110 protein-coding genes and 2 pseudogenes (2 of these 112 cut by a window edge) are annotated in these 111,744 nt (G+C 63.5%); 76 read left to right on the forward strand and 36 right to left on the reverse strand.

All coding sequences use genetic code 11. From position 1 onward, the window contains the following. The 5 genes from ftsY to ACYG9Y_RS26095 form a co-directional block, all read right to left on the reverse strand. On the reverse strand, nt 1-1,934 hold the 5' portion of the coding sequence (ftsY, locus tag ACYG9Y_RS26075; protein WP_023738011.1) for a signal recognition particle-docking protein FtsY. 52 nt of this gene lie to the left of the window's left edge; 1,934 of the gene's 1,986 nt are visible here — the first part of the coding sequence; it begins with the start codon at nt 1,932-1,934; its stop codon lies off the left edge, out of view. A gap of 12 nt (nt 1,935-1,946) precedes the next feature. Beyond that, on the reverse strand, nt 1,947-3,266 hold the full coding sequence (mtaB, locus tag ACYG9Y_RS26080) for a tRNA (N(6)-L-threonylcarbamoyladenosine(37)-C(2))-methylthiotransferase MtaB (protein WP_031253449.1): 1,320 nt from the start codon (nt 3,264-3,266) through the stop codon (nt 1,947-1,949). Next, nucleotides 3,266-4,150 (reverse strand): diaminopimelate epimerase, encoded by an 885-nt coding sequence (dapF, locus tag ACYG9Y_RS26085; protein WP_023738009.1) that lies wholly within the window; start codon nt 4,148-4,150, stop codon nt 3,266-3,268. The genes mtaB and dapF overlap by 1 nt, the downstream gene beginning before the upstream one ends. A gap of 73 nt (nt 4,151-4,223) precedes the next feature. Continuing rightward, nucleotides 4,224-4,385 carry a DUF1328 family protein gene (locus ACYG9Y_RS26090; protein ID WP_023671746.1) on the reverse strand — a complete coding sequence of 54 codons (162 nt, stop codon included), beginning with the start codon at nt 4,383-4,385 and terminating at the stop codon, nt 4,224-4,226. Between the two features lie 98 nt (nt 4,386-4,483). Then, nucleotides 4,484-5,107 carry a hypothetical protein gene (locus ACYG9Y_RS26095; RefSeq protein ID WP_245260379.1) on the reverse strand — a complete coding sequence of 208 codons (624 nt, stop codon included), beginning with the start codon at nt 5,105-5,107 and terminating at the stop codon, nt 4,484-4,486. Nucleotides 5,108-5,480: 373 nt separating this feature from the next. On the opposite strand from ACYG9Y_RS26095, the gene ACYG9Y_RS26100 reads away from it, so the two are divergent. Both ACYG9Y_RS26100 and zapE read left to right on the forward strand, forming a co-directional pair. Continuing rightward, nucleotides 5,481-6,020 carry a protease inhibitor Inh/omp19 family protein gene (locus ACYG9Y_RS26100; RefSeq protein ID WP_023687689.1) on the forward strand — a complete coding sequence of 180 codons (540 nt, stop codon included), beginning with the start codon at nt 5,481-5,483 and terminating at the stop codon, nt 6,018-6,020. A 30-nt stretch (nt 6,021-6,050) separates the two neighbouring features. After that, the gene (gene zapE, locus ACYG9Y_RS26105) at nt 6,051-7,235 is read left to right on the forward strand and encodes a cell division protein ZapE (RefSeq protein WP_023738007.1); all 1,185 of its coding nucleotides are present in this window, start codon (nt 6,051-6,053) and stop codon (nt 7,233-7,235) included. 269 nt (nt 7,236-7,504) lie between these two features. Here zapE and ACYG9Y_RS26110 read toward each other — a convergent pair whose 3' ends face one another. Beyond that, nucleotides 7,505-7,873, reverse strand: a complete 369-nt coding sequence (locus tag ACYG9Y_RS26110) for a GNAT family N-acetyltransferase (protein WP_245260378.1) — start codon at nt 7,871-7,873, stop codon at nt 7,505-7,507. A 233-nt stretch (nt 7,874-8,106) separates the two neighbouring features. Between ACYG9Y_RS26110 and mdh the strand changes: the two genes are divergently transcribed. The 11 genes from mdh (at nt 8,107) to lpdA (ending at nt 19,973) form a co-directional block, all read left to right on the forward strand. After that, nucleotides 8,107-9,075, forward strand: coding sequence for a malate dehydrogenase (gene mdh / locus ACYG9Y_RS26115; RefSeq protein ID WP_023738006.1), 969 nt, complete (start codon nt 8,107-8,109; stop codon nt 9,073-9,075). A 19-nt stretch (nt 9,076-9,094) separates the two neighbouring features. Then, nucleotides 9,095-10,288, forward strand: a complete 1,194-nt coding sequence (sucC, locus tag ACYG9Y_RS26120) for an ADP-forming succinate--CoA ligase subunit beta (RefSeq protein ID WP_023687692.1) — start codon at nt 9,095-9,097, stop codon at nt 10,286-10,288. Between the two features lie 6 nt (nt 10,289-10,294). Continuing rightward, nucleotides 10,295-10,666, forward strand: coding sequence for a cupin domain-containing protein (locus ACYG9Y_RS26125; RefSeq protein WP_023738005.1), 372 nt, complete (start codon nt 10,295-10,297; stop codon nt 10,664-10,666). A gap of 2 nt (nt 10,667-10,668) precedes the next feature. Next, nucleotides 10,669-11,160 (forward strand): DUF1579 family protein, encoded by a 492-nt coding sequence (locus ACYG9Y_RS26130; protein WP_023738004.1) that lies wholly within the window; start codon nt 10,669-10,671, stop codon nt 11,158-11,160. Nucleotides 11,161-11,172: 12 nt separating this feature from the next. After that, nucleotides 11,173-12,078 (forward strand): succinate--CoA ligase subunit alpha, encoded by a 906-nt coding sequence (gene sucD / locus ACYG9Y_RS26135; RefSeq protein WP_023738003.1) that lies wholly within the window; start codon nt 11,173-11,175, stop codon nt 12,076-12,078. Between the two features lie 128 nt (nt 12,079-12,206). Beyond that, entirely contained in the window at nt 12,207-15,194 is a 2,988-nt protein-coding gene (locus ACYG9Y_RS26140) for a 2-oxoglutarate dehydrogenase E1 component (protein ID WP_023749343.1), read from the forward strand. A gap of 47 nt (nt 15,195-15,241) precedes the next feature. Further along, nucleotides 15,242-16,534, forward strand: a complete 1,293-nt coding sequence (gene odhB, locus ACYG9Y_RS26145; protein ID WP_023738001.1) for a 2-oxoglutarate dehydrogenase complex dihydrolipoyllysine-residue succinyltransferase — start codon at nt 15,242-15,244, stop codon at nt 16,532-16,534. A 16-nt stretch (nt 16,535-16,550) separates the two neighbouring features. Next, nucleotides 16,551-17,288: a DUF4241 domain-containing protein gene (locus ACYG9Y_RS26150; protein WP_050485860.1), complete on the forward strand. Its 738-nt coding sequence runs from the start codon at nt 16,551-16,553 to the stop codon at nt 17,286-17,288. After that, nucleotides 17,285-17,791: a hypothetical protein gene (locus ACYG9Y_RS26155; protein ID WP_023736766.1), complete on the forward strand. Its 507-nt coding sequence runs from the start codon at nt 17,285-17,287 to the stop codon at nt 17,789-17,791. The genes ACYG9Y_RS26150 and ACYG9Y_RS26155 overlap by 4 nt, the downstream gene beginning before the upstream one ends. Continuing rightward, nucleotides 17,788-18,543 carry an SDR family oxidoreductase gene (locus ACYG9Y_RS26160; protein ID WP_023738000.1) on the forward strand — a complete coding sequence of 252 codons (756 nt, stop codon included), beginning with the start codon at nt 17,788-17,790 and terminating at the stop codon, nt 18,541-18,543. Before ACYG9Y_RS26155 ends, ACYG9Y_RS26160 begins: the two co-directional genes overlap by 4 nt. Nucleotides 18,544-18,566: 23 nt before the next feature. Then, on the forward strand, nt 18,567-19,973 hold the full coding sequence (gene lpdA / locus ACYG9Y_RS26165) for a dihydrolipoyl dehydrogenase (RefSeq protein ID WP_023737999.1): 1,407 nt from the start codon (nt 18,567-18,569) through the stop codon (nt 19,971-19,973). Between the two features lie 853 nt (nt 19,974-20,826). Here lpdA and ACYG9Y_RS26170 read toward each other — a convergent pair. Beyond that, nucleotides 20,827-21,888, reverse strand: a complete 1,062-nt coding sequence (locus tag ACYG9Y_RS26170; protein WP_023737998.1) for a TraB/GumN family protein — start codon at nt 21,886-21,888, stop codon at nt 20,827-20,829. A gap of 73 nt (nt 21,889-21,961) precedes the next feature. Next, nucleotides 21,962-22,900: a tyrosine recombinase XerC gene (locus ACYG9Y_RS26175; RefSeq protein WP_023737997.1), complete on the reverse strand. Its 939-nt coding sequence runs from the start codon at nt 22,898-22,900 to the stop codon at nt 21,962-21,964. 96 nt (nt 22,901-22,996) lie between these two features. Here ACYG9Y_RS26175 and rimM point away from each other — a divergent pair, with 96 nt between their 5' ends. Then, nucleotides 22,997-23,596, forward strand: a complete 600-nt coding sequence (gene rimM, locus ACYG9Y_RS26180; RefSeq protein WP_023737996.1) for a ribosome maturation factor RimM — start codon at nt 22,997-22,999, stop codon at nt 23,594-23,596. Further along, nucleotides 23,593-24,291, forward strand: a complete 699-nt coding sequence (gene trmD, locus ACYG9Y_RS26185; protein ID WP_023726048.1) for a tRNA (guanosine(37)-N1)-methyltransferase TrmD — start codon at nt 23,593-23,595, stop codon at nt 24,289-24,291. The genes rimM and trmD overlap by 4 nt, the downstream gene beginning before the upstream one ends. Here the strand turns inward: trmD and ACYG9Y_RS26190 are convergent. Continuing rightward, nucleotides 24,273-25,025: a sulfite exporter TauE/SafE family protein gene (locus tag ACYG9Y_RS26190; RefSeq protein ID WP_023683874.1), complete on the reverse strand. Its 753-nt coding sequence runs from the start codon at nt 25,023-25,025 to the stop codon at nt 24,273-24,275. The genes trmD and ACYG9Y_RS26190 overlap by 19 nt on opposite strands. Before the next feature lie 326 nt (nt 25,026-25,351). Between ACYG9Y_RS26190 and rplS the strand changes: the two genes are divergently transcribed. From rplS to leuC, 8 genes are all read left to right on the forward strand, one after another. After that, nucleotides 25,352-25,912: a 50S ribosomal protein L19 gene (rplS, locus tag ACYG9Y_RS26195; protein WP_023737995.1), complete on the forward strand. Its 561-nt coding sequence runs from the start codon at nt 25,352-25,354 to the stop codon at nt 25,910-25,912. A gap of 153 nt (nt 25,913-26,065) precedes the next feature. Beyond that, entirely contained in the window at nt 26,066-26,494 is a 429-nt protein-coding gene (locus ACYG9Y_RS26200) for an organic hydroperoxide resistance protein (protein ID WP_023670524.1), read from the forward strand. Further along, a complete protein-coding gene (locus tag ACYG9Y_RS26205) occupies nt 26,491-26,988 on the forward strand; it encodes a MarR family winged helix-turn-helix transcriptional regulator (RefSeq protein ID WP_023683877.1) in 498 nt (165 codons plus the stop codon). Before ACYG9Y_RS26200 ends, ACYG9Y_RS26205 begins: the two co-directional genes overlap by 4 nt. A gap of 237 nt (nt 26,989-27,225) precedes the next feature. Continuing rightward, nucleotides 27,226-28,026, forward strand: coding sequence for a transporter substrate-binding domain-containing protein (locus ACYG9Y_RS26210; RefSeq protein ID WP_023737994.1), 801 nt, complete (start codon nt 27,226-27,228; stop codon nt 28,024-28,026). Nucleotides 28,027-28,268: 242 nt separating this feature from the next. Continuing rightward, entirely contained in the window at nt 28,269-29,075 is an 807-nt protein-coding gene (locus ACYG9Y_RS26215; RefSeq protein ID WP_023737993.1) for an amino acid ABC transporter permease, read from the forward strand. 58 nt (nt 29,076-29,133) lie between these two features. Beyond that, a complete protein-coding gene (locus ACYG9Y_RS26220) occupies nt 29,134-29,769 on the forward strand; it encodes a class I SAM-dependent DNA methyltransferase (RefSeq protein ID WP_023730242.1) in 636 nt (211 codons plus the stop codon). Then, nucleotides 29,766-29,975 (forward strand): hypothetical protein, encoded by a 210-nt coding sequence (locus ACYG9Y_RS26225; protein WP_196813720.1) that lies wholly within the window; start codon nt 29,766-29,768, stop codon nt 29,973-29,975. The genes ACYG9Y_RS26220 and ACYG9Y_RS26225 overlap by 4 nt, the downstream gene beginning before the upstream one ends. Nucleotides 29,976-30,046: 71 nt before the next feature. After that, nucleotides 30,047-31,456 (forward strand): 3-isopropylmalate dehydratase large subunit, encoded by a 1,410-nt coding sequence (leuC, locus tag ACYG9Y_RS26230; protein ID WP_023670518.1) that lies wholly within the window; start codon nt 30,047-30,049, stop codon nt 31,454-31,456. 107 nt (nt 31,457-31,563) lie between these two features. Here leuC and ACYG9Y_RS26235 read toward each other — a convergent pair whose 3' ends face one another. Then, nucleotides 31,564-31,875, reverse strand: a complete 312-nt coding sequence (locus ACYG9Y_RS26235; RefSeq protein WP_023670517.1) for a hypothetical protein — start codon at nt 31,873-31,875, stop codon at nt 31,564-31,566. Between the two features lie 163 nt (nt 31,876-32,038). Here ACYG9Y_RS26235 and ACYG9Y_RS26240 point away from each other — a divergent pair, with 163 nt between their 5' ends. Next, nucleotides 32,039-33,235: a GGDEF domain-containing protein gene (locus ACYG9Y_RS26240; RefSeq protein ID WP_023737992.1), complete on the forward strand. Its 1,197-nt coding sequence runs from the start codon at nt 32,039-32,041 to the stop codon at nt 33,233-33,235. Between the two features lie 37 nt (nt 33,236-33,272). On the opposite strand, the gene ACYG9Y_RS26245 is transcribed toward ACYG9Y_RS26240, so the two are convergent. After that, nucleotides 33,273-33,644 carry a hypothetical protein gene (locus tag ACYG9Y_RS26245; RefSeq protein WP_023687709.1) on the reverse strand — a complete coding sequence of 124 codons (372 nt, stop codon included), beginning with the start codon at nt 33,642-33,644 and terminating at the stop codon, nt 33,273-33,275. 252 nt (nt 33,645-33,896) lie between these two features. Between ACYG9Y_RS26245 and ACYG9Y_RS26250 the strand changes: the two genes are divergently transcribed. From ACYG9Y_RS26250 to ACYG9Y_RS26280, 7 genes are all read left to right on the forward strand, one after another. Beyond that, entirely contained in the window at nt 33,897-34,367 is a 471-nt protein-coding gene (locus tag ACYG9Y_RS26250; protein ID WP_023737991.1) for a hypothetical protein, read from the forward strand. Between the two features lie 240 nt (nt 34,368-34,607). Continuing rightward, nucleotides 34,608-35,027: a succinate dehydrogenase, cytochrome b556 subunit gene (gene sdhC, locus ACYG9Y_RS26255; protein ID WP_023683884.1), complete on the forward strand. Its 420-nt coding sequence runs from the start codon at nt 34,608-34,610 to the stop codon at nt 35,025-35,027. After that, nucleotides 35,027-35,425 carry a succinate dehydrogenase, hydrophobic membrane anchor protein gene (gene sdhD / locus ACYG9Y_RS26260; protein ID WP_023683885.1) on the forward strand — a complete coding sequence of 133 codons (399 nt, stop codon included), beginning with the start codon at nt 35,027-35,029 and terminating at the stop codon, nt 35,423-35,425. Before sdhC ends, sdhD begins: the two co-directional genes overlap by 1 nt. A 1-nt stretch (nt 35,426) precedes the next feature. Beyond that, nucleotides 35,427-37,256 carry a succinate dehydrogenase flavoprotein subunit gene (gene sdhA / locus ACYG9Y_RS26265; RefSeq protein ID WP_023737990.1) on the forward strand — a complete coding sequence of 610 codons (1,830 nt, stop codon included), beginning with the start codon at nt 35,427-35,429 and terminating at the stop codon, nt 37,254-37,256. A 40-nt stretch (nt 37,257-37,296) separates the two neighbouring features. Next, nucleotides 37,297-38,076, forward strand: a complete 780-nt coding sequence (locus tag ACYG9Y_RS26270) for a succinate dehydrogenase iron-sulfur subunit (protein WP_023670510.1) — start codon at nt 37,297-37,299, stop codon at nt 38,074-38,076. A gap of 65 nt (nt 38,077-38,141) precedes the next feature. Further along, the gene (locus ACYG9Y_RS26275) at nt 38,142-38,888 is read left to right on the forward strand and encodes a nucleotidyltransferase domain-containing protein (protein ID WP_023737989.1); all 747 of its coding nucleotides are present in this window, start codon (nt 38,142-38,144) and stop codon (nt 38,886-38,888) included. Continuing rightward, on the forward strand, nt 38,885-39,517 hold the full coding sequence (locus ACYG9Y_RS26280; protein WP_023737988.1) for a YceH family protein: 633 nt from the start codon (nt 38,885-38,887) through the stop codon (nt 39,515-39,517). Before ACYG9Y_RS26275 ends, ACYG9Y_RS26280 begins: the two co-directional genes overlap by 4 nt. A 206-nt stretch (nt 39,518-39,723) precedes the next feature. Here the strand turns inward: ACYG9Y_RS26280 and ACYG9Y_RS26285 are convergent, their stop codons facing one another. Continuing rightward, on the reverse strand, nt 39,724-40,149 hold the full coding sequence (locus ACYG9Y_RS26285) for an OsmC family protein (protein ID WP_023726055.1): 426 nt from the start codon (nt 40,147-40,149) through the stop codon (nt 39,724-39,726). A gap of 220 nt (nt 40,150-40,369) precedes the next feature. On the opposite strand from ACYG9Y_RS26285, the gene ACYG9Y_RS26290 reads away from it, so the two are divergent. Together ACYG9Y_RS26290 and ACYG9Y_RS26295 are read left to right on the forward strand one after the other, a co-directional pair. After that, complete coding sequence (locus ACYG9Y_RS26290; protein WP_023737987.1) at nt 40,370-40,585, forward strand: hypothetical protein; 216 nt, start codon at nt 40,370-40,372, stop codon at nt 40,583-40,585. Then, nucleotides 40,582-40,938, forward strand: coding sequence for a YciI family protein (locus ACYG9Y_RS26295; protein ID WP_023698373.1), 357 nt, complete (start codon nt 40,582-40,584; stop codon nt 40,936-40,938). The genes ACYG9Y_RS26290 and ACYG9Y_RS26295 overlap by 4 nt, the downstream gene beginning before the upstream one ends. Before the next feature lie 12 nt (nt 40,939-40,950). Here ACYG9Y_RS26295 and ACYG9Y_RS26300 read toward each other — a convergent pair whose 3' ends face one another. Together ACYG9Y_RS26300 and ACYG9Y_RS26305 are read right to left on the reverse strand one after the other, a co-directional pair. Further along, nucleotides 40,951-42,558 (reverse strand): GMC family oxidoreductase, encoded by a 1,608-nt coding sequence (locus ACYG9Y_RS26300; RefSeq protein WP_023737986.1) that lies wholly within the window; start codon nt 42,556-42,558, stop codon nt 40,951-40,953. Next, nucleotides 42,555-43,145: pseudogene (locus ACYG9Y_RS26305) on the reverse strand (FGGY-family carbohydrate kinase); the annotation flags it as partial. The gene ACYG9Y_RS26300 and the pseudogene ACYG9Y_RS26305, both read right to left, overlap by 4 nt. A 197-nt stretch (nt 43,146-43,342) precedes the next feature. On the opposite strand from ACYG9Y_RS26305, the gene ACYG9Y_RS26310 reads away from it, so the two are divergent. Continuing rightward, nucleotides 43,343-43,873, forward strand: a complete 531-nt coding sequence (locus ACYG9Y_RS26310) for a hypothetical protein (RefSeq protein ID WP_023670503.1) — start codon at nt 43,343-43,345, stop codon at nt 43,871-43,873. A gap of 16 nt (nt 43,874-43,889) precedes the next feature. Further along, nucleotides 43,890-44,528 carry a glycerol-3-phosphate 1-O-acyltransferase PlsY gene (plsY, locus tag ACYG9Y_RS26315; protein ID WP_031253450.1) on the forward strand — a complete coding sequence of 213 codons (639 nt, stop codon included), beginning with the start codon at nt 43,890-43,892 and terminating at the stop codon, nt 44,526-44,528. A gap of 22 nt (nt 44,529-44,550) precedes the next feature. Here the strand turns inward: plsY and ACYG9Y_RS26320 are convergent, their stop codons facing one another. Then, nucleotides 44,551-45,807: a ubiquinone biosynthesis hydroxylase gene (locus ACYG9Y_RS26320; protein WP_023737984.1), complete on the reverse strand. Its 1,257-nt coding sequence runs from the start codon at nt 45,805-45,807 to the stop codon at nt 44,551-44,553. A 115-nt stretch (nt 45,808-45,922) separates the two neighbouring features. On the opposite strand from ACYG9Y_RS26320, the gene tesB reads away from it, so the two are divergent. The 6 genes from tesB to xth all read left to right on the forward strand — a co-directional run bounded on the left by tesB (nt 45,923) and on the right by xth (nt 53,656). Further along, the gene (gene tesB / locus ACYG9Y_RS26325) at nt 45,923-46,798 is read left to right on the forward strand and encodes an acyl-CoA thioesterase II (RefSeq protein ID WP_023737983.1); all 876 of its coding nucleotides are present in this window, start codon (nt 45,923-45,925) and stop codon (nt 46,796-46,798) included. A gap of 218 nt (nt 46,799-47,016) precedes the next feature. After that, nucleotides 47,017-47,355, forward strand: a complete 339-nt coding sequence (locus ACYG9Y_RS26330) for a P-II family nitrogen regulator (RefSeq protein WP_023670499.1) — start codon at nt 47,017-47,019, stop codon at nt 47,353-47,355. 13 nt (nt 47,356-47,368) lie between these two features. Then, a complete protein-coding gene (locus ACYG9Y_RS26335; RefSeq protein ID WP_373420142.1) occupies nt 47,369-48,817 on the forward strand; it encodes an ammonium transporter in 1,449 nt (482 codons plus the stop codon). Between the two features lie 345 nt (nt 48,818-49,162). Further along, entirely contained in the window at nt 49,163-51,832 is a 2,670-nt protein-coding gene (locus ACYG9Y_RS26340; RefSeq protein WP_023737982.1) for a DNA translocase FtsK, read from the forward strand. A gap of 138 nt (nt 51,833-51,970) precedes the next feature. Further along, nucleotides 51,971-52,651, forward strand: coding sequence for an outer-membrane lipoprotein carrier protein LolA (locus ACYG9Y_RS26345; protein ID WP_023737981.1), 681 nt, complete (start codon nt 51,971-51,973; stop codon nt 52,649-52,651). Nucleotides 52,652-52,849: 198 nt separating this feature from the next. Beyond that, nucleotides 52,850-53,656, forward strand: coding sequence for an exodeoxyribonuclease III (gene xth / locus ACYG9Y_RS26350; RefSeq protein WP_023670495.1), 807 nt, complete (start codon nt 52,850-52,852; stop codon nt 53,654-53,656). Between the two features lie 164 nt (nt 53,657-53,820). Here the strand turns inward: xth and ACYG9Y_RS26355 are convergent, their stop codons facing one another. After that, the gene (locus tag ACYG9Y_RS26355) at nt 53,821-54,276 is read right to left on the reverse strand and encodes a cyclic nucleotide-binding domain-containing protein (RefSeq protein WP_023730228.1); all 456 of its coding nucleotides are present in this window, start codon (nt 54,274-54,276) and stop codon (nt 53,821-53,823) included. A gap of 177 nt (nt 54,277-54,453) precedes the next feature. Beyond that, nucleotides 54,454-55,137, reverse strand: coding sequence for a response regulator transcription factor (locus ACYG9Y_RS26360; protein ID WP_023737980.1), 684 nt, complete (start codon nt 55,135-55,137; stop codon nt 54,454-54,456). A 145-nt stretch (nt 55,138-55,282) separates the two neighbouring features. Between ACYG9Y_RS26360 and ACYG9Y_RS26365 the strand changes: the two genes are divergently transcribed. Continuing rightward, nucleotides 55,283-55,819, forward strand: a complete 537-nt coding sequence (locus ACYG9Y_RS26365) for a L,D-transpeptidase family protein (protein WP_198018629.1) — start codon at nt 55,283-55,285, stop codon at nt 55,817-55,819. A gap of 183 nt (nt 55,820-56,002) precedes the next feature. Here ACYG9Y_RS26365 and ACYG9Y_RS26370 read toward each other — a convergent pair whose 3' ends face one another. Then, nucleotides 56,003-56,242 carry a hypothetical protein gene (locus ACYG9Y_RS26370; RefSeq protein ID WP_023670491.1) on the reverse strand — a complete coding sequence of 80 codons (240 nt, stop codon included), beginning with the start codon at nt 56,240-56,242 and terminating at the stop codon, nt 56,003-56,005. A gap of 135 nt (nt 56,243-56,377) precedes the next feature. On the opposite strand from ACYG9Y_RS26370, the gene gcvA reads away from it, so the two are divergent. Further along, nucleotides 56,378-57,298, forward strand: a complete 921-nt coding sequence (gene gcvA / locus ACYG9Y_RS26375) for a transcriptional regulator GcvA (protein WP_023683901.1) — start codon at nt 56,378-56,380, stop codon at nt 57,296-57,298. Nucleotides 57,299-57,313: 15 nt separating this feature from the next. On the opposite strand, the gene ACYG9Y_RS26380 is transcribed toward gcvA, so the two are convergent. From ACYG9Y_RS26380 to ACYG9Y_RS26395, 4 genes are all read right to left on the reverse strand, one after another. Continuing rightward, complete coding sequence (locus ACYG9Y_RS26380) at nt 57,314-57,733, reverse strand: DUF1761 domain-containing protein (RefSeq protein ID WP_023737978.1); 420 nt, start codon at nt 57,731-57,733, stop codon at nt 57,314-57,316. A gap of 102 nt (nt 57,734-57,835) precedes the next feature. After that, entirely contained in the window at nt 57,836-58,534 is a 699-nt protein-coding gene (locus ACYG9Y_RS26385; RefSeq protein ID WP_198018617.1) for a class I SAM-dependent methyltransferase, read from the reverse strand. After that, entirely contained in the window at nt 58,489-58,914 is a 426-nt protein-coding gene (locus tag ACYG9Y_RS26390) for an EVE domain-containing protein (RefSeq protein WP_023737976.1), read from the reverse strand. The genes ACYG9Y_RS26385 and ACYG9Y_RS26390 overlap by 46 nt, the downstream gene beginning before the upstream one ends. 87 nt (nt 58,915-59,001) lie before the next feature. Beyond that, nucleotides 59,002-59,298 carry a YciI-like protein gene (locus ACYG9Y_RS26395; protein ID WP_023670486.1) on the reverse strand — a complete coding sequence of 99 codons (297 nt, stop codon included), beginning with the start codon at nt 59,296-59,298 and terminating at the stop codon, nt 59,002-59,004. Between the two features lie 385 nt (nt 59,299-59,683). Here ACYG9Y_RS26395 and ACYG9Y_RS26400 point away from each other — a divergent pair, with 385 nt between their 5' ends. From ACYG9Y_RS26400 to ACYG9Y_RS26415, 4 genes are read left to right on the forward strand one after another with little or no spacing between them, the layout of a single operon-like run. Next, complete coding sequence (locus ACYG9Y_RS26400; protein ID WP_023709450.1) at nt 59,684-60,913, forward strand: glycosyltransferase family 2 protein; 1,230 nt, start codon at nt 59,684-59,686, stop codon at nt 60,911-60,913. Beyond that, nucleotides 60,903-61,907, forward strand: a complete 1,005-nt coding sequence (locus ACYG9Y_RS26405; RefSeq protein WP_245260377.1) for a glycosyltransferase — start codon at nt 60,903-60,905, stop codon at nt 61,905-61,907. The genes ACYG9Y_RS26400 and ACYG9Y_RS26405 overlap by 11 nt, the downstream gene beginning before the upstream one ends. A gap of 4 nt (nt 61,908-61,911) precedes the next feature. Then, complete coding sequence (locus tag ACYG9Y_RS26410) at nt 61,912-62,412, forward strand: GtrA family protein (protein ID WP_023737975.1); 501 nt, start codon at nt 61,912-61,914, stop codon at nt 62,410-62,412. Between the two features lie 23 nt (nt 62,413-62,435). Then, nucleotides 62,436-63,038: a class I SAM-dependent methyltransferase gene (locus ACYG9Y_RS26415; protein ID WP_198018616.1), complete on the forward strand. Its 603-nt coding sequence runs from the start codon at nt 62,436-62,438 to the stop codon at nt 63,036-63,038. 54 nt (nt 63,039-63,092) lie between these two features. Here the strand turns inward: ACYG9Y_RS26415 and ACYG9Y_RS26420 are convergent, their stop codons facing one another. After that, the gene (locus ACYG9Y_RS26420; protein WP_156929799.1) at nt 63,093-63,941 is read right to left on the reverse strand and encodes a class I SAM-dependent methyltransferase; all 849 of its coding nucleotides are present in this window, start codon (nt 63,939-63,941) and stop codon (nt 63,093-63,095) included. A 241-nt stretch (nt 63,942-64,182) separates the two neighbouring features. On the opposite strand from ACYG9Y_RS26420, the gene ACYG9Y_RS26425 reads away from it, so the two are divergent. Continuing rightward, nucleotides 64,183-65,949, forward strand: coding sequence for a DUF7056 domain-containing protein (locus tag ACYG9Y_RS26425; RefSeq protein WP_023737972.1), 1,767 nt, complete (start codon nt 64,183-64,185; stop codon nt 65,947-65,949). On the opposite strand, the gene ACYG9Y_RS26430 is transcribed toward ACYG9Y_RS26425, so the two are convergent. Together ACYG9Y_RS26430 and tsaD are read right to left on the reverse strand one after the other, a co-directional pair. Then, entirely contained in the window at nt 65,946-66,962 is a 1,017-nt protein-coding gene (locus tag ACYG9Y_RS26430) for an NAD(P)H-dependent glycerol-3-phosphate dehydrogenase (protein WP_023737971.1), read from the reverse strand. The two genes, ACYG9Y_RS26425 and ACYG9Y_RS26430, sit on opposite strands and share 4 nt — an antisense overlap. Further along, nucleotides 66,959-68,044 (reverse strand): tRNA (adenosine(37)-N6)-threonylcarbamoyltransferase complex transferase subunit TsaD, encoded by a 1,086-nt coding sequence (tsaD, locus tag ACYG9Y_RS26435; protein WP_198018628.1) that lies wholly within the window; start codon nt 68,042-68,044, stop codon nt 66,959-66,961. Before tsaD ends, ACYG9Y_RS26430 begins: the two co-directional genes overlap by 4 nt. Nucleotides 68,045-68,145: 101 nt before the next feature. Between tsaD and hemC the strand changes: the two genes are divergently transcribed. From hemC to ACYG9Y_RS26475, 8 genes are all read left to right on the forward strand, one after another. Next, nucleotides 68,146-69,069, forward strand: a complete 924-nt coding sequence (gene hemC / locus ACYG9Y_RS26440; RefSeq protein ID WP_023737969.1) for a hydroxymethylbilane synthase — start codon at nt 68,146-68,148, stop codon at nt 69,067-69,069. A gap of 1 nt (nt 69,070) precedes the next feature. After that, on the forward strand, nt 69,071-69,784 hold the full coding sequence (locus tag ACYG9Y_RS26445; protein ID WP_023737968.1) for a uroporphyrinogen-III synthase: 714 nt from the start codon (nt 69,071-69,073) through the stop codon (nt 69,782-69,784). 112 nt (nt 69,785-69,896) lie between these two features. Next, nucleotides 69,897-71,387, forward strand: a complete 1,491-nt coding sequence (locus ACYG9Y_RS26450) for a COG4223 family protein (RefSeq protein ID WP_023737967.1) — start codon at nt 69,897-69,899, stop codon at nt 71,385-71,387. Nucleotides 71,388-71,397: 10 nt separating this feature from the next. Next, entirely contained in the window at nt 71,398-72,999 is a 1,602-nt protein-coding gene (locus tag ACYG9Y_RS26455; RefSeq protein WP_023737966.1) for a heme biosynthesis protein HemY, read from the forward strand. Between the two features lie 76 nt (nt 73,000-73,075). Beyond that, entirely contained in the window at nt 73,076-73,555 is a 480-nt protein-coding gene (locus ACYG9Y_RS26460; RefSeq protein ID WP_023737965.1) for a tellurite resistance TerB family protein, read from the forward strand. Between the two features lie 14 nt (nt 73,556-73,569). Then, the gene (locus tag ACYG9Y_RS26465) at nt 73,570-74,286 is read left to right on the forward strand and encodes a glutamine amidotransferase (protein WP_352608952.1); all 717 of its coding nucleotides are present in this window, start codon (nt 73,570-73,572) and stop codon (nt 74,284-74,286) included. 187 nt (nt 74,287-74,473) lie between these two features. Next, nucleotides 74,474-74,737, forward strand: coding sequence for a YMGG-like glycine zipper-containing protein (locus ACYG9Y_RS26470; protein WP_023670477.1), 264 nt, complete (start codon nt 74,474-74,476; stop codon nt 74,735-74,737). A gap of 56 nt (nt 74,738-74,793) precedes the next feature. Continuing rightward, the gene (locus ACYG9Y_RS26475; RefSeq protein WP_023737963.1) at nt 74,794-75,429 is read left to right on the forward strand and encodes a LolA family protein; all 636 of its coding nucleotides are present in this window, start codon (nt 74,794-74,796) and stop codon (nt 75,427-75,429) included. A gap of 30 nt (nt 75,430-75,459) precedes the next feature. On the opposite strand, the gene ACYG9Y_RS26480 is transcribed toward ACYG9Y_RS26475, so the two are convergent. From ACYG9Y_RS26480 to ACYG9Y_RS26520, 9 genes are all read right to left on the reverse strand, one after another. Beyond that, nucleotides 75,460-78,663, reverse strand: coding sequence for an efflux RND transporter permease subunit (locus ACYG9Y_RS26480; RefSeq protein ID WP_023737962.1), 3,204 nt, complete (start codon nt 78,661-78,663; stop codon nt 75,460-75,462). Continuing rightward, nucleotides 78,660-79,766, reverse strand: a complete 1,107-nt coding sequence (locus ACYG9Y_RS26485) for an efflux RND transporter periplasmic adaptor subunit (RefSeq protein ID WP_023694469.1) — start codon at nt 79,764-79,766, stop codon at nt 78,660-78,662. The genes ACYG9Y_RS26480 and ACYG9Y_RS26485 overlap by 4 nt, the downstream gene beginning before the upstream one ends. A 361-nt stretch (nt 79,767-80,127) precedes the next feature. Beyond that, nucleotides 80,128-81,369: an MFS transporter gene (locus tag ACYG9Y_RS26490; protein ID WP_023670472.1), complete on the reverse strand. Its 1,242-nt coding sequence runs from the start codon at nt 81,367-81,369 to the stop codon at nt 80,128-80,130. A 158-nt stretch (nt 81,370-81,527) separates the two neighbouring features. Next, entirely contained in the window at nt 81,528-82,628 is a 1,101-nt protein-coding gene (locus ACYG9Y_RS26495; protein WP_023736801.1) for an aminotransferase class I/II-fold pyridoxal phosphate-dependent enzyme, read from the reverse strand. Between the two features lie 133 nt (nt 82,629-82,761). After that, nucleotides 82,762-83,226 (reverse strand): Ros/MucR family transcriptional regulator, encoded by a 465-nt coding sequence (locus tag ACYG9Y_RS26500; protein WP_023687743.1) that lies wholly within the window; start codon nt 83,224-83,226, stop codon nt 82,762-82,764. 214 nt (nt 83,227-83,440) lie between these two features. Then, on the reverse strand, nt 83,441-84,145 hold the full coding sequence (locus tag ACYG9Y_RS26505; RefSeq protein ID WP_023737961.1) for an ROK family protein: 705 nt from the start codon (nt 84,143-84,145) through the stop codon (nt 83,441-83,443). A gap of 117 nt (nt 84,146-84,262) precedes the next feature. Next, complete coding sequence (gene zwf, locus ACYG9Y_RS26510) at nt 84,263-85,636, reverse strand: glucose-6-phosphate dehydrogenase (protein WP_023737960.1); 1,374 nt, start codon at nt 85,634-85,636, stop codon at nt 84,263-84,265. Nucleotides 85,637-85,659: 23 nt separating this feature from the next. Further along, entirely contained in the window at nt 85,660-86,673 is a 1,014-nt protein-coding gene (gnd, locus tag ACYG9Y_RS26515) for a phosphogluconate dehydrogenase (NAD(+)-dependent, decarboxylating) (RefSeq protein ID WP_023737959.1), read from the reverse strand. A 41-nt stretch (nt 86,674-86,714) separates the two neighbouring features. Further along, entirely contained in the window at nt 86,715-89,135 is a 2,421-nt protein-coding gene (locus ACYG9Y_RS26520; protein ID WP_031253452.1) for a glucan 1,4-alpha-glucosidase, read from the reverse strand. 204 nt (nt 89,136-89,339) lie between these two features. Between ACYG9Y_RS26520 and ACYG9Y_RS26525 the strand changes: the two genes are divergently transcribed. The 8 genes from ACYG9Y_RS26525 to ACYG9Y_RS26560 all read left to right on the forward strand — a co-directional run bounded on the left by ACYG9Y_RS26525 (nt 89,340) and on the right by ACYG9Y_RS26560 (nt 98,960). Then, on the forward strand, nt 89,340-90,353 hold the full coding sequence (locus tag ACYG9Y_RS26525) for an ABC transporter substrate-binding protein (protein ID WP_023737957.1): 1,014 nt from the start codon (nt 89,340-89,342) through the stop codon (nt 90,351-90,353). Nucleotides 90,354-90,401: 48 nt separating this feature from the next. Then, nucleotides 90,402-91,919, forward strand: a complete 1,518-nt coding sequence (locus tag ACYG9Y_RS26530) for a sugar ABC transporter ATP-binding protein (protein WP_023715878.1) — start codon at nt 90,402-90,404, stop codon at nt 91,917-91,919. A gap of 1 nt (nt 91,920) precedes the next feature. Beyond that, nucleotides 91,921-92,892: an ABC transporter permease gene (locus ACYG9Y_RS26535; protein ID WP_023737956.1), complete on the forward strand. Its 972-nt coding sequence runs from the start codon at nt 91,921-91,923 to the stop codon at nt 92,890-92,892. Between the two features lie 2 nt (nt 92,893-92,894). Then, entirely contained in the window at nt 92,895-93,842 is a 948-nt protein-coding gene (locus ACYG9Y_RS26540) for an ABC transporter permease (protein ID WP_023737955.1), read from the forward strand. Nucleotides 93,843-93,970: 128 nt separating this feature from the next. Next, the gene (locus tag ACYG9Y_RS26545; protein WP_023687751.1) at nt 93,971-94,996 is read left to right on the forward strand and encodes a BMP family protein; all 1,026 of its coding nucleotides are present in this window, start codon (nt 93,971-93,973) and stop codon (nt 94,994-94,996) included. Between the two features lie 174 nt (nt 94,997-95,170). Continuing rightward, entirely contained in the window at nt 95,171-96,682 is a 1,512-nt protein-coding gene (locus ACYG9Y_RS26550; protein ID WP_023715879.1) for an ABC transporter ATP-binding protein, read from the forward strand. 281 nt (nt 96,683-96,963) lie between these two features. Beyond that, nucleotides 96,964-98,019 (forward strand): ABC transporter permease, encoded by a 1,056-nt coding sequence (locus ACYG9Y_RS26555; RefSeq protein WP_023683937.1) that lies wholly within the window; start codon nt 96,964-96,966, stop codon nt 98,017-98,019. Continuing rightward, nucleotides 98,016-98,960, forward strand: a complete 945-nt coding sequence (locus ACYG9Y_RS26560; protein WP_023694455.1) for an ABC transporter permease — start codon at nt 98,016-98,018, stop codon at nt 98,958-98,960. The genes ACYG9Y_RS26555 and ACYG9Y_RS26560 overlap by 4 nt, the downstream gene beginning before the upstream one ends. A 26-nt stretch (nt 98,961-98,986) precedes the next feature. Here ACYG9Y_RS26560 and ACYG9Y_RS26565 read toward each other — a convergent pair whose 3' ends face one another. Then, a complete protein-coding gene (locus ACYG9Y_RS26565) occupies nt 98,987-99,754 on the reverse strand; it encodes an SDR family NAD(P)-dependent oxidoreductase (protein ID WP_023737954.1) in 768 nt (255 codons plus the stop codon). Between the two features lie 233 nt (nt 99,755-99,987). Here ACYG9Y_RS26565 and ACYG9Y_RS26570 point away from each other — a divergent pair, with 233 nt between their 5' ends. Next, entirely contained in the window at nt 99,988-100,143 is a 156-nt protein-coding gene (locus ACYG9Y_RS26570) for a hypothetical protein (RefSeq protein WP_023737953.1), read from the forward strand. Nucleotides 100,144-100,301: 158 nt separating this feature from the next. Further along, entirely contained in the window at nt 100,302-101,255 is a 954-nt protein-coding gene (locus ACYG9Y_RS26575; protein WP_023715880.1) for an LLM class flavin-dependent oxidoreductase, read from the forward strand. Between the two features lie 89 nt (nt 101,256-101,344). Here the strand turns inward: ACYG9Y_RS26575 and ACYG9Y_RS26580 are convergent. Then, nucleotides 101,345-102,012 (reverse strand): annotated as a pseudogene (locus ACYG9Y_RS26580) (cysteine hydrolase family protein). Nucleotides 102,013-102,356: 344 nt separating this feature from the next. On the opposite strand from ACYG9Y_RS26580, the gene exbB reads away from it, so the two are divergent. From exbB to ACYG9Y_RS26630, 10 genes are all read left to right on the forward strand, one after another. Beyond that, on the forward strand, nt 102,357-103,334 hold the full coding sequence (exbB, locus tag ACYG9Y_RS26585; RefSeq protein WP_023737952.1) for a tonB-system energizer ExbB: 978 nt from the start codon (nt 102,357-102,359) through the stop codon (nt 103,332-103,334). 6 nt (nt 103,335-103,340) lie between these two features. After that, nucleotides 103,341-103,799 (forward strand): TonB system transport protein ExbD, encoded by a 459-nt coding sequence (gene exbD / locus ACYG9Y_RS26590; protein ID WP_023737951.1) that lies wholly within the window; start codon nt 103,341-103,343, stop codon nt 103,797-103,799. Beyond that, complete coding sequence (locus ACYG9Y_RS26595; RefSeq protein WP_023737950.1) at nt 103,796-104,764, forward strand: energy transducer TonB; 969 nt, start codon at nt 103,796-103,798, stop codon at nt 104,762-104,764. Before exbD ends, ACYG9Y_RS26595 begins: the two co-directional genes overlap by 4 nt. Nucleotides 104,765-104,935: 171 nt before the next feature. Further along, nucleotides 104,936-106,030, forward strand: coding sequence for a transporter substrate-binding protein (locus ACYG9Y_RS26600; protein ID WP_023732923.1), 1,095 nt, complete (start codon nt 104,936-104,938; stop codon nt 106,028-106,030). After that, nucleotides 106,027-106,626, forward strand: a complete 600-nt coding sequence (locus tag ACYG9Y_RS26605; protein WP_023737949.1) for an ANTAR domain-containing response regulator — start codon at nt 106,027-106,029, stop codon at nt 106,624-106,626. The genes ACYG9Y_RS26600 and ACYG9Y_RS26605 overlap by 4 nt, the downstream gene beginning before the upstream one ends. Further along, a complete protein-coding gene (locus ACYG9Y_RS26610) occupies nt 106,604-107,506 on the forward strand; it encodes an ABC transporter permease (protein WP_023693235.1) in 903 nt (300 codons plus the stop codon). The genes ACYG9Y_RS26605 and ACYG9Y_RS26610 overlap by 23 nt, the downstream gene beginning before the upstream one ends. A 13-nt stretch (nt 107,507-107,519) precedes the next feature. Beyond that, entirely contained in the window at nt 107,520-108,440 is a 921-nt protein-coding gene (locus ACYG9Y_RS26615) for an ABC transporter permease (RefSeq protein ID WP_023698726.1), read from the forward strand. A 76-nt stretch (nt 108,441-108,516) separates the two neighbouring features. Next, nucleotides 108,517-110,112, forward strand: a complete 1,596-nt coding sequence (locus ACYG9Y_RS26620) for an ABC transporter substrate-binding protein (protein ID WP_444849001.1) — start codon at nt 108,517-108,519, stop codon at nt 110,110-110,112. Then, nucleotides 110,102-111,046, forward strand: a complete 945-nt coding sequence (locus tag ACYG9Y_RS26625; protein WP_023668593.1) for an acetamidase/formamidase family protein — start codon at nt 110,102-110,104, stop codon at nt 111,044-111,046. Before ACYG9Y_RS26620 ends, ACYG9Y_RS26625 begins: the two co-directional genes overlap by 11 nt. 187 nt (nt 111,047-111,233) lie before the next feature. Beyond that, nucleotides 111,234-111,744, forward strand: partial view of an ABC transporter ATP-binding protein gene (locus tag ACYG9Y_RS26630; RefSeq protein WP_023698727.1) — the 5' portion only. The gene runs 1,271 nt beyond the window's last position; 511 of the gene's 1,782 nt are visible here — the first part of the coding sequence; it begins with the start codon at nt 111,234-111,236; its stop codon lies beyond the right edge, outside the window.

Consider the following 111,744-nt stretch of genomic DNA (forward strand, 5'->3'; position numbering starts at 1 on the left):
AGGTCGTCGACCTGTTCGCCGACGCCGATGAAGTAGACCGGCAGTTTGTGCTTTGCCGCGATCGCGACCAGAATACCGCCGCGCGCCGTGCCGTCCAGCTTGGTCATCACCAGGCCGTTGACGCCGGCGACATTGCGGAAGATCTCGACCTGATTGAGCGCATTCTGGCCGGTGGTGGCGTCGACCGTCTGCAGCACGGTATGCGGCGCTTCCGGATCGAGCTTGCCCAGCACGCGCACGATCTTTTCCAGCTCCGCCATCAGTTCGGTCTTGTTTTGCAGCCGGCCGGCGGTGTCGATGATCAGCACGTCGGAGCCGGCCTCCTTGGCGCGTTCGAAAGCGTCGTAGGCGAGGCCGGCGGCATCCGCGCCTATCTTCGAGGCGATGACCGGCGACTTCGTCCTCTCGCCCCAGATCTTCAGCTGCTCGATGGCTGCAGCGCGAAACGTGTCGCCGGCGGCCAGCATCACCGACAGGCCACCATCGGTCAGTTTGGCGGCGAGCTTGCCGATGGTCGTGGTCTTGCCGGTGCCGTTGACGCCGACCACCAGAATGACATGCGGCTTGTGCGAGAGGTCGAGCTCCAGCGGCATGGCGACATGGGCCAGCACCTTCTCCACCTCGGCCGCCATGATGGTGCGGACATCCGCGTCGGAGACATCCTTGCCATAGCGGCTGGCAGCGAGGGCATCGGTGACGCGCAAGGCTGTTTCCATGCCCAGATCGGCACGGATCAGCACGTCTTCGAGGTCCTGTAGCGTCTCTTCGTCGAGCTTTCGCTTGGTGAAGACGCCGGCAATGTTGCCGGTAAGTTCTTTCGAGGAGCGGGCAAGCCCGTCGCGCATGCGCTGGAACCAGGAGCGCCGCGGCGCCGGTTCGGGCGCCTTTTGCGGCTCGGCTTTCTGCTCGACCTTTTTGGTGACGGTGACTTTGCCGGGAGCTGGTTTTGACTGTGGCGAAGGTTGCGGGGCCGGCGCGGGCGCCAGCTCGGCAACGATGGTCTTGGCTTCGACGGGCGCGGGTACAGCTTCAACCGACGTGCGCTTTACCTCCCCCTTGATGGGGGAGGTCCCAAGCGAAGCTTGGGGGTGGGGGTGATTTGCGCTGGCGTCGGCGCCATCACCCCACCCCGCCGCTTCGCGTCGACCCTCCCCATCGAGGGGAGGGTGGGGCGCCTCGTCCTTCTCCCCGTGGCTATACGGGGAGAAGGTGCCGGCAGGCGGATGAGGGGCGGCGCTGACCTCTGAGGTAGGCTGTGCGGGAGGCGCGGACGGTTGCGGCACTTCGATCGGGGCGGCCGGTTCTGCTGGAGTCTCGGCAGGCGTCGGCACTTCGACGGGAGCGGGCTCCAGCTGCGGTTCCGGACGCGATGGTTCGATCTCCGGCTCGGCCGGCGCCGGCGGCACTTCTTGGGGCTGCGACTCGGGAGCCGGCTCCGGAACGGCTGGCGGCGCAGGAACTTCTTCCGGTGCAGGCGGCTCGGGTATCTCCGGCTCAGGCTGCGGTTCTTCTACCGGCGCGGGCTCCGGCAACGGTTCCGGCTCGGATGGGACGACCGGTTGCGGCGCGGGCGGGATGGTCGGCGCGGGTTCGGGCTTCGGTTCTTCTGGCGCCGACTGCGGCGCAGGCTTTACCTCCCCCTCGATGGGGGAGGTCCCAAGCGAAGCTTGGGGGTGGGGGTGAGTGGCGCCGGCGTCGGCGCTCTCACCCCTCCCCGCCACTTCGTGGCGACCCTCCCCATCGAGGGGAGGGTGGGGCGTCGGCGGCTCGGGCTCCTCGCGCTTCAAGAACTCCGGAACGACCTGCTCGGCCGCCGGCTTCAGCGCCTCAAGCGCATCCCATTTGATCGGCGGCAGGGGAGCGGTTTCGTCGATGCGCTCCTCGACGACTTCCTTCTTGCCGAACGAAAATATGTTCTTGAAAAAACCGGCCATGCTTCAATCGTCTCAGGCGGCGCGGGCAGTGAGCGGGGCTGCTATCAGGCGCGCGCCGTCATGGCCGGTGATGTCTGCCTCGACGATCTCGCCCGGCGCGCCTGTGCCGAGCGCGGCAAGCGTGAACCCTTCGGTGCGGCCGAGGCCGTCGCGCTCGATAAGGATCGTTTGGCGCGTTCCGGGAAGCGACGACAGATGGCGGCGATACGCAGTCTCACCAGCGGCGCGCAGCTGGGCCGCGCGCTGCTTGACCAGTTCGCGGCGGACCTGCGGCATGCGCGCGGCGGGCGTGCCTTCGCGCGGCGAAAACGGGAAGACATGCAGGTGCGTCAGCCCACATTCCTCGACGATCTTTATCGAATTCTGAAACATTTCCTCGGTCTCGGTCGGAAAGCCGGCGATGATGTCGGCGCCGAAGACGATTGCCGGGCGCAATTTGCGCACATCTTCGCAGAAGCGGATCGACTGGTCACGCAAATGCCTGCGCTTCATGCGCTTCAAGATCATGTCGTCGCCCGACTGCAGCGACAGATGCAGATGCGGCATCAGCCTGGGCTCGGTGGCGATGGCGTCCAGCAGATCGTCGTCGGCTTCGATCGAATCGATGGAGGACAGCCGCAGCCGCTTCACATCAGGCACCTGCTTCAGGATGGTCTTCACCAGTTTTCCCAGCTTCGGCGCGCCCGGCAGGTCGGCGCCGAAAGAGGTCATGTCGACGCCGGTCAGCACGATCTCGGCATAGCCGTTGCCGGCGAGACGCTTGACCTGCTCGACAACCGCGCCCATCGGCACCGAGCGCGAATTGCCGCGGCCGTAGGGGATGATGCAGAAGGTGCAGCGGTGGTCGCAGCCATTCTGCACCTGCACGAAAGCGCGCGCCCGGCCCTCGATGGCGTCCACCATATGACCGGCAGTCTCGCGCACCGAGAAAATGTCGTTGACGCGCGCCTTCTCGCTGTCGTTGACGCCGAAATCCGGCAGCGCGCGGTAGGAGTTGGCCTTCAGCTTCTCTTCGTTGCCAAGCACGAGGTCGACCTCGTCCATGGCGGCAAAATTCTGCGGTTCGGTTTGCGCGGCGCAGCCGGTGACGATGATGCGCGCCGCCGGGTTTTCGCGGCGGGCTTTGCGGATCGACTGCCTGGCCTGGCGCACCGCTTCCGAAGTGACGGCGCAGGTGTTGAAGATGATCGCGCCGCCTTTGAGCGCGCCGAGACCTGCGCTTTCGGCCTCGCGGCGCATCACCTCGGATTCATAGGTGTTGAGACGGCAGCCGAAGGTGACGACGTCTATGCCTTGGGAGTTGGGGCCTTTGGTATCGGCAAGTGCAGACATCAGGCCGCGCTTTCGGTGTCGCGGGCCCAGGTGCCGGTCGACGGATCGAAATTGCCGGAAAACTCCCATTCGGCAGCGCCGGTCAGGATGACGTGGTCGTCGTCGCGCCATTCCACATGCAGCGAGCCGCCGCCGGGCGTCATCAGCGTAACGCTGCGGCCGGTGCGCCGGGTGCGGGCAGCGGCGACGACGGAAGCGCAAGCGGCCGAGCCGCAAGCCTTGGTCAGGCCGGCGCCGCGCTCCCAGGTGCGGATGATCATCGTCTCCGGCGACGTTACCTGGGCGATGGTGATGTTGGCGCGTTCGGGGAAGATCGGATGGTTTTCGAGCAGCGGCCCGAAACGCTCGAGCTCGTAGGACCAGACATCGTTGTCGACCCAGAAGATGGCGTGCGGGTTGCCCATCGAGAGAGCCGAAGGCGAATGCAGCACCGGCGCGTCGATGGGGCCGATCTGCAACTCGATCATGCGGGTGTCGCGGAATTCCTCCGCCAGCGGAATGTCCTGCCAGCCGAAGCGCGGCGTGCCCATGTCGACCGAGATGGTGCCGTCGGCATGTTCGACGGCGTTGAGGATGCCGGCGCGGGTCTCGAAGATGAAAGTCTTCTGGCCGGTTTCGGCGGCCAGCGCCTGGACGACACAGCGCATGCCGTTGCCGCAGGCCTGCGCGCCCGAGCCGTCGGAATTCAAGATGTCGATGTAAAAGGCGGTGCCCGGCGTGCGCGAATCGTGGATCGCCATGATCTGGTCGAACCTGGTCGCCGCATCGGCGTTCAGCGCGACAGCCGACGCCGCCGTGACCCTATCGGCACGGCCACGCATGTCGGCGACGATGATTTCGTTGCCGATGCCGTTCATCTTGGCGAAGGAGGCAGTGCCTGCCATGATCTGAGGTAATTCCTGTACGTTTCGCCGCTATATGGCGGAAACGGGCGGGAATTACCAGTGTGGGCTGCGTCTAGGTTACCGCGAAAACGCCGAGTACGATCAGCAGGAAGATGACGAGAACGATGCCGATCAGCAGGCGCGCGCCGGTGGCGGCGGCACCGGCCAGCGCCGGCATGCCGAGCAGGCTGGCGGCGGCAGCAACGATCAGAAGAATGATGATCCATTTGATCATGGACAATGCCTCGCAAATTGACTGGCCTGCAGCCGGCTTAAGAACGCATCTGCGGCGCTCTGGTTCCGTTGCCGCGAGGCTCTTTCCGACTGGGCGCGCTATTCGGCAATCTCGAAGTCGGTCGTGAAAGGCGCCGTCTTTGGCGAGTTCTCGTCGTGCATGAGGAAATCCGCGCGGTATTTGCCGGGGGGAACGCCATCCAGGGAGACGTTTAATTTGAAGAACATCTCTCGGTTATGCGAGCGGGAGGCGAGCTGGACCCGACCAAGCTTTTCGACGCTGCCCAGCTTCTCGCCCGACTGGGAAAGCACGGTAAGGTCAACGTAAAGCGCGATCTGGTTGTTGCCGAGCCCATCCGAGCCGTAGCCGTAACCGACCGGTTCCATATAAAGCACGATCTCTTCGCCCGGCTTGTAGACATGGTTCGGGCGCTCGGCGTAGGCGCCGAAGCCGCTGGCCGAGGTAATATGCTTCACATTTTGCACGCCAAGCGGCATCGCTTGCCACAGAGCGTCCTCGGCGCTGCGGAATTTGTCCAGCGCGCCGGCGCCATCACCCGCCTGCAGTGCCTTTTCGGCTTCAGCGGCGCGATCGGTGATTTCACCCGCGAAAGCGGCCGGCGTCGAAATTACCAGCGCGATCAAAACTGCCAAGATTGATTTCATCTGTTCCCCCTGTTGCGATAGACCATCGGCTAAAACGGCAGTGCCGTAAACGGCCAAATGCAGACTTCAGCCGCGCTCGATCTCGGGAACGTCCCAAAGCTCGCCCGGATGCAAGGCGCGAAACCGCTCACCCAGGCCTTGCGCCTTAAGCGCTTCAGTCAGTATTGCGCCGGCATTTGCGCTCGACCGCCGATGCGCCGACCTGCCGCGGGCTCCGGTGCCGCTTTCGCAACCAATGTACCGGTTGGAACCGCGCTAGAGCGAAGACATGCCTTTTGTGCGCCAGCCATTTTGCGACAAATTTACAACAATTCGTGGTGCAAACCCTATTTTAACCATATCGGGTTGAAATTTCGCCACCTTCTCCATCTTGGTGAGGGGTGAGATTGTGCGGACGGCTTCCCCCCAGCCGGATCCGACGGAGGTTGGAATGATTTTTTCGAGAAGCGGGCTGATGGCCGTATCGCTGGCAGCGCTCGTTGCGAGCGGCTGTTCGACCTCGCGTTTTTCATCGATGGATGACCAGCAGCCCGCCCCGCTGCAGCCGGCGCCCGCCGGCACGGTGAGCGGAAGCCAGCTGCCTCCCCCGGCAGCGCCGGGCACCACCGACCCGTCGCAATTCCCGACCGCGCCGGCAGGCGCGCAGGTCGCCTCGCTGCCGCCGGACGGATCGGCGCCGGCCGGAGCCTCCGACCTTACCGCTGCCAGCGTTGCCGGCGTCTGGAACGCCAGCGTGTCCGGACAGAGCTGCAAGGTGGCGACGCCGCAGACCAAATTCGGCGCCGGGTTCCGCGCCGGGCCGCTGCATTGCCCGCCGCCCATCGACGGCATCAAATCGTGGAACGTCGCCGGCAAGCAGCTGACGCTCTATGACGAGAATGGCGGCACGCTGGCGCGGCTCTATTCCTCGGGCGGTTCGAAATTCGACGGCCAGACTACCAACGGCTTGCCGATATCGCTTACAAGATAGGCTGCCTATCCCTAGACAGCGACGTGACCGATGCATCTGCGTGACGGCCTCCAGACCCATGCGACCGTCAGGCAGCGCTACGACCATCTGGTCGCAACCGGCGCCATCGAGCGCGATCCTGCGCAGGAGCGCATCGCCGCCGCGCTCGACCGGCTGACCGACGAGATCTCGGTCAAGCGGCTGGCGCACAAGTCGAGCGCGCTCGGCTGGCTGTTTGCCCGCAAGCGCGAGACGCGCGAGGCCGTCAAGGGCCTCTACATCCATGGCGGCGTCGGTCGCGGCAAGACCATGCTGATGGATATGTTCTTCGAGCTGTTGCCGGTCAGGCGCAAGCGCCGCGTTCATTTCAACGACTTCATGGCCGATGTGCAGGACCGCATCCAGAAGCACCGGCAGGCGCGCAAGAACGGCGACGTCAAGGAGGACGACCCGATCCCGCCGGTCGCGCTTCAGCTTGCCGAACAGGCCTGGGTGCTGTGCTTCGATGAGTTTTCGGTCACCGACATTGCCGATGCGATGGTCCTGTCGCGGCTGTTTTCGGCGCTGTTCGCCAATGGCGTGGTTCTGGTCGCCACCTCGAATGTCGCGCCGCAGGACCTTTATCGCGACGGGCTGAACCGCCAGCTTTTCCTGCCCTTCATCAGCATTCTCGAGCGCCACGCCCATGTGCTGACGCTCGATGCCGACAAGGACTACCGGCTGGAAAAGCTCGCCCGCACGCCTGTCTATGTCACGCCGGCGGATGCGGAAGCCGATCGTATGCTCGACGAAGCCTGGCAGGCGATGACGCATGGGGCGGCAACGGCCGAGACCGCGCTGACGCTCAAGGGGCGGCAGGTGAGAATACCGGCTGCTGCCGGCAATGCGGCGCGGTTTTCCTTCGCCGACCTCTGCGAAAAGCCGCTCGGCGCGCGCGATTTTCTGGCCATTGCCGGCCGCTTCTCGACCGTCTTCATCGATCACGTGCCGGTGCTGGGCGAAGGCAAGCGCAACGAGGCCAAGCGCTTCATCCTCCTGATAGACACGCTCTACGATCATCACACGCGGTTGGTGGTAAGCGCCGATGCCTCGCCCCCTGAGCTCTATACGGCCAGGCGCGGCAACGAGGTGTTCGAATTCGAGCGCACGGCCTCGCGGCTGATCGAGATGCAAAGCCGCGACTGGCTGGAGGACTGGGCGGAACGGCAAAAGGCGAAGGCGGAAGTGCAGGTCTGAGGGTTCGAAGAGGTCATTATGTAGTGATCCTTCGCGCCCCCCTCTGTCCTGCCGGACATCTCCCCCACACGGGGGGAGATTGGCGGTTTCGGCGCTCCGCTCATTCCTGCGGCCATTGGAGATTGGCGAAAGGTCGCGTGACGTCCGATCTCCCCCCTCGTGGGGGAGATGCCTGGCAAGGCAGAGGGGGGCGCTGTCCCGCCGACGCCTAAAGCTCATACGCATACATTACAAACGCCTCCGCCTGCCCATGCTCCTCCCTGCGTTTTTCATAAAGCCCGCGCGATGGAACATTGTCCGGCTCGGTGCCGACCCAGGCTTCGCCGCAACCTTTGCTCGCGGCCGAGCGCGAACATCGCGTCGAGCATCTTTCGCGCGATGCCATGGCGCTGGTAGGCGGGTGAGACGCCGACCTCGTCGACGTAGAGTTCGCTGACCTTGTCCAGGTGGCGGTGGATGACGGCAGCACACTGGCCGACGACGACGCCATCGGCCAGTGCCACAATCATCATATGACCTGAGGAGGCGAGGTAGGCGGACAGTCTGTCGGCCCGTACCAGTTCGTCGAACACGTCTTCGGCGATGCGCTTCACAAGGGCGTCATGGCCTGGATATAGTCTTCTGATTTCCACGCTCATTGTGTAAAATCTCCCAAGCTGGCATACAAACTTTGACGTTTACGTAAATCCCGATCTTTCTAACCGATTGAAATCATTCACTCGAAAATAATCGATTGAATATATTTTCCACCGGGGCTACTGGATGCGGCGAAATCTCGCTGAGATCATAGCATTCCGGCCTCTTCCTCGACGCCGTCAACAGATCGCCAGGGATTTGGGCGTCGTCACAGACAAAGGGAAAATTTCCTCACATGGCACGCAACAAGATAGCGCTCATCGGCTCCGGCATGATCGGCGGCACGCTCGCTCACATGATCGGCCTCAAGGACCTCGGCGACGTGGTGCTGTTCGATATTGCCGAGGGCATCCCGCAAGGCAAGGGGCTCGATATCGCGCAGTCGTCGCCGGTCGACGGTTTTGACTCCCGGCTGACCGGCGTCAATGATTATGCCGGGATCGAGGGCGCCGATGTCTGCATTGTCACTGCCGGCGTGCCGCGCAAGCCGGGTATGAGCCGCGACGATCTGCTGGGCATCAACCTCAAGGTCATGGAACAGGTCGGCGCCGGGCTGAAGAAATATGCGCCGAAGGCTTTCGTCATCTGCATCACCAACCCACTCGACGCCATGGTCTGGGCGCTGCAGAAGTTTTCCGGCCTGCCCAAGACCCATGTCGTCGGCATGGCCGGCGTGCTCGACAGCGCGCGCTTCCGCTATTTCCTGGCCGAGGAGTTCAAGGTCTCGGTCGAGGACGTCACCGCCTTCGTGCTCGGCGGCCACGGTGATTCCATGGTGCCGATGATCCGCTACTCCACGGTTTCGGGCATTCCGTTGCCGGACCTCATCAAGATGGGCTGGACCTCGAAGGAAAAGCTCGACCAGATCGTCCAGCGCACCCGCGACGGCGGCGCCGAGATCGTCGGCCTCTTGAAGACCGGCTCGGCCTTCTACGCGCCGGCTGCCTCGGCAATCGCGATGGCCGAATCCTATCTCAAGGACAAGAAGCGCGTGCTGCCTTGTGCGGCGCATCTCTCGGGCCAGTATGGCGTCAAGGGCACCTATGTCGGCGTGCCCGTTGTCATCGGCTCCGGCGGCGTCGAGCGCATCATCGAGATCGACCTCAACAAGGCCGAGCAGAAGATGTTCGACGCTTCGGTGGCGACGGTGCAGGGCCTGACCGAGGCCTGCGTCAAGATCGCCCCGCATCTCGCCTCTAAATAATCCTCCGGAGACCATCCAGATGAACATCCATGAATATCAAGGCAAGGCGCTGCTGAAAAGCTTTGGCGCGCCGGTGGCCGAAGGCGTGCCGGTGTTCAAGGCAAGCGAAGCGGAAGCCGCGGCACAAGCGCTTCCCGGTCCGCTCTATGTGGTGAAGAGCCAAATCCATGCCGGCGGCCGCGGCAAGGGGAAGTTCAAGGAACTGTCGCCCGACGCAAAGGGCGGCGTGCGGCTGGCTAAGTCGGTTGCCGAAGTCGTTGCCAACGCCAATGAGATGCTCGGCCACACGCTGGTGACCAAGCAGACCGGCCCCGCCGGCAAGCAGGTCAACCGCCTCTATATCGAGGACGGCGCCGACATCGATCGCGAGCTTTATCTGTCGATCCTGGTCGACCGCTCGGTCGGCCGCATCGCTTTCGTCGTCTCGACCGAGGGCGGCATGGACATTGAAGGCGTCGCCCACGACACACCGGAAAAGATCATCACCCGCGCCATCGATCCGCTGGCCGGCGTGACGACCATCGACGTCGACATATTGGTGGAAGCGCTGGGCCTCACCGGCGATGCCGCCAAGGATGCCGGCACGCTGTTCCCGATCCTCTACAAGGCCTTTGTCGAGAAGGACATGAGCCTGCTCGAGGTCAACCCGCTGATCGTGATGAAAAACGGCCGCCTGCGCGTGCTGGACGCCAAGGTGTCGTTCGACAACAACGCGCTGTTTCGCCACCCCGAACTGATGGAATTGCGCGACACCACGGAAGAGGACGAGAAGGAGATCGAGGCGTCGAAATACGACCTCGCCTATGTCGCGCTCGACGGCAATATCGGCTGCATGGTCAATGGCGCCGGCCTCGCGATGGCGACGATGGACATCATCAAGCTCTACGGCGCCGAGCCCGCCAACTTCCTCGATGTCGGCGGCGGTGCGTCCAAGGAAAAAGTGACGGCGGCGTTCAAGATCATCACTCGGGATCCGGCGGTCAAAGGCATCTTGATCAACATCTTCGGCGGCATCATGAAGTGCGACATCATTGCCGAGGGCGTGATTGCCGCGGTCAAGGAAGTCGGCCTGGAAGTGCCGCTGGTGGTGCGCCTCGAAGGCACCAATGCCGAGCTCGGCAAGAAGATCATCAACGACAGCGGCCTCAACGTGGTGTCGGCGGACGATCTCGACGACGCAGCCAAGAAGATCGTGGCCGCGGTGAAGGGCTGAAGGCGAATGCCTCCGCGCAAGATAAACCTGGTCGAGGCGGCGGATCGAACGATCACCAAGGTCTTCGATCCGCATATTGCCGGCGACGTCAATGACAGCCAGGCGAAGGTCGCCAAGTTCGGCGGGACCTTCGACTGGCACGCGCATGAGCATGAGGACGAAGCCTTCCTCGTCCTGCGGGGCAGGATCGCCATCGATTTCCGTGACGGTCCGGTCGAACTCGGCGAGGGTGATTTCATCGTCGTGCCGAAGGGCGTCGAGCACCGGCCGCGCTCGCTGACCGCCGAGCCGGTGGTGCTGATGTTCGAGCCGGCAACGACGCTCAACACCGGCAACGCCAAGAGCGACCTCACCGTCTCCGACCTGAAGCGGCTCTGACCATGAACGCGTTCTCCTCGCTCTCGGCCGATCACCAGCGCCTGCAGGCACTCGTCGGCGCGTGGCGCGGCGAGGAAGAGGTGGCGGAAACGCAGTGGGCCGATGGCGGACCGGCGACTTCCGACGTGCTGACAGAGCCACAGTTCGGCGGCCTGTTCGTGGTCCAGCGCTATCGCCAGCGCCGCGACGGCACGGTCTCGTTTGGCTCGCACAGCGTGTTCGGCTTCGACCAGCCAAACAGGCTCTTCACCATGCACCAGTTCGACTCCATGGGTTTTGTGCCGGCCACGCCGGCCACAGGAACGTGGAACGGCGATGAGCTGGTCCTGGAGCGGTCGTCGCCGCGTGGCTCAGCGCGCGTGACCTATATTTTCGACAATGCCGATGCCTACCGGATGCGACTGCATTTCAAACCTGCCGGCAGCGACAGCTGGCAAGACATGGTGAGCGGCGTCTACCGGCGCGTTTCGCCTTCCTCGATCAACGGTTTTTAGAAAAGGGCTCCGATGTCCATTCTCATCGACAAGAACACCAAGGTGCTGGTTCAGGGCCTGACCGGCAAGACCGGCACGTTCCACACCGAGCAGGCCTTGGCCTATCACGGCACCAGGATGGTCGGCGGCATCCATCCCAAGAAGGGTGGCGAGACCTGGACCGGCGCCAAGGGCGAAAACCTGCCGATCTTCGGTTCCGTTGCCGAGGGCAAGGAAAAGACCGGCGCCAATGCCTCGGTGGTCTATGTGCCGCCGGCGGGCGCCGCCGAAGCCATCCTCGAAGGCATCGAAGCCGAGATCCCGCTGATCGTCTGCATCACCGAAGGCATTCCGGTGATGGACATGGTTAGGGTCAAGGCGCGGCTCGACCGCTCGACCTCGCGGCTGATCGGCCCGAACTGCCCCGGCGTGCTCACCCCCGACGAATGCAAGATCGGTATCATGCCCGGCAACATCTTCCGCAAGGGCTCGGTCGGCGTTGTTTCGCGCTCGGGAACGCTTACCTATGAGGCAGTGTTCCAGACCACCAATGTCGGCCTCGGCCAGACCACCGCCGTCGGTATCGGCGGCGACCCCGTCAAAGGCACCGAGTTCATCGACATGCTCGAAATGTTCCTCGCCGACGACGAGACCAAGTCGATCATCATGATCGGCGAGATCGGCGGTTCGGCCGAAGAAGACGCCGCGCAGTTCCTCAAGGACGAGGCCAAGCGCGGCCGCAGGAAACCGATGGCCGGCTTCATCGCCGGGCGCACCGCGCCGGCCGGTCGCACCATGGGCCATGCGGGCGCGGTCATATCCGGCGGCAAGGGCGGCGCGGAAGACAAGATCGCGGCGATGGAATCGGCCGGCATTAAAGTATCGCCATCGCCGGCGCGTCTGGGCACGACGCTGGTCGAGGCGATCAAGGCCAAGTGAGTAGCGAGTAGTGAATAGCGAATAGGGAAAAGAGAGTAACGGCGCGACCCGGGAAAAATCCCTACTCGCTATTCGCTACTCACTATTCGCTTTTGAAAAGGAGACGGAGCCAGGCTCCGCGGACAAAAATGGCAAGACAAGATCAGGCCAACGACCAATTTTCGCTCACCTCTTTCCTGTATGGCGGCAATGCCGACTATATCGACGCGCTGTACGCCTCCTATGAGGATGATCCAGAGTCGGTAAACCCCGAATGGCAGGACTTCTTCGCCGGGCTGAAGGACGACGCCGGCGATGTGCGCAAGAACGCCAAGGGCGCTTCCTGGGCAAAGCCGTCCTGGCCGCTGCAAGCCAATGGCGAACTGGTGTCGGCGCTGGACGGCAATTGGGGCATCGTCGAGAAGCATCTGGAAAAGAAGGTCAAGGACAAGGCGGTCACCAATGGCATCGTGCTGTCGGATGCCGACGTGCATCAGGCGACGCGCGATTCGGTGCGCGCCATCATGATGATCCGCGCCTTCCGCATGCGCGGCCATCTGCACGCCAATCTCGACCCGCTCGGCATCGCCAAGCCGCTTGAGGACTATAACGAGCTGTCCCCGGAAAATTACGGTTTCACCGCAGCCGACTACGACCGGCCGATCTTCCTCGACAATGTGCTCGGCCTCGAATTCGGCACCATCCGGCAGATGCTGGAGATCCTGACCCGCACCTATTGCTCGACGCTCGGTGTCGAGTTCATGCACATTTCCGACCCCGAGGAAAAGGCCTGGATCCAGGCGCGCATCGAGGGTGCCGACAAGGAGATTTCCTTCACCGCTACGGGAAAAAAAGCGATCCTGCAGAAGCTGGTCGAGGCCGAAGGCTTCGAGCAGTTCATCGATGTCAAGTACAAGGGTACCAAGCGCTTCGGCCTCGATGGCAGCGAAGGGCTGATCCCGGCGCTGGAGCAGATCATCAAGCGCGGCGGCCAGCTCGGCATGAAGGAGATCGTGCTCGGCATGGCGCATCGCGGCCGGCTGAACGTGCTGTCCCAGGTGATGGCCAAACCGCATCGCGCCATCTTCCACGAATTCAAGGGCGGCTCGGCCGCTCCCGACGAGGTCGAGGGCTCGGGCGACGTCAAGTACCATCTCGGCGCCTCGTCGGACCGCGAATTCGACGGCAACAAGGTTCATCTGTCGCTGACCGCCAATCCCTCGCATCTGGAAATCGTCGATCCGGTTGTGATGGGCAAGGCGCGCGCCAAGCAGGACTATCTGTTCGGCCGCAGCCGCGAGGAGATCGTGCCGCTGGAAGAGCGCGCCAAGGTGCTGCCGCTGCTTCTGCATGGCGATGCCGCCTTTGCCGGCCAGGGTGTGATTGCCGAAATCCTCGGCCTATCGGGCCTGCGCGGCCACCGCGTCGCCGGCACGCTGCATTTCATCATCAACAACCAGATCGGCTTCACCACCAATCCGCGCTTCTCGCGCTCGTCGCCCTATCCGTCCGACGTCGCCAAGATGATCGAGGCCCCGATCTTCCACGTCAATGGCGACGACCCGGAAGCGGTGGTGCACGCCACCAAGGTGGCGATCGAATTCCGCATGAAGTTCCACAAGCCGGTGGTGGTGGACATGTTCTGCTATCGCCGCTTCGGCCACAATGAGGGCGACGAGCCGGCTTTCACCCAGCCGATCATGTACGCCAACATCCGCAACCACAAGACGACGGTGCAGATCTATGGCGAGCGGCTGATCGCCGAGGGCCATATCAGCCAGGCCGAACTCGACAAGATGAAGGCCGACTGGCGCGCCCATCTGGAATCCGAATGGGAAGTCGGCCAGCACTACAAGCCCAACAAGGCCGACTGGCTGGACGGCGCCTGGTCTGGTCTGCGCACCGCCGACAACCAGGACGAACAGCGCCGCGGGAAAACCGCGGTGCCGGTCAAGGTGCTGAAGGACATCGGCAAGAAACTGACCGAGGTGCCGAAGGGTTTCGAGGCGCACAAGACCATCATCCGCTTCCTCGAAAACCGCCGCCAGGCGATCGACTCCGGCGAAGGCATCGACTGGTCGACGGCCGAGGCGCTGGCCTTCGGCGCCATCTTGCTCGACGGCAATCCGATCCGGCTCTCCGGCCAGGATTCCGAACGCGGCACCTTCTCGCAGCGCCATTCCGTGCTCTACGACCAGAAGGACGAGACCCGCTACATCCCGCTCAACAATCTGTCGGCGGCACAGGCCGGCTACGAAGTCATCAACTCGATGCTGTCGGAAGAGGCGGTGCTTGGCTTCGAATATGGCTACAGCCTGGCCGAGCCTAAGGCGCTGACGCTCTGGGAAGCGCAGTTCGGCGATTTCGCCAACGGCGCCCAGGTGGTGTTCGACCAGTTCATCTCGTCGGGCGAGCGCAAGTGGCTCAGAATGTCAGGCCTGGTATGCCTGCTGCCGCATGGCTATGAAGGCCAGGGTCCGGAGCATTCTTCGGCCCGGCTCGAGCGCTTTCTGCAGCTTTGCGCCGAAGACAATATGCAAGTCGCCAACTGCACCACGCCGGCCAACTACTTCCACATATTGCGCCGGCAGCTGAAGCGGGACTTCCGCAAGCCGCTGATCCTGATGACGCCGAAGTCGCTGCTGCGCCACAAGCGGGCAGTGTCGACGCTGCCGGAAATTTCGGGCGAAAGCTCGTTCCATCGGCTGTTGTGGGACGATGCCCAGCTGTTGCAGAACCAGGCGATCAAGCTCACCAAGGATTCCAAGATCCGCCGCGTCGTGCTGTGCTCGGGCAAGGTCTATTACGACCTGTACGAGGAACGCGAGAAGCGCGGCATCAACGACATCTATCTCTTGCGCGTCGAACAGCTCTACCCGTTCCCGGCCAAGGCGCTGATCACCGAGCTGTCGCGCTTCCGCAATGCGGAGATGGTGTGGTGCCAGGAGGAACCCAAGAATATGGGCGCCTGGTCGTTCATCGATCCGTATCTGGAATGGGTGCTGGCTCATATCGACGCCAAGCATCAGCGGGTGCGCTATACCGGACGTCCGGCGGCGGCATCGCCGGCGACCGGTCTGATGTCGAAGCATTTGGCACAGCTCGCTGCCCTGCTCGAAGACGCGCTCGGCGAATAGAACAAAACCCGGCGAATAGAACAGACAGAGAAGAAACGGACAGCACAATGGCTACCGAAATCCGCGTTCCCACTCTCGGCGAATCCGTCACCGAGGCGACCATCGGCAAGTGGTTCAAGAAGGTCGGCGATGCCATTGCCGTCGACGAGCCGCTGGTCGAGCTCGAAACCGACAAGGTGACGGTGGAGGTGCCTGCCGCCGCCGCCGGCACGCTGGGCGAGATCACCGCCAAGGAAGGCGAGACCGTCGGCGTCGGCGCGTTGCTGGGTTCGATCTCGGCAGGCGTCGCCACGGCCGCCCCGGCGTCCAAGCAGGAGACCAAGCCGCAAGCTGTGTCGCAGGCGTCGAGCCCCGACGCGGCACATACGACCAAGCAGGCCGCGGCCGAGACCGCCAAGATAGCCGGCGATGCCGGGCCGGTCGAGCCGCGCACAATGCCGCCGGCGCCAGCTGCCGCAAAGCTGATCGCCGAGAACAATCTGTCGGTCGACCAGGTTTCTGGCTCGGGCAAGCGCGGCCAGGTGCTGAAGGGCGACGTGCTCGACGCGATTTCCAAGGGCGCGCCGTCGCAGCCGGCCGAAATTCCGAAGGCCGCACCGGCTCCGGTCGCCGTGCGTGCGCCGTCCTCGGGCGACGATGCGTCGCGCGAGGAGCGCGTGCGCATGACCAAGCTGCGCCAGACCATTGCGCGCCGGCTCAAGGAAGCGCAGTTGACCGCCGCCATGCTGACCACCTTCAACGAGGTCGACATGTCGGCGGTGATGGCGCTCAGGACCAAGTACAAGGACATCTTCGAGAAGAAGCACGGCGTGAAGCTCGGCTTCATGGGCTTCTTCACCAAAGCGGTTACGCACGCATTGAAGGAAATCCCCTCGGTCAATGCCGAGATCGACGGCACCGACATCATCTTCAAGAACTATGCCCATATCGGCGTTGCCGTCGGCACCGAAAAGGGTCTCGTCGTGCCAGTGGTGCGCAATGCCGACCAAATGTCGATTGCCGAGATCGAAAAGGATATCGGCCGGCTGGGCATTGCCGCGCGGGACGGCAAGCTGTCGGTCGCCGACATGCAGGGTGGTACGTTCACCATCTCCAATGGCGGCGTTTACGGCTCACTGATGTCGACGCCGATCCTCAATGCGCCGCAGTCCGGCATTTTGGGCATGCACAAGATCCAGGACCGGCCGGTCGTGGTCGGCGGCCAGATCGTGATCCGGCCGATGATGTACTTGGCGCTGAGCTACGATCACCGTATCGTCGACGGCAAGGAAGCCGTGACCTTCCTGGTCCGCGTCAAGGATAGCCTGGAGGATCCCGAACGGCTGGTGCTTGATTTGTGATCGGAGCTGATCCGTCATGAGCGGCTGGCTGGCGCGGTTTGGGTTCAAGCTGGGTCGAGTAGCGGGTAGCGTATTGAGGCGTTCCCGGCCGGCGGCTTCCGCCGCCATCTCTCCGCCGGCGACCTCGACTGAATGGGATTCGGCGCCGGCGAGCAGCAATCTCGGTGTCTTCGCTCTCAGCGAAGCCGAAATGGCGGAGCGGAAGATCATCGTCACCGCGATCGGTGAGCTTGAGCTACCGACCGGCGAAATCATCGCTTGCGATCCACTGATTACCGGGCTGGAACGGCCTGTGTTTAGCCGTAAGGTCAGGCCGGGATGCTATCCAGTCACGTTGCTTGAGGCGCAAGGCCGTGTTGCTGCAGCGGTATTGCGGTTTGGCACTGGCTTGCCGGTGCGGTGGGAGTTGGCTGCCTTCGTCCGCGACGTCGGCACATCGTCCTGGAAGTCTGGATTTATTGTCGATGATAATGTTGCTTCGTTCATGGACAAGTCGGTTCTGACGCTGATGTCCGAGCAGGAGGAACTCGACAGCTATCTTGCTGACGTTGCATGCTCGTTCGACAAGTTCCGCATGGATAATCCGGTTGATGGAAATCCGCTTAATATAGCCATGTTCGACACTGGCTTCGGTGATGGGAACTATTATTCCTTCTGGGGACTGGATGCGGCCGGCGAGCCGCTGGTCTTGATGACCGATTTCGAGGTGCTCGAAAACGCCGACGGCCGCGAGAGCAGCCCGAGCAATTCATGACAAACATCGCTTCGCCAATGATCGGATTTATGGCCGGGCTGGCTGTTCTCGCAGCGGGTTACGAGGCGCATGCCGCCTGCCCGCTGGCGCTTGCTGTCTATGGCGATGCCGAAAGCGAGGCCGGCATTGATTTCCGGCCGACGACGGATGCGGTCACCGTCACCAACTCGTTCAAGATGGTGCTCGACAAGGGCATCGTTCTCGACGGCATTGTCATGTGGACATCCGGTGTTTCGCGACCGCAAGGCTCGCTGATGTACAAATGCCCGACCGGCGACGTCACCGGTGACGAGCTTGCCGCCTGCACGGTCTGGCATGGCGTCATCTACAGCGCCGACGACAAGGGCAACATCGCGCTCCTGGCGGCGGAAGGCACGGACGCGCCGCAGAGCCTGATCTTCCCCGATCTCGGGCCGTCGCTGCAGATGTCGACGGCCTTCGGCCCGAACGGTTTCTCAAAACTGCCATGGGACGTGTTTCTGCTGAAAGGTTGCCAGGAATGAGTGCATCGCAAAAAGTGCTTCTGGTCACCGGCGGCAGCCGCGGCATTGGTGCCGCCACTTGCCGGCTTGCGGCGAAGGCCGGCTACCGCGTCGCGGTCAACTATGCTTCGAACGAGGCTGCCGCTGATGCGCTGGTTGCCGAAATCGAGGCAGCGGGCGGTGAAGCCTTTGCGGTCAAGGGTGACGTCGGCAACGAAGCCGACATCGTGGCAATGTTCGAAGCGGTCGACCGCCGCTTCGGTCGGCTCGACGCCCTGGTCAACAATGCCGGAATCGTCGACGTCAAGGCGCGCGTCGACGAGATGAGCCTGGCGCGGCTGGAGCGCATGATGCGCATCAATGTCATCGGCTCGTTCCTGTGCGCGCGCGAAGCGGTCAAACGCATGTCGAGCAAGCATGGCGGCCAGGGCGGCGCCATCGTCAACATCTCGTCGGCGGCGTCGCTACACGGCTCGGCCGGCGAATATGTCGACTATGCCGCGTCCAAGGCGGCGATCGACACGTTCACGCTCGGCCTGGCGCGCGAAGTCGCGACCGAAGGCGTGCGGGTCAATGCGATACGGCCGGGCATTATCGGCACCGAGATCCACGCTTCGGGCGGCCAGCCGGACCGGGTCGAGCGGTTCCGCGACATGCTGCCAATGAAACGAGCCGGCACGGCCGATGAAGTCGCGTATGCCGTTCTCTATCTTTTGTCGGATGAAGCGTCCTACACGACGGGCGCAATCCTGAATGTAAGCGGCGGCCGCTGAGCCCCAAGCTAAGGGAAACGAACATGGCTTATGATGTCGTTATCATCGGGTCGGGACCGGGCGGCTATGTCTGCGCCATCAAGGCGGCACAGCTCGGGCTCAAGGTCGCGGTGGTCGAGAAGAACGCCACTTTCGGCGGCACCTGCCTGAACATCGGCTGCATCCCATCCAAGGCGCTGCTTTATGCCTCGGAAATGTTTGCCGAGGCCGGCCATTCCTTCGATGCGCTGGGCGTCGAGATACCGGCGCCGAAACTCAATCTGAAGAAGATGATGGCGCACAAGGACGCGACCGTTTCGGCCAACGTCAATGGCGTCGCCTTCCTGTTCAAGAAAAACAAGATCGATAGTTTCCGTGGCACCGGGAAGGTGGTTGCGGCCGGCAAGGTGTCGGTGACGGCTGAGGACGGCAAGGTCGAGGAGATCGAGACGAAAAATATCGTTATTGCCACGGGCTCCGATGTCGCCGGCATTCCCGGCGTCAAGGTCGACATCGACGAGAAGGTGATCGTATCGTCGACCGGCGCGCTGTCGCTGGAGAAAGTGCCGGGACATCTGGTGGTGGTCGGCGGTGGGGTCATCGGTCTGGAGCTCGGCTCGGTTTGGGCACGGCTCGGCGCCAAGGTCACAGTGGTCGAATTCCTCGACACCATCCTGGGCGGCATGGACGGCGAGGTCTCCAAGCAGTTCCAGCGCCTGCTTTCCAAGCAGGGTTTCGAGTTCAAGCTCGGCGCCAAGGTGACAGGGGTGACCAAGGCCAAAAAGGGCGCCGCCGTTACCTTCGAGCCGGTCAAGGGTGGTGCGGCCGAGACCATCGAGGCCGACGCGGTGCTGATCTCGACCGGACGCCGGGCCTATTCCGACAGCCTCGGGTTGAAAGAAGCCGGCGTCGAGGTCGACGAGCGCGGCCGGGTCAAGACCGACGGGCATCTCAGGACCAACGTGGCCGGCATCTACGCCATTGGCGACGTCATCGCCGGGCCGATGCTGGCGCACAAGGCCGAGGATGAAGGCGTGGCGGTGGCCGAGACCATTGCCGGCCAGGCCGGCCACGTGAATTACGACGTCATTCCGAGCGTCGTCTACACCAGCCCGGAAATCGCTTCGGTCGGCAAGACAGAGGAAGAGCTGAGGAAGGGCGGCATCGACTACAAGATGGGCAAATTCCCGTTCACCGCCAACGGCCGCGCGCGCGCCATGCTGCACACAGACGGCTTCGTGAAGATCCTCGCCGACAAAGCCAGCGACCGCGTGCTCGGCGTCCACATTGTCGGCTTCGGCGCAGGCGAGATGATCCATGAGGCGGCGGTGCTGATGGAGTTCGGCGGCTCTTCCGAAGACCTCGCCCGCACCTGCCACGCGCATCCGACGATGTCGGAAGCGGTCAAGGAAGCGGCGCTGGCGACGTTCTTCAAGCCGATCCATATTTAAGGAAACGCTGGAGGGACAGCACCCCCCCCTCTGGCCTGCCGGCAATCTCCCCCTCAAGCAAGGGGGGAGATTGGACTTCACCGCCGCGTCGCGAGCTTTCAAGTTTCTCACGTTTCTAACCTGGCGCTGTTCGTGAACTGCCGATCTCCCCTCTCGAGGGGGAGATGTCCGGCAGGACATAGGGGGCGGTGAAGAATCGCGACGCTCGCCGATAGGTGCCCCAAACAAAACGGCCCGCTTTTCAGCAGGCCGTTCTTGGCTGGAACAAGATGCCAGATCAGTTGGCCAGATTACGGGCTCGGCGCCGGAGCAGGCGCGGGTGCCGGAGCTGGCGCAGGAGCCGGTGCGGGCGCAGGGGCTGGTGCGGGAGCCGGTTCGGCGGGCTTCATCGGCTCAGCCGGTGCAGGTGCGGGCGCCGGTGTGCTGGCTGCCGGCGGCTCTGCGGGCGCAGGATGTTCGCCGCTTCTGCCGAAAACATAGTACGCGACAATCGCAAGGATGACGACGACCAGCGCAATCAGCCAGCCGCTGCCACCACCCGACCTGGGCGCTGGATCGTTAGGGTTCGCCATAAAAGTGTCCTCCGTGGATGAAAAGCATCAATCAACACCCCTCAACGCGCAACCGTTGAACGGGTTCATACTAGGCCTTCAAATTGACGAACGCAGGAAAATTCTGATTCGCAACCGCTTGTTGGCCTGTATTTCCCCCGCAAAATCAATCACGAACGAGGTAGAACGAGCTTAGCTGGCCTTTTCCGCCAAAAATAGGGCCAACCGCCTCCGCTTTGCGAATCAGTTGCGCACCGCACAGAGCCGGGCTTACGTGATTCGGTATTCAAGACGGGCGCTGCTCAGTCGACGGCGGTGACGGTATAGCCGGCTTTGCGAAAATCCTCGACCAGGCCTTCGGGGCCGGGAAGATGCATGGCGCCGACGGCCATGAAGGCATTGCCCTTGGCCAGGATCGGTGCGGCATGGTCGGCCATGACCTTGTTGCGGCCGGTGATCATCGTCCGGTCGAATTCGGCGTAACCTGCGTCGTCTTCGTCGGGCGAGATCGAACGCAACAGCGGCCAGAAGGTGCCGGTGTCGCCGCGCTGGTAAAGCACGATCATGGTTTCGTTGATGTCGTTTATCTTGTCGCCGAGCTTCAGGGTCTCGACCAGCCCTTTGATGTGGAACGCAATCGGCAGCGAGGCCATGGCGTGCAGCTGGCTGGCAGCGGTCTCCAACCCTTCCACCGGCTTGCCATTAGCCTTGGCGTCCTGCGCCAGCTTGACGTCGAGAACCGGTGCGCCGCCTGCCTGACGGGCGACCTCACAGACCGGCAGCGCGACCATGGCCGACAGCAGCCACGGCTTCATCTTGGAGACGCTCGCCGGCGGAATGCCGCGCGCATCGAGCCCTTTGTTCACCACCGCCGCATCCTCCGGCGACAACAGCGACGACAACGTCGTGTTGTCGGTGAACATCATCAGCTCGGGTTCCTTGAGCATGGCCTCCATCATCTTCTGCTTGTCGAGCACGTCGGTGGTCTCGATGATGATGGTGCCCGCAGCGTCATAGGCTTTCCTGGCTGCCGGCGGCAGAGTGGTCACGCGCGGGTCGGTCATGTGCATGGTGCCGAACAGGAAGGACGGCTTTTCGCCTGATTTCTCCAACTTCCACAACAGGCCCTTGCCGTTCAGCGTCGCTGCTGCTTCCGTCTCGATCCTGGCATAGGCGGCGGGGTCTTCCTTCTGCAGGGCCGACAGCAGATCGGCGCCGGCGCAGGCCGGGGCTTCGGCATGCGCCCTGCCCATGGCAAGCAGCAGCACGATGAGGAAAGACAGGAAAAACAGGGCGTTGAGCGCGACTAGCAGCTTCAGCGACACAAGGGCGGCGCGGTCGGCGATGGCAAGGGCGCGTTTCATGGTGCGGTTCTAGGACTGAAAAGCGGCGAAACGGTTAACCGACGTGGGGAAATTGTCCTGGACTTATACAGTGTCACGCGCGGGGATGGGCGGATTCGTAAATCTCGAGCAGTCTTGCGGTGTCGACGCCGGTATAGACCTGCGTCGTCGACAGGCTGGCGTGGCCGAGCAGTTCCTGGATGGTGCGCAGGTCGCCGCCGCGCCCGAGCAGATGGGTGGCGAAGGAATGGCGCAACGCGTGCGGCGTCGCGGTGTCGGGCAGGTTCAGCGCCGAGCGCAGCCTGGCCATGTCGCGCTGGACGATGGCCGGGTTGAGCGGCCCGCCGCGGGCGCCGCGAAACAGCAGGCCCTTGGGGTCGTGATGATAGGGGCAAAGTTTTCGGTATTCGGCGATTGCCCGCAGCGCCACCGGCAGCACTGGCACCAGCCGTGTCTTGCCACCCTTGCCGGTGACGCGCAGCACGGTGTCGGCTTCCGATGCCAGGTCGGCGGCGCTGAGGCCCAGCGCTTCGGAAATGCGCAGGCCCGATCCATAAAGCAGCGTCAGCACGGCGGCGTTGCGGGCGGCGATCCAAGGCTCTTCAGCCAGCTGGCCTTCCACCGACACGACATGTTTGGCATCGCTGGCGGTCAGCGGCTTGGGCAGCGATTTCGGCTGGCGCGGCGCGCGCAACGCCGCGGCACCGGCGGCATTGGCGAGACCGCGCCGTTCGAGGAAGCGCAGCAGCGAGCGGATGCCGGCGAGGCCGCGTCCGAGCGTGCGGGCGCCGGCGCCGGCGTTGCGCCGCGCGGCAAGAAAGCCGCGCAGATCGGCCGGGCGGAGAGTGGCGATGTCGGAAAGACCAGGCGAGCCGCCGCAATGCCCTGTGAGGAAATGCAGGAACTGGCGCGTGTCGCGCTCATAAGCTTCGACGGTCGCCGGCGACAGCCGGCGCTCGCGCGCCAGCATCTTCAGCCAACTTTCGCGCGCTGCCTGGAGGTCGGGTTTTGCCGGGATGAGAAATTCCTGCATGCCGCCATTGTCAGGCAGCCGGGTTAGGAAGCGGTGAAGAACCTGTCATTGAAATGACGCCGGTAGGGCGTTAGAGCAGGGCAAAGGATATCAGCCATGTCGAAGCCCCAGAACCCCGTGCAAATGGCCGTGATCGGCGCCGCCCACGGCATCAAGGGCGAATTGCGGGTGAAGACTTTCACTGGCGAGCCGATGGCGCTGGCCGATTATGGGCCGCTCTATGCCAAGGACGGCCGCGTTTTCCAGATCACCGACATAAGGCCCGCCAACACCGTCGTGGTGGTGCGCTTCAAGGGTATTGCCGATCGCAATGCCGCCGAGACGCTGGCCGGAACCGAGCTGTTCGTCGACCGCTCGATGCTGCCCGACGATGGCGAGGAGGACGAATTCTACCACGCCGATCTCGTCGGACTTGAAGTCCGCGACGATAAGGGCGCGGTCATCGGCAAGGTGGTGGCGGTGCATAATTTCGGCGGCGGCGACATTCTCGACGTTACCCTCGGCGGGCGCAAAGGCGTGCTGATCCCGTTCACCCAGGCCGCCGTGCCTCAGGTTTCGATCGCCGAAGGTTTTCTCCGCGTCGACCCGGCAGCCGCCGGCCTTGTCGAGGATGAGGATGGCGACGCGCCGCGCGAAGAAGATTTCGACGCGAAGGGCCGACCGCGCGGGCCGCGCGAAGCCGGAGGCAACCGGTGACGTTCAAGGCGTCGGTGCTGACGCTCTATCCCGAGATGTTTCCGGGCGGGCTAGGCCTGTCGCTGGCCGGACGGGCGCTCGAAGTCGGGACATGGTCGCTGGAAGCTATCCAGATCCGCGACTTCGCCAGCGATCGCCATCACACCGTCGACGACACGCCGGCCGGCGGTGGCGCCGGCATGGTGATGCGCGCCGATGTGCTGGCCAAGGCGATCGACCACACGTCGCCGGCGGGCGATCCGCGGCCGCGTTTGCTGATGAGCCCGCGTGGAAAGCCGCTGACGCAGGCGCACGTGCGCGAACTGGCTGGCGGGCCAGGCGCCGTCATCGTTTGCGGCCGGTTCGAGGGCGTCGACCAGCGGCTGATCGAGGCGCGTGGACTGGAAGAGGTCTCCATCGGCGATTTCATCCTGTCGGGCGGCGAGCCGGCGGCGCTCGTACTGCTCGACGCCGTTGTGCGGCTGTTGCCCGGCGTCATGGGCAATGCGGTGTCGGGCGAGGAAGAAAGTTTCGAGAACGGCCTGCTCGAACACCCGCATTACACGCGGCCACAGGAGTTCGAAGGCCGCCCCATCCCCGACGTGCTGGTCTCCGGTAATCACAAGAAGATCGCCGCGTGGCGGCGCGCCGAGTCCGAGAAGCTGACCAGGGAGCGCCGGCCGGATTTGCTCGCCGCTCAGCCCTTGGCAAAATAGTAGACGGCGAGAAACAGGCCGACGGCGATGACGAAGCCGCGTACTGCGTTTTGCGGCACGCGCTTTGCGATCCAGACGCCGGCATAGCCGCCGAGCGCGCCGCCGGGGATCATGACGATTGCCTGAGGCCAGGCAACAACGCCGCCGGAAACGAAGACCAGTATGGCAACGGCGGCGATGACCACGGCCAGCATGTTCTTCAGCGCGTTCAGCCGGTGATAGTCGCCGGATTGCGTCAGGCCGAGCGTCGCCAGCATCATGACGCCCATGCCGGCGCCGAAGAAGCCGCCATAGATGGCGGTAGCGAACTGCGCCAGAGAACCGGCCAGAGAGCCGACCGTGGCTTCATGCCCAGGCTTCGGCGTTGGTTTCAGCCACGGCCCGGCGGCGAACAAGGCGGTTGCGGCCAGCAGCAGCCACGGCACGAGGGCGCGGAACGACGGATTTGAGAGCGCCAGCAGGATGAGCGCACCAGCCAGCGCGCCCAAAGCCGAGATCAGGCAAAGCAGCAGCGCGCCGCGCCAGAAATGCTTGATGTCGGTCCAGTAAGCCAGCGTCGAGGTGATGTAACCGGGAAACTGCGTCACCGAGGACGTGGCGTTGGCGACGATCGGCGGCAGGCCGGCCAGCGTCATGGCGCCGAAGGTTATGAAGGTGCCGCCGCCGGCAACCGCGTTGACGGCGCCTGACAGAAAACCCGCGAGGAAGAGCAGGACTGCGTCGAAAACAGACATTGTGAGGCCGCCGGACAAGTGTGCTGCTCCCGGATTAGGAAGCTTGAAGGGCCGGCGCAACCCTGCACTGGACGATTGCGTGGTGGCATGCGACCAAAAAAGACAGGGCCAAGGCGTGACAAGTCAGTGAAATAGCTGTATGTGCCCGCCCGTACTGGCGAGAAAAATCTCCCGGACCCGTCAACAATGACGGTGTAGTCGCCCCTGCCCAATGTTTCGAAGACAAGATGTCTCGGGGACAAAGGGCATAGCCGAGCGGTCAATGGAACTGCAAGGCGAGTGTCGGACGCTCTGACTGTCGGAAGAACAAGAAGTGGACTATTGAGATGGATATCATCCGTCAGCTCGAGGCCGAACAGGCCGCCAAGATCGAAGCCAAGCGCAAGCTTCCCGAGTTTCAGCCCGGCGACACCGTGCGCGTCCAGGTCCGCGTGACCGAAGGCACCCGCACCCGCGTCCAGGCCTATGAGGGCGTCGTCATCGCCCGCGCCGGCGCCGGCTTCCAGGAAAATTTCACCGTCCGCAAGATCTCCTACGGCGAAGGCGTCGAGCGCGTTTTCCCGGTCTACTCGCCGATGGTCGAAGGCGTCGAGATCGTGCGCCGCGGCAAGGTGCGCCGCGCCAAGCTCTATTATTTGCGCGACCGTCGCGGCAAGTCGGCCCGTATTTCGGAAAACACCGGCGTGCGCGCCCGCAAGCTCAACGATGAGGAACGCGACGCGCTGAACGCCGAGAAGGCCCGCATCGAAGCCGAGAAGGTTGCCACTGCCCAGGCGCTGGCCGCCGAGACGGCCGCCAACGAAGCTGCCGAGAAGAAGGCCGTCGACGAAGCCGCCAAGGCCGCCGACGAGGCTGCAAAGGCGGCGGAAGCGACCCCGGCCGAATAAACCTGGTCCAAGGATTTTGAAAAGGCGGCTTCGGCCGCCTTTTTTCGTTTCACCAGACTGTGAACGATTGCCGGCCGAGAGTTTGGCCATGGCTGTTGACTCGAATTATCTTGTACACCAAATGATAGTGTACAAATAAAATGGAGAACTGACATGGCACTCTACACCACACAGGCTCGCGTCACCGGCGGCCGCGCCGGCCACGGCGAGACCAGCGACGGCCTGCTGAAGGTCGACCTCGCTTTGCCGAAGGAGCTCGGCGGACAGGGTGGCGCCACCAATCCCGAGCAGCTGTTCGCGGTCGGCTATGCCGCCTGCTTCGAAAGCGCCATCCGCTTCGTCGCGCGCAAGCAGAAGCTGCCGCTGGACGATGCGGCGGTGAGCGCCACCGTCAGCCTGCTTCCCAATGGTGAAGGCTTCAAACTTGGTGTCGCACTGGCCGCCGAGACCAAAGGCCTTGATCAGGCGGCGGCGGAAGCGCTTGTATCGGCCGCGCATCAGATTTGCCCCTATTCCAATGCGATCAAAGGCAATGTCGAGGTGGCGCTTTCGACCGTGGCGCTTCCGGCAAAGGCAGCATGACGACGAAGACCGAAACCAGGGCCAGCGAAGTCCCGGCGGACACCGCCGGGAGGATCGCCGTTCCGCGCCTCGACCAGCAGCTCTGCTTCGCGCTCTATTCGGCGAGCGGGCTGATGACCAAGCTCTATCGGCCGCTGCTTGACCCGCTCGGCCTGACCTATCCGCAATATTTGGCGATGCTGGCGCTGTGGCAGCATGCGCCGAGCACGGTCGGCGAACTCGGCGAGGCGCTGGGGCTGGATTCGGCGACATTGACGCCTCTGCTCAAGCGGATGGAAGCGGCTGGTCTCGTCACCCGCCGTCGCGATCCGGCCGACGAGCGCCGCGTGCTGGTCGAACCGACTGCCAAGGGCCAGGCGCTACGCGCCCGCATCAAGGACGTATCCGCAGGCCTTGCCTGCGCCATGCCGCTGGAAGTCGAGGAGCTGAAGTCGCTGCACCGGACCTTGACCGGATTTGTCGCCAAGCTGCGTGAGGCTACGTCACCATCCTGATCCGTCATCTGACGGGTTCCCGTGTCCAGGAGGGGCCTGGTTTGCCGGCGGCGCAATCACGGAATAAATTCCGACCACGGGGCGTTCTAAAACCGCGTTGGTTGAAGGCATTGGAATCCGCTTTCACCGGACGCTGAGCACCGGACCGGCTTGCAAGCCGTCTGCGGACGGCTAAAGTCGCGCCTGGATTTTCATGCGAGCCCGGCTGCAAGCGGGCTTCTCATCCTGGAGCGTGTCATGACCAAATCGAAGCTGCTGCTGGCCGCCCTCGCGGCCTGTTTCCTCGCGCCCGTCGCTGCATGGGCGGCCGATGCGCTGCCCGATCTCGGCGGCAAGAAGGTCGTGGTGGTGACGGAAAACGCCTATCCGCCGCTGCAGTTCATCGACGCCAAGACCGGCAAGCAGATCGGCTGGGAGTATGACGCGATGGACGAAATCGCCAAGCGGCTGAACTTCAAGGTGGAGTACCAGAACACCTCCTGGGACGCGATGATCCAGGCGGTTTCCGACAACCAGTACAACATTGGCATGACCGGCATCACCATCAAGGACGACCGAAAGGAGAAGGTCGATTTCTCCGATCCCTATATGCGTTCGGAGCAGTTCATGCTGGTGCGCGCCGATGAAAGCCGCTTCACCGACGCCAAGACCTTCGCCGCCTTCAACGACGGGTTGATCGGCGCGCAGGCCGGAACGACGCCGTTCTACACCGCCGTCTACAGCGTGCTCGACGGCAATGAGCAGAACCCGCGCATCAAGCAGTTCGAGACCTTCGGCGCTTCGGTGCAGGCACTGAAATCCGGCGACGTCGATGTCGTCCTGACCGACGGCACCGCCGGCAAAGGCTATGTCGATGCCTCCGGCGGCAAGCTCAAGCTGATCGGCGGCCCGCTCGGCACCGAGGATTTTGGCTTCATCTTCCCGAAGGGCTCGGACCTGGTGAAGCCGGTCAACGCGGCGATCGCGGCGCTGAAGGCCGACGGCACGATCGAGGCGCTGAACAAGAAGTGGTTTCTCGACTACAAGATGGGGCAGTAGGCCGTCTTGGCGCGACGGCCGCTGACCCCCCTTGCGGGGGAGATGCCCGGCAGGGCAGAGGGGGGTGTGAAGGATCGCCTCCCTTTTGTTTTGAGCTTTTCCAAAGAGGCCAAAGGTTGTGACTGTAACCGTTTGACAGGTTGGAGGGACAGCACCCCCCTCTGTCCTGCCGGACATCTCCCCCGCAAGGGGGGAGATCGGCAGATCTTGCGAGCGCAGCTGTTCACCAGCGTTGGGCATTGATGCTCGCCTCAACCCCAAAATCCGATTTCCCCTGGTGGCTTGCCGCTGCGATCGCGCTCGCCATCGTGGCTGCGCTCTGCATTGCCGCCAGCGATCTCTACGCCCAGGTTTTTGCCACCGTCGCCAAAGGCATCGGCATCACCATTCTTGTCACCGTGGTCGCCTTCGCGCTGGCTTCCGCCATCGGGCTCGGCATTGCGCTGATGGGGCTGTCGGGGTCGCGTTGGCTCAGGCAGATCGCTCGTTTCTATGTCGAGATCATCCGTGGCGTGCCGATCCTGGTGCTGTTGTTCTGGATCGCCTTCGCCGGCGCGCCGGCCTTCGTGACTGCGTGGAATGCGCTGACCGCGCCGCTGCAAAACGCCGGCTATCTCGGCGAGCTTTTGGTGCGCGACGTGTCGCTGTTGTGGCGTGCAATCATGGCGCTGACCATCGGTTATTCCGCCTTCATCTCCGAGGTCTTCCGCGCCGGCATCCAGTCGGTCGAGAAAGGCCAGATCGAGGCTGCCAAGGCGCTCGGGCTGACGCGCACGCAGCGCTTCCGGCTGATCGTGTTCCCACAGGCGATCCGCACCATCCTGCCGCCGCTCGGCAATGACTTCGTCGCCATGGTCAAGGATTCCTCGCTGGTCTCGGTGCTCGGCGTCGCCGACATCACGCAGATGGGCAAGATCTACGCCGCCGGCTCGTTCCGCTTCTTCGAGACCTATTCGATCGTCGCCTATATCTATCTCATCCTCACCGTCAGCCTGTCGCTGGCGCTGCGGGGGCTGGAGCAGCGACTTCGGCGGGCGCAGCAGGAATAGAAGTCCGACGCGGGCACGGCTACGATCGCGGAGGACAGGATTCCGGAGGATGCAGGCGATGACGATCGACAAGGCCAATGCGGCGCTGGGTACCGTCTATTCGGCCGACACGCCGGAAGGGCTGGCCAAGGCCTATGCAGACTGGGCCGCGACCTATGACGGCGAAACCGCTTCACTAGGCTATCTGCTGCCGTTCCTGATCACCGCCTGGGTGGCGCGCCATGTGAAGGTGGGTGAAGGCCCGCTGCTCGACGCCGGCTGCGGCACCGGCCTGTCGGGCCCGTCATTGAAGGCGCTGGGTTATCACGACATTGCCGGGCTCGACCTCTCCGACGACATGCTGAAGATCGCCGGCAGCCGCAATGCCTATGGCGATCTGAAGCAGGCAATGCTCGGCGGGCCGCTGCCCTGGCCAGACGGGCATTTCCGCGCCTTCTTCTCGACTGGCGTGTTCACCATCAGCCATGCGCCGGCGTCCGGCCTGCACGAGCTTGTCCGCATCACCAGAAAAGGCGGCCACGCGATCTTCACCGTGCGCGACCAGGTGTTTGACAGCGGCGGCTTCCAGGCCGTGTTCGACGGGCTGGAGCGGGCCGGGAAATGGCGGCCGGCCGAGCAAAGCCCATGGTTCCGCTGCTATGCGATCGCCGAGCCGGATGCGTTGGTAAAGACTTTTGTGTTCGAGGTGCTTTGAGCGCCGCCCTCTTCGCCTTCTCTCACAAGGGGAGAAGCGAAAACACGCCGCAATTGCCGAAAAGCCAAAACATTGGTATGAGCCACGCCATGGAAGAGCTTTTTGGCGATCCGGCCTATAAGGGTTTCGTGCTGCAGGACAGAAAACGCCTGCCGTCGCGTTTCTCTTCGCGCATTTCCGGCGCGCTCACCAGCCGACTTAGCTAAGCCGCTTTCGCCGCGCCGAAGGCTTCGCGCGTCTGCCCTTCCCCTTTTTGCAAATCGACGGATTTACGCACATGAGCGCACCGCGCACCCTCTACGACAAGATTTTCGACGACCATGTCGTCGACCGCCAGGATGATGGCACCTGTCTGCTCTACATCGACCGCCATCTCGTCCATGAAGTGACCAGCCCGCAGGCCTTCGAAGGTCTGCGCATGACCGGCAGAAAAGTCCGGCATCCGGAAAAGACGCTGGCCGTGGTCGATCACAATGTCTCGACCTCGCCCGAGCGCAAGTTCGGCATCAAGAACGAGGAAAGCCGCATCCAGGTCGAGGCCTTGGCCAAGAACGCTAGGGATTTCGGCGTCGAATATTACTCCGAAAACGATATCCGCCAGGGCATCGTCCACATCATCGGGCCGGAGCAGGGCTTCACGCTGCCTGGCATGACCATTGTCTGCGGCGACAGCCACACCTCGACGCATGGCGCCTTCGGCGCATTGGCACATGGCATCGGCACCTCCGAGGTCGAGCATGTGCTGGCGACCCAGACGCTGATCCAGCGCAAGGCCAAGAACATGCTGGTGCGTGTCGATGGCCAGTTACCGGAAGGCGTCACCGCCAAGGACATTATCCTCGCCATCATCGGCGAGATCGGCACCGCCGGCGGCACCGGCTATGTCATCGAATATGCCGGCGAGGCGATCCGCGCGCTGTCGATGGAAGGCCGCATGACGATCTGCAACATGTCGATCGAGGGCGGCGCGCGCGCCGGCCTGATCGCGGCCGACGAAACCACCTTCGCCTATGTCAAGGGCAAGCCGCGCGCGCCGAAGGGCGCGTCGTGGGACGCCGCGCTCGAATACTGGAAGACGCTGCAGTCCGACGAGGGCGCGCATTTCGACAAGGTGATCGTGCTCGACGCGGCCAAGCTGCCGCCGATCGTCTCCTGGGGTTCCTCGCCCGAGGACGTCGTTTCGGTGCAGGGCGTCGTTCCCAATCCGGAAGAGATCACGGACGAGAACAAGCGGACGTCAAAGATCCGCGCGCTCGACTATATGGGGCTGACGCCGGGCACGAAGATCACCGACATCACGCTCGACCGCGTCTTCATCGGCTCCTGCACCAATGGCCGCATCGAGGATCTGCGTGCGGTGGCCAAGGTGGTCGAAGGCAAGACGGTGAGTGCGCATGTCGATGCGATGATCGTGCCGGGCTCCGGTCTGGTCAAGGAACAGGCGGAGGCCGAGGGTCTCGACAAGATCTTCATTGCCGCCGGTTTCGACTGGCGCGAGCCGGGCTGCTCGATGTGCCTGGCCATGAACGACGACCGGCTGAAGCCGCATGAGCGCTGCGCCTCGACCTCGAACCGCAATTTCGAAGGCCGGCAGGGCTTCAAGGGCCGCACCCATCTGGTATCGCCGGCCATGGCGGCGGCGGCGGCGATCGCCGGCCATTTCGTCGACATCCGCGACTGGAAATAGCGCAGACTGGTTCAAGCCTGATCTGAGCTTATGCAAAACCCCGAACGGCAAAACCGTTCGGGGTTTTGTTTAAAGCGCGCCGCTCTAAGACCCTTGGGGTATATGCCCTAGCCGGCACGCCGGATGATTTCATGAAATTCCTCCCGGCTGCCGGGTTCGTCGGCCGCGACCACCAGCGCCAGTTCGCGCTCGTCGAAGATCTTGAACCACTCGTCCCATTCGACCAGCTCGTAGCCGCCTGCGTTGACCGGGCGTTCAGGCTGATCCTGGTCCTGATAGGCGTGCTGGCCGAAGACGAGCCTCAGCAACGGCTGCGTTCCGGTTTCGGGCGATACATCGACGATCGCCGGAAATCCGGCGCGCCCTGCGGCCCATGAGCGAATTGCTTCGTGATCGGTCAGCGTGATCGTGTCGGCCATGAACAACTTCTCCTTGATTGCTGTCAGGAAACGCCGGCCTCAGGTCCCGGTTCCGTACACCAGCTTCATGAGTGGCGAGTTGTATATTCGTCCCGGCTTAACCGCTTGTTGGGGCTTGCGCTCTAAGGTCTTCCCGGACGTCAAGCGGGGAAGTCACCGTCCTTTGGACACCGGCCTGTTCATAGCGCTGCTCAATCCGACGATCGCGCTGGCGCTCGGCGCGGCGTTCCTCGTGCTGTGGTTCTACCAGCGCCACCGGCCCTATCTGGCTGTGCTCGGCACGAGCTATTGCGTGTCCGCGCCCGGCTTCCTGCTGCAGTATTTCACGCTGCCCGGCGGCATGGTGCTGACCAAGCTGGTCTCCAACCTCTGCTTCACGCTCGCCGCCTGCTGCCTCGTCGGTGCGATCATCTCGCGCTACGGCAGGCGCGTGCCCTATATCGCGATCGGCATTCTGGCGGGTGGCGGGATGGTCGCATTCTGCTGGTTCCTGTTCGTCCAGCCGGACTTAACTTGGCGCATCCTGTCGATCAATTTCGGCTTTGGCGGCCTCAGCCTGCTGGTCGCCGCCGAGCTGCGCGCCGTGCGCAAGAACGGCCCGACGGAAAAAATCCTGTTCGTACTGTCGCTGCTGTCCGGGCTGAACTTCATCGGCCGCACGCTGCTCGTCGTCATCTCGCACGGGCCGTTCACCAGCTATGACGGGTTTTATGGCTCGTCCTACTGGACGACGGCGCTTTTGACGCACGCGCTGCTGTCGTTGCTGATCGCGCTCTGCCTGTTCTCGGCAGCTGCGCTCGACGTGATGAAGGCGCTGAAGACCGAGACGCACACCGATCCGCTGTCTGGCCTGCTCAACCGCAGGGGTTTCGAGGAGCGCGCCTTGCTGGTGCTGCAGCATTGCGCTGTTACGAAGGTGCCGGTCGCGCTGGTGCTGGCCGATCTCGATCACTTCAAGGCGCTCAACGACAAATACGGACATGCCGCGGGCGACCAGGTGATCGCCGACTTCGCCGCCAAGCTTCGCGCCGCCGCCGGCACGCGTGCGGTTGCCGGCCGCATCGGCGGCGAGGAGTTTGCCGTGCTTCTGTCGCTGAGCGATCTTGCCACGGCGCGGCTGTTTGCCGAAGCCGTGCGCACGCACTATTCGGCCGGCAGTGTCGACGGGTTGCCGCCGGGCACCAGGGTGACCGCGAGCTTCGGCGTCGCGGCACGCACCGGCGACGAAGGGCTGGAGCCGCTGATGCGGCGCGCCGACGAAGCGCTCTACAAGGCCAAGAAGAACGGTCGCGACAGCGTGCGGCTTTCCTATGAGCGGGCCGAAACGGTGTTCATCCCGGATACAGGCTGCGTCGGTTAGCGTCTCGCTTAAACGGCCTCTCGGCCGTGCCGGATCATCAGCGGCAAGGGCTGAGGTTGGGCATTTCGCCGTCGGAGAGGCCGTACATATAGGAGCGGCCCTTCACGAACACCGGCGGCTGGTAGCAGCCACGCCTGGAGATGTGATCCGCCTCGTCTTCATAAAGGACTTCCGGTTCCGCTTCCGGCTGCCCGGCGCTGGTGTAGTCGGACAATTTCTTGGCCAGCCTGCCTTGGCCGACAATGATGCGCTTGTAGCCGGCGGCGCTGTCGATGACGAGATTGCCTAGGGAATCGGCATAGACGCGGTCATGATGGCGCGACCAGGCCATTGCCGGGGCGGCGAAGCCGAGACTGGCTGTCGCCAGCACAAGCGCCGCAAGGCGCGCTCTTCCTGAATTCGAAAGCATGGTGTCCTCTCTGCTGTGGACCCGATCGAATCGGAAATTAACCTTTTCTTAACCTTTGTTAAGAGGGCAGGCGCATCCGGCGGCGATCTCCGCCAAACATGGTTAATATCCGACGGGATAGAAAACCCGGGCGTCATCATTCGGCCATGCTTGCCCGCACCATCGGCCGCGACGCACACAACTACGCTGAAGTCGGGTGAGCTTGATCTTGGTGGAACATCGCGGCTAGTTAGCCGCGCAGGAGGACAGCATATGGCGTTACGCCGGACGTTTCGGGTGACGCTGTTGTCGATCCCCTTGCTGACTGCCGCAGCCTGCGTGCCGCAGAACGGCGCGCCGACTGCGGTGAATACCGTACCACCCACTGTCGCGCCCGCGCCGGCTCAGCAGTCCGCCGCACCTGTGGCGCCCCCGGCTTCCGCAACGGCTCCGACAGCGCCTGCCGCACCTTCAGCCAAGATCGTCACCGACCTTACCGCGCCGCGGTCTGCTGTCGGCACGGCAACTTACAGATGCGGCAATGGCGGCATGATCACCGTCCAGAACCTCGGCACGGCGTTGCGCGTTGTCAGGCCCGATGGCACGACCGAGGAATTTGCCGCATCACCCGCCAACCAGTCCAGCCGCTACCAGGAAGCCGCGTCGCATGACGCAATCGTGATCGACGCGCGCGAGGCGCTGGTGATGAAGAGGGGCTCGACACCACAGACCTGCAAACGATAGCCTGGCGTCGATTGCAAAGGAAATGCCGCACTGCAGCGAACGGTGCGCCGGCTTTCGACGGTGGCCAAATCGATTGAAGCGAAACAGCAGCCTTTTGTCAGACTAAATGACGTTTTCAAAACGATTTTCCGGCTTTGACGCGGTGCAAAAAGAGCATTAGAAACCGGCTGTCTGAAGTCATATATCGAGGCGGTAAGTGCCGCTTTCCACCGCGGCTCCGGACATCGAACTGGGGCAGCCATGAGCAAATCACCAGCCACCCGAACCGCCAGACGTGAACGGCCGCTCTCGCCGCACCTGACGATTTACCGCCCACCGATCACCATGACGATGTCAATCATTCATCGCATCACTGGCGGGGCGCTGTATTTCGGCACGCTGCTGGTCGCCGCGTGGCTGATGGCGGCGGCGAGTTCGCAAGGCGCTTTCGATTGGATCAACTGGGCCTTCGGCACCTGGCTCGGCCGGCTCATCCTGTTCGGCTACACCTGGGCGCTGATGCACCACATGCTGGGCGGCGTGCGCCATCTCGTCTGGGACACCGGCGCCGGGCTGGAGAAACACACGGCATCGAAGATCGCCTGGGCGACGCTCGCCGGTTCCATCCTGCTCACGCTGCTGATCTGGGTCGCCGGCTACATGGCGCGGGGAACCTTGTGATGAGCGGCACGAACAACAACGATATGCGGACGCCGCTGGCCAAGGTCCGCGGTCTGGGCTCGGCCCGCGAAGGCACCGGGCATTTCTGGCGACAGCGGCTGACGGCCATTGCCAACATCCCCCTGATACTGTTCTTCGTCGGGTTCCTGATCGCGCTCAATGGCGCCGGCTTCGCCGAGGTGCGGGCGGCGCTCGCCAGTCCGTTCGTGGCGCTGGTGTTGGCGCTGGTGCTCGTTTCCGGTCTCACGCATATGCGTGTCGGCATGCAGGTCATTATCGAGGATTACGTGCATGCCGAAGGCATGAAGCTGGCGCTGATCGCACTCAGCACGTTTTTCACCATAGCGGTCGGCGTCGCCTCGATCTTCGCCCTGCTCAAACTGGCATTCGGAGGCTGATTTGGCCAAGGACGCGAAATCGGCCACCGGCTATACCTTTGTCGACCACAAGTTCGACGTGGTCGTCGTCGGCGCCGGCGGCGCCGGCCTGCGTGCTACGCTCGGCATGGCCGAGCAGGGCCTGCGCACAGCCTGCATCACCAAAGTGTTCCCGACCCGCTCGCACACGGTGGCGGCACAAGGCGGCATTGCCGCCTCGCTGTCCAACATGGGTCCGGACTCCTGGCAGTGGCATATGTATGACACCGTCAAGGGTTCGGATTGGCTGGGCGATGTAGACGCCATGGAATATCTGGTGCGCGAGGCACCGGCGGCGGTCTACGAGCTCGAGCATTACGGCGTGCCGTTCTCGCGCACCGAAGAGGGCAAGATCTACCAGCGGCCGTTCGGCGGCCACATGATGAATTATGGCGACGGCCCGCCGGTGCAGCGCACCTGTGCTGCCGCCGACCGCACCGGTCACGCCATCCTGCACACGCTCTATGGCCAGTCGCTGAAGAACAATGCGCAGTTCTTCATCGAGTATTTTGCGCTCGACCTGATCATGGAGCCGGACGGCACCTGCACCGGCGTCGTCGCCTGGAACCTCGACGACGGCAGCATCCATCGCTTCTCCGCCAAGACGGTGGTGCTGGCGACCGGCGGCTATGGCCGCGCCTATTTCTCGGCGACGTCGGCGCACACCTGTACAGGCGACGGCGGCGGCATGGCGGCACGGGCCGGCTTCCCGCTGCAGGATATGGAGTTCGTGCAGTTTCATCCGACCGGCATCTATGGCGCCGGCTGCCTGATCACCGAAGGCGCGCGCGGCGAGGGCGGCTATCTCGTCAATTCCGAGGGCGAGCGCTTCATGGAACGCTACGCGCCGTCGGCCAAGGACCTGGCCTCGCGCGACGTCGTCTCGCGTTGCATGACGCTGGAGATCCGCGAAGGCCGCGGGGTCGGCAAGAACAAGGACCATATTTTCCTGCATCTCGATCATCTCGATCCGGCCGTGCTGCATGAGCGGCTGCCGGGCATTTCGGAATCGGCCAGGATTTTCGCCGGCGTCGACCTGACCAAGGAGCCGATCCCGGTGCTGCCGACGGTGCACTACAATATGGGCGGCGTGCCGACCAATTACTGGGGCGAGGTGCTTAACCCGACGGTCGAGAATCCTGACCGGGTGTCACCCGGGCTGATGGCGGTCGGCGAGGCCGGCTGTGCCTCCGTGCACGGCGCCAACCGGCTGGGCTCGAACTCGCTGATCGATCTGGTGGTGTTCGGCCGCGCCGCCGCAATCCGCGCCGGCCAGGTCATCGACCCCAATTCGGCGATCCCTTCGCCAAACGAAGCCTCGGTCGAAAAGATCATGGACCGCTTCGACCGGCTGCGCCACGCCAATGGCTCGACGCCAACCGCCGTTCTGCGTGAGAAGATGCAGAAGGCGATGCAGGAAGACGCCGCCGTGTTCCGCACACAGGAGTCGCTCGAAAACGGCTGCAAGCGCATTTCGCAGATATGGACCGAGCTCAAGGACCTGAAAGTCTCCGACCGCTCGATGATCTGGAATTCCGACCTGGTCGAGACGCTGGAGCTGGAAAATCTGATGGCCAACGCCATCACCACGGTCTACGGCGCCGAGGCGCGCAAGGAGAGCCGCGGCGCGCATGCGCGCGAAGATTTTTCGGCCCGCGACGACATTGTCTGGCGCAAGCATACGCTGGCTCGGCTAAGCGAGGACGGCCAGGTGAGCCTCAGCTATCGTCCCGTGCACACCGAGCCGCTGGTGGCGGAAAAGGACGGCGGCATCAGCCTTGCCAAGATCGCGCCGAAGGCCAGGGTGTACTGACCATGGTGCCGAAGCCCGTCATCCGAAAGGACCAGAGGTAATGGTCGAACTCACGCTTCCCAAGAACTCCAAGGTGCAGCCGGGCAAGACCTGGCCGAAGCCGGAGGGCGCCACCAACCTGCGGGAATACCGCATCTACCGCTGGTCGCCCGACGATGACGAGAACCCGCGCATCGACACCTATTTCGTCGACATGGACGATTGTGGGCCGATGGTGCTCGACGCGCTGCTCTGGATCAAGAACAAGATCGACCCGACGCTGGCGTTGCGCCGCTCCTGCCGCGAAGGCATTTGCGGCTCCTGCGCCATGAACATCGATGGCTCCAACACGCTGGCCTGCACCAAGGGCTGCGACGACATTTCCGGCGCCGTCAAAGTCTACCCGCTGCCGCATATGCAGGTGGTCAAGGACCTGGTGCCCGACCTCACCAATTTCTACGCCCAGCACGCCTCGATCCAGCCATGGCTGAAGACAGTGTCGCCAGAGCCAGCCAAGGAATGGCTGCAGAGCCATGAGGACCGCGAAAAGCTCGACGGGCTCTACGAGTGCATCCTATGCGCCTGCTGCTCGACCTCGTGCCCGAGCTATTGGTGGAACGGCGACCGCTATCTCGGCCCGGCGACGCTGCTGCAGGCCTATCGCTGGCTGATCGACAGCCGCGACGAAGCCACGGGCGAACGGCTCGACGATCTCGAAGACCCGTTCCGGCTCTACCGCTGCCACACCATCATGAACTGCGCCCAGACCTGCCCGAAGGGGCTCAACCCGGCCAAGGCGATTGCCGAGATCAAGAAGATGATGGTGGAGCGCAGAGTCTGACGCCACCGCTACCCGCCGACTTTTCGCCGGACGCCGTCGCGGCGCTGCGCGCCCGCCTTGATCTGGTGCGAAGCCAGCCTGTAAAAATCCTGTTTGCCATCGAAAGCGGCAGCCGCGCCTGGGGGTTTCCGTCTCCCGACAGCGATTATGACTGCCGCTTTGTCTATATCAGACCGGTAACCGATCACCTCGTGCTGCAGCAGGCGCGCGATGTGATCGAGTATCCGATCGAAGGCGAGATCGATGCCGGCGGCTGGGATCTGCGCAAGGCGTTGCTGCTGGCGCTTGGCGGCAATGCCGTCATAGTCGAATGGGCGAAGTCGCCGATCGTCTATGAGGAGGTTTCGGGGTTTCGCCAGCGCCTTCTCGATTTGCTGGCCGAGATCGTCGATCCGGCGAAGGTATCGCACCACTATCTCGGCCTTGCGCGTTCGCATGTCGCCAAGATCGGCAGTTTCTCCGGCGAGGTGAAGCTGAAGAAGCTGTTCTATCTGATCCGCCCGCTCGTGGCGCTCGACTGGATGGAACAGCGCGGCTTTGCCAGCCTGCCGCCGATGAACCTTGGCGAATGCCTCGATCAGACCGAGATACCGGCTCAAGCCAGCGACGAAATCCGCGGCCTGATCGAGCGCAAAAGCCGGACGCGGGAGATGGGCTCGGGCCTCATCCCGACCGCAATCGCGCGCTATCTCGAAGCCCGCTATGGTCACCACGAAATGAACCTAGTCGGCCCCGTCAGGGACAAAGCCGGCCAAGCGCGCAAACATGCCCTTGCAACCGAATTTTACCGCCGGGAGGCTGAACTTCAATGAGCGATGACCTTCCCATTCTCAATCCCGTCGAAGCCCGTGTGCTCGGCTGCCTGATCGAGAAGAAGGAGCTGACGCCGGATGTCTATCCGCTGACGCTGAATGCAGCACTTGCAGCCGCCAACCAGAAGACGGCGCGCGAGCCTGTGATGGCGCTCGAGCCGACAGAGGTGCATCGGACGCTGAAGCTGCTCGAGCAGAAGGGGCTGGTGCGTCAGATGTTCGGCTCGCGCGTCGAGCGCTATGAGCATCAGATGGCGCAGCGCTTCTCGCTGACTAGGCCGCAGACTGCGGTGATCGGCCTGCTTTTGCTGCGCGGGCCGCAGACGGCGCATGAGTTGCTGGCGCGAGCTGAGCGCATGGCGCGGTTTTCGTCGATCGAAGACCTGCGCGCTGAACTCGACATGCTGATCGGCCGCCGACCGCCGCTGATCCAGGAAATACCGCGCGGGCCGGGGCAGCGCGAGGACCGTTTTATGCATCTGCTCGCAGGACCGGTGGACGTCGCGGCGTTATCGATGCAGCGGAGTGCGCCGGCCTTGCCTGCTTCCGACCTGGAAGCAAGATTGGAGGCTCTGGAGCAGGAAGTCGCCGCCCTTCGCGCCCGGCTTGATGCGCTGGGCGCCCAATAGTATCCGAGACGTCGGCGGGACAGCACCCCCCTCTGGCCTGCCGGCCATCTCCCCCTCAAGTGGGGAGATCAGATGTCACGCCGGCCTTCGCCAATTACGAACGTCGAAAGAAGAGTGCCAGCTACCGAGCTTCCAATCTCCCCGGGAGATGCCCGGCAGGGCAGAGGGGGGCGCGAAGGATCGCTACCCCGGGCAAAATCGGCGGATCACCCCAGTTTCGCGTCGAGCGACACTTTGATGGCGCCGAGCGCCTTCGAAACCGGGCATTCGGCCTTGGCCTTCTCGGCCAATTCCTTGAACTTCGCCGCATCGATGCCCGGTACCTTGCCGATCAGGGTGATGGCGCTGCCGGTGATGCCGGTGCCGGGGACCAGCGTCACCACCGCCTTGGCGTCGAGTTCAGTGGCGGGCGTGCCGTTCTCGGCCAGGAAATGCGACAGCTGCATGGCGTAGCAGCCGGCGTGTGCCGCCGCGATCAACTCTTCGGGATTGGTGCCGGATTTGCCGCTCTCGTCCTCGAAGCGAGCCTTGAACGAATAGGGCGTGCCCTTCAAGGTGCCGCTCTGGCTGTCGAGCGTGCCCTTGCCTTCCTTCAGATTGCCTTTCCAGACGGCGTTTGCGGTGCGGTCCATAAAATTCTCCTTGATTACAGCGACAGCGCCGGCCACGCGGCGTTCCCTCCAACTATAGCGCGGCGGCAGGGGAAGACCACCGCGCTGTTTCGGCGGGATGCGACGCCGGCGTGCCCTGCAAATTTTTTCTGAAAAAATGTGCGTGCAAAAATGTCGACTTGCATCGGCGCCGGCCGTCCTGCGAGCGTCCACGGATTCTCGTGGCGGATGGAGATCCAAGATGAACAATCTGTTTTCTGCCCATTGGAACGACGCCGACAAAAGCGCGCGTCTACACGAGATCGACTGCTCGCGACCTTCCGGCTTCGGCCGGCTGCTTGCTGCGGTCACTGTGATCGGCATTGCGGTCTGCGTGCTCGACCACGCTGCTGCCGGCAGGGATGCCGCCGGCGCCGTGATCGCATATGCTTCGTCACAGCAAGGGAGCTGGAAATGAAATATGTCTGTCTGGTCTACGGCGAGGAAAAGGACCTCCATGCCATGACGCCGGAGCGTCTGGCCAAGCTCGACGCCGATTCGATGGCCTATGATCGGTCATTGGACCAGCAAGGCAAGCTGATCATCGCGCAGGCGCTGCAATCGGTGAAGACGTCGAAGACGGTGCGGCGGCGCCAAGGCAAGCGGCTGATCACTGACGGTCCGTTTGCCGAAACCAAGGAGCAGTTGCTTGGTTTCGTCATGATCGAAGCCGACACTCTCGACAAGGCGCTGGAGATCGCCGGCAAAATTCCGCTGGCCGAAATCGGCACCGTCGAAGTCAGGGCGATCTACGACGTGCCGGGGTCATAGGCGGCGGCGACGTCATGCAGGCCGGCGGATCATATCCGCCGCCTTCTCGGCGATCATCACCACTGGCGAGGCGGTGTTGCCGGAGACGATGCGCGGCATGATCGAGGCGTCGACGACGCGCAGGCCCTCGACACCGGTCACGCGCAGGTCCGGGCTGACGACGGCGCGGCCATCGACACCCATCCTACAGGTGCCGACCGGGTGGAAGATGGTCGTCGCGATCGAGCCGATCTGGTGCAGCAGGTCCTCGTCCGACTGGTGGGCGAGACCAGGCAGGATTTCTTCCGGATGGAAGCCGGCAAGAGCCTTGGCGGTCATGATGCTGCGCGCCTGGCGCACCGAACGCAGCGCGATCTCGCGGTCGCGCGCCGTAGAGAGGTAGTTCAGCCGGATCTCCGGCTGCACGGCCAGCTCGCGCGTCGTAGCGTGCACCGAGCCGACGCTCTCGGGCCGCAGATTGCAGACCGACATGGTGATTGCCGGGAACGGGTGCAGCGGGTCGCCCAGCCGGTCGGTAGACAAGGGCTGGACGTGGTACTCCAGGTCCGGCGTCGCCATCGACGGATCGGATTTCGAGAACATGCCGAACTGGCTCGGCGCCATCGACATCGGTCCCGAGCGGCCAAAGGCATATTGCAGCGCGATCTTCGCCTTGCCGCTCAGGCTGTTGGCTAGCGTGTTGAGCGTCAGCGCCGACGACACTTTGTAGACAGTGCGGATCTGCAGATGGTCCTGAAGGTTCTCGCCGACATCGGGGCTGGCGTGAACCACATCGATGCCGAGCGCGGCGAGGCGATCCGGCTCGCCGACCCCGGAAAGCTCCAGCAGTTTCGGCGTGTTGATCGAGCCGGCGGTCAGCAGCACCTCGCTCCTGGCCTTTGCCTCGATGGTTTGGCCGCCGACGCGATAACAAACGCCGATAGCACGCTTGCCCTCGAACAACACCGTCTCGACATGCGCGTTGACGACCAGCCTGAGGTTCGGCCGTCGCAGCGCCGGGCGCAAGAATGCCTTGGCTGTGTTCCAGCGCACGCCCTTGCTCTGGTTGACTTCGAAGAAGCCGGACCCCTCATTGTCGCCGTCGTTGAAATCCTCGCGCGGCATGATGCCGAATTCCTTGGCCGCCTCCTGCACGGTGTTCAGGATCGGCCAGGACAGGCGTTGCCGCGCCACTTTCCATTCGCCGCCGGAACCGTGCAGCTCGGTCTTGCCGCCATGATGGTCCTCGGATTTGAGGAAATAGGGCAGCACATCGTCCCAGCCCCAGCCGACATTGCCCATCTGCCGCCAGCCATCATAGTCCGCCGCCTGTCCCCGCATGTAGATCATGCCGTTGACCGAGGTGCAGCCGCCCAACACCTTGCCCCGGGGATAGACCAGCGAGCGGCCGTTCAGGCCGGCTTCGGGGGCAGTCTTCATCATCCAGTCGGTGCGCGGATTGCCGATGCAATAGAGATAGCCGACCGGGATATGCACCCAGTGATAATTGTCGCTGCCGCCGGCCTCAAGCAGCAGCACGCGCGTCGCCGGGTTTTCGCTCAGCCGATTGGCCAGCACGCAGCCCGCCGTGCCTGCGCCGACGATGATGTAGTCGTAGTCGCCATCGAGCCGTTGGGTCATTGCGGTGGTTTACTCGGCGGTGTTCTACTCGGTTCTGCCGCCTGTTCGTCCCAGAACGATCGCAGCGTATCGGCAAGGCCGCAATAGGCGCGATAACGCCTGTTGTAATGGTCCTGCATGGCCGGGTTCGGACGATAGGCGGCGCTTGACCGGGTCATGGCGTCGACGCCGGCCTCATAGTCGGCGAACAGGCCGGCCGCGACCCCGGCGCCGATTGCCGCGCCAAGCGCGCCGGTCTCGCGCGCCTCAGGCACGGTGATCGGCACCCCAAGCCCGTCGGCGAAGATTTGCGGCCAGTGCTCGCTGCGCGAGCCGCCGCCGGACAGGACCGCCTTGTCGAAGCTGACACCGGCGTCCTTCAGGACATTGATGTGGCGCCTATGCTCGAACATCACGCCCTCGAATAGCGCGCGCAGCATATGGCCTTCCCTATGCCAGCCGGCAAGGCCGTAGAAGCCGGCGCGGTATTCCGCCCCATGCCCCGACCCGTAGAGAAACGGGTGGAACATCGGATCGTCCCAGGCCGGCGTCACCGCGCCGACAGCCGCATTGCAGTGGCCGAACGGATCGTCATGATGGGCACCGCGCTCGATGCGAAGTCGGCGTTATCGCTAAGCGGTTGCACCATCAGATGCCCGTGACGAGCGACCTGAACCCAGGACGTCCGATCTCGGCGTCTGGATGATTAGGGGGCCAGCTCTGTTTTCTCATCAGATACAATTCTGCGTGTTGAAGCAACGCCGGAGTTCTCCTATCGTCGCCGCAATTTTCGGGGGAATTCGACATGCCTTTCCTGATTGCTATTCTCGGCGTGCTGGGAGCCGGGGCGTTCTGGTGGTATCGCATGAAGGCCATGAACGAAGCCGCGCGCGAGGTCGCCGACGTCGTCGGCCGCGTCCAGGGCAACATAAGGCGCAAGAAGCTGCGCAAGCAGGCGGCGCTGTCGCCGCTGACGGCGATCGACGATCCGGTGGTGGCGGCGGCAACGCTGATCACCGCACTGGCAGCGGAGCACGGCCCGATCCTGCCGAAGCGCGAAACGGTCATCCGCGAGGTGATCTCGCAGATTGCGGACAACCAGAAGAAGACCGATGAAGCCGTCGTCTACGCCAAATGGGCCGCGGCGCAGATCGACGACACGACGATCGTCATCGACAAGCTGGCGCCCTTCCTGCGCGAGCGCCTCGATCCGCATGAGCGCGAAGACCTGCTGCAGATGCTGGATCGTGTTGCCAAGAGCGGCGAGCAGAGTTTCAAGGTCGCCGACCAACGCATGCTGCGACTGCGGCAGAAGCTGGGGTTTGAGGTCAACTGAGAAACAGCCCGGGCGCATGTCATTCTGGATAGCGAGCGTGGTAGGATCGGCTGCCGCTTACCTTATCGGCTCTACGCCTGCCGGCTACCTGGCGGGGAAACTGCTTAAGGGCATCGATATCCGGGAGCACGGCTCCAAGTCCACCGGTGCGACAAATGTATTGCGCACACTCGGGAAATGGCCAGCATTGGTGGTGCTTCTGGTGGACGTGCTGAAAGGGGCGGCAGCGGTCATCTTTGCCCGTTGGTTTTGTTTCTGGTCTTCCGCAGCGCCGCCGTCGGCAATATCTGATATGCCCGTTTGGGCTCCTTGGATTGTATGCCTGGCCGGACTCGCTGTTTTGCTTGGGCATAGCCGTTCGATCTGGCTGAATTTTACCGGCGGCAAATCGGCTGCGACGGGGTTGGGTGTTTTGTTGGCGATGTCCTGGCCTGTGGGTCTAGGCGTGGCGACGGCATTTGCCGTGGTGTTGGCAGTTTCCCGAATTGTGTCCCTGAGTTCGATGCTGGCGGCGCTCACCGCGATCGCCCTCGTCGGCGGCATGGGACAACCATTGCCCTACCGGTTGCTGGTCATCGCCGGCGGCATCTACGTGATCGTGCGCCACCGCGCCAACATTGCGCGGCTGATGTCAGGAGCCGAGCCGCGTCTATGACAAAGCGGCACTCATTCCCGGCCTAAATCGCCTCACCCTTGAGCAGCCGTGGTGTGCCGTTGGACAACCCCGACGCCTGGCGGATGAAGAACTCCTTCAGCCTGGGCATCCGTTCAACAAGGCCGAGGCCTATGTCGCGGAGCTGGCGCAGCGGGCCGATGTCGTTGGAAAACAGCCGGTTCAGCACATCTGTGGTGACGCCCATCTGCACCGTGTCGAAGCGGCGCCATTGCTGGTAGCGCTCGAGCACGTCGAGCGCGCCGATATCCTGTCCCAAGCGATCGGCCTCGACCACCACTTCGGCAAGGGCCGCCACATCCTTGAAGCCGAGATTGAGGCCCTGGCCGGCGATCGGGTGGATGCCGTGCGCGGCGTCGCCGGCAAGCGCGATGCGCGGGGCGACGAAGGCGCGCGCGATGGTCAGGCCGAGCGGCCAGGCGCGCGGCTTGTCGGTGACGCGGATTTCGCCGAGCTTCAGGCCAAAGCGCAATTCAAGCTCCTGCTCGAAGACGAGGTCGTCGCCCGAGACCAGCTTTTCGGCATCCTCGGAACGTTCGACCCAGACCAGCGACGAACGGTTGGTGCCGTCCTCGGTGGGCTTGAGCGGCAGCGTTGCAAACGGGCCGGCCGGCAGAAAATGCTCTTCGGCGCGGCCATTGTGCGGGCGCTCATGCGCCACCGTGCAGACGATGCCGGACTGGCCATATTCCCATTTCACCGTCTTGATGCCGGCCATGTCGCGCAATTTGGAATTGACGCCGTCGGCGGCGACCAGCAGCCGCGCCTCAATCGCCGCGCCGTCGGCCAGATGCACGGTGATGCCGGCGCCATTGCCGTCGAACGATGCGACCGCGACACCTTCGATGATGTCGATGCCGAGCTTTTGCGCGCGGCGGCGCAAGGCGCCGTTCAGGTCCTTGTTGGCGACCATGTGGGCGAACGGTTCGCCCGGCGCGACCTCGCCATCGAAGGTGAGAAACACCGGACGCACCGGGTCGGCGGTGCGCGAATCGGTGACGATCATCTCGGTGATCGCCTGCGATTGCCCGACGATTTCCTGCCAGACGCCGAGCTGGTCGAGCATGCGGCAGGCGGCGGCGGCGATCGCCGAGGCGCGGCCGTCTTTCTGCCAGATGCCGGCGGGCGCGGCATCGACGACCGCGACGGCGAGGCCCGGTCGCGCCTGTTTCAGCGACACGGCGGCAGCCAGGCCGACATAGCCGGCGCCGGTGACCAGCACGTCGAGCGAGGTTTTTGCGGCCGTCTTGCGGTCTGCCATGACAATTCCTTTCGAAGCCTCGGCCATCTTGGCCCCGTGCTAGGATATTCCGGCCTTGACTGCCCGCCATTCCTGTCGGAAACCGCGATAGCATCTTACGGCGAGGTCACGAAACATGACGGCGGCCATGGACGAGCTTCTCAGCATTCTCGACCTCGAGCAGCTTGAACACAATCTGTACCGTGGTCGCAGCCCCAAGCTCGACTGGCAGCGGGTCTTCGGCGGTCAGACCATCGCCCAGGCGCTGGTCGCCGCGCAGCGCACGGTCGAGCCCGAGCGCCATGTGCATTCCCTGCACGGCTATTTCATGCGGCCGGGCGACACCAAGGTGCCGATCGTCTACGAGGTCGACCGCATCCGCGACGGCGGCTCCTTCACCACGCGGCGTGTGGTGGCGATCCAGCACGGCCAGGCGATCTTTTCGCTGGAGGCCTCGTTCCAGCAGGACGAGATCGGGCTCGAGCACCAGCTGCCGATGCCACGCGACGTGCCACCGCCCGACAGCCTGTTGTCGCAGCGCGAATTGCTGGGCAAATTCGGCGAGGCGGTGCCGGACGGCATCAAGCGCTACTGGGAGCGCGACCGGCCGATCGAGATGAAGCCGGTGATGCTGAAGCACTACACCAGCCGCGAAAAGCTGGAGCCGCAGCAGAACATCTGGATCCGCACCACCGGCCCGGTGCCGGCCGACCGCGGCATCCAGGCGGCGGTGCTTGCCTACCTCTCCGACATGACGCTGCTCGACACCTCGACCTTTGCGCACGGCCGCGCCATTTTCGACCGCGACATCCAGGCGGCGAGCCTCGACCATGCGATGTGGTTCCATCGCAGCCATCCGCTCGATGACTGGATCCTGTACACGCAGGACAGCCCGTCGACGCAGGGGTCGCGCGGCTTCACCCGCGGCTCGCTGTTTGCCCGCGACGGCACGCTGATCGCCTCGGTTGCCCAGGAAGGCCTGATCCGGCTGAAGCGGCCGCCTGCGGAATAGGCGTTTTCGAAAAATTGCCTACTTTTTAATCAGTGACTGTCCGTTGACAGTGCGCACCGTGGCGCCGGGACTCGAGCGACCCGTTTGTTTACAATGAGTTAGCACCCTGCTTCGGCAACTGGCACGGAGCTTGAATCCTGTTGGGCACTCTCCGGGCTTTTTGGGATCGGTGAAGGTGTGCAAACGCGGGGGACCGCAACAGCAAAGGGTGAAACCTTATGAAAATCGTGATGGCAATCATCAAGCCGTTCAAGCTCGACGAGGTGCGCGAAGCGCTCACCGCCGTCGGCATCCAGGGCCTGACCGTCACCGAAGTCAAAGGCTACGGGCGTCAGAAGGGACACACGGAAATCTATCGCGGGGCGGAATACGCGGTCAGTTTCCTGCCGAAGATCAAGATCGAAGTCGCGGTTAGCACAGACCTGGTCGACAAGGCCGTCGAAGCCATCACGGCGGCGGCCAAGACCGGCCAGATCGGCGACGGCAAGATCTTCGTCTTCGGCATCGATCAGGCGGTGCGCATCCGTACCGGCGAAACAGACACCGACGCACTTTGAGCGGCGAACACGTATTCCAATGGAGAGTTCAATGAATATACCTTCCACCTTGAAGTCAGTGGCGCGCTCCGCGCTGCTGGGCTCCTTAGCGCTCGGAGCATTGGGCACGGTTGCTGCCTTCGCGCAGGAGGCGGCTCCCGCCGTCGCGGCGGCAGCGCCAGCAGCGCCGGCTTTTACCGTCGACAAGGGCGACACCACGTGGATGATGATTTCCACCGTGCTGGTGCTGTTGATGACCATTCCCGGCCTTGCGCTTTTCTACGGCGGCCTGGTTCGTACCAAGAACATGCTGTCGGTGCTGATGCAGGTCTTCACCATCACCAGCGTGGTCATGATCATCTGGGTCTTCTACGGCTACAGCCTCGCCTTCACCCCGGGCAACGCCTTCGTCGGCGGCCTTTCGAAGATGTTTCTCTCCGGCGTCAACGTATCGACGCTTTCGGAAACCTTCAGCAAGGGCGTCGCCATTCCTGAACTGGTGTTCGTCGTCTTCCAGATGACCTTCGCCTGCATCACGCCCGCCCTGATCGTCGGCGCATTCGCCGAACGCGTCAAATTCTCTGCCTTGATCCTTTTCGTTATCCTATGGGTGACGTTAATCTACTTCCCGATCGCGCACATGGTCTGGTTCTGGGGCGGCCCGAGCGCCTATGCCGACCCGTCCGGCCTGATCTTCAGCTTCGGCGCCATCGACTTCGCCGGCGGCACGGTCGTTCACATCAATGCGGGCATTGCCGGTCTCGTCGGCGCGCTGATGATCGGCAAGCGCATCGGCTACAAGAAGGACATCATGGCGCCGCACTCGATGACGCTGACCATGGTCGGCGCTTCATTGCTGTGGGTCGGCTGGTTCGGCTTCAACGCCGGTTCGAACCTCGAAGCGAACGCCTATGCGGTGTTGGCGATGATCAACACCTTCGTCGCCACGGCGGCGGCGGCAGTGGCCTGGATCGTGCTTGAATCGCTGCTGCGCGGCAAAGCCTCCATGCTCGGCGCTGTTTCGGGCGCGGTCACCGGCCTCGTCGCGATTACGCCGGCTGCAGGTTTTGCCGGCCCGATGGGCGCTATCGTGCTTGGCATCGTCGCCACCTTCGTCTGCTACTTCTTCGTCTCGGTGGTGAAGAACACGTTCGACTATGATGACAGCCTCGATGTCTTCGGCGTCCACTGCGTCGGTGGCATCATCGGTGCGCTAGGCACTGGCATTCTGGTCAATCCCGCCCTCGGCGGCGCCGGCATCGTCGACTATTCGACGGCCGACTTCGCCGCCGGCTATGCCGGCACGGCCACGCAGCTCCTGGCGCAGGGCAAAGGCGTCCTGGTAACCCTGCTGTGGTCGGGCATCGGCAGCGCAATCCTCTACAAGGTCGTCGACTTGATCATCGGTCTGCGTCCGACAGCCGACGCCGAGCGCGAAGGCCTCGACCTGACTTCGCATGGCGAAGCGGCCTACCACTCGTAAGCCTTGCGGGGCGGCCTCGGCCGCCCGCATTCTCCCATCCCGTCGTGACGCTCCCGAAAGGAGTTCACGCTTTGAGGCCCGGGTCATTCCGGGCCTCTCTTTTTGGCAACCGTGCTGGCAGGCCTCCGTCCCTGCGCAATCACGTTCTAGTGATGGCCGCCGGCGGGGAGACGTCGACCGGATTGGTTCCGAACTGTTGAGACTGCCTACAGTGGAGTGAGCAAGATCGTGGCTCTGGGTGCGTATAGTTAATGCGGCCTTAACCTTCCCCCCGATAGTCTGACATCCGAATCTGCCGGAGTGCGTCATGCGCCCGGCCAGTCCATGACAGACGGGGAACGAAGCATGCGTTCAGGGGCTTCAGCACCGCTCGCGCTGACCGATACGGGGCACGGCATCCAGGCATTCGCGCGGCGCCAGGTCGGGCGGCTGGTCGGCGCCGGCCTGTTTGCGCTGGTCGCCTTTGGCGTCGCGGCGCTGGCGACCTGGAACGTCGCCGATCCCAGCTTCTCGCACGCCACCGACAACATCGTCACCAACGCCATGGGCTATGCGGGCGCGGTATTCTCCGACCTCGCCATGCAGTTCTTCGGCCTTGCCGCGGTTGCCGCCCTGGTGCCGGCGGTGATCTGGGGCTTTCTCCTGTTTTCGGCGCGCGGCGTCGACAGGCTGCCGAAGCGCGGCCTTGCCTGGTTCGGCTTCGCGCTGCTCGCGGCGGCGATGGCCGGCTGCGTGGTGCCGCCCAAGACGTGGCCGTTGCCGACCGGCCTCGGTGGCGTGTTCGGCGACATGGTGCTCAATATTCCGGGCCTGGTCATTGGCGGCTACCCGACCGGCATCGTTGCCAGCATCATTGCCATGGTGCTCATTGCGCCGGCGCTGTGGCTGTTTGCCTATGGCTCGGCGCTGATTGCGCGCAAGAACGGCTTTGCCGTCATGGAGCGCACCGCGGAGCCCGATTCCCGAGAGGACGACCTGCTCTTCGACGAAGACGAGGACGAGGGCGACGAGGGGATACTGGCGCTCGGCGCCGTTACCCACTGGTGGCTGTCTTTCCGCGCCTGGATGCATCGCCGGGCTGTGCGCCGCCAGCAGGAGCGCGACGAGTTCGAGCCGGAGATGGAGCAGCGCTCCACCGCATGGCGCCGCGCCGCCGAACGGGTCGAATCGGCGGAATTCGCCGAAGCGCGGATGAGCCCGGATGGCCGCGCCCGCGTCGAGCCGGAGTTCTTCGCCGCCATGGTCAATGACCGCAGCGTTTCCGTCGATCCGGACGATGACGACGTCCTCGATGCCGGTTTCGACAATGGCGACGAGGAGGTCGAACTCGACGACGAGCCGGTCCAGCGCCGTGCCGCGACGAACGCCAAGGTGCAGAACTTCCGCTCCGATGCAGCGACCCGCGTCGCCGCACCTGCGCCGCGTCCCGCTCCCGGCGCGCGCGTCCAGCGCGAGGCGCAGACCTCGCTGATCGGCTCGGAAACATTCGAAATGCCGTCGCTGCATTTCCTGTCGGAGCCGAAGAACGTGGTGCGCGACGCCAGCCTGTCCAAGGACGCGCTGGAGCAGAATGCGCGCCTGCTCGAAGGCGTTCTGGAGGATTTCGGCGTCAAGGGCGAGATTATCGCGGTACGGCCCGGCCCGGTGGTCACGCTTTATGAGTTGGAGCCGGCGCCCGGCATCAAATCGTCGCGCGTCATCGGCCTGTCCGACGACATCGCCCGCTCGATGAGCGCGATTGCCTGCCGCGTCGCCGTGGTGCCCGGCCGCAACGCCATCGGCATCGAATTGCCGAATGCCAAGCGCGAGACCGTCTATCTCCGGGAGATCCTGGCCAGCCGCGATTTCGAGACGACCAAGTCCAAGCTGGCGCTGGCGCTGGGCAAGACCATCAATGGCGAGGCGGTGATCGTCGACATCGCCAAGATGCCGCATGTGCTGGTCGCAGGCACCACCGGCTCCGGCAAGTCCGTCGCCATCAACACCATGATCCTGTCGCTGCTCTACAAGCTGACGCCGCAGGACTGCCGGCTGATCATGATCGACCCGAAGATGCTCGAACTTTCCGTCTATGACGGCATCCCGCACCTTCTGACGCCGGTGGTCACCGACCCGAAGAAGGCCGTGGTGGCGTTGAAATGGACGGTGCGCGAGATGGAGGACCGCTACCGCAAGATGTCCAAGGTCGGCGTGCGCAACATCGACGGCTTCAACGCGCGCGTGCAGTTGGCTGAAAAGAAGGGCGAAAAAATCTCGCGCACCGTGCAGACCGGCTTCGACCGCCAGACCGGCGAGGCGATCTACGAGACCGAGAACCTCGATCTCGAGCCGATGCCCTACATCGTCGTCATCATCGACGAGATGGCCGATTTGATGATGGTCGCCGGCAAGGACATCGAAGGCGCGGTGCAGCGCCTGGCACAGATGGCGCGCGCGGCCGGCATCCATGTCATCATGGCGACGCAGCGTCCGTCGGTCGACGTCATCACCGGCACCATCAAGGCCAATTTCCCGACCCGTATCTCCTTTCAGGTGACGTCGAAGATCGACAGCCGCACCATTCTGGGCGAGCAGGGCGCCGAGCAGCTGCTCGGCATGGGCGACATGCTGTACATGGCCGGCGGCGGCCGCATCCAGCGCGTGCACGGCCCGTTCGTCGCCGACGACGAGGTCGAGAAGATCGTCGCCCATCTGAAGCTGCAGGGCGTGCCCGAATATCTCGACGCCATCACCGAGGATGACGGCGAGGACGATGACGAGCCGTCGGGCAAGGGCGGCGCTGGCGGTGGTGGCAACAGCAATTTCGAGGATTCCGACGATCCCTACGACCAGGCGGTCTCGGTCGTGCTGCGCGACGGCAAGGCGTCGACCAGCTATATCCAGCGCCGGCTCGGCATCGGCTACAACCGCGCCGCCTCGATCATCGAGAAGATGGAGAAGGAAGGCATTGTCGGCCCGGCCAACCATGCCGGCAAACGCGAAATTCTGGTGCCGACCGAGGACGACAAGTTCTGATCAGCCGATACGGCCCGGCGGCAACCTTGAACCTTTTGGCGCGTTACAGCGACTGAGCGCTGTCCGGCCCGCCAAACTTAAGTCTAACTGGGGGTCCACGGACTGCAACGAGACACACACCACACGAGAGTGACCGGCATGAAAAACGATCTTTCCGCGATCAGCGATTTCGCTCCAAACCGTCGCCAGTTGCTCGGCCTTGGCCTGATGCTTGCCGGCGCCGCGGCCGTCAACGTCGTGCCGGGGTTCCAGCTCTTGGCCTCGGCGCAGGCGGCGGTGCCGCCGACGGCGCAAAAGATCGCCGACCATTTCTCCTCGGTCAAATCGATGAGCGGCGAGTTCGTCCAGTTCGGCCCCAACAACCAGCAGACCGGCGGCAAGTTCTTCCTTGAGCGGCCAGGCAAGATTCGCTTCAACTATGACGGCAAGTCGAATTTCCGGGTGATTTCCGACGGCAAGTCGGTGGTCATCCTCAACAAGCGGCTGAAAACGTCCGATCTCTATCCGTTGTCGAAGACACCGCTGAAGCTGTTGCTCGACACCAAGATCGACCTCTCGGGCGGCCGCGTCAAATCGATCAAGGAAGAGAGCGACCTCACCACCATCCAGCTTGCCGACAAGTCGGTGTTCGGCAATTCGAAGATCACCATGATGTTCGATCCGAAATCCTATGATCTGCGCCAGTGGACCATCACCGACGCGCAGGGCAAGGACACCACGGTGATGATCTACAACACCAAGGAAGGCGTCAGCTTCCCTGCGGATACGTTCGCCATCGACTATACGGCGAACCGCGAGCTGAACACCAACCACCGCTAGATCCGGTCAGGCCGGCCTGCAAATGGCGATCTCCTGCGCTTCCGGCGCTCACGTGGTTTAAGTACGCTCCGCTCCGGTTCTCGGAGACCACCATTTTCGACTCGGCCTGACCTGAATCAGGGCCGCCGCCCGCAAAGGCTGGCTTGTGTTTGTGGCGCTCGGCTGGCAGTAGATCGGCGACCTTGTTCGGACCGCCGCATGCCCTTCTCCATCGCCACCTGGAACATCAACTCCGTGCGCCTGCGCATGCCGATCGTCGAGCGGCTGCTGACGGAGCAGGCGCCCGATGTGCTTTGCCTGCAGGAGACGAAGGTTCCCGACGAGCTGTTTCCGGAAAAGGCGTTCCGCAAGGCCGGCTACGAGCACATCGCATTCCATGGCCAGAAGGGCTATCACGGCGTTGCGACGGTGGCGCGGCGGCCGATCGAGATTGTCGAGAAACGGCGCTTCTGCGAGATCGATGACAGCCGGCATCTGTCGGTCAAGGTGCAGGCCGGCGGCAAGGCAATCCTGGTCCACAATTTCTACGTGCCGGCCGGCGGCGACGAGCCCGATCCGGAGATCAACCGCAAGTTCCGCCACAAGCTCGATTTCGTTGCCGAGATGAACGCCATCCGCGCCGCGCATGACGAGGTGTCGGCCTCGATCCTGGTCGGCGACCTCAACATCGCTCCGCAGGAGCACGATGTCTGGTCGCACAAGCAATTGCTCAACGTCGTCAGCCACACGCCGGTCGAGACGCAAAATTTCGACGCGATGCGGATCGCCGGCGACTGGGTCGACCTGATGCGGCTCGACGTGCCGCCAGAGCAGAAGCTCTACACCTGGTGGAGCTATCGCGCGCGGGACTGGGAAGCCTCGAACCGCGGCCGCCGGCTCGACCATGTCTGGTCGTCACCGAACCTGGTGCCGAGCTTTGCCGGCTATGAGATCCTGCGAGAGGCGCGTGGCTGGGAGCGGCCCTCGGACCATGTGCCGGTGATTGCGCGGTTCGACCTGGATTAGGCGGGCCGATATTCAGGTGAGGCCGGCCTGCAAATGGCCGATACCTGCGCTTCCGGTGCTCGCGTACTTTGAGTACGCTCCGCTCCGGTTCTCGGTATCAGCCATTTTCGACTCGGCCTGACCTGAATCTCGACACACCCAAGCGTGAGCGCGGTCGCGGGGACCTACCCGCCAAACCTTGGCGCCAGCTTCTCGATGCGGGCGATCATGGCCTGGAAATCATCGAGGATGCGCTGGTGCAGTTTCACCGCCACCTCGGGATATTCCTCCAGGATGCGGCGAAACATCTTGCGGCTCAACCTTATCACTTCCGAATCGGTCTCGGCCGAGGCGCTGGTCAGCCGTCTTGAGTCGGCGATCAGCGCCAGTTCGCTGAGGATCGTGCCGGGGCCGGCGGTGCCGATCGGGATGCGGTCGCCATCCTGCTCCCGGTAGAGCACGATGCGGCCACTGACCACGATATAGGCCGAGTCGGCTTCGTCATCCTCGCGGTACAGCTTGCGGTCGGCCTGCAGATGGGTGGCTTCGGCGCCGAAGGCGAGCAGGCGCAGCTGTTCCTGCGTGAAACCCTCAAAGAGCTTCACGGCGGACAGGATGCGGATGTCGTCATCCAGCGCCATCTCTAGCTGCGTCCCCGAACGGTCAGTCCAATCCCTCCCTTAGAGCGCCGCGTGTCCAATTGAACGCGCAAAGGACGCTCTAACACTTCAATCTGCGCAGCGGGCCGATCCAGGCTCCCCCAGCCGGATCCTCCCCGAAACAGTCCCGCCCCGACCGCTTATTGAACAATGAAAAGTTTAAGGAACCAGCTTGTAGCCGCCGCTTTCTGTCACAAGAATTTCAGCATTGGAAGGATCGCGCTCGATCTTCTGGCGCAGCCGGTAGACGTGAGTTTCGAGCGTGTGCGTGGTGACGCCGGAATTGTAGCCCCACACTTCCTCAAGCAGGACGTCGCGCGTCACCACCTTCTGGTCGGCTCGATAGAGATATTTGATGATCGAGGCTTCCTTCTCGGTCAGCCGCACCTTGCCGCCGCGCGGGTCGATCAGAAGCTTCTGGCTGGGCTTGAACGTGTAGGGGCCGACCGAAAAGGTGGCGTCCTCGCTCTGCTCGTGCTGGCGCAGTTGTGCGCGGATGCGGGCGAGCAGCACGGCGAAGCGGAACGGCTTGGTGACATAGTCGTTGGCGCCGGCCTCGAGGCCCAGAATCGTGTCGGAATCGGTATCGTGGCCGGTCAGCATGATGATCGGCGCCTTGTAGCCGCCCTTGCGCAGGATCTTCACCGCCTCGCGGCCATCCATGTCGGGCAGCCCGACGTCCATGATGAGCAGGTCGATGAGCCCGCCGCGCGCCGCGGCGACGCCTTTGGCGGCGGTCGCTTCCTGCAAGACGTCGAATTCTTCGTAAAGGGCCAGTTGCTCGACGAGGGTTCCGCGCAGGTCGTCATCGTCGTCAACGATCAGAATGGTACGTGATGTCATGGATCAATCCATTGTTTTGAAAAGAATTTTCAGTTGACCGCTCCCCATTTATGCGGAAGCTGACCGGCGCAACAGTCCGATCACAGTGATTTGTTCCGTGACACGATCATACAAGAAAAAACGCGATCGCAATGCAGCCGGCGCAATTTTGCCGAAAGGGCTGCGTGTGCTGGTGGTTCGGGCGAGGCCGGGCAACCCCAGCCAGGGGATATTGCAGGCCGGCAGCAAGGTGTTTGCCTGCGCGCTCGGACGCGGCGGCATCTCAGCCAACAAGCGCGAAGGCGACAGTGCGACGCCGCTTGGCGAGATGCGGATTTTGTCAGGATATTTTCGGGGCGATCATTTCGCGGCCGGCCGCAAAACCCGGCTGGCGATGGCGCCGATCGGCGCCGATCTCGGCTGGTGCGAGGTGCCGGACGACCGCAACTACAACCGGCCGGTGAAAATCCCCTATGGCGCCAGCCATGAGCGAATGCGGCGCGACGACCGCCTCTATGACGCCTGCCTGGTGCTCGACTGGAACATGGCGCCGCGCCGGCGCGGCCGCGGCAGCGCCATCTTCTTCCATCTGGCGCGCCCAGGCTTCACACCGACGCAAGGCTGCGTGGCGGTGACAGCGCGGACAATGGCGCGGCTGTTGCCGCTGGTGTCGGACCGGACGGTGGTGAGGGTGGTGAGGTAGGGAGTAGGGAGTAGGGAGTAGGGAGTAGGGAGTAGGGAGTAGGGAGTAGGGAGTAGGGAGTAGGGAGTAGGGAGTAGGGAGTAGGGAGTAGGGAGTAGGGAGTAGGGAGTAGGGAGTAGGATGGTCTCGGCGTCGTTTCAATCCTTCACTACTCACTACTCACTACTCACTACTCACCATTGCCTAACGCCTTCTCGGCTTCTGCCACCCAGTGTCCAGCAATCCAAGCCGGCCGAGTTCCCGGTCCACGGCCCGCGTCACGTCCTTGCGCTGCGCGCCGACGTCCCGCAACTGGCGATCCGACAGATCCTCCACGTCCTGGCGCGGCAGGTTGATGGCGACTTTCGCCTGGCGAAGCCAGTCCGTTACGGCATGCAACCAGTTCGAGCGAGCTGCTGGCGAGTTCAAAACGAAGATGGACATGATGCGCTCCCGTGTTCCGCCGGATATCAAATCCGGCTTGATGGTGTTTCGATGGATGCATCATGCCGCATTGAAATCCATGAGAGAAACGAGTAGTTCTTTTCGGATCGTCAAGTTTTATTTGAGGATACGTTGATGTCCCGTCTGTTGCCCGGAACGCGCGCGCTGAGGACTCTGGAAGCCGCCGCCCGCCACCTCAATTTCACCCGCGCTGCCGACGAGCTCGGGCTGACGCCGGCGGCGGTCAGCCACCAGATCAAGGAAATCGAGGATCAGCTCGGGCTGGTGCTGTTCACGCGAACCAGTCGTACCATCCGGTTGACCGAGGCAGGTACGGTGCTGTTCGAGGCCTCGATCGATGCGCTGGACCTGCTCAACCGGGCGGTGTCGCGGGCGCGCAAGCTGACGCGCGGCACGGCATTGCTGAAGGTGACGCTCGACGCGCAGTTCGCGTCAAAATGGCTGATGCGGCGCGTCGACGATTTTCGCAAACTTCAGCCCAGTATCGAGCTGAGGTTCGACATCGGCTACGAAGTGCGCGATTTCGAACTCGACGACGTCGATGTCGGCATCCGGTTCGGGGTCGGCAAGTATCCGGGGCTTCGCGCCCATCGCCTGTTCGACAACATCCTCATTCCGGTGTGCAGCCCGAGCCTGCTGACCTCCGGCCCGCCGCTGCGCGAACCGCGCGACCTCTTCAACCACACGCTTGCCCATATCGAATGGTCGCGCCAAGGCGTGACATGGCCGAACTGGCGCATGTGGATGGCGGCGGCCGGCATCAACGATTTCGACGACAGCCGGACTATCGTGTTTGGAACCTCTACCGATGCCGTGCAGGCGGCGCTCGACGGCAATGCCGTGGCGCTCGCCGAGTTCGCCATGGTGGCAAACGACCTTTCCCAGGGAAGGCTGGTGCAGCCCTTTGAACTCGGTCTGCGCGTGGGGCCGGAGTTCGGCTACTTCCTGGTCTATCCCGAGAGCACTGCCAACGATCCGCGCATCATCGCTTTCCGCGAATGGATCCTCGACGAAGTCGCCAGGACGCAGACCTGACGACTTCTGCAGGCCTCAGCCGGCGACCGGCGTCCCGAACCAGCCGATCACCGCGCCGATGATCAACAGCACGCCGAGCCAGTGGCCGCCGTCGATCAGGGTCAGGTCCCAGCCGAAATTCTCATAGCGATGGTTGGCCGTCAGCGTCGTGGCGACGAAACCCAGCCAGAGGACGAAGCCGAAGATCAGCCCTGCGACAAGGACCGGCTCGCCGCCGGTCATCGCGCCGACGACCAAGGCTAAGACCAGCGCCATGATCAGCTCGGCGATGAAGGAGATGATGAAGGGCAATATCGATTTCTTTGACGTTGACGGATCGATCCTGGCCGCCCTCATCCAAGGCTTGCTGAGGGCCGTGTACCAGACGGCGCCAAACAGCCACGCCGCGACGGCCGCGACAACCACCGCCAGCCAGTTCACCACTGAAAAATCCATAAAGTCCTCCCCTCAAGCATGCCGCCCAAAGCCTGACGGTTCTGGGATAACGACATGCGTATTCTTCAAAATGCGCGATGGAACGCCTGTTCGGCAATGCCGTCAAGCGAAGCGCCACACCGTGGTGCGCTTGACCAGGGCGTCCTCCAGCGCCCGCGTCACCGCCACTTCGTAGACGGCGAGCGGCTCCAGTCCCGCCTTCGGCATGTAGGAGCGGCCCGGATCGCCGACGAGGATGTCAGCGCCGCGCGCCTTCAGTGTCGAAAACCACGGCATCAGCGTGTCGGCGAAGGATTTGTCGTAGAAGACGTCGCCGGCCAGTACCACGTCCCAGCCGGCGTCGGTGCCGATGCAGTCCGTGCCGCAAAAGTCGATGGCAACGCCATTGGCCTTTGCGTTGAGGCGGACCGCCGTTTCGCAGAACGGGTCGATGTCGGCGGCGATCACGTGCGCCGCACCCGCCTTGCCGGCGGCGATGGCGACAAGGCCGGAGCCGGAGGCGAAGTCGAGCACGCGTTTGCCCCGCACATCCGACGGATTGTCCAGCACGTGACGGGCAAGGCCCTGACCGCCGGCCCAGGCAAAGGCCCAAAACGGCGGCGGCAGGCCGATTTCGATCAGCTCGTTCTCCGTGCGCTGCCAGAGGTCATGCGCTTCGTCGGCAAGATTGAGCACAATCTCCGGCACATGCGGCGGCGACATAAGCGCCGTGTTGTCGAGAATGAACTTTTTCGCGCTGTTCGGCATGAGGGCCGTCACGGAGCCGGCGTCAGTCCGCCCATGCGGCAGACTTCCTTCCATTCGGCCGGCGTCACCGGCTGTACGGAAAGCCGTCCAAGCCGCACCAGCGCCATCTCGGCAAGCTTCGGATTGGCCTTGACCTGCTCCAGCGTCGGCGGGTTCGGCACGTCCTTGAAGGCGCGGATGTCGACGCATTCCCAGCGCGGATCGTCGGTGGTGCTGTCGGGATGGGCAAGCCTGCAGACCTCGGCAATGCCGACGACGTTCAGCCCTTCATTGGAGTGATAGAAGAAGCCGAGATCGCCGATCTGCATCGCCTTCATGTTGTTGCGCGCTGCATAGTTGCGCACGCCGTCCCACTGCGTGCCGGCCTTGCCCTTGGCCTTCAGCGCCTCGAAGGAGAAGACCGAAGGTTCGGATTTGAACAGCCAGTAGTTCATGTCTTTGCTCCAACTACTATTTTTGCGCAATTCCGGACGGAAAACCGTTACACACTTTTCCTGGGATCGCTCTAGGCGCCGCCGGAACTAACTAGCCGCCGGCTTGTTGAAGGTCCAGTTCCACTGGCGGATTTCGACACTTTCGAACAGCCCGGCCTTGGCATAGGGGTCGGCAGCCGACAGCGCCTGCGCACCGGCCAGATCCGGCGCTTCGACGACGACGAGGCTGCCGTTGGGCTTGCCTTCGGCGTCGAGGAACGGGCCGGCAAAGGCCAGTTTGTTGTCGGCGTTCAGGCCTTCGAGAAAGGCGACGTGGACCGGCCGCGTGTCGACGCGCACCTGCAGGCTGCCGGGCTTGTCCTTGCAAATCAACGCAAACAGCATGCTTTCGAAACTCCGGGTTGGGATTGCGACTAAAGTTCGCCTTGAACTGCCGAAACCGCGTTTTTGCTTTTATGGTGCCTTCGGGTCAATGCCAAATGATCTGTCGCGATGGATCTCCGCCCCGCTCAAGGCCAAGGCATTGAAATGATGGATCCACATGAGTTTGATGAAAGTCACAGACGATATCGCTTCGCCCGAAAGAGCAGACACAGGCAACAGCGCTGCATTGCGAAAAAAGAGCGCCTGGCCTTTGCGATTGCTGCTTATAAAGACGCCACTGGATATTTCGTAAGTCAAAGATAATCAATTTTCGATATGATACGCTCCCAGCGGGTCAGTTGTGGGGATGGGCTGGTTCTTCCAGAACGCCTGAATAGAGGACGCAATGGAGAGCATCGCGGGGGACACGACAGTCAGGATCGACGACGCCACGCCTGCTTTCACGGTCAGCATGGAGACCGAGCGCGTTCTCGTCTCTGCAATTATTCCTTGCCTGAACGAAGAATTGACGATTGGCATTTGCATTCGCAAAGCCTTCGATGCCTTCTTGAGGCGCGGCGTCAAGGGGGAAGTCGTCGTCGGCGATAATGGCTCCACGGACAGGTCGGTGGAGATTGCGCAACAGTTGGGAGCGCGGGTCGTCCATCAGCCGGTAAAGGGCTATGGCGCGGCAATCAGCGCTGCAGTTGAAGCGGCCGAGGGCAAATATCTCATCATGGCCGATGCCGATGATTCCTACGACTGGAGCCAATTGGGCGATTTCATCGATGCGTTGGAATTGGGTGCGGACTTTGTCATGGGCAATCGGTTCGCCGGCGGTATCGAGCCGGGCGCCATGCCGCTACTGCATCGCTACCTGGGCAATCCCGTCCTGTCCACCATCGCTCGCTGGCTGCACAAATCTCCGATCCGCGACTTCCATTGCGGCATGCGCGGCTTCACTCGAGAGGCATTTCAGAAAATCGGCGCACGCTCGCCGGGAATGGAATTCGCCTCGGAAATGATCATCAATGCGCATCGCGCTGGGCTCACCATTCGTGAAGTGCCGATCAAGCTCTACCCCGACAAGCGAAACCGCGCCCCGCATCTGCGTTCCTTCCGCGACGGTTGGCGCCATTTGCGGCTCATTATTGCTCACGCGCCGGACACCATGTATCTCGTGCCTGGGCTGACCTTGCTGATCACTGGCATTGCCGGCCTTGCAGTTCTCGCTGCCGGACCTGTTCGCATCGGTGGATGGTACTTCGGAATTCACTTCGTCGCGCTCTCGGCTATGGCGACGTTGATTGGCCTTTCAGCGATCCTGTTCGGTATGCTGGCAAAGGTGGCAATCGCCATCTACCATCCGGTCTACAGCGGTCGAATTGTGTCATGGCTGACGCGCGGTCGCCCTTTGGAATGGCTGGTTTTTTCCGGTGGCGTACTCGCGGCAGCTGGCTTCGCGGCGGACGTGGCACTGGCGCTACATTGGATTTTTGTCGGTGGCCCCATGGAGCAATCAGTGCATCTGACCTTTGTGGTCACCACTATCTGCGTGGCCGGCATGTCCATGGTGCTATCTGGCTTCGTGCTCAAGTTGCTGCTTGATACATTGAGCGCCAGACATGAGTTCTAACCCTTCAGCAGCCTCGCGAGCGGAAATTCAAGCCGTAAGCCGCGCAGCCGAAAAGCCTTTTCTGTCGGTCGTCATGCCTGTCCATGACGGGGCGGCATGGATTGGAGCGACACTTGATTCACTTGCTGCGGAGCTGACTGGCGACCTGCAGATAATCATTATCGACAGCAGCCCGACGAACGCCACAGCTGCCATTGTCGAGCGATTCCTCTACCGGCCGGCGTTCCGGCTGCTTCGGCGAAAAGATCTCGGGCCTTGGCAGTCGAAGACCAACCTGGGCGTTGAGCTAGCCGCCGCCGATTATGTCTGCATACTCCACCAAGACGACCTGTGGTTGCCCGGGCGCATTGAGGCCGCTCGACGCTGGCTCGCGGACGCACCCGAAGCAGCGCTTCATTTAGCCCCGACTGCGATCGTTGACCGCCACGGCCGGCGAATGGGATGCTGGAACTGTCCCTTGCCAACCGAAAAGGTGCTCGAATCTGAATTCTTGCTGGAACGGCTTCTCGTACAGAATTTCGTGTCTGTGCCTGCTCCGATTTTTCGTCGGAGTGCTTGGCTGGCATGCGGGGGCATGGATGAGATGCTTTGGTATACGGCGGATTGGGATATGTGGGCGAAGCTCGCTGTTGCCGGATCTGTCGTTTATCACAAAGAGATAACCACAGCCTTCCGGGTTCATGGCGATTCGCTGACCGTAACCGGATCGCGCGATGCGAACGAATTCCGTTCGCAAATGCAGACTGTCCTAGAGCGCCATCTGTACCGGCTTTCGGCGCGCAGCCGACGCCAGATTGAATCTGCTGCTCGGGCATCGATCAGCGTCAATGTGTCGCTGGCGGCTGCGTCGGGCGGCGACTTGAAGGCCTTGGTTCGAGCGGCTCGCACCATGCTGTCGCTCGGGCCGACGGGATTAAGGCGCTACTTGCGCGATTCGCGATTGCTGGAGCGCGTCATGTGCCGGCTTCGCGCGAAACTGACAGGAGCGTTCTGAGGCAATGTTCAGCTCTGCCAGGATCGCCGACGACCAAGTGGACAAGAGCAACCATGCCGGAGCTCACGAAAGACCGCTTTTGGAACGTGGATGGCGGTACACTGTGGTGGGAGCGATATGCGCAATTGCGCACAATGCCATCATGATTGCGGTTGATCAGCTGGGTGGGCATTACCTGCTGGGCATCATGATTTCATTCCTGGCTGTGATGCCTACGGGATACGCTCTGCACAGCTGGTTCACCTTCGGCAAGCCACTTCGCTTGAAAGCGTTTGCGCGTTTTGCGGCAGGTGTGGCTGCGGCCTATCCGATCTCGGTAGCCATGATGGTGCTTCTCTGTTCATGCCTCGGCCTTGGCGTTGCGATTGCGTCTCCGATCGCCACAGTTGCGTTGCTCATCTGGAACGTTGTCGTTGCGCATTTTGCTATCTTGTCACGGTTCAATCTAAAGCCCGTCACCTTGCCGGCGACATCCTCTCGCTCAACCACGGGAAACGAGGAATGAGAATGTTGCCGCCAGGAAAGATCATGCGCAGGGCTCTTGGCCGTCATTTCAAGCCGGTCGGAGACATCTACCGGCGTGTTTTCGTCAATCTCAATGTAATTGCGGATTTTCTCGATCGCGAATTGCCGAACGGCGCGAGGGTTTTGGATATCGGCGGCGGGGATGGAGCGCTCGTCGACCGGTTGCTTGATCGGCGCCCCGACCTAACGGTTACGATGTGCGATCTCGCACCTTCAATCGGTGCCTTTCTAAGCAACGCAAATCGGGCGAAGGTCGAACTTCTGCCCGCCACGGACCTTTCCAGCGTGCAGGGATCTTTTGATGTTGTGACGATTTCCGACGTCATTCATCATGTGCCGGTCGATGGGCGCGACGCATTCTTCAAATCGCTGGCCGACAGTTGCGAACGCTGGGCCTGCCGGAAGATCATCTTGAAGGACATCGAGCCTGGTGGAATACGCGCCACCTTGTCGCTTCTTGCGGACCGGCACATTACCGGAGACAAGCATGTCGTCTTGTTTTCGCGTTCGGACTTCGCGGCCATGGCAAAGCGGCATTTCCCGACGGCAAAGAGAGCATCGGCATCACCGGACCGGCCGAATTATTGTGAACTGCTCAGCTGGTAGCAGATGGGTGGATCCCGGCGTGTCACGAGGCGGTAAGCGCGGATCAACGACACGCTATTTGGTCGCGATGGTGCTGAGCATGCTGGCGATCCGGTGACTCTCCGGGCGATCGACCAGAAATTTATCGATAAACTTCAACGGGAATGTCAGCGTCAGGATTGCGGCTTTCGCTATCATGTAGCGGGTTCGGTTCTCTCGACCGACAACGACGCCGATATATTCCGAAAGGATGTTGACGATCGCGCTTGTCGGCCCTTGATGCGTCTGGACCTCTACCCTTGCGAACCGCTGGAGAAGCTGCTCGATCCCGTCCTTTGTGAAGTTGCAGTAGTGGGCGGGATAGCCGTGATAGGGGAACAGGAAAGGGTTGATGCAGAGCAGCTTCCCACCCGGCTTCAGGACACGGAACACTTCATCGACGACCGCTACCGGATTGGGAACATGCTCGATCACGCTGTCCAGAATGACGACGTCGACGGAATCGCTCGCAAGCGGCGTGTGCTCGATATTCGCGACCAGATCGACGTTCGGGGTGGGGAACAGGTCAATGTTGAGAACATCGGGGCGGACGCGCCGTGCGCCGGAGCCGAACTCAACGATCATTGAGTCCTGAGGTATCGAGGCAAGAAACGAATTCAGCGTGTCGTGCGGTGAATATTCGCTGGTGATGACCTGCTTGAGCGAATTGTAGAGACGGGCGCGCGTACTGGTACCGGCATACGCCTCTTCATGGAAGCTCGCGTCGAAGCCCTCCCTCACCGGCGACTCGACAAAGAACGGAATGCCTTTGTGCACGGGATAGGGGCCAGGGCAAGATTCGCAGGTCAGGGCAACCGGGCTTGTGCCAAGCCTGGAATAGCAGACTGGGCAGACGAGGCCCGATGCCATCTTGGGTTGTAGCACGCGATGTCCTTTCAAGCCTCCGCATTGTCGCAGAAGGCTGGCTGCCGTGTTTGAACATAACCTTCTTAACAAGCAAAAGGCTAACAGCGGCTAAAGTCCGCTGCGTATAGACAGGCTGGAGCGGAGCGCTGCAAGAATCCGAAGCGCGACGGCTTCAGTTCCGCACAGTGTCGGAAAATTAACCGCGGTGGAACCATGCTTCGCCAAGCGGAGCTGCCGGCCTCGAAGTTGTTGTCTGAGGATGAAGGGCGTTGCGCCCAGCGAGACAGCACGCCTGGCGTTGGTCTGCCTGGGCACGATCGCGGGGGTTGTCTTGAATACGCAGGAGCCGGGACCAAACAAGCTGTTCGCTCTCGGGCAGCGCCCAACAACAACTTTTCTGCATATCCTGATCGCACTCAAGATCATCTTGCTGTTCGTTCTGGCTTGGAACATCCGCTTCGTCATGGATGAATTCGTCCAACTCGGATGGGCGAAATATTTCTCCAACGGCCTGTTCGATACGATCTGGCATCCCAAGGCGGTCGGCTATGCGGCTTTTTATGAGATTGCTCATCTGATCGGCTGGAATGCCACGTCGGTTCTGCTTGCTGGCCGCATGCAGACTGCGTTGCTGGCCTGCGGGACGATCTCTTTGATCTACGCATGCGCTCGCGCTCTGGGCGAGGATCGCGTGCGCGCTTTGACGATCGTCCTCGTTCTCCTGTGCTTTTCGAATTTCATGGAGCGCATCTTTCGTACCATCGCCGAACCGCCGGCAGTGTTCTTCGCCGTGGCGGCGTTGCTGGTTGTCCTGCGCGCACCTGGGTTGAGGGCAAGGCAGCTTGTTGCCGCCGGCATGCTAAGTGGCCTTGCCTTCGTCATCACTCAGAAATCGGTCTACTTCAACGTTGCGCTCGGCATCGGCCTTGTTGCTGACGCAGCCTTGATGAGACGCTACGCAACAGGGGCGGTTCGCGGAGGGTGGCTCGTGCTTGGATGGGCCGTTCCGATAATGGTCTATTGCTTGATCTTCGGTGGAGGCGCCCCTGTTCTCGCGGCCAAAAACCTTATACTTGGCCCGGTCGAGATTGCGACGCGTGGAGGCGGTGACTACGGGGGACTGAGGCAGTTCGTGTTACAGACACTGGCGCGGAACGCCCTTCTTTACGGGATCTGTTTCTCCGGTATGGCCCTGTCACTGATGCGGGTCATGAAACTCGATGGTCGAAGGCGAATTGCGCTGATCTTTTCACTCGTCATCACGGTGCTGGTATTCACGCACGACCAGCCCTGGCCTTATGTCTTCATCATGGCGTTGCCCTTCGTTGCGCTCTGGTCGTTGGAGCTTCTCGACAGCACCGCAACCCACGCGCGCTACCGGGTTCCTGTCCTCGCGGTGCTGATCACAGCCATCGCCATGAGCTACGCGAGCAATGTCGTTTACCTACGCCTCAACAATCAGACCCAGCTTGAACTGGTCTCGCGCGCGGAATCTTTGCTCGCACCGGATGAGAAGTATTTCGACGGCATCGCCATGCTGCCCAATCGACAGGAGCCCTCCACACTCTGGCTCGACCAGCATTATGTCTTGAAAACATTGCAGGAAGGCAGGCAATCGGAAGCCTACAAAGTTCTCTCGGATTCCCCGCCCAAGATGGTCCTCTGGTCATATCGCATGGATTTGATCGATACCGTGATCGCGCCTCTCATCCGCGACAGCTACGTCCAGATCGCTCCCAACATCAGAATGGCTGGTCGTCGCCTCTATTCCGGTCGTCCGGTCGTTTTCAAGGTGCCTGTCGCCGGACGATACAGCCTGTACACGACCAGCGGGGAGCTTGCAGACGGCGAGGTCGAGATAAACGGCACCTCGCATTCTTCGCCCCTATCCTTGGAGGCAGGTACCAGCGACGTTGTCCTGCGCAACGGTCCAGCCGAGGCACTGCTGCTGCCGGAAGGTCACTATGAAAACCGCATCGTGCCTGGCGGCGACAATGCCGAGCTGTTCACGGGAGTTTACAATTAAATACCGGTTTCGGTCTTCAGCGGCCGGGTCATCAATGCCGTGACAGCCTGCCGAATGGTGATCGTGCCGTCCAGTATCGCCGACACCGCAGCGATGATAGGCGCGTCGATGTCGCGCTCGGCGGCGATGCGGGCGGCGATCGCCGCCGTCGGCACGCCTTCGGCGAGCGGCAGTCCGGACAAGGGCTTACCTTGCCCCACCGCCAGCCCATAGGCGAAATTGCGCGACTGGGCGGAAGAGCAGGTGAGCAAAAGGTCGCCGAGGCCGGAAAGCCCCATCAGCGTCTCGGGCTTGGCGCCGAAGGACGCCCCGATGCGGCGCAGTTCGACGAAGCCGCGTGTCACCATGGCGGCCTGCGCGCTGGCGCCGAGCCCAGCGCCGGTGACGGCGCCAGCGGCAATGGCGAAGACATTCTTCAAAGCACCGCCGATCTCGACGCCGATCAAATCGTCGCTGGAATAGCAGCGCAGATTCTGCGCCGAAAAGCGCGCGGCAAGCTCGGCCGCCAAGGCGTCGTCGCGTGCAGCAACCACGACAGCGGTCGGCAGACCCCTGGCGACGTCGGCGGCAAAGCTCGGACCGGACAGGGCCGAAACCGGAGTTTCGGGCAGGATCTCATCAACGATCGCCGACAGCAGCGCGCCGGTGTCGCGCTCAATGCCCTTGGCGCAGAGAACGAGCGGGATGCCTATCGGCATATGGGGCTTTGCCGTCGTCAGCATGGCGCGCAGCGCCTGTGCCGGCGCCACGGCCAGCACGCAATCGGCATCAGTCAGGGCCGTGCCGATATCGCTGGTCGCCGCAATGCCTGTTTCAATGGCTATGCCGGGGAGATAACGCGGGTTCTCGCCGCGGCGGATCGCGGAAACCGTCTCTTCGTCGCGGGCGTAGAGCCGGACATCGTGACCGGAGCGCAGCATCGCCAGCGCCAGCGCCGTGCCCCAGGCGCCGCCGCCGAGCACGGCGACGCGCCAGCCGGCTCTGTCCCTGCCGCTTGTGTTGCCGGCGCTCATGCTTTTGCTCCGCGCCGGCCGGAGCCGACCATCGGGGCCGAAATGCTGTCCAGCGGCCAGCGCGAACGCGGCACGAAATCGAAGCCGTTCTCTTGCGACAGGCCTGCCCGCAACCGCTCGATGCCGGCCCAGGCGATCATCGCCGCATTGTCGGTGCAAAGCTTCAGCGGCGGCGCGACAAAGGCGAAGCCGGCCTCGGCGCACTGCTTCTGCAGCGCCGCCTTGATCGCTCTGTTGGCGGCGACGCCACCGGCAACGACCAGCGCCGGCTTGGCCTTGTCCGGAAATTCGCCACGGAAGCGGGCAAGCGCGCGGGCCACGCGGTCGCCCAGCGCATCGGCTACTGCCGCCTGGAACGAGGCGCAGATGTCGGCGACATCCTGCTCGCTCAGCGGCTGGATGGCGGTCGCCGCCTGGCGCACCGCGGTCTTGAGGCCGGAGAAGGAGAAATCGGGCTGCGCAGATCCTTTCATCGGCCGTGGAAAGGCAAATCGCGTCGCATCGCCCGAGATTGCCGCCTTCTCGACATTCGGGCCGCCGGGATAGGGCAGGCCGAGCATTTTGGCCGTCTTGTCGAAAGCTTCGCCGAGCGCGTCGTCGATGGTCGTCGCCCAGCGTTGGTAGTCGCCGACGTCGCGCACGGCGACGATCTGGGTGTGGCCACCGGAGACCAGCAGCAGCAGATAGGGGAAGTCGAGCCCGTCGGTCAGCCTTGCGGTCAGTGCGTGGCCTTCGAGATGGTTGATGGCGATCAGCGGCTTGCCGGCGGCCGCTGCAATCGCCTTGGCCGTCATCAGGCCGACGATCAGCCCGCCGACCAAGCCGGGGCCGCCAGTGGCGGCAATGGCGTCGATGTCGGCCAGGGCTACGCCCGAATCCGCAAGAGCGGCCTCGACAATGCCGTCCAGCGCCTCGACATGGGCGCGCGCGGCGATCTCCGGCACGACGCCGCCGAAGGCGGCGTGCTCCTCGATCTGGCTGAGCACGATGTTGGACGCAATCACCGGCACGGAATCGCCGTCCAGCGTCACCACGCTGGCGGCGGTCTCGTCGCAACTCGTCTCAATGCCCAGAACGCGGATCAATTCGTCGCTGTCTCCAGAGATTGTGTCGCCGGACTTTCCTAGTTAGAGGGAGTGCCGGAAACGCAAAGCCAGCCGGGGGTTATCACGGACCGCGCGCCATGCAAACTTTGAAAATCGGAACACGCGGCAGCCCGCTGGCGCTCGCCCAGGCGCATGAAACGCAGGCGCGGCTGATGGAAGCGCACGGCATGCCGGCGGAAGCCTTCGAGGTCGTCGTCATTTCGACCAGCGGCGACCGCATCCAGGACCGGCCGCTGTCGGAAGCCGGCGGCAAGGGCCTGTTCACCAAGGAAATCGAAGAGGCGCTGCTGGCCGGCACGATCGATATCGCCGTGCATTCCTCCAAGGATATGCCGACAGTGCTGCCGGACGGTCTGGAGCTGTCCGCCTTCCTGCCGCGCGAGGATGCGCGGGACGCCTTCATCGGAAAGGCGGTGAAGCGCATTATCGACTTGCCGCAAGGCGCCAAGGTCGGGTCGTCTTCGCTCAGGCGCCAGGCGCTGATCCGGCGCATGCGGCCGGACCTAGAAGTGGTCATGTTCCGTGGCAATGTGCAGACCAGGCTGCGCAAGCTGGAGGAAGGCGTTGCCGAAGGCACGATCCTCGCTTATGCCGGGCTGAAGCGGCTCGGGCTCGGCCATGTCGTCACCGACCTGATGCCGCTCGACGCCTTTCCGCCGGCGCCGGGACAAGGCGCAATCGGCATCGAAACCCGCATCGGCGACAGCGAGGTCGAAAAGATGCTGGTGGCCATCCATGATGTGCCGACAGGCCAGGCGCTGGCCTGTGAGCGCGCCTTCCTGGCGGCGCTCGATGGCTCCTGCCGCACGCCGATCGCCGGCTATGCGACGATATCGGGCGGCAGGCTGGTTTTCGCCGGGCTGATCATTTCGCCCGATGGCACGCAATCGCATGAGGTCAAGGCCGAAGGCTTGGCGCTGGATGCCGCTGACATCGGCACGGACGCGGCCAGGATGGTGCGGGTCAAAGCGGGCGAAACCTTCTTCGACGGGTGGGTCTGACATGCGTGTCCTGGTGACGCGACCGCAGCCCGGGGCGTCGCGAACCATGCGGCGGCTGCAGGAATTGGGATTTGAGCCTCTCCTTCTGCCACTGACCGAAACGGTGACACTGCCGGTTGGCGCCGATGCTGCGTGCGACAATGCCGTGGCCGTCGCTGTGACCAGCGCCAATGCCGTGCGGCATGCGCCGAAAGAACTCATTCGTGCGCTCGCCGCCTTGCCTTGCCATGCCGTCGGACGCAGGACGGCTGAAGCGGCACGTTCGGCAGGGTTCTTGTCGGTCAGCGAAGGGGCGGGCGACGCCGAGCGGCTGGCCGAGGCGATTGCCGCCGGCCTTTCCGGCAAGGCGGTCGTCTATCTCACAGGGCGCGTGCGGTTTCCGCCCTTCGAGGCGCGGCTGCGAAATGCCGGCGTCGAGGTCCGCACTGTCGAAACCTACGACACGATTTCGCTCGATTATTCCGATGCTGAATTCCGTACACGCCTGTCCGACAAGGCGGTCGACGCGGTGCTGCTCTATTCAGCCAAGGCAGCGGCAGCGTTGCAGGCCTTGACCAACAGGGCGGGGCTGCGCGATCTCTTTGAAAACATGCAGGCTTTTGCGCTCTCCGAGCGCGTGGCAGCGGCATTTGACAATGCCGCCTGCAAAAAAATACGCATGGCGCGGAAACCGCAGGAGGAGGCGCTGCTTGAGCTGTTGCACCGCGGCGACTGAGCCCCGTGTCATCACGCCGCCCCTTTTCACCTGATGATGATGTGCTAGACCATTTTTCAAACCATCACGCGCCGTCGGGCGCCCAGACGAAGCAGGATTGCGGAGCCCAGGCATGGTCAAGACGCCGAAGATGCGACATTCGAAAAGCCACCGCGAGCCGGTGACCATCGAACTCGAACCCGGCGCTGTCTCGCGCATTGCCGATGCGGATGCCGCCAAGACGGATGTCGCCAACTCGGACGACGTCGAGGCCCCGGCAGGGTCGGTTGCGGCTGAGGATGCCGCTGCCATGGCCAATGCGCAGCCTGAGACGCCTGACGAGCCCGTTCATGCCGATCAGGCCGATCTCGAGCCGTGGGAGCACTCCGATGCCGCGGCGCAGGCCGCTCCCGAAAACGCCGATGCGAAGGCGTCCACCCAGGCGGAGCAGCCTTACCCCACCGCTTCGGATGCGCCACCGCGCGCCAGAACCTCCGACTACAGTTTCGAGGATGCCTCGCCCAAGCCGGGTGCACCCAAGGAAACCCCAAGGACAGCCGGGAACCAGCCCATGGCCGCGCAACCGAAGCGCACGAACGGCATTGCCGCCGGCATCATCGGCGGTGTCATCGCGCTGGCTGCCGCCGGGGGGCTGCAGTTTGCCGGCGTGCTTGGCGCTCCGGGCTCAGGGGCGGGCACGGTCTCGCTCGACGGCGTCAATGGCGAGATCGCTTCGCTGAAGCGCGAAATCGCCGACCTCAGGGAAGCCAGCGGCAATGGCGCCGCAACGGCCAAGGTCGACGGGCTGTCTTCGGCGCTGGATCAGGTCAAGGCCGATGTCGCATCGCTGAAATCGGCGGTCGAAAAGGGCGGCGCCGGCGACAATGCCGGGCTTGCAGCGCTTGGCGACAAGGTCAAGCAGATAGAGACGGCGGTCGCCGCCCTTGGCCAGGCCGGTGGTGCAGCGCCCGTCGATCTCGCGCCGCTCAATGAAAGACTGGCGGGCCTCGACGCACTGGTGAAATCGGCCGGCGAGGCAGCCAAGGCGCAGGAAGGCAAGATCGCCGCGCTGGAGCAGTCGGTGACGCAGCTCGCCGGCAAGGTCGATGCGCAGGCCTCGCAGCCAAAGATCGCGATGGCCATCGCCGCTTCGGCCTTGAAGGCGGCGCTTGACCGCGGCGCGCCGTTCGCCGCCGAGTTGGAGACCTTCGCGGCGATCTCGCCCGATGCACCGCAGATTGCAGCGCTGCGCCCCTACGCTGAAAAGGGCGTCCCGACCCGCACCGAGATCGCCGGCGAGGCCGACGCCGCGGCCAATGCGATGGTCGCGGCGGCGACGCCGGTCGATGAAAATGCCGGCTTCTTCCAGAACCTTTTGTCGAGCGCCGAATCGCTGGTCAAGGTCCGGCCGATCGGCGCCGTCGAAGGCGCCGGCGCGCCGGAAACCGTGGCGCGCATCGAAGTGGCGGTCAACCAGGGCGACTACGCCAAGGCGCTCAGCGAATACGCAACGCTGCCGGATGCGGTCAAGGCTGCCGGCGCCGACTTTGCCGGCAAACTGAAGGCGCGCATCGACGTCGAGACGCAGGTCGACGCGCTGATTGCAGGTGCGATGAAGGCATGAGGACGACACGATGATCCGCATTCTCATCTTTCTCGCCACCGTCTTCGCGCTCGGCCTCGGCTTTGCCTGGCTGGCCGATCGTCCCGGCGAGATGGTCGTCACCTTCAATGGTTACCAATACCAGGTCAGCCTGATGGTGGCGGCGGTGGCGATCGTTGCCGTCGTCGCAGCGGTGATGATCGTCTGGTGGCTGATCAAGTCGCTGTGGAACAGCCCGTACACGATCTCGCGCTATTTCCGCGTCCGCCGCCGCGACCGTGGCTATCAGGCGCTGTCGACCGGCATGATCGCAGCCGGCGCCGGCGACGGCGCGCTAGCCCGCAAGAAGACCAAGGAAGCCGCCAAGCTGATCCGCTCCGACCAGGAGCCGCTGATCCAGTTGCTCGAAGCGCAAGCCTCGCTGCTCGAAGGCGACCATGAGGGCGCGCGCGAAAAATTCGAGGCCATGCTCGACGACCCCGAAATGCGGCTGCTTGGCCTGCGCGGGCTCTATCTCGAAGCCGAACGGCTCGGCGACCGCAACGCGGCGCGTCACTATGCCGGCCGCGCCGCTTCCGTCGCGCCGCAACTGGCTTGGGCCGCCGAGTCGACGCTGGAGGATCTGACCGGGCGCGGCGACTGGGACGGCGCGCTGAAGCTGGTGGAGGCGCAGAAGTCGACCAGGCAGATCGAACGCGACGCCGCCAATCGCCGCCGCGCTGTGCTGTTGACCGCCAAGGCGCAGGCGCTGACCGACAGCGACCCCAATGCAGCCAAGGCAGCCGCTCTCGAGGCCAACAAGCTCGCGCCCGATTTCGCGCCGGCCGCGGTTGCAGCCGCCAATCTTCTGTTCAAACAGAACGATGTGCGCAAAGGCTCGAAGATCCTTGAGGCAGCCTGGAAGGCGGAGCCGCATCCCGAGATCGCCGAGCTCTACACCCATGCAAGGCCGGGAGATGCCGTGGTCGATCGTCTCAACCGGGCGAAGAAGCTGCAGGAGCTGAAGCGCAACAATGCCGAATCGTCGATGACGGTGGCGCGCGCCGCGCTCGATGCGCAGGATTTTTCCACCGCCCGCCGCGAGGCGGAAGCCGCGATCCGCATGGATCGCCGGGAAGGCGCTTACCTGCTGCTGGCCGATATCGAGGAGGCAGAGACCGGCGACCAGGGCAAGATCAGGCAATTGCTGTCCAAGGCGGTCAGGGCGCCGCGCGATCCGGCCTGGGTCGCCGACGGCGTCGTCTCCGAACGCTGGGCGCCGGTATCGCCGGTCAGCGGCAAGCTCGACGCTTTCGCCTGGCGCGCACCGATGGAGCGGCTGGGCCAGCTCATCGACAGCCATGAAGACGAAGCCGATGTGCCGGTGCTTGCGGCACCCGCCAAGCCGACAAAGGAAGCCGAAGTGATCGATCATCCCGCCGTTGCCAAGACGATCAGCGAGGCGCCGACCGAGCCGAAGCCCGCTGTGGGCGATGACCGGGTCACGCCGGTCACCGCCGCCGCTTTCGCCGCAATACCAAACGACGCCGAACCCGTCGAACCTGCCGAGGAACTGGCGCGGCTGCCCGACGACCCCGGCGTCGACCCCGATGACGAAGCGGAGAAGTCACCGCGCCGCTTCCGCCTGTTTTGATCCCTGAAGCATGATCCCACAAAGTGGATACCGGTTTTTGGAAAAGATCATGCTCCAATAATGTGAAGTGAGCACCATGTTCGAACGCATCCTGGCCTTTCTGAAAGACCTGCCCTCCGGGGCTGGGGCTCGCGCCAATGCGGACGATCCGCGCGTTGCGGAGTCGGCTTTGCTCTATCATGTGATGAATGCCGACGGCGTGCGCCAGGATGTCGAGTGGGAGCGGTTCAAGCAGGTGCTGGCGCAGAGCTATTCGATCAGCGGCGACGAACTCGATGCGTTGGCTGCCGCCGGCGAGCGCGCCGACAATGAGGCGATCGACCTCTATGCCTTCACCAGCGTCTTGAAGCGCCATCTCGACGCCGAGGCGCGCAAGGCTTTCATCGGCCTGATGTGGGAAATCGTCTATGCCGATGGCGAACTGCACGAGTTGGAGGACAACACCGTCTGGCGCGTCGCCGAACTGATCGGCGTCGAGCGCCACGACCGCGTCGAGGCGCGCCGCAAGGCGGCGGCCGCCGCGCCCGGCGCCAGCGGAACGTCGAGCGACGAATAGGATTCCGCCTTTCCATGCCGCCCAGACCGAGCTCGAAACCAAAAATCCTGATCGTGCTGCATCAGGAGACTTCGAGCCCCGGCCGGGTTGGCCACATGCTGCTTGAGGAAGGTTTTGACCTCGACATCCGCCGGCCGCCTCTCGGCGACAGCCTGCCGGAGACGCTGGAGGGACACGCGGGCGCCGTGGTGTTTGGCGGGCCGATGAGCGCCAATGACGAAGATGAGTTCGTCCGCCGCGAGACCAACTGGCTCAATGTTCCGCTAAAGGAGAACCGGCCCTTGCTCGGCATCTGCCTTGGCGCGCAGATGCTGGCCAATCATCTCGGCGGCAAGGTCGAGGGGCATGGCGAGGGGCTGGTCGAGATCGGCTGGTATCCGCTGAAGCCGACCGAAGCCGGCAAAAAGCTGCTGCCCTGGCCCGACATGGTTTACCAGTTTCACCGCGAAGGCTTTTCGCTGCCCAGGGATGCGACGCTGCTGGCGACGGCGGAAACCTACCCCAACCAGGCTTTTCGCTATGGCGATAATGCCTGGGGCATCCAGTTCCATGGCGAACTGACCCGGTTGATGATGCAGCGCTGGGTGGTGCGCGGCGCACACCGTTTCGAATTGCCCGGCGCGCAGCCCGGCCGCGACCATCTCGGCGGCCGGCTGATCTGGGATATGCACCTCAAGCGCTGGCTGAGCGAGTTTTTGAGCCTGATCTTCGGCAAGCCTACTGAGGGATAGAGCAAATCCAACTACTCTGAACGGCCGAGCTTGCCCAAAGACGACTTACCTATGGGAGGCGTGTACGATGGATCCGGGACCATAGCCCGTTCCCGCAGATTTGGATTGCGCCCCAAACACTCCGATGGATCGAAAAACTCCGTGGCGCATTTAAGCTTCGGCTAATAACGGCCCCAGGAGAGAACTAATGAAGAAGACGCTGCTCATTTTGAGCCTACTCATTCCGCTCGCGGCATGCTCCCGCACCGAACAAGGCGCTGCCGTCGGTGGTTTGGGTGGCGCAGCTGTAGGCGCAGCAGTGGCCGGCGACCCGGTAAAAGGGGCGGTTGTTGGCGGGGCGGTCGGAGCGCTGGCCGGGGCGGTCATCGGGCACGCCAGCGAAGCCGGCCAGTGCAGATATCGCGGTCGGAACGGTCGAGTTTACGTTGCTCAGTGCCCGGACGGCTACTGATCTCAAAGGCGCGTGATCTCTTTCGATCACGCGCCTGCTCGGGGTAGGATAACTGAATGGCATATAACAGCAAAAGACTGCGGGCTTTCTGGTTCGCCGTTGTCAGCGCTGTCGCGATAAACGCCGAACTTTCGACCGCGGCCTTGGCCGCACCTGTAGAAGCGAAGACGATTGCCGATCACTTCTCATCGGTAAAGTCCATGTCCGGGGACTTTGTCCAGTCGGGCCCAAGAGCGGAAAGGACCAAAGGGAAATTTTTCCTCCAGCGGCCGGGCAAGATCCGCTTCAACTATGCAGGCCAATCAGGGGTCAGCGTAATTGCAGATGGAAAATCCTTGGTGGTCTATAACAAGAAGCTCAAGACATCGCGGCTCTATGCTCTCTCGAAGACGCCGCTCAAGCTGCTCCTCGACAATCAGGTCAACTTTTCCGGCAATCGCCTCAAAAGTATTAGGGACGATGGCGCCCAGGTGATCATCAGGCTGGCCGACAAGTCGGCCTTCGGCAATTCGAATATCACTATGGTGTTTGACAGGGAATCGCTCGATCTACGCAGATGGACCCTGACTGACGAGAGGGGCCTTACCTCGACAGTCACCATATCCAACGTGAAGCAGGGCGTTCGCGCTCCTGCGGGCACCTTCACTATCGACTATGCTGCAAACCGTGAATTCAACACCAAAACGAAATAGTCGGCAGCGCCACGAACTGCCCGTGTAACACTACTCGGCGGCCGTCTCGGACGGCACCTCTGCCGGTGCCGAAAACTCGGCCTCGGCATGCGGCTTGCGCCGTGAGAACAGCGACCTGAGCGTGACGTAGAACACCGGCGTCAGGAACAGGCCGACGAAAGTGACGCCCAGCATGCCGGAGAACACCGCGGTGCCGAGCGACTGCCGCATTTCCGCGCCCGGGCCCGTCGCGATCATCAGTGGCACGACGCCGAGGATGAACGAGAAGGCGGTCATCAGGATCGGCCGCAGCCTGAGCCGGCAGGCTTCGACGGCAGCCTCGGCCGCCGACAAGCCGCGTTCCTGGGCCTGCCGCGCGAACTCGACGATCAGGATCGCGTTCTTGGCGGCAAGCCCGATCAGCACGATGAGGCCGATCTGCACGAGGATGTTGTTGTCCAGCCCTCGGAACGACACGCCGAGCAACGCCGCGAGCACGCCGAGCGGCACCACCAGCACGATGGCGAACGGCAGCACCCAGCTTTCATATTGCGCCGCCAGCGCCAGGAACACGAACAGCACCGACAGTCCGAAGATATAGACAGCGGCATTGCCGGTGTTACGCTCCTGATAGGCGAGCTCGGTCCATTCGTAGGAGGTACCGGCCGGCAACGTCTGTGCCGTGATCGCTTCCATCTTGGCAAGCGCATCGCCGGTGGAAACGCCGGGCGCGGCGTTGCCCTGCAGCGGCACCGAGACGTACATGTTGTAGCGCTGGACCAGCGCCGGGCCGGTGACGTCGCGGATCTCGATCAACGTGCCCAGCGGAACCAGCGCGCCGGTCGCCGAGCGCACCTTCAGTTTCAAGATGTCGGCGCGATCGAGGCGGAACGCCTGGTCGGCCTGCGCGCGCACCTGGTAGACGCGCCCGAAAGCGTTGAAGTCGTTGACGTAGGCGGTACCCAGATTGATAGACAGCGTCTCGAAGATGTTGGGGATCGGCACGTTCAGGATGCGCGCCTTGTCGCGATCGATCGCCAGGAAGAATTGCGGGCTGGACGCGGAGAAGGTGGTGAACACGCCGGTCAGCCCCGCCGTCTTGTTGGCCTTGCCGGCAATTTCATAGGCAAGCGCCAGGATCTGCCGCATGTCGGCGCTGTTGCGCTCCTGGATCTGCAGCTTGAAGCCGCCGGCATTGCCGACGCCGCGGATCGGCGGCGGCGGCAGTGCGATAATGAAGGCTTCCTTGATGCTTTGCAGGCTGCCGAACAAATTGCCGATGACCTGGGTCGCGGACTGGCCGGCTTCCAGTCGCTCGTCAAACGGCTTGAACCTGGCGAAGATCACGCCCGCGTTGCTGGCATTGGTAAAGGTGGCACCGGAGAAGCCGGCGAAGGCGACCGCGTAGTCGACGCCCGGCGTTTTCTGGATGATCTGCGACGCCTGCTGGATGACGGCATCGGTCCGCGATAGCGAGGCGCCGTCCGGCAACTGGACGACGACGATCGCATAGCCCTGGTCGAGCGACGGAATGAAACCGCGCGGCACCGTCTGCACCATATAGACCGTGGCGTAGATGAGGGCCGCGAAAACGGCCAGCGTGGCGGCGATCGCTATCCGCGAGCCGACCAGCACGCGCACGATGCTCGAATACCAATGGGCGACCTTGTCGAAGCCGCCATTGAAGCCGTCGGCAAGCGCCCGTCCGAACCGCGCCAGGAAAAAGCGCGGCGGCGCCGCAGCAGTGTGGTGCGGCTTGAACAGCAGGGCGGCCAGCGCCGGCGAGAGCGTCAGCGAATTGAATGCCGAGATCGCCGTCGACACCGCGATGGTGATCGCAAACTGCAGGTAGAACTGTCCGGAAATGCCGGGGATGAAGGCTGTCGGCACGAACACGGCTATCAGCACCAGCGAGATCGCGATGACCGCCGTGCCGACTTCGTCCATGGTCAGATGCGACGCCGGATTGGGCGCCAGCCCGCTGGCGATATTGCGCTCGACGTTCTCGACCACGACGATCGCATCGTCGACGACGATGCCGATGGCCAGCACGAGGCCGAACAGCGTCAGCATGTTGAGGGAGAAGCCGGCGGCGTAAAGCACCGCCAGCGTGCCGATCAGCGACACGGGGATCGCCACGATCGGCACGATCGCCATGCGCCACGATTGCAGGAAGACGATGATGACGATGATGACCAGAACCATCGCCTCGAGGATCGTCTTGTAGACCTCCTGGATCGACTCGGCGACGAACTCGGTCGGATTGTAGACGATGTCGTAGCTCAATCCCTTCGGGAAGTCCTGGGAAAGCTCCTTCATCTTGTCCTGGATCTCCGCGGCTGCGGCGAGCGCATTGGTGCCTGGCCGCTGGAAGATGGCGAGCGCCACCGCCGGTTTGCCGTTGAGATAGGAGTTGGTGACGTAATCCTTGGCGCCGAGCTCGATGCGCGCCACGTCCTGCAGCTGGATCAGGCGGCCGTCTTCGGCCGATTTGACGATCACGTATCGGAAGTCGCGTGCGTCGTTGAAGCGGCCTTGCGTGGTGACCGTGTACTGGAACGCCGTGCCGGTATTGGTCGGCGGCGCGCCGATGGAGCCGCCCGACACCTGGACGTTCTGGTCGCGCAGCGCCTGCACCACATCGCCCGAGGTCATCCCCAGGGCGGACAGTTTTTCCGGATCGAGCCAGATGCGCAGCGAATATTCGCGTTCGCCAAAGATGATGAGGTCGCCGACGCCGTCCAACCTGAGCAGTATGTCGCGCACCCGCGAGCGGGCGTAGTTCGAGACGTAGAGCTGGTCGTAGGTATTGTCGGGCGACAGCATGTGCACGACCATCATCAGGTCGGGCGAGCTCTTGATGGTGGTGATGCCGAGGCGGCGGACTTCTTCGGGCAGGCGCGGCTCGGCGACCGACACGCGGTTCTGTACCAGCACCTGCGCCTGGTCGAGATCGGTGCCTAGCTTGAAGGTGATGGTCAGCGCCATCGCCCCGTCGCCGGACGAATAGGACGACATGTAAAGCATGCCCTCGACGCCGTTGATCTCCTGCTCGATCGGCGTTGCCACCGTCGCTGCGACCGTCTCGGCGTCGGCGCCCGGGTACTGGGCGCGAACGACGATGGTCGGCGGCGCGATCTCGGGATATTGCGCGATCGGCAGCTGGGTATAAGCAATCCCGCCGAGGATCAGCAGGACGATCGAAACGACCGATGCGAAGATCGGACGGTCGACGAAGAAATGGGCGAACCTCATTGCTGCAACCCGGCGGTGTCGACCTTGGGCGGCAACGTCACCATCTCGACTTTCACCTTGGTGCCGGGCCTGGCGTGCATCAGCCCGTTGACGATGATCGTCTCGTCGCCGGTCAGGCCCGCGCGGATCACCCGGTAGCCGTCGAGAAGCGGGCCGGTGCGCACGGGCTTCGCCGACACCATCCCAGCCTCATCCACCAGGTACACGATGCGGCGATCCTGATCGGCGCCGACCGCCTCGTCGGGCACCAGGACGCCGCTATGCGGCAGCGACCCCGGCACGTTGATGCGCCCGAACATGCCTGGCTGGAGAACGCCGTCGGCGTTGGCAAACCTTGCACGCACCCGCATGGTGCCGGTCGCGTTGTCGATCCGGTTCTCGGCAAAATCGAGCTTGCCCTTGAATACCGCCTCCGCGCGGTCAGCGACGCGAACCACCACCTCGAGCCCGCCGGCGCCTTCCTGCATGCTGCCGCCGCGCTCCTTCGCGTCGCGGGCGTAGCTGAAATACAGGCGCTCATCGACGTCGAAATAGAAGTCGATCGGATCGCGCGTGACGATAGTCGTCAGCAAGGTGGAATCCGGCTGCACCAGGTTGCCGACCGACACCAGCCGGCGGTCGATGCGGCCGGACAAGGGCGCCTTGATCTCGGTGAACTCCAGGTTCAGGTTGGCCGTCGTCAGCGCAGCCGTCGCGCCTTGCATCTGCGCCTGCGCCGAAAGGTATTCCCGCCGACGGTCGTCGACCGTCGCGGCCGAGATATTGCCGGTCTTGGCGAGTTCATCGGCGCGATCCAGCTGCATCTTGGAGAATTCGAGCAGGGACTTGGCGACGTCTACTTGCGACTTGGCGGCATCGTAGGCCGCCTGGTACGGACGCTGGTCGATGGTGAAGAGCAGGTCGCCCTTGTTGACCAGTGCGCCGTCCTGGAAGCTGATCTTGTCCAGATAGCCGCTGACGCGCGAACGGATGGCGACCTCGTCGACGGCTTCGAAGCGCCCGACGAACTCATCGTCTTCGACGATTTCACGCACCACCGGCTTGGCCGCCGTCACCACCGGCAGTTGCTGGTCCTGCGCAAACGCGTTGCTGCTGAAAGCCATGCCGAGCAGGAATGCCACTGGGACGGCGGAGCGGGCCAGCCAGCCGGCCGATCGGCTGGGTCGCCCGCTTGCGTCGCGATGCGATTGCCGATTCCCTGAAGTGTCCATTTGCGTCCCCGCTAGCTGGACCCGGAGGTCGGGTGGTTCTCTTCTATATTTAAGGTTTCTCGTCGAGACCAGAGCACTGCAGTATTGTGCATGGCAACATAATCATTTTCCATATGGACTGAAATGTCCACCCTGTGGCTGCCCCGCCTTCTGGCTAGTTCGCCCAGAACCGGCCCATCCGCTTCCGGCCCATCTCAGCCGTCATCGGCGCAAGCTGATTTGGACCGAGCGCCGGATCCTGCGGCTTACTCGATCAGTTGCGGCTGTTGAGATGCCGCACCCTTCGCAGTTGCGGAAACAGCACCGCCCACAGTCCGGCGACGGCAATCGCACCGACGCCGCCGATCACCACCGCCGGCACGGTGCCGATCAGCGCCGCCATGGTGCCGGCGCGGAACTCGCCGACTTCGTTGGAGGCGCCGACGAAGACCTGGTTGACGGCGTTGACGCGGCCGCGCACCTCGTCGGGTGTCCACAGCTGGATCAGCGTCTCCCTGATATAGACGCTGAACATGTCGGTGGCGCCGAGGCCGGCAAGGGCCAGGATCGACAGCCAGGTGATGGTCGAGACGCCGAACAGCACGGTGAAGGCGCCGAACCCGGCGACGAAGCCGAGCATGATCTTGCCGGCACTGTCGCGCAGCGGATGCCCGGCAAGCCAGACCGCGACACAGATGGCGCCGATGCCGGGCGCCGAGCGCAGCAGGCCGAGGCCCCACGGGCCGAGTTCCAGAATATCGCGGGCATAGACCGGCAGCAGCGCCGAGGCACCGGACAGAAGCACGGCGAAGAGGTCGAGCGAGATGGCGCCCAGGACGATCTTCTCGCTCCAGATGTATCGGAAGCCGGCAAACAGCGTCTCCATCGTCGGCTTGTCGGTGGCGCTCTGCTGGGCCGGTTTCGGAATGGTGAAGATCAGCAGACCGGCCACCAGCATCAGCACGGAGGCAACGGCGTAAGCGGCTTCGGCCGAGACGCCATAGAGCAGGCCGCCGGCGACCGGGCCGACAATGGTCGCCGTTTGCCAGGCGGACGAGTTCCAGGCGATCGCATTGCCGAAATCTTCCGGCGGAACAAGGTTGGCGAACAGCGACGACGAGGCCGGCCCATAAAAAGCGCGCGCCAGGCCGAACATAGCCAGCACGATGAAGATCGGCAGCGGGCTGACGAGACCGCGCAGCGTGAAGTACAACAGGACAAGCGCACAACCTGCCTCGACTACCGTCGCCAGCGCCATGATCAGGCGGCGGCCGAAACGGTCGGCGACAACGCCGGTGACCAGCACCAGCAGCAGCGACGGCAGGAACTGGACGATGCCGACAATGCCGAGATCGAAGGGATCGCGCGTCAGATCATAGATCTGCCAGCCGACGGCGACGGACACGATCATGGTGGCGAAGGTGGTCAGGAAACGCGCCGCCCAATAGCTCAGGAAGGAGCGATGGCGGAAGGCGGCGTAACGCCGGTCAGGCGGTGTATGGGAATGGGATGTCATGGATACAGGCCCCGTTGCTTGCATTGGCCGGCGGGGCACTTCCCGGAAATGGGCGCTGTTCCGGCCAATGAAACTTATCAAAGTTCGGGGCGCGTATGCGTGAAAATCGGGCCTGGATCAAGTGGTTTTCCAGCCGCTCGCCCGATTGCACGCGGACGTTACTGCCTCAGCGCGGCGGTGATGGCGTCGAGGCCGCCCTGTAATTCCGCCTCTTTCGGCCAGCCGAAACCGACGCGGAAGAAGCGCTTGGGCATATCGAACCAGTGGCCGGGACCGACATAGGTGCCGTGGTTTTCCAAGAGATTGACGTAGAAACGGTCGAGGTCGAAGTCTGGACTGACATTGAGCCTTGGAAATCCGACGACGCCGCCTTGTGGCCGCACCCAGTCGACCAGCGGCTCGCGGTCGATCCAGTCTTGCACGATGTCGCGGCGTTTCGCCATCTCGGGCAGCAGCGCGCCCAAGAAAGCGTCGCGGCGCCCCAGCATGCCGCGCGCAATGCCTTCGTCGATGACGCTGCCGCAAATGCCGATCTGCTCCTTGGCGGCGAGGAAGCGCTCCTGCAGTTCGGCATCGCTGGTGATCAGCCAGCCAATGCGGATGCCGGGAATGCCGAAGGCTTTCGACAGCGACGAGACGCTGATCGCTTTGGGGCTGAGAGAAGCCGCCGCCGGCAGGCGCTGTCCATAGGAGAGGTCGCGATAGGTCTCGTCGACCAGCAGATGGCAGCCGCTCGCTTCGGCCAGCGCAATCAGCGCGTCGAGATCGGCCCGGCCCATCATCGTGCCGGTCGGGTTGTGCGGGCAGGTGACGCTGATCAGCTTGGTGTTCGGTTGCATGCTGGCGGCGACGCGGCCGAAATCGATGGCAAAGCCTGCGTCGAAATCGAGATCGACATAGGAGATGGCGCAGCCGATCGCCTTGGGGGTCTCGATGTTGGTGGCGTAGTTCGGCCGGACGACGACAAGATGGTCGCGCTCCGACAGAAGCGAGGTCGAAATGATGAAGAGCGCGCCCGCCGCACCGGCGGTCACCAGAACATCGTCAGCGGAGATGCCTTTGTCTTGCGCCGCGATCAGCGCCCGCAACTCCTTGTCGCCGCGATGCTCGCCGTAGAACAGCGTGAGATCCGGCAGCGACAGGCCGACGTCGGAGAGTTTCTGATCGGCGATCGAGCTTTCGGAGAGATTGAACCGAATGCGATCGTAGCCGTATTCCTCCGGCGCCTCTTTCTCGATCACCATTCTGGCGTAGTTCATCGCTGCTCCCCCAAAGCAATCTCTGTGGTGTATCCAAGCCACAAAAGCACGAAGCCTGCCAAGGCTCATTCGCCGGCAGGCTTCTGTTCCAGTCGTCCAAACGATTGGCTCAGGGCCGAGGCGCTGATCCCACTCAGGCCGGAACTTTGGCCTTCCGACCCTTGGCTTTCGCCGGCGCGGCCACTGCAGCCTTGCGGCCGAGGCCGATCGACTTGGCCAGCTCGGAGCGCGACGCCGCGTAGTTGGGGGCGACCATCGGATAGTCGGCCGGCAGGCCCCATTTGGTACGATAGGCTTCCGGCGTCAGGTTGAAATGGACGCCGAGATGGCGCTTCAGCGATTTGAATTTTTTGCCGTCCTCGAGGCAGATGATGTAGTCCGGCGTCACCGACCGCTTGGGATTGACGGCCGGGATCTGCGGCGCCGCCACTGGGGCCGGCGGCTGGCTGAGCCCGCCGATCGACGCCGCAACGCTGGCGATGAGATCGCTCAGGCCGGCAACGGGCAAGCGGTTCTTCTCGACGTAAGCGGACACGATATGGGCGGTAAGCTCGAGCAGGTCGATGTCCTTGTCAGAGTCGTTGCTGTCGTCGGCCAATTTATCTCTCCGTCGCTAGGGGGGTGGCGGAAACTCCCAGAGTGGTCCCAGCGGAGCCGGAAATCCGCTCTAGTCATTTGTCTTGCCGCATATGTGCGGTTGCGCCAGATGATTCCATCCGGTGCCACCGATCTAATCGCCAAATCTGCGTAACGCAATGACTTCGTATCGCGCCACACGTCATTTTGAACAACTATACTGAATTTTAATACTATCAGACGATGAGCGCCCTGTCGCGCCATAGTCGAAAACCGCCCTCGAAAGCGCGCGTATTGTCGCCGCGCCTGGATGTGGCGGGCAATTCATCCAGTCTGTCGACATTGCCGCCGCCGATCACGACATAATCCGGCTGCAGCGCCGCACGCAGCCGCCCGACGACGTCGAAAACGTATTTGCGCCATTTCTTCTTGCCGTATTTCTCCAGGCCGCGCTCGCCGACATAATCTTCGAAACTGCCGCCCTTGCGGTACGGCAGATGCGCCAGTTCCATCGGCTGGCCGACATTGTTGAGGATCATCGCCGCGCCCAGGCCGGTGCCGAGGCCGAGGAACAGCATGCGCCCGCCATCGTAGCTGCCGATCGCCTGCAGCAGCGCGTCGTTGACGACCTTGACCGGCTTGCCGAAGGCGGCGGCAAAATCGTAGCCGTCCCAGCCCTTGCCGAGATTGGCGGGATCGAGCGAAGGCCTGTTGTGCCTGACCGGGCCGGGATAGCCCATCGAGATCACGTCATAGGGCAGCCCTTCGGCCAGCGTCTTCACCGTGGCGACCATCTGCTGCGGCGTCAGATCCGGTCCGGAATCGGCCCGGCGCATCTCGCCGCCTGCGCTGGTGAGGATTTTTACGTGCGAGCCGCCGACATCGATCGTCAGCACGATCGGTTCCGCCTTGGCCTTCGCGGGCCTGGCTGCCTTGGCCATGTCGTTTCCTCCGCTCACTTGGCGCGTTCCCCGTTTCAGGGAAACGGGGGAATGCTCCAACTCTTTGTTTTTACGCAATTCCGGACGGAAAAACCGCTCGCACTTTCCTGGAATTGCTCAAGTCGGATTGATCCAGCCGTTGGGCGGCCCGAAGCTGGCCATGGCGTCGGCAGGCCCCCAGGTCTTCGGCTCATACATATGCGGCGGCGTGGTGTCGCCCAGCACCGGGCCGACAATGCGCCAGGCAAGCTCGCTGGCATCCTGGCGGGTGAACAATTGGCCATTGCCGTTCATGGCATCGCCGATCAGCCGCTCATAGGGCGGCATGTCGCCCTTCGAATCGTCGAGCGCGGTGAGCTCGACCTGCTCGCCGACCATGTCGTCGCCGGGCGCCTTGCGTTGCGCGCCGATCGAGATCGCCACCTGCGGGTCGATGCGGAAGCGCACGTAATTTGCGTCGCTGGGCTTGATCGGATCGAAGACGTCGAGCGGCGGCCGCTTCAGCCGCACGATCACTTCGGTCACATGCACCGGCATGTTCTTGCCGGTGCGGATGAAGAACGGCACGTCCTGCCAGCGCCAGGTGTCGACCATGAAGCGCACGGCAGCAAAGGTTTCGACCGGCGAGTTCGGCTTCACGCCGGGTTCAGCGAGGTAGCCGGTGAACTGGCCGCGCACGACGTCGTCCTTGGTCAGCGTGCGGATGGCGCGCAGCACCTGCACCTTCTCGTCGATCAGATCGTCGGCCGAGCGGCCGACCGGCGGTTCCATGGCGAGCAGCAAAAGGATGTTGAGCAGATGGTTCTCGATCACATCGCGGATAGCGCCGACATCGTCATAGAATTTGCCACGGCCTTCGACGCCGAAGTCCTCGGCCATGGTGATCTGTACGCTTTCGACGAAGTTGCGGTTCCAGATCGGCTCGAGAAAGGAATTGGCAAAGCGGAAATAGAGCAGGTTCTGGATCGCCTCCTTGCCGAGATAGTGGTCGATGCGGAAGATCGACTGCTCTTCGAACACCAGATGCAGCACGCGGTTCAGCCAGCGCGCCGATTGGAGATCGTGGCCGAACGGCTTTTCCACCATCAGCCGCGCGCCATGCGCGGTACCGGATTGCTCCAGCCCCTGGACGACGGTCTCGAACATGGTCGGCGGCACCGCCATATAGTGCAGCGGCCGCTGCGCCGAGCCGAGCGCCGTCTTCAGCTTCTCGAAGGTCGCGCCGTCGCGGTAGTCGCCGCTGACATAGCGCAGCAGACTGGCGAATTTGGCGAAGATCTTTTCGTCGATCTTGCCGACAGCGTTGACGATGCCGTCGCGGGCCCGCGCCTGCAATTGGTTGATGTCCCATGCATCGAAGGCGACGCCGATCACCGGCTCGGTCAGCGTCCCCTTGGCTACCATCTGGTAGAGGGCCGGAAATATCTTCTTGTGGGCAAGGTCGCCGGTTGCTCCGAAGAGCACCAGCGTGTCGGACCGTTCCGGGCTCATCTTGCGCGTCTCCCCTGCGGCCTTCACTTGCCGGCCTTCGGCTTTTCGACATGGCCGCCAAAGGCATAGCGCATGGCCGACAGCAGCTTGTCGGCGAATTCGGATTCGCCCTGCGAGGAGAAGCGGTCGAACAAAGCCGAGGACAGAACCGGCGCCGGCACGCCGGTGTCGATCGCCGCCTTCAGCGTCCAGCGGCCTTCACCGGAATCGGAGACGCGGCCGCCGAACTGGGCCAATGCCGGGTCGCTCTTCAGAGCGCCGGCGGTGAGGTCGAGCAGCCAGGAGCCGATCACACTGCCATGGCGCCAGACCTCGGCCACCTGCGGCAGGTCGATGTCGAACTGATAGTATTGCGGGTTTTCCAAAGGGCTGGTCTCGGCGTCGGCAGTGCGCTGTCTTTTGCCGGCATTGGCCGATTTCAGGATGTTCATGCCTTCGGCGTAGGCGGCCATGACGCCATATTCGATGCCGTTGTGGATCATCTTGACGAAATGGCCGGCGCCGCTCGGTCCGCAATGCAGGTAGCCAAAGGGTGCGGTCCCGCCCGCCTTGTCGGGCGTGGCGCCGGCATCGGCGCCGGGCGCCAGCGTGGCGAAGATCGGATCGAGGTGTTTGACCGCCGTATCGGGGCCGCCGATCATCAGGCAGTAGCCGCGCTCGAAGCCCCAAACGCCGCCGCTGGTGCCGACATCGACATAGTGCAGGCCCTTGGCCGCAAGCTCGGCCGCCTGGTCGACAGCGTCGTGATAATAGGAATTGCCGCCGTCGATGATGATGTCGCCGGGCTCCATCAATGCTGCCACCTGGTCGGCGATCTTGCCGGTGATCGCCGCCGGCAGCATCAGCCAGGCGCTGCGCGGCTTGGAAAGCTTGCCGACGAACTCCTCCATCGATGCGGCGCCGATGGCGCCATCGGCAACCAGGGCGGCAACGCTTGCCGGGTTGATGTCGTAGACGACGCATTGATGGCCGTCGCGCATCAGGCGGCGCACCATGTTGGCGCCCATCCTGCCCAGTCCCATCATTCCGATCTGCATGGTGTTGTCCTAGTCGCTTGAGGAAAGAAATTGCTGGCGAGTTAGTTCTCAATGCCGACGGTGAAGTCGACATTCTCCCAACGGTCGCCGTCGGGCCAGAAAAAAGTGAAGACGATCGTATTACCTCGCGGAATATCGGTCACCGGCAGATCCGCCATATGGACGCCAAAGACATTCACGGACGTGTTGATTTCATGGCTGGTCTGCCACTGGTCGCCGCTCCAGCGGATCAGTGCCGGCTGCAGCAGTTCAACCCGCAGCGTCTTGCCGGCTTCCATGGTGCGCAGCCTGTTGTTGAAGCGCCATATCCTCAGCGGCGAGCCGGTCTTGTCCCTGACATAGCGCTTGACGCCTTGCGGCGGCATGTCGAAGATGGCGCCGTCGCGGAGCGAGCGCAACAGCTTGATGTGTTCCGAATGCGCCCAGACCAGCGGCATGGCGCTGCCCGACGGCTTGCCCAGCCACAATTCGCGCTCCGGTATGTCGGCGCCGTCCCAGACCTGTTCCGGCAGCAGACCGCCCACACCAGCCGAAGCCTCGAATGTCCTGAGCAGGCTTGCCGCCCTGTCCTTGTTACCGGCGGCCAGCTCGTAGTGGGCGCGTTCGCCGGCCAGCAACGGCCAGGGTCGGCCCTGGCCGTTGCCGTCGAAGGGGGCGCCGTCGGCGTGTTCGCCATACCCGTCGCTGGTGTAGCGGTACCATAGAGGCCCTTGCGGCAGGTCGCAGCGCAGTTGCGCGTCGATGATCTTGACCGTGCCGACGATGCGCGGATCGTCCGCGGCCCTGAGGCCGAAGCGGACCAGCGCCAGCGCGTCCGGGCTGACAATCGCTTCGGCCGGCTTGTCGGTATCGCCCGGCGGACGGTTCTTGATCGGTACGAAGCCGTCCTTCGGCGATGCGGCGCCTGAAGCGTCGGCCGGTGCGATGCGGATGTAGTACCCGTCGACGCCAGCCTCGTGGCACTCCGGTGTGCCGCTGACATAGGTCCAGCGCTCGATCTGGTCGTTCCAGCAATCTGCGACCTCGCGCAAATAGTTAGCCGGCTCGGGTTTGCCGTTGACGTCGAACAGATCGGCGGCGCCAAGCAGTGCCGATATTTCGACGGCGAGCGTGAATGGGCTGTAGCCCGCGTCCTCTTCCCAGCGGTCCTGCCCGGTGACGGGGCCATTGCGCACGATATAGGACGCTGCTTTCTCGACCATCGGCATGAAGGCGGCGAGCTTTGCGCGCGGCAGGTGGCCGGCGCGGTGCAGCGCATCGGCAAGCAGCAGCGGGAAGGCGCATTCGTCCATCTGGATGCCCGGCCAATAGAGCGAGCCGTCGAGCCACACATTTTGTGGCCAGTGGCCGTCCGGCTGCTGGATGGAACGGAGATAGGCGAGGATCTCAAGCGCCTGCGCCGGATCGCCGGCGGCGAGGAAGCCGCCCGCAGTTTCGACGAGGTCGCGCGGCCAGACCAGATGATATCCGCCAAGGTCGTCGTCGCCCTTGCTGAACCCCCAGGGGATCGACAGGCTGGCGACGGCCGCATCGGGCCTCGCCAGCGACAGGTGTGTCGCCAGCACCGCTGTGCTGACGCGGTAGGTGTTGAGGCCGGATGCATCATGGTGGTCGAGCGCCGTCAGGCCTGCCTGCCATTTCCGCCATTTCGCGACATAGACCTTTGCCGCCGGCTCAAAACCGCGTTTCAGGCTGGCGGCGGCGTTTTCGGCCGCTTCATCCGGCGTTGCCCCAAACCCAAGCGCAAGCAAGGCTTTGCTGTTGCGTAAGGAAAAGCCGATCTCGCCGGTCAGCGCGACATTGCCGTCCTCCGCCCTTTGGCAGGTCGGATCGAGCCGGCCGGCGCGGCTGAGTTGCTGCCAGCCGTCGGAAAAGCCTGCATAGCCGGCCGAGCAGTCGCCCCAGGGCAGCGAGGAGGCAAGCGCCAGGCAGGCGCCGTGCCCGGACGCAAACAGCATCGGCTTGCCCTTGTGCTCGCCGATCCAGGCGGTGTTGCCCATGCCGGCATTGACCAGATGCGGCGCCAGCAGGGCGTAGACGCGGTAGTCCGTGGCCACGCCCTCGAGTGCCGTGAAGCTGATTTCCTGCAGCAGGGCCGGGCGCGCCGGATCCGCCAGGATGCGCTTTTCGATCCGGTAACGCGCCGTCGCGTTGACCAGCCGGTAGGCGGGCACGCCTTCCTCGAACGGCTCGATGGCATGCGTGGCGTCACGCTTCTCCTCGGAAAACCAGCCGCCGAGGCCGGTGACCAGCAGTCCCATGTCGCGCGTGCAGGCGCTGTCGAGGCCGGGATAGTAGACTTCATTGACGATGCCATGGCTGAGCGTGAACCAGACGCGGCTCGCCGTTGAAAGCGCGGCACCTACGCCGCTCTTGGCGCTTGACGTCCAGCGCGCCGGAATTCCGGGGGCGCCCATTCTTTTGGGTGCACTGGGGGGAAGGGTCGGCGGCATCGCTGCCATGCATGGTCTCCTGGACCCTTCCCTAGACCAGCACGCGAAGGCTTTTCAACCGCCGCACCTGAAGTTGATCGTCCAAGCGTGATCGATCGCAGTTGACAAGCGGGCGTATCTGAATTTGTCTGACAATAGATAAAAAACAGGCAGACAACGCCAAAACCATCTGCAACAGTCGGCGGGGCCGACAATCTATGGGAGGATTATGACATGAAGACACTGCTCGTCCTGAGCGCTCTGGCGGCGATGCTCGCCTCGGGCACGGCGCTTGCCGACACCAGCGGCAAGAAGATCGCCTTCTCCAACAATTACGCCGGCAATTCGTGGCGCCAGGCGATGCTCGACAGCTACGGCATCGTCACCAAGAAGGCGGTGGAGGATAAGATCGTCGGCGCCGCCGACATCTTCACCACCGCCGACAAGGAAGTGCCGACCCAGGCTGCCCAGGTGCAGAACCTGATCCTGCAGGGTTATGACGCCATCGTCATCAATGCCGCATCGCCGGATGCGCTGAACGGCGCCATCAAGCAGGCCTGCGATGCCGGCATCGTCGTCGTCTCCTTCGACGGGACCGTCACCGAACCTTGCGCCTACCGCGTCGTCGTCGACTTCAAGGACATGGGCAAGCAGGAAGTCGAGCAGATGGCCAAGTTCCAGCCCAAGGGCGGCAATTTGCTGGAAATCCGCGGCCTTGCCGGCACCTCGATCGACGATGCCATCCATGCCGGTATCTTGGAAGGCGTCGCCGCCCATCCCGAGTTCAAGATCGTCGGTTCGGTGACCGGCGACTGGGACCAGACGACGGCGCAGAAGGCGGTCGCGACGATCCTGCCTTCGTTGCCCGACATCGTCGGCATCGTCGACCAGGGCGGTGACGGTTATGGCGCGGCACAAGCCTTTGCCGCCGCAGGCAAGCCGCGTCCGACCATCATCATGGGCAACCGCCAGGACGAGCTGAGATGGTGGAAGGAGCAGAAGGACAAGGATGGCTACCAGACCTGGTCGGCCTCGATCGCGCCCGGCGTGTCGTCGCTGGCCTTCTGGGTGGCGCAGCAGGTGCTCGACGGCCGCACCGACATTCCGCATGACCTTTTGGTGCCGTATCTCGCCTTTACCCAGGACAATTTCGAGACCGAGCTGCCGAAAATCAAGGAGGGCGGCGTCGCCACCCACGAATACAGCCAGGAAGACGCAATCGCGGCGATCAAAGCCAATATCAAGTGATGCATTGCATTCATTGCCAGCGGCATGACCGACCGGATATCGTTGAGCATGCCTGAGGCCAATACGGACATCATCAGACTGGGCGGCGCCGAAAAACATTTCGGCGCCGCCCATTTGGACATCATCAGGCTGAACGGCGCCGAAAAACATTTCGGCGCCGTTCGGGCGCTTAACGGCGTCGACTTCCATGTTGTATCAGGCGAATGCGTCGGGCTGGTCGGCCACAACGGAGCCGGCAAATCGACGCTGATGCATATGGTGGCCGGTACGCTGCAGCCCGATGGCGGTGAGATCGCGGTGCGTGGCAATGCCGAAACCGACTACTCGGTGGCGCGCGCGCTGAAACTCGGCATACGCTGCGTGTTCCAGGAACTGTCGCTCTGCCCTAACCTCAGTATCGCGGAGAATACGCGCATCAACCATCCGGCGCTCACCGGCTTCGGCTGGCGACGCAAGGCGGCTGCTCTCATTGCCGCCAAGCTGGACGAAATCTTTCCGGATCACGGCATCTCGGCAGACGACATTGCCGGCGATCTCTCCATCGGCCGGCGGCAGATGGTCGAGGTGGCGCGCGCCTTCACGGTGACGCGCGATCCGCTCGACCTGGTCATTCTCGACGAGCCGACCTCTTCGCTGGACGCGCATACTGCGGGCCAGCTGCTTGCCTTCGTGCGCCGTTTCGTAGCCACCGGGGGCAGCTGCATCCTGATCTCGCATGTGCTGGGCGAGGTGCTGCAGAATGCCGACCGCATCGTGGTCATGCGCGACGGCAAGGTGGTCGCCACGGACGTGGCAAAAGCGTTCGACCGCGACCGGCTGGTGACGACGATGGGCGGCGCGGAAGCGCGCGAGAAGATCGCGGCGGAGATCGCCGCCAGGCCGGCGGCGGGCCCGCTCAGGGTGCGGGCGCGGCCCGAGCGGCAGCAGGACGGCAAGGAGCTTGTCGCCCGCGCCGGCGAGATCATCGGGCTTGCCGGGCTTGCCGGCCATGGCCAGACCGACCTGTTGCTGGCGATCTTTGCCGCCGCGACGCGTAGAAGGCTTGATATCGAGGTGACCGCCCCGGTGGCGCTGGTGGCCGGAGACCGCCAATCGGACGGCATTTTCCCGCAATGGTCTATTGCCGAAAACATCGGCATCCGCTCGCTGGCGCAGCTGCGCAAAGGGCTGCTGATCTCGCCGCAGCGCGAGGCCGAGCTTGCCGAGTTCTGGAAGCAGAAGATTGGCATCCGCACGCCTGACATGACCAACAACATCTTCTCGCTGTCCGGCGGCAACCAGCAGAAGGCGCTGTTTGCCCGCGCACTGGGTTCCGATGCGCAGATCGTGCTGATGGACGATCCGATGCGCGGCGTGGACATCGGCACCAAGCTTGAGGTCTACGATCTCGTGCGCGAGGAGGCGGCCAAGGGCCGGACCTTCCTCTGGTACACCACCGAGACCGAAGAGCTCGACAATTGCGACCACATCCATGTCTTCAAGAACGGCCGCATCGTCGCCAATCTCACGCGCGACGAGCTGACCGAGGAAAAGATCATCCAGTCCTCATTCGGCGACGCGGCCTGAGATGACGGCAGTCGCTCCCGGCCCTACGTCCTCGCCGCGAAGCAGCGCGGCCCGCGCGCGCCTGCTGCGCAGCCTGTTGCCGGCGCTGTCGCTGGCGCTGGTGGTTATCGCCATCGCCTGGCTCAACCCACGCGCCATCAGCTATTTCGGCTTCAGCCTGATGTTGAACCTCGCTATTCCGATCGCGCTGGCGACGATCGCCCAGATGTCCGTCATCGCCGGCAATGAGCTCGATCTGTCGATCGGCACCTTTGTCGGCTTTGTCGGCTGCGTCACCGCGACCTGGCTGAAGGACGCGCCGCTGCTCGGCGTGATCATCCTGCTCGGCTCCATAGGCGTTTATGCGCTGCTCGGCGCACTGATCCATCTGCGCAATCTGCCGTCGATCGTGGTGACGCTGGGCATGAGCTTCGTCTGGCAGGGGCTTGCCATTCTGGTGCTGCCCAAGCCCGGTGGCAAGGCGCCGGACTGGCTCTTGTCGCTGATGGCCTTCAAGCCGCCCTTCATTCCGTTCCCTATCATCGCCGCGCTGGCGATCGCAGCGGTGGTGCATTTTGGGCTGATGCGCACCTCCTATGGCGTCATCCTGCGGGGATCCGGCGGCAATCCGGCGGCGCTCAGGCGCGCTGGCTGGTCGCTGCTTCGAACCAAGATCGTGCTGTTTGCGCTGACCGGCCTATTCGGCGTTCTGTCCGGCATGGCGCTGATCGGCATCACCACCTCGGCCGACGCCAATATCGGCAATGGCTACACGCTGCTGGCGATCGCCGGCGTCATTCTCGGCGGCGGCGAGTTCGTCGGCGGCCGGGTATCGCCGATCGGCGCCGTGCTCGGCGCGCTGACACTGGCGCTGGCGGCATCGCCTCTGCTCACCTTCATGCACATTCCGCCGGATTGGCAGGTCGCCGCCAACGGCGCCATCCTGATCATCGTGCTGGCAGCCCGCGTCCTGATCAGTCGCAGGGAGAGATAGCGATGACATTTGTGAAATCGCTGGCCGCCAAACCCTGGATATGGTCGTTCATCGGCGCGATGTCCGTCTGGCTGGCGACCATCGCTTTCACCGGCGGCTATGGCGGCGGTGGCATGGTCACGGCGGCACTGTCGCTGGCGGTGTTCACCGTCATCGTCGGAGTCGGCCAAATGTTCGTCATCACGCTCGGGCCAGGCAATGTCGACCTGTCGCTGCCGGCCAATATCGGGCTCGCCAGCGCCGTCGCCATGAAGGTCATGGGCGGCAGCGATTCCATGATCGTGGTCGGGCTGCTCGCCGCGCTCGCCTGCGGCGCTGCCATCGGTGCCGTCAACTATCTCCTGATCTGGGCGCTGAGGATCCCGCCGATCATCGCCACTCTGTCGGCCAGTTTCATCATCCAGTCGATCGACATCAGCTATGGGCGTGGCCTGCAGATCAAGCCGCCGCCCGGCTTTGCCGATTTTGCGAACTGGCAAATCCTGGGCATTCCAGTGCTGGCGATCCTTACCGTATTGTTCAGCATCGGTGCGGCCATCGCCTTGCAGCGCATGATCTATGGCCGCTCGGTGCTGGCGATCGGCCAGAACATCCGCGCCGCGTGGCTTGCCGGCGTCAATGTCGGCCGCACCCGCTTCCTGACTTACACGCTGTCGGGCGCGCTCGGCGGCATGGACGGGGCGCTGCTCGCCGGCTATTTCCGCGGCGCCAATGTCGATATCGGCAACGAGTACCTGCTGGCCTCGATCGCCGTCGTCGTCATCGGCGGCACCTCGGTCGCCGGTGGCAAGGCCAATGTTCCCGGTGTCTGGGGCGCGGCGCTGTTCCTGGTACTGCTTCTGACCATGCTCAACACGTTCGGCGTCAGCGCCGGCGTTCGGCTGTTGCTGACCGGGCTGATCATCGTCGGCGTCATCACCGTAGCCGGCGGCGAGAAGGCGCTGCGCTAAAAGGCGTGAGCCCGGCAGCAGTCCCGCTAAATTTGACCATGTGGACAAAAGTCCGCACCCGTTCCATAGTTCCGCGTCTGATTTCGGAACAGCCGGCTCGACACGGCTGTCAAACAGAGGGGCACTAGATGGAAAACCGGAAAAACAAATCGCAATCGACCGGCCTGTCGCGGCGCGACGTGCTGGAACTCGGCGCACTTGGCCTGGCCGCAGCCATGCTGCCGGGTGCAGCCTTCGCCAAGGACAAGAAGCTGAAGGTGGCGGCGATCTTCGCCACGCCGATCGAGGAGCCGTGGGACAACCAGATCCACGTCGCCCTTCAGAAGGCCGAGAAGGAACTCGGCATTGAATACAAATGGTCGGAAAAGGTGCAGACCGCCGATTTCAGCCGCGTCATGCGCGAATATGCGCAAGGCGGGTATCAGCTGGTGCTGGGCGACGCCTTCGCAGCCGAGCGTGAATCGCGCCGCACGGCAAAGCAGTTCCCGAAGACGGCATGGCTGTTCGGCTCGGGCGCCGGGCCGGCCGAGCCCAATTTCGGCGTCTTCGACAACTGGATCCACGAGCCGGCCTATCTGTCCGGCATGATCGCCGGCAAGATGTCGAAGTCGGGCACGATCGGCGCGGTGGCGGCCATGGGCATTCCGGAAGTGAACCGGCTGGTCAACGCCTTCTTTGCCGGCGCCAAGGAGGTCAATCCCAACATCAAGAAGAAGGTCGCCTTCATTGGCTCGTTCTTCGATCCGCCCAAGGCCAAGGAAGCGGCGGTCGCCCAGATCGATGCCGGCGTCGATGTCATCTATGCCGAGCGCTTCGGCGTCATCGAGGCGGCGGTGGACAAGAAGATCCTCGCCATCTCCAACATGTCCGACCAGTCGAGCCTCGGCCCCGACACGGTCATAACCGGGCCGGTCTGGGACATGTATCCGACGGTCGAGCAGGCGATCAAGCTGGTCAAGGCCGGTGTCTTCACCGCGCAGGATTATGGCGATTTCTCGCGCATGGCCAAGGGCGGGTCGTTCCTGGCGCCCTACCATAAATTCGACAAGACGCTGCCGGCGGATGTGAAGGATCTGGTCGAGAAGAAGAAGGTCGAGATCCTGGAAGGCAATTTCCGGGTGGATGTGGATGAGAACACGCCGGTTTCGGATTAGCTCGGCGCACCCCCTCCCCTTGAGGGGAGGGTGGCCCGCAGGGCCGGGTGGGGTCCTCCGCGAAGTGCTCCATCCTGCTAAGTCATGGGTTGAGGCAGTTGAGGTGACCCCACCCGCCTCGCTTCGCTCGGCACCCTCCCCTCGAGGGGGAGGGGTATCTCCGCAGGAGCATCCTTGTCCGCCCCTCTCATCGAAATGCGCGGCATCACCAAGAGCTTCGGCGCCGTCAAGGCGAATGAGGCTGTCGATCTAAGCGTCGCCCCAGGTGAGATCCTCGGCCTGCTGGGCGAAAACGGCGCCGGCAAGACGACGCTGATGAATGTGCTGTTCGGCGCCTATGCGCCGGATGCCGGCGAAATTCTTATCCAGGGCAAGACCGTGCGGATCACCAGTTCGGCCGATGCGCTGGCCGCCGGCATCGGCATGGTGCACCAGCATTTTCATTTGGCGCCAAGGCTGACGGTCCTGGAAAACCTTCTGATTGGCATTCCCGGCAAATCCGGCCGCATCGACCGCGCCGGCGGACTTGCCCGGTTGTCCGACATCAGCCGTCGGCATGGGCTGACGCTGGACCCCAACCTGCCTGTCTCCGCGCTGTCGGTCGGCGAGCAGCAGCGGCTCGAAATCGTCAAGGCGCTGTTTCGCGGCGCCAGCCTGTTAATCCTCGACGAGCCGACGGCGGTGTTGGCGCCGGGCGAGGTCGACGGGCTGTTTTCGGCGCTGCGCTCGATGGCGGCGCAGGGGCTCGGAATCATCTTCATCTCGCATAAATTGAACGAGGTGCGGGCGCTCACCCATCGCTGCACCGTATTGCGGCACGGCCGCGTCGCCGGCCGTGTCGACGATCCGGCGAACACGACATCGGCAGAAATGGCGCAGCTGATGTGCGGCCATGAGATCGTGCCGCCGGCAAGAGGACCTTCGACCCCAGGCGCGGCGGTGCTGACGCTCGACGGTATTTCCACCTCACGGCATTCGGGGACGCCGCTGCGCGATGTATCGCTTGCCGTTCGCGCCGGCGAAATCCTCGGCATTGCCGGGGTCTCCGGCAATGGCCAGCGGGCGCTGGCCGAGGTGATTTCCGGCACGCGCGCGCCCGACGCCGGCGCGATGACGATAGCCGGCAAACCTGTTACGCGGTTCTCGCCGCGCGAGGTGCAGGCGCTCGGCCTTGGCCGCATCCCGGAAGACCGTATGACGACCGGGCTGGTCACCAATCTGCCGCTCGCCGATTCCATGGTGTTGCCGCGCATTGGTACTGCGGCTTTCAGCAGCCGGGGCCTGCTCAAGCCAGATGCGATCCGCGCCTTCGCCGAAGAACAGATCAAGGCCTATGACATTAGGTGCCCCGGGCCGATGACCCGCGCCGGCGCGCTGTCGGGCGGCAATCTGCAGAAGGCGCTGCTGGCGCGCGAACTGGCTTTCGACCCGAAGGTGCTGATCGTCTCGCAGCCGACGCGCGGCCTCGACATCGGTGCCGCCCGCTTCATCCACGAAAAATTCCTCGACATGCGTGCCAAGGGCTGCGGGATCATCGTCATCGGCGAGGATCTCGAAGAGCTGCTGGTGCTCTGCGACCGCATCGCGGTGATGTATGAGGGCCGCATCGCCGGCACGCTGGACAGCGCCGATGCGACCATCGCGCGGCTTGGGCTGCTGATGACCGGGGCGGAGGGCAGAGCCTAGATGGACTTTCTCACTCGGTTCCTCGCAGAAACCTCAAATAATACTGCCCGCTTTTGGCTGACTTTAAGCGTCAGCGCTGCCCCTCACCTGCCTGCCGGCATCCTCTCCCCGTATAGAGACGGGGAGAGGGGCTCTCACCCATGGTTTCGCCAATCACCACAGCTGCAAGAGGGGAGTTGCATAGGGCCCGGATCCCTTCTCCCCGTGTCTATACGGGGAGAAGGTGCCGGCAGGCGGATGAAGGGCGGCGCGACCGTCTGGGCGGCGGAGGGGCATAGCTGATGTTCCGCCTCGAAGCCCGCAGTTCCACCCCCGCCTGGTTCAATCTCGCTTTGCCGCTGCTGGCCATCGGCGCAGCGCTGGTCCTGTGCAGCGGCCTCATCGCGCTGGCCGGCGCCGGCGTGCTTGAGGCCTATGGCGTGATGCTGTCGGCCTCGTTCGGCGACAGCTATGCCATCACCGAAACGCTGGTGCGCGCCGCCCCGATGATCTTCACCGGGCTGGCTGTGGCCGTCGCCTTCCGGGCCAAATTCTGGAACATCGGCGCCGAGGGCCAATTGCTGGCCGGCGCCGTGGCCAGCTGCTTCGTCGGCGCCATCCCAATGCCGGGCGCGCTGGCGATCCTGTCGATGGCGCTGGCCGGCGCTGCTGCCGGTGCCGCTGTCGCGCTTGTGCCGGCGACCCTGCGAGTGAAATTCAAAGTCGATGACGTCGTCAGTTCGCTGCTGCTCAATTCGGTCATCTACTATGCGCTAATGGCGCTGATCGAGGGGCCGTGGAAGGACTCGTTCAGCGGCTATCCGATCTCGCCGCCGATCGAGGATTCGGCGAATTTCCCGGTGCTGCTCGAAGGCACAAGGCTGCATCTGGGTGTCATCGCCGCGTTGATCGCGGCACCGTTGATCTGGTTCCTGATCGTGCGCACCACGCTCGGCTTCCGGATCAGGGTCACCGGCGAAAGCCCGGAAGCCGCCCGCTATGGCGGCATCCACGTCGAGCGGGTGCTGATTTCGACGGCGCTGCTGTCGGGCGCGCTGGCCGGGCTTGCCGGCGTAGGCGAGGTCGGCGGCGTGCATTTCCAGGTGATGAGCGACATTTCGCCGGGCTATGGCTATTCCGGCATCGTCGTTGCCATGCTGGCCAGGCTCAATCCGCTCGGCGTCGTACCGGCGGCGATCTTCCTGGCCGCCGTGATGACCGGCGCCGAAGCGATGTCGCGCGCCACCGGCGTGCCGGCGTTCCTCAGCGATGTCATCCAGGGCACGGCGCTGCTCGCCATGCTGGTGGCGCTGCTGTTCACGGCCTATCGCATCCGCCGCGTCGGTGCCGCCTTATGAGCGCGGTGTTCGAACAGATCTTTCAGGTCGGCTTCCTCGCCGCCATTATCCGCATCGCCACGCCGCTGGCATTTGCCACGCTGGGCGAGATGTTCTCCGAGCGGGCCGGCGTGCTCAATCTCGGTATCGAAGGCATCATGCTGCTCTGCGCGATGACCGGCTTCACCGCCGCCAGCCTCAGCGGCAGCCTGTGGCTCGGCGTGCTGGCCGCGGTGTTGACCGGCATGGCGATGAGCGCGCTGCATGCGCTGTTCACCGTGGCGCTCGGCCTCAGCCAGCATGTCTGCGGCATCGGCGTTACTTTGTTCTCGTCCGGCCTTGCCTATTTCCTCTACCGTCTGACCTTCGGCCAGCAATCGGTGCCGCCCAGCATCAAGGGTTTTCAGACGGTGCCGATCCCGCTGCTGTCGGATATTCCGGTTCTGGGGTCAGCGGTTTTCAACCAGTTTGCGCTGGTCTACTTGGCAATCATTGCCATCCCGCTCGCTGCTTTCGTGCTCTACCGCACGCCTTGGGGGCTGTCGGTGCGGATGGTCGGCGAGAACCCGCGCGCCGCTGATTCCGCTGGGGTCAGCGTCATCGCCACGCGCTTCCAGGCGGTCATCCTCGGCGGTGCGCTGATGGGGCTTGCGGGCGCCTTCCTCACCATGGCACAGTTCAACGCCTTCACCTTTGGTGTCGTGTCGGGCCGTGGCTGGGTGGCGATCGCGCTGGTCGTGTTCGGCCGCTGGGACCCGTGGCGCTCTGCGGGCGCGGCGCTGCTGTTCGCCTTCGTCGATGCGCTACAATTGCGCATGCAGGCGAGCGGCCTCGGGCATATTCCCTATGAGACGTTCTTGATGCTGCCGTTCATTTTCACCATCGTCGCGATGGCCGTGATGTCACGCAACGCGGTTGCGCCGTCGGCGCTGCTGAAGCCGTTTCGACGAGAAGAGCGGTAAGCGAGTAGGCGCCAAGCCTGGGATACTCACATCGCCGTAAAACCATTATCGACAAACAGATGCGTGCCATTGACGAAGCTGGACTCATCGCTGGCGAGGTACAGCGCTGCCTTGGCCACTTCCTCCGGCTCACCGATGCGGCCCTGCTGTGCGGCCAATGCGGCGTCCGACACGTCGACGCCGAGCTTGCCGAGATCGGCGACCTCGCGCAGGCCGTGCGGCGTGCGGATGAAGCCGGGACAGACGACGTTGCAGCGTATGTTGCGGTCGCGGAATTCGACTGCGATGGCGCGCGCGAACATGTGGCAGGCGCCCTTGGTGGTGTCGTAGAGCACCTCCATGGGTGTGGCCGCCACAGCCGAGATCGACGAGGTGCAGACGATCGAACCGCCACCGGCAGCGATCATGCCCGGCAACACGGCGCGCGTCATCAGGAACATCGAGCGGACATTGACCGCATGCAGCCAGTCCCATTCCTGCACTGTCGTCTCCAGGAACGGCTTTATCACGATGGTGCCGGCATGGTTGAACAACACCGTGGCCGGGCCGAGCCTGGCAGTCGCCGCCTTCACTGCGGCCTCGACCTGCGCCTCGTCCGAGACGTCGGCCACCCAGTGTTCGGCGATATGTCCCCGCGCGCGTATCGCCGCCGCAGTGGCTGCCGCCGCCTCGCCATTGCGGTCGATGATCGCCACCTTGGCGCCTTCGGCGGCGAACAATTCCGAGGCCGCTCCGCCCATTCCGGTCGCGCCGCCCGAGATGATTGCAATCTTGCCGGCTAGTCTTGTACCCATGTTCTGTTCCCCGTTCCCGATCGAAATGATCCGCATTTACGCCGGAATGGCGATGCTATCGCCTATGCAGATGTCGGCCAAGCTTGTCGCTCGCTTGTCGCCAACAGGGGTCTCCCAGCAATCCCAAACCAAATAATAAGGAATACTGAGAAAATCGTTCTACATATCGCCAAAAAATAGCACTCGACAAAGTCTACTGATTTTATAGATTAATCCGCAAGACGGAGGTCGATATGTCCTATATCCAGAACGCCGAGACGGACCGCACCAGCCAGAGGCTGGCCAGTAGCCAGGCTTTCCGCCCGGCCTATGCCGGCGCTTTCGCCTATCTCGTCTTTGCCCTTGCGTTCGTGTTCACCGGGGCAGTCGTGCTCGGCTTGATTCCCTGACCGATCAGGCCGAAAGGGTGGCGACCTAGCGCTTTCAGTGAGTGACCGGAGTTGATGAACCGAACGCGGACGCGCTTTGGCGCTGATGCTTGTTTTTACGCATGTCGTCGTCTCAAAACCGGGGGCGACATACATCCAACGTGATGGAGGAGATGGCAATGCCGATCGAGTTCACGCATGTTCCCGGTAAAACGCACGCCGCCGATGCCGGTTCGGCCGTACCGTTCTTCTATGATTTCGTCGAGACGGCGACCAAGCTGTCGCTGATCGAGGATTCCGGCTTCCAGAACATCGTCGTCGACGACCCGGCCGGGCTGTTGACCAATATGGACATCGCCGCCCAGGCGCTGGACCGCACCTCGTCGCTGGAAGTGGTGCTGACGCACTGGGCCGGCGTGATCGCGCCAGCCGTTGCGGCGCGGCAACTGGCGGCGCTCGACGCCAGGAGCGGCGGCCGGCTGGCGCTGAGGATGCTGAGCGAGCCGCTGGATGACGACGATGCCGAGACGCGTCCGGTCGGCCACACCGTGGTCTGGCAGCGCATCGACGAATATCTGGTGCTGCTGAAGCGGCTGTGGTCGAACGACCGGCCCTTCGACCATGAAGGTGCGTTCTACAGCATCAAGGGTGGCTATGTGCCGCGCAAGGGGCCGCATGGCGTCGACGTGATCATCCGCATGGGTGGCCAGTCCGGCACCGCGCTCAAGGTCGCCGGCCGCCATGCCGACGTGTTTGAACTCACGGCTGGTTCGCTCGACGAGATCCGCCAGCTGATGGAACGGGCGCGCAGCGCCGCCGCCGAGCATGGCCGCGCCGGCAAGCTGCGTTTTGCGCTTCCGGTCCGGGTCCGCTCGGAGGGTGGCGCCTCTACCGTCGGACACAAGGCGGTCGAACTTTCCGGACCACCGGCGCAGATCGCCCTGTCGCTGCTGCCCTATGCAGCGCTGGGCATCAGCGAGTTCATGATCGTCGGTGTCGACCGGCCGCGCGAGATCGCCAGCGTCGGCCGCGAGACGATCGCGCTCTTGCGCAACTCGCTGGCACGCCGTGAGGCTGAGGTGCCGCAGCCCGGCGCGTTTGCGCGGGCGGGTGGGGACATTCACGCAGGGTGAATTTGCGGGTGGAATGAAAAGCTATTTCGTAGCGTTCCGTCACACCCCCCTCTGCCCGGCAGGGCAGAGGGGTGCTGTCCCGCCAGCGTCTAATCACCACTCAGCACTGCCAGCGCCTCCAGCACCGCGTCAGATTCCGTCAGCGTACCAAATACCCCGTCCTCCACCGTCACCATATGCAGCGCCGCGTCATGCGCGTATTGGTCGCCACTGGCGCAGGCATCGGCGATGGTCAGGCACTGGAAATTGCGGTCGCAGGCCTCGCGCAGCGTCGTGTGCACGCAGACATCGGTCGTGCAGCCGGAAAAGATCAGATGGGTGATGCCGCGTGCGCGCAGCACAAGCTCAAGATCCGTATAGGTGAAGGCGCTGTTGCAGGTCTTGTCGACGATGATGTCGTGCGGCGCGACGTCGATCTCGGCGACGATCTGAAAGCCGGGGCCGGAGCGCAGCAGCACGTCGGTGCCTTCGAGACCCGCCCGCTTGCGGCGCCATCTCTCGTACGGCGTCATGTCGGCCATGTCGCCGCGATATCCCTGCCTGGTGTAAATGATGGTGAGGCCGGCCGCACGTGCCGCTGATATCAGTCGGTTAACTGTCGGCAGGATGGCGCGCAGCGGCGCGGGGTCATAACCCTTCCTGGCGAAATAGCCGGTCGGCGAAAGGAAATCCTCCTGCAGGTCGATGACCAGCAGCGCGGTGTTTGCTGGCACCAGCCGGCCGTCATAGGGGAATCGAACGGTATCGCCTTGATCATCGCAGCCTGCCTCAATTGCTGCCCGGTATCGTGGCCCAGCAACCCTGCGGCCGTCCATCCCTCAGTGCGACGACACCAGGTAGACCGATGCCAGGACGATGTGCCGTTGAGACATCGCGCCCACAATCGTTGGCCAAAAAAGCCATCTTGTTTGTTGACTACTAAACTCATGTTTTATAGTCAAGCAGGGGCACTCGGCCGCCTGAATTGTTTCCAGCGGCTGTGCCGCGTTTGAGAGAAGCCAGAATCCGTGGCTGGAGTTTTCGGGGTCGAGATCGGGGTGTTCCCGCATCCCGTCACCGACCAGCCGATCGGTACGTGCAATGACGAAGCGAGGACGAAGCGTGTCCAGAAATGGTTTGTTGGCGGCGCTGGCCGCGGTCATGCTGTCGGCCGGCAGCGCTGCTGCGCAAGAGCAGCCAAACACGCAGCCCAGGGTGACGACGGTGCCCGCTGCAGCTCCCCAGTCGGCGCGAACCGTAGTCGAACAGCCCGCACCGGCTGCGCCTGTCGCGCCGGCTTCGCCAGCTGCCGGGCAGGCGGCGCCGACCGCGCTACGGCCGGCAACCCAGCCCGGTGCATCCGCGCAGGCCGAGCCTTCGGCAATATCGCTGACGCTGCCGCACGATCTGTCGCCCTGGGGCATGTTCATGGCCGCCGACATCATCGTCAAGGCGGTGATGATCGGGTTGGCCTTCGCCTCGCTCGTCACCTGGACGGTGTGGCTGGCCAAATCGCTGGAGATTCTCTTCGGCAAGCTCGGCGCCCGTCGCGCTGCGCGCGCCATCGGCAATGCCGCCACGCTGCGCCAGGCCGGGCGCGCGCTTGGCAACAGTGGCGGCCCCGGTGCGCTTTTGGTGCGGGCGGCCGAGGAAGAGACTGCCCTTTCGGCCGGTGCGCTCGGCCATGTCACCGGCGACGGGCTGAAGGAACGCGTGACGTCGCGCCTGTCGCGCATCGAAGCGGCGGCGGCGCGGCGCATGTCGCGCGGCACCGGCGTGCTGGCGACGATCGGCTCGACGGCGCCCTTCGTGGGCTTGTTCGGCACCGTCTGGGGCATCATGAACGCCTTCATCGGCATCTCGCAGGCGCAGACCACCAACCTCGCGGTCGTCGCGCCCGGCATCGCCGAGGCGCTGCTCGCCACGGCGATGGGCCTGGTCGCGGCCATTCCCGCGGTGGTCATCTACAACGTCTTTGCGCGGTCGATAGCCGGCTACCGGCAGCTCCTTGCCGATGCCTCGGCCGGGGTCGAACGGCTGGTCAGCCGCGATCTCGATTTCCGCACGGTGCCGCAGGCGCCCGCGCTGGCGGCGGAGTGATGGGCCATGGCGGCTAGAATTCGCGAGACTATCGACGGCGATCTCGAGGAAAGCTACGAGATCAACGTGACGCCGTTCATCGACGTCATCCTGGTGCTGCTGATCATCTTCATGGTCGCTGCCCCGTTGGCGACAGTCGACGTCAATGTCGATCTGCCGGGTTCGACCGCGACACCGGCGCCGCGGCCGGAAACGCCGCTGTTCCTGACGCTGAAGGACGATCTGACGCTGGCGATCGGCAATGACAGCGTGCCGCGCCAGGCTTTTGCCTCCGTGCTCGACGGCAGAACCAAGGACGACAAGCAGACCCGCATCTTCCTGCGTGCCGACAAGGCGGTCGGCTATGGCGAGTTGATGGAGGTGATGAACCTGCTGCGCGGCGCCGGTTATCTGAAGATCGCGCTGGTCGGGCTGGAGAGGGTGCCAGCGGACGCATCCCCGCCGCACCCGGGCGCCGCCCCATGACGCAACTGGCCGCGGCCGTTCCCACCGCCGACCCGCCGGGCGCCGGCGCGCGCGAGATCGGTTTGTGGGCGGCTGCGGCCATTGTCATTGTCGGCGCGCATGTCGCGATCGCCTATGCCGTGCAGAGCTTCAGCCTAGCCAACATGGCCGATGGCGGCCCGCCGGCTGTGGCTATCGAGCTGTCGCCGATGATGGTGGCGCCGGCGGTGCGGGTGGACTCAGCGGCCGACGTGGTGACGCCCGAGCCGCCGAACCAGATCGAGGAGGCGGTTGCCGAACTCAAGCCGGTCGTGGAGCCCGAGCCCGGTCAGCCGGAGCCGGTCACCGAGAAGACGGAAGCGGTTCAACCCGCCGCTCCGATCGAGACGGCAGCGGCCGAGCAGCCCGATCAATCGCCGCCGCTGGATGAGGTGGTGCCCGACATCGTCCCGACCATAGCGCCGGATGTGGTCATTCCGCTGCAGACCAGGCCGGTGGAGACCAAGCCGACGGAGGACAAGCCGGTGGAGGACAAGCCGATCGAGAAGGCGAAGAAGGCTGCCGAAAAACCCAAGCCGAAAGCAAAGAAAGAGAAGAAGGAAAAGGCCGCGCCGGCGAAAGCGGTCGTGACCGCCAGTGTCGATCAAAAGGCAGCGGCGAAGGCGTCGGCGCCGAAGGCTTCGCAATCGAGTGGATCATCAGTCAATGCAAGCAAATGGAACTCCCAGCTGATCGGATGGATCAATCGGCACAAGCGCTACCCGAGCGCGGCAAGGTCGCGGCGCGCCGTGGGTACCGCAAATGTGACCTTCGTCGTCAGCGCTTCGGGCAAGGTGACCTCCGTCCGGCTGACACGATCTTCGGGGGACGCCGATCTCGATCGCGCCGCGCTCGGCATTCTGCAGGGTGCGACGGTGCCCGCGCCACCGCCTGAGAAGGCCGGTACGGCTGTCGTGGCGCCTTTGATGTTCACGCTGCGGAACTAGAAGCAGCCGGACAAGGCCGATCCCATGACCACGTACTTTCCCGCTTGACTGACCCGCCGGACCGAATACGCTAGCGCAAAATACCGGCCTTGGTAGCCGGGCGGCAAATATGCCTCGCATGCCTCGCCCTCCGGCGCTGGCTGCGGGGCATTGTCATTTCTGAGGATCGGTTTGAAACGGCGTATCGAGATCGGCATCCTGTATTCCCGCTCGGGCAGCTACCAGCTGGTCTCCGATGCGTGCCGGATGGGCGCCATGCGCGCCATCGCCGACATCAATGCCGATCGGAGCTATGGCATCGAAGTGGTTCCGGTCGAGCGCGATCCGCAAAGTAATGCCGATCGCTACGCGACTTTGTGCGAGGACATTTTCAGGACCAGCAGCGCGCGCCATGTCGTCGGTTGCGTCACCTCGTGGAGCCGCAAGGAAACCATCCCAGTGCTGGAGAAGGCCGGCGGCATGCTCTGGTATGCCTGCCCCTATGAAGGGTTCGAGGCCAACGAGCATGTCGTCTACATGCACGCCTGCCCCAACCAGCATCTGGTTCCGCTGATGGCGCATGTCGTGCCGCGTTTCGGCGCCAACGGCTTCCTGCTCGGCTCGAACTACATTTGGGGCTGGGAGATGAACCGCGTGGCGCGCGACCTGATCGCGGATGCCGGCGGCAAAGTGCTGGGCGAGCGCTATCTGCGCATCGGCGAGACCGACGTGTCGCGGCTGATCGCCGAGGTCCGGGCGACGCGGCCGAGCTTCATCCTCAACAATCTGATCGGCACCTCATCCTACGCCTTCCTGGCGGCTTACCGCGAGCTGGGCGATGAGGATGCGGCATTCAGGCCGGAAAACTGCCCCGTCATCTCCTGCAACCTCACCGAAGGCGAGTTGCCGGCGATCGGCGAGACAGGGAAAGGGCATCTGTCGGTCGGGCCCTATTTCGCGCCCCGGCCGGCTGCCTTCGCTTCGTCCTTCGAGGCCTCCGCCTATGCCTCGGTGCAGGTGATGGCCGACGTGCTGTCGCGCGACACTGATGCCGGCCCGGCGGAATTTTCCAAAGCCTTCGCCGAGCGACGCTTCTCCACCCGGCTCGGGCCGATCGCCATCGACGCCCACTCCCAGCACGCGACGCTGCCGGTGATCATCGGCCGGATCGCCGATGGCTTCTTCGAGGTCGTCAGCCAGGAGGATGAGGTCGCGCCGGATCCCTATCTGTCGCGCTACGACCCCGCCAAGACATTCGGCCGTCCGCGCCTGAGGGTGGTGTCATGACCCGGACGCGCATCCCCAATCTCGGCGGCGCGCGGGCTTTCATCCTGCATCGCCCGCATCCGACGGTGCAGGCCATCACCAGGCAATTGTCGGCCATCGGCCTGGCTACGATCGACTGCTGGCCGGAATTGCCGCCGGAAGCTCTCGCCGCCGATTTCGTTTTCTTCGATGCCGATCTCGGCTTTGACGAGCAATTCCCGTGGAAGCCGGGCGAGGGGCCGATGCCGCTGGTGGCGCTGATCGGTTCCGAGGCGCCGGGGCGTATCGAATGGGCGCTGTCGCACAAGGCCGATGCGCAGCTGCTGAAGCCGGTCGGCAATGCCGGTGTGTACAGCGCATTGCTGATCGCAAGGCAGAGCTTCGAGGCACGCAAGCATTTAGCCGGCGAGATAGCGTCGCTGCGCCAGCGCGTCGCCGAGCGCCAGACCATTGTGCGCGCGGTGACGGCGCTGTCGAAAGGCAGCGATGACGAGCGTGCCTATGCACAACTGCGATCGCTGGCGATGAGCTGGCAGATCAGCGTCGAGGATGCCGCGCGCAGGATCGTGGCAATGACGGATGAGGAAGGCGGCGATGACCAGTCCCATCGCGCCTGATCTCCCGGTACGCATGCCGGCAAAACCGCGCGCCGGCGTCTGGCGTCGGCTGGTCAAACGCCGCCTGGCGCTGCTCGGGCTGGTCATCGTCGCCATTGTTGTCGCCGGCGCTGTGCTGGCGCCCCGGCTGACCGGCTACGATCCCAACGAGCAGATGTTCGACGGCCTGACCATCGAGGGCTCGCCGCTGCCGCCCAGCGCCCAGTATTGGCTCGGCACCGACCTGCTCGGACGTGACCTCTTGACCCGCATCCTCTACGGCGCCCGCACCTCGCTGATCATCGGCATCGTCGCCAATGGCGTGGCGCTTTTGATCGGCACTTTGGTGGGCGTCACCGCAGGCTATTTCCGCGGCTGGATCGGCAGTGCGCTGATGCGCTTCACCGATCTGATGATGGCGTTCCCGGCGCTGCTGCTCGCCATCTGCCTGGCGGCAGTGTTTCAGCCGAGTCTGTGGATCGTCGCCATGGTCATCGCGCTGGTCAACTGGGTGCAGACGGCGCGTGTCATCTACACCGAGACCTCATCGCTGGCCGAGCGCGAGTTCATCGATGCCGAGCGCAGCATCGGGGCGAGTGCGCCGCGCATCCTATTTCGCCACATCCTGCCGCATCTGCTGCCGACCATCATCGTCTGGGGCACGCTCGGCATCTCGACCACGGTTCTGCTCGAGGCGACGCTTTCCTTCCTCGGCATCGGTGTGCAGCCGCCGACCGCGTCGTGGGGCAACATCATTTTCGAGAACCAGACCTATTTCCAGGCCGCGCCCTGGCTGGTGTTCTTCCCCGGCGCCGCAATCCTCGCGTTGGCGCTGGCCTTCAATCTGATCGGCGACGCGTTGCGCGACATCCTCGATCCGACGCAAAGGGGCCGGGAATAATGGGGGGCCGGTCATGATCGCCTATCTCGGCCGCCGGCTGATCCAGTCGCTGCTCATCCTGCTTGGCGTCTCGCTGATCACTTTTGCGCTGCTCTACCTCTTGCCGGCCGACCCGGTGCGGCAGATCGCCGGCCGCAGTGCCACGCCGCAGACGGTGGAAAACATCCGCCAGCAACTCGGCCTCGACCAGCCTTTCGTGGTCCAGTACTGGCACTATCTGACGAAGCTACTCAGCGGCGATCTCGGCCGCTCCTACATCCAGCGCTCGGAGGTCACCGAACTCATCGTCTCGCGGCTGCCGGCCAGCCTGCTTTTGATGGTCGGCGCCATCCTTTGCGAATTGCTGATCGGGCTCTCGATGGGCCTGATCGCGGCCGTCAAGCGCGGCACCGCCACCGACCAGACGCTGATGGTCGCCTCCTTCGTCGGCGTCTCGGCGCCGCAATTCGTGGTTGGCCTGTTGCTGCTCTACGTCTTTGCCGTGCGGCTAAGCTGGTTTCCGATCGGCGGCTACGGCACATGGCGCCATCTGGTGCTGCCGTCGTTGACCATGGGCGTACTCGGCGCCGGCTGGTATGCGCGCATGATGCGCTCGTCGATGATAGACGTCCTGCGCCAGGATTATGTCCGCACGGCGCGGGCCAAGGGCCTGGCGCGCAGCGCCATCATATTCCGCCACGCACTGCCGAATGCCATCCTGCCGGTCATCGCCATGATCGGCATCGACATCGGCATCTTCATGGGCGGCATCGTCGTCGTCGAAAGCGTGTTCGGCTGGCCCGGCATCGGTCAGCTGGCGTGGCAGGCGATCCAGCGCGTCGACATTCCGATCATCATGGGCGTCACGCTGGTGTCGGCCTTCGCCATCGTGCTCGGCAATCTGCTCGCCGACATCATCGCGCCGTTCATCGATCCCCGCATCAAGCTCAGATGAAAATGAAACAGAGAAAGGGAACACAACAATGAAAAAGTTTCTCGCATCCACAGTCGCGGCATCCGCCTTGGCCCTCATGCTCGGCATGACAAGCGTCCGCGCCGAAGACACGGTCGATCCCAACGCCAAGCAAGGCGGCGCCATCACCATCACCTACAAGGACGATGTTGCGACCCTCGATCCGGCGATCGGCTATGACTGGCAGAACTGGTCGATGATCAAGAGCCTGTTCGATGGGCTGATGGATTACGAGCCAGGCACCACCAACCTGAAACCCGATCTGGCAGAAAGCTACGAGATTTCGCCCGACGGCCAGACCTTTACCTTCAAGCTGCGCCATGGCGTGAAATTCCACAATGGCCGCGAGATGACGGCCGACGACGTGAAATATTCGCTCGACCGCGTCACCAATCCGAAGACGCAGAGCCCCGGCGCCGGCTTCTTCGGCTCGATCAAGGGCTATGACGATGTCGCTGCCGGCAAGGCCGAAGGCCTTTCCGGCGTCACCGTCGTCGATCCCTACACGGTGAAGTTCGAGCTGACCCGGCCCGACGCCACCTTCCTGCATGTCATGGCCATCAATTTCGCCCATGTCGTGCCGAAGGAAGAGGTCGAGAAATATGGCGCCGATTTCGGCAAGCATCCGGTGGGCACCGGCGCCTTCAAGCTCGCCGAGTGGACACTCGGCCAACGCATCGTCTTCGAGCGCAATGCGGATTACTGGCACAAGGGCCTGCCGCATCTCGACAAGATCACCTTCGAGATCGGCCAAGAGCCGATCGTGGCGCTGCTGCGCTTGCAGAAGGGCGAGATCGATGTGCCCGGCGACGGCATTCCGCCGGCCAAGTTCCAGGAGGTGATGGCCGATCCCGAGCAGAAGGCGCGTGTCGTCGAAGGCGGTCAGCTGCACACCGGCTACGTCACCATGAACACCACCATGGCGCCGTTCGACAATGTGAAGGTGCGTCAGGCCGTCAACATGGCGCTCAACAAGGCGCGCATCATCCAGATCATTAACGGCCGCGCCGTGCCGGCCAACCAGCCGCTGCCACCGTCGATGCCAGGCTACGACAAGGAATACAAAGGTTATCCCTATGACGTAGCCAAGGCCAAGGCGCTGCTGGCCGAGGCCGGTCATCCCGATGGTTTCGACACGCAGCTGTTCGCCATGAACACCGATCCCAACCCGCGCATTGCCCAGGCGATCCAGCAGGACCTGGCGGCCATCGGCATCAAGGCCAGCATCCAGTCGCTGGCGCAGGCCAATGTCATCGCCGCCGGCGGTGACAAGGCCGGCGCGCCAATGATCTGGTCGGGCGGCATGGCCTGGATCGCCGACTTCCCCGATCCGTCGAATTTCTACGGCCCGATCCTCGGCTGCGCCGGCGCGGTGCCGGGCGGCTGGAACTGGTCGTGGTACTGCAATAAGGACCTCGACGCCAAGGCGGCCGAGGCGGATTCTGTGGTCGACCCGGCAAAGGCCGGCGAACGCGACAAGATGTGGAGCGCCATCTACGACAAGGTGATGGAAGACGCGCCCTGGGCGCCGGTCTTCAACGAACAGCGCTTCACCATGAAATCCGCCCGAATGGGCGGCGCCGACAACCTCTATGTCGACCCGGTCCATATCCCGATCAACTATGACAATGTGTACGTAAAAGATGTGCAATAGCTGCGACTACACCATCCATGGGCGCCATCACCATTTCGGCTGGGACAATTCCTTTGTCCCGGCCGAGCGGGTGGCGCCCGGCGCGACCATCGAGTTCCAGTGCCTCGATGCCGCCGGCGGCCAGCTGAACGCCGACAGCACGGTCGCCGAAATCGTCAAGCTCGACTTCGCCGGGGTCAACCCGGTGACCGGGCCGATCTTCGTCGAGGGCGCCGAGCCGGGTGACGCGCTCAAGGTGACGATCGAGATGTTCAAACCGTCCGGCTTCGGTTGGACGGCGAACATTCCCGGTTTCGGCCTGCTCGCCGACGACTTCACGGAACCGGCGCTGAACATCTGGAAATACGATGCAGCCGCGCTCGAACCGGCGCTGTTCGGGAAAAACGCGCGCGTGCCACTGAAGCCGTTCGCCGGCACCATCGGCAATGCGCCGGCTGAGATGGGGCTTCACTCGGTGGTGCCGCCACGGCGGGTCGGCGGCAATCTCGACATCCGCGATCTCGCTGCCGGCACGACGCTCTATCTGCCGGTTGAGGTGGCCGGCGCGCTGTTCTCGGTCGGCGATACGCACGCCGCACAAGGCGATGGCGAGGTCTGCGGCACGGCGATCGAGAGCCCGATGGACGTCGTGCTCAAGCTCGACCTTGTCAAGGACGCCAGGCTGAAGACGCCGCGCTTCACCACGCCGGGCCCGGTGACGCGCCATCTCGACGCCAAGGGTTACGAGGTGACGACGGGGATTGGGCCGGATCTGATGGCGGGCGCGAAGGAGGCGGTGGCGCAGATGGTCGATCTGCTCGCTGGGCGTTACCAGATCGATCCGGTCGAGGCCTATATGCTGGCCTCGGTGTGCGGGGACCTGCGCATCAGCGAGATCGTCGACATGCCGAACTGGGTGGTGTCGTTCTATTTTCCGCGTTGCGTGTTTGAATGACGGTACGTCGGCGCCGCACCCCCACCCCGCTGCTTCGCAGCGACCCTCCCCACAAGGGGGAGGGTAAAGCGCTGCCACCCTACCTCCCCCTTGTGGGGAGGTCGGACCGGAGGTCCGGGTGGGGGGCAGCGCCAAGGTTTGTGCGAATGGTGCGACGGAACCAATCCGTCGCAGGGCTCCACCCACAATGACCCTCGCCGACACCCCCGTCCTCTCCATCGCCAACCTCTCCGTCAGCGTGCGCGGCGAGGACGGCGAGCGCAATGTAGTCTCCAACCTGTCGCTGACGCTGGCGCGCGGTGAGACGCTTTGCATTGCCGGCGAATCCGGCTCCGGCAAGTCGATGACCGCGCTGGCGATCATGCAGCTTTTGCCGCAGCCGGCCGCGCGCATATCGTCAGGCATGATCCGTCTTCGGGATGGGAATCGGGGCGACACCGACCTAGCAACCCTCGACGAACGCCAGATGCGGCGCATTCGCGGCGACCGCATCGCCATGATCTTCCAGGAGCCGATGACCTCGCTGAATCCGGTGCTGTCGATCGGCCGGCAACTGACCGAATCCATCGAAGCGCATACCAGCCTGTCGTCGGCGCAAGCCCGCCAGCGCGCGATCGAGGCGTTGAAGGCGGTGCGCATTTCGGAGGCGGAAAGCCGGCTAAAGCAGTTTCCGCACGAACTCTCCGGCGGCATGCGCC

The organism is Mesorhizobium sp. W050, from assembly GCF_054719535.1.

What these genes read in the sequence shown, in the direction of transcription:
- mtaB (WP_031253449.1), bottom strand. Translation starts at nt 3,266, where the DNA reads ATGTCTGCACTTGCCGATACCAAAGGCCCCAACTCCCAAGGCATAGAC.
- dapF (WP_023738009.1), bottom strand. Translation starts at nt 4,150, where the DNA reads ATGGCAGGCACTGCCTCCTTCGCCAAGATGAACGGCATCGGCAACGAA.
- ACYG9Y_RS26090 (WP_023671746.1), bottom strand. Translation starts at nt 4,385, where the DNA reads ATGATCAAATGGATCATCATTCTTCTGATCGTTGCTGCCGCCGCCAGC.
- ACYG9Y_RS26100 (WP_023687689.1), top strand. Translation starts at nt 5,481, where the DNA reads ATGATTTTTTCGAGAAGCGGGCTGATGGCCGTATCGCTGGCAGCGCTC.
- zapE (WP_023738007.1), top strand. Translation starts at nt 6,051, where the DNA reads ATGCATCTGCGTGACGGCCTCCAGACCCATGCGACCGTCAGGCAGCGC.
- ACYG9Y_RS26110 (WP_245260378.1), bottom strand. Translation starts at nt 7,873, where the DNA reads ATGAGCGTGGAAATCAGAAGACTATATCCAGGCCATGACGCCCTTGTG.
- mdh (WP_023738006.1), top strand. Translation starts at nt 8,107, where the DNA reads ATGGCACGCAACAAGATAGCGCTCATCGGCTCCGGCATGATCGGCGGC.
- sucC (WP_023687692.1), top strand. Translation starts at nt 9,095, where the DNA reads ATGAACATCCATGAATATCAAGGCAAGGCGCTGCTGAAAAGCTTTGGC.
- ACYG9Y_RS26125 (WP_023738005.1), top strand. Translation starts at nt 10,295, where the DNA reads ATGCCTCCGCGCAAGATAAACCTGGTCGAGGCGGCGGATCGAACGATC.
- ACYG9Y_RS26130 (WP_023738004.1), top strand. Translation starts at nt 10,669, where the DNA reads ATGAACGCGTTCTCCTCGCTCTCGGCCGATCACCAGCGCCTGCAGGCA.
- sucD (WP_023738003.1), top strand. Translation starts at nt 11,173, where the DNA reads ATGTCCATTCTCATCGACAAGAACACCAAGGTGCTGGTTCAGGGCCTG.
- ACYG9Y_RS26140 (WP_023749343.1), top strand. Translation starts at nt 12,207, where the DNA reads ATGGCAAGACAAGATCAGGCCAACGACCAATTTTCGCTCACCTCTTTC.
- odhB (WP_023738001.1), top strand. Translation starts at nt 15,242, where the DNA reads ATGGCTACCGAAATCCGCGTTCCCACTCTCGGCGAATCCGTCACCGAG.
- ACYG9Y_RS26150 (WP_050485860.1), top strand. Translation starts at nt 16,551, where the DNA reads ATGAGCGGCTGGCTGGCGCGGTTTGGGTTCAAGCTGGGTCGAGTAGCG.
- ACYG9Y_RS26155 (WP_023736766.1), top strand. Translation starts at nt 17,285, where the DNA reads ATGACAAACATCGCTTCGCCAATGATCGGATTTATGGCCGGGCTGGCT.
- ACYG9Y_RS26160 (WP_023738000.1), top strand. Translation starts at nt 17,788, where the DNA reads ATGAGTGCATCGCAAAAAGTGCTTCTGGTCACCGGCGGCAGCCGCGGC.
- lpdA (WP_023737999.1), top strand. Translation starts at nt 18,567, where the DNA reads ATGGCTTATGATGTCGTTATCATCGGGTCGGGACCGGGCGGCTATGTC.
- ACYG9Y_RS26170 (WP_023737998.1), bottom strand. Translation starts at nt 21,888, where the DNA reads ATGAAACGCGCCCTTGCCATCGCCGACCGCGCCGCCCTTGTGTCGCTG.
- ACYG9Y_RS26175 (WP_023737997.1), bottom strand. Translation starts at nt 22,900, where the DNA reads ATGCAGGAATTTCTCATCCCGGCAAAACCCGACCTCCAGGCAGCGCGC.
- rimM (WP_023737996.1), top strand. Translation starts at nt 22,997, where the DNA reads ATGTCGAAGCCCCAGAACCCCGTGCAAATGGCCGTGATCGGCGCCGCC.
- ACYG9Y_RS26190 (WP_023683874.1), bottom strand. Translation starts at nt 25,025, where the DNA reads ATGTCTGTTTTCGACGCAGTCCTGCTCTTCCTCGCGGGTTTTCTGTCA.
- rplS (WP_023737995.1), top strand. Translation starts at nt 25,352, where the DNA reads ATGGATATCATCCGTCAGCTCGAGGCCGAACAGGCCGCCAAGATCGAA.
- ACYG9Y_RS26200 (WP_023670524.1), top strand. Translation starts at nt 26,066, where the DNA reads ATGGCACTCTACACCACACAGGCTCGCGTCACCGGCGGCCGCGCCGGC.
- ACYG9Y_RS26205 (WP_023683877.1), top strand. Translation starts at nt 26,491, where the DNA reads ATGACGACGAAGACCGAAACCAGGGCCAGCGAAGTCCCGGCGGACACC.
- ACYG9Y_RS26210 (WP_023737994.1), top strand. Translation starts at nt 27,226, where the DNA reads ATGACCAAATCGAAGCTGCTGCTGGCCGCCCTCGCGGCCTGTTTCCTC.
- ACYG9Y_RS26215 (WP_023737993.1), top strand. Translation starts at nt 28,269, where the DNA reads ATGCTCGCCTCAACCCCAAAATCCGATTTCCCCTGGTGGCTTGCCGCT.
- ACYG9Y_RS26220 (WP_023730242.1), top strand. Translation starts at nt 29,134, where the DNA reads ATGACGATCGACAAGGCCAATGCGGCGCTGGGTACCGTCTATTCGGCC.
- leuC (WP_023670518.1), top strand. Translation starts at nt 30,047, where the DNA reads ATGAGCGCACCGCGCACCCTCTACGACAAGATTTTCGACGACCATGTC.
- ACYG9Y_RS26235 (WP_023670517.1), bottom strand. Translation starts at nt 31,875, where the DNA reads ATGGCCGACACGATCACGCTGACCGATCACGAAGCAATTCGCTCATGG.
- ACYG9Y_RS26245 (WP_023687709.1), bottom strand. Translation starts at nt 33,644, where the DNA reads ATGCTTTCGAATTCAGGAAGAGCGCGCCTTGCGGCGCTTGTGCTGGCG.
- ACYG9Y_RS26250 (WP_023737991.1), top strand. Translation starts at nt 33,897, where the DNA reads ATGGCGTTACGCCGGACGTTTCGGGTGACGCTGTTGTCGATCCCCTTG.
- sdhC (WP_023683884.1), top strand. Translation starts at nt 34,608, where the DNA reads ATGAGCAAATCACCAGCCACCCGAACCGCCAGACGTGAACGGCCGCTC.
- sdhD (WP_023683885.1), top strand. Translation starts at nt 35,027, where the DNA reads ATGAGCGGCACGAACAACAACGATATGCGGACGCCGCTGGCCAAGGTC.
- ACYG9Y_RS26270 (WP_023670510.1), top strand. Translation starts at nt 37,297, where the DNA reads ATGGTCGAACTCACGCTTCCCAAGAACTCCAAGGTGCAGCCGGGCAAG.
- ACYG9Y_RS26280 (WP_023737988.1), top strand. Translation starts at nt 38,885, where the DNA reads ATGAGCGATGACCTTCCCATTCTCAATCCCGTCGAAGCCCGTGTGCTC.
- ACYG9Y_RS26285 (WP_023726055.1), bottom strand. Translation starts at nt 40,149, where the DNA reads ATGGACCGCACCGCAAACGCCGTCTGGAAAGGCAATCTGAAGGAAGGC.
- ACYG9Y_RS26290 (WP_023737987.1), top strand. Translation starts at nt 40,370, where the DNA reads ATGAACAATCTGTTTTCTGCCCATTGGAACGACGCCGACAAAAGCGCG.
- ACYG9Y_RS26295 (WP_023698373.1), top strand. Translation starts at nt 40,582, where the DNA reads ATGAAATATGTCTGTCTGGTCTACGGCGAGGAAAAGGACCTCCATGCC.
- ACYG9Y_RS26300 (WP_023737986.1), bottom strand. Translation starts at nt 42,558, where the DNA reads ATGACCCAACGGCTCGATGGCGACTACGACTACATCATCGTCGGCGCA.
- ACYG9Y_RS26310 (WP_023670503.1), top strand. Translation starts at nt 43,343, where the DNA reads ATGCCTTTCCTGATTGCTATTCTCGGCGTGCTGGGAGCCGGGGCGTTC.
- plsY (WP_031253450.1), top strand. Translation starts at nt 43,890, where the DNA reads ATGTCATTCTGGATAGCGAGCGTGGTAGGATCGGCTGCCGCTTACCTT.
- ACYG9Y_RS26320 (WP_023737984.1), bottom strand. Translation starts at nt 45,807, where the DNA reads ATGGCAGACCGCAAGACGGCCGCAAAAACCTCGCTCGACGTGCTGGTC.
- tesB (WP_023737983.1), top strand. Translation starts at nt 45,923, where the DNA reads ATGACGGCGGCCATGGACGAGCTTCTCAGCATTCTCGACCTCGAGCAG.
- ACYG9Y_RS26330 (WP_023670499.1), top strand. Translation starts at nt 47,017, where the DNA reads ATGAAAATCGTGATGGCAATCATCAAGCCGTTCAAGCTCGACGAGGTG.
- ACYG9Y_RS26340 (WP_023737982.1), top strand. Translation starts at nt 49,163, where the DNA reads ATGCGTTCAGGGGCTTCAGCACCGCTCGCGCTGACCGATACGGGGCAC.
- ACYG9Y_RS26345 (WP_023737981.1), top strand. Translation starts at nt 51,971, where the DNA reads ATGAAAAACGATCTTTCCGCGATCAGCGATTTCGCTCCAAACCGTCGC.
- xth (WP_023670495.1), top strand. Translation starts at nt 52,850, where the DNA reads ATGCCCTTCTCCATCGCCACCTGGAACATCAACTCCGTGCGCCTGCGC.
- ACYG9Y_RS26355 (WP_023730228.1), bottom strand. Translation starts at nt 54,276, where the DNA reads ATGGCGCTGGATGACGACATCCGCATCCTGTCCGCCGTGAAGCTCTTT.
- ACYG9Y_RS26360 (WP_023737980.1), bottom strand. Translation starts at nt 55,137, where the DNA reads ATGACATCACGTACCATTCTGATCGTTGACGACGATGACGACCTGCGC.
- ACYG9Y_RS26370 (WP_023670491.1), bottom strand. Translation starts at nt 56,242, where the DNA reads ATGTCCATCTTCGTTTTGAACTCGCCAGCAGCTCGCTCGAACTGGTTG.
- gcvA (WP_023683901.1), top strand. Translation starts at nt 56,378, where the DNA reads ATGTCCCGTCTGTTGCCCGGAACGCGCGCGCTGAGGACTCTGGAAGCC.
- ACYG9Y_RS26380 (WP_023737978.1), bottom strand. Translation starts at nt 57,733, where the DNA reads ATGGATTTTTCAGTGGTGAACTGGCTGGCGGTGGTTGTCGCGGCCGTC.
- ACYG9Y_RS26385 (WP_198018617.1), bottom strand. Translation starts at nt 58,534, where the DNA reads ATGGAAGGAAGTCTGCCGCATGGGCGGACTGACGCCGGCTCCGTGACG.
- ACYG9Y_RS26390 (WP_023737976.1), bottom strand. Translation starts at nt 58,914, where the DNA reads ATGAACTACTGGCTGTTCAAATCCGAACCTTCGGTCTTCTCCTTCGAG.
- ACYG9Y_RS26395 (WP_023670486.1), bottom strand. Translation starts at nt 59,298, where the DNA reads ATGCTGTTTGCGTTGATTTGCAAGGACAAGCCCGGCAGCCTGCAGGTG.
- ACYG9Y_RS26400 (WP_023709450.1), top strand. Translation starts at nt 59,684, where the DNA reads ATGGAGAGCATCGCGGGGGACACGACAGTCAGGATCGACGACGCCACG.
- ACYG9Y_RS26405 (WP_245260377.1), top strand. Translation starts at nt 60,903, where the DNA reads ATGAGTTCTAACCCTTCAGCAGCCTCGCGAGCGGAAATTCAAGCCGTA.
- ACYG9Y_RS26410 (WP_023737975.1), top strand. Translation starts at nt 61,912, where the DNA reads ATGTTCAGCTCTGCCAGGATCGCCGACGACCAAGTGGACAAGAGCAAC.
- ACYG9Y_RS26415 (WP_198018616.1), top strand. Translation starts at nt 62,436, where the DNA reads ATGCGCAGGGCTCTTGGCCGTCATTTCAAGCCGGTCGGAGACATCTAC.
- ACYG9Y_RS26425 (WP_023737972.1), top strand. Translation starts at nt 64,183, where the DNA reads ATGAAGGGCGTTGCGCCCAGCGAGACAGCACGCCTGGCGTTGGTCTGC.
- ACYG9Y_RS26430 (WP_023737971.1), bottom strand. Translation starts at nt 66,962, where the DNA reads ATGAGCGCCGGCAACACAAGCGGCAGGGACAGAGCCGGCTGGCGCGTC.
- hemC (WP_023737969.1), top strand. Translation starts at nt 68,146, where the DNA reads ATGCAAACTTTGAAAATCGGAACACGCGGCAGCCCGCTGGCGCTCGCC.
- ACYG9Y_RS26445 (WP_023737968.1), top strand. Translation starts at nt 69,071, where the DNA reads ATGCGTGTCCTGGTGACGCGACCGCAGCCCGGGGCGTCGCGAACCATG.
- ACYG9Y_RS26450 (WP_023737967.1), top strand. Translation starts at nt 69,897, where the DNA reads ATGGTCAAGACGCCGAAGATGCGACATTCGAAAAGCCACCGCGAGCCG.
- ACYG9Y_RS26455 (WP_023737966.1), top strand. Translation starts at nt 71,398, where the DNA reads ATGATCCGCATTCTCATCTTTCTCGCCACCGTCTTCGCGCTCGGCCTC.
- ACYG9Y_RS26460 (WP_023737965.1), top strand. Translation starts at nt 73,076, where the DNA reads ATGTTCGAACGCATCCTGGCCTTTCTGAAAGACCTGCCCTCCGGGGCT.
- ACYG9Y_RS26465 (WP_352608952.1), top strand. Translation starts at nt 73,570, where the DNA reads ATGCCGCCCAGACCGAGCTCGAAACCAAAAATCCTGATCGTGCTGCAT.
- ACYG9Y_RS26470 (WP_023670477.1), top strand. Translation starts at nt 74,474, where the DNA reads ATGAAGAAGACGCTGCTCATTTTGAGCCTACTCATTCCGCTCGCGGCA.
- ACYG9Y_RS26475 (WP_023737963.1), top strand. Translation starts at nt 74,794, where the DNA reads ATGGCATATAACAGCAAAAGACTGCGGGCTTTCTGGTTCGCCGTTGTC.
- ACYG9Y_RS26480 (WP_023737962.1), bottom strand. Translation starts at nt 78,663, where the DNA reads ATGAGGTTCGCCCATTTCTTCGTCGACCGTCCGATCTTCGCATCGGTC.
- ACYG9Y_RS26485 (WP_023694469.1), bottom strand. Translation starts at nt 79,766, where the DNA reads ATGGCTTTCAGCAGCAACGCGTTTGCGCAGGACCAGCAACTGCCGGTG.
- ACYG9Y_RS26490 (WP_023670472.1), bottom strand. Translation starts at nt 81,369, where the DNA reads ATGACATCCCATTCCCATACACCGCCTGACCGGCGTTACGCCGCCTTC.
- ACYG9Y_RS26495 (WP_023736801.1), bottom strand. Translation starts at nt 82,628, where the DNA reads ATGAACTACGCCAGAATGGTGATCGAGAAAGAGGCGCCGGAGGAATAC.
- ACYG9Y_RS26505 (WP_023737961.1), bottom strand. Translation starts at nt 84,145, where the DNA reads ATGGCCAAGGCAGCCAGGCCCGCGAAGGCCAAGGCGGAACCGATCGTG.
- zwf (WP_023737960.1), bottom strand. Translation starts at nt 85,636, where the DNA reads ATGAGCCCGGAACGGTCCGACACGCTGGTGCTCTTCGGAGCAACCGGC.
- gnd (WP_023737959.1), bottom strand. Translation starts at nt 86,673, where the DNA reads ATGCAGATCGGAATGATGGGACTGGGCAGGATGGGCGCCAACATGGTG.
- ACYG9Y_RS26520 (WP_031253452.1), bottom strand. Translation starts at nt 89,135, where the DNA reads ATGGCAGCGATGCCGCCGACCCTTCCCCCCAGTGCACCCAAAAGAATG.
- ACYG9Y_RS26525 (WP_023737957.1), top strand. Translation starts at nt 89,340, where the DNA reads ATGAAGACACTGCTCGTCCTGAGCGCTCTGGCGGCGATGCTCGCCTCG.
- ACYG9Y_RS26530 (WP_023715878.1), top strand. Translation starts at nt 90,402, where the DNA reads ATGCCTGAGGCCAATACGGACATCATCAGACTGGGCGGCGCCGAAAAA.
- ACYG9Y_RS26535 (WP_023737956.1), top strand. Translation starts at nt 91,921, where the DNA reads ATGACGGCAGTCGCTCCCGGCCCTACGTCCTCGCCGCGAAGCAGCGCG.
- ACYG9Y_RS26540 (WP_023737955.1), top strand. Translation starts at nt 92,895, where the DNA reads ATGACATTTGTGAAATCGCTGGCCGCCAAACCCTGGATATGGTCGTTC.
- ACYG9Y_RS26545 (WP_023687751.1), top strand. Translation starts at nt 93,971, where the DNA reads ATGGAAAACCGGAAAAACAAATCGCAATCGACCGGCCTGTCGCGGCGC.
- ACYG9Y_RS26555 (WP_023683937.1), top strand. Translation starts at nt 96,964, where the DNA reads ATGTTCCGCCTCGAAGCCCGCAGTTCCACCCCCGCCTGGTTCAATCTC.
- ACYG9Y_RS26560 (WP_023694455.1), top strand. Translation starts at nt 98,016, where the DNA reads ATGAGCGCGGTGTTCGAACAGATCTTTCAGGTCGGCTTCCTCGCCGCC.
- ACYG9Y_RS26565 (WP_023737954.1), bottom strand. Translation starts at nt 99,754, where the DNA reads ATGGGTACAAGACTAGCCGGCAAGATTGCAATCATCTCGGGCGGCGCG.
- ACYG9Y_RS26570 (WP_023737953.1), top strand. Translation starts at nt 99,988, where the DNA reads ATGTCCTATATCCAGAACGCCGAGACGGACCGCACCAGCCAGAGGCTG.
- ACYG9Y_RS26575 (WP_023715880.1), top strand. Translation starts at nt 100,302, where the DNA reads ATGCCGATCGAGTTCACGCATGTTCCCGGTAAAACGCACGCCGCCGAT.
- exbD (WP_023737951.1), top strand. Translation starts at nt 103,341, where the DNA reads ATGGCGGCTAGAATTCGCGAGACTATCGACGGCGATCTCGAGGAAAGC.
- ACYG9Y_RS26595 (WP_023737950.1), top strand. Translation starts at nt 103,796, where the DNA reads ATGACGCAACTGGCCGCGGCCGTTCCCACCGCCGACCCGCCGGGCGCC.
- ACYG9Y_RS26605 (WP_023737949.1), top strand. Translation starts at nt 106,027, where the DNA reads ATGACCCGGACGCGCATCCCCAATCTCGGCGGCGCGCGGGCTTTCATC.
- ACYG9Y_RS26610 (WP_023693235.1), top strand. Translation starts at nt 106,604, where the DNA reads ATGACCAGTCCCATCGCGCCTGATCTCCCGGTACGCATGCCGGCAAAA.
- ACYG9Y_RS26615 (WP_023698726.1), top strand. Translation starts at nt 107,520, where the DNA reads ATGATCGCCTATCTCGGCCGCCGGCTGATCCAGTCGCTGCTCATCCTG.
- ACYG9Y_RS26620 (WP_444849001.1), top strand. Translation starts at nt 108,517, where the DNA reads ATGCTCGGCATGACAAGCGTCCGCGCCGAAGACACGGTCGATCCCAAC.
- ACYG9Y_RS26625 (WP_023668593.1), top strand. Translation starts at nt 110,102, where the DNA reads ATGTGCAATAGCTGCGACTACACCATCCATGGGCGCCATCACCATTTC.